Below are 115,343 nucleotides of genomic sequence, written 5' to 3'. Positions count from 1 at the left end.
CGGTGATCGGCTCCGGCGTACGGACCGGTTCCAACACCGTCTTCGTGGCCCCCGTAACGATTGGCGACGGCGCGTACAGCGGCGCCGGTGCCATCATCCGGAAAGACGTTCCCGCCGGAGCCCTCACCCTGAGTGTTGCTCCCCAGCGAAACGCCGAGGGCTGGGTCATCGCCAACCGGCAGGGCAGCAACTCGGCCCAGCTGGCACAGGCTGCGCAAGCCGCGCATGGCTCTACTGCCACCCCCGATTCCTCAAGAACTCCAGCAACCACAGAAGAGGGCACACAGGCATGAGCGAAATTACCGCACACGGCGAGAAGAAACTAGTTCTCGCCGCCGGACGGGCGCACCCCGAGCTGGCGCAGGAAATCGCCAAGGAGTTGGAAACCGAACTCCTGCCTATCGACGCTTACGACTTCGCGAACGGGGAGATCTATGTGCGCTCAGCGGAGAGCGTCCGTGGGACCGACGCCTTCGTCATCCAGGCGCACCCGGCCCCGCTGAACAACTGGCTCATGGAGCAGTTGATCATGATCGATTCCCTGAAGCGCGCCTCCGCGAAGCGGATCACGGTTGTTTCGCCGTTCTACCCGTACGCCCGGCAGGACAAGAAGGGCCGCGGCCGCGAGCCGATCTCCGCCCGTTTGGTGGCAGACCTCTACAAGACTGCCGGCGCGGACCGCATCATGTCCGTAGACCTGCACACGTCCCAGATCCAGGGGTTCTTCGACGGCCCCGTGGATCACCTCATGGCCATTCCGCTGCTTGCCGACTACATCCGCACCAGGGTCGAAGCGGACAACATCACCGTTGTCTCGCCGGACACCGGCCGTGTCCGCGTTGCGGAACAGTGGGCCGAGCGCCTGGGCGGCGCGCCGTTGGCGTTCGTCCACAAGAGCCGCGACCTCACGGTGCCGAACCAGGCTGTCTCGAAGACCGTCGTCGGGCAGATCGAAGGCCGCACCTGCGTCCTGATCGACGACATGATCGACACCGGTGGAACCATCTCCGGCGCTGTCCAGGTCCTCAAGAACGCCGGTGCCAAGGACGTCATCATCGCGTGCACCCACGCCGTGTTCTCCGAGCCGGCGGCACAGCGCCTGGCCGATTCCGGTGCCCGCGAGGTGGTCGTCACCAACACCCTGCCGATTCCGGCCGACAAGCGCTTCCCGCAGCTCACGGTGCTCTCGATCGCACCCTTGATTGCGCGCGCCATCCGCGAAGTATTCGACGACGGTTCCGTCACCAGCCTCTTCGACGGCAACGCCTAGTCCCCGGACCAGGGCCGTTTTCCCTTTGGCGGGACGCGGCTGCTAAACTCTTGGGGATACCTTGGCGAGGGAGAGCACATCCGGGTTAAAACCGGACTGCGGGTCTCCGTTATCGACTGGGTCTGAATCTCCTTCAACGAAGGCGGACTGAAGCTGCTGCTCAGCGGCTGGCAATCCGCCGGGCGTGGAAGGTCACCACAGACCTCCGCCCTTGCTGATCGACTTGCCGGCAATTTACCGGCGCCACAGTAATCAAGGAGTACACATGTCTGAGCAGAAGCTCGCAGCAGAACTGCGCACCGAATTCGGCAAGGGTTTCGCCCGCCGCGCCCGTGCAGCCGGCCAGATCCCGGCCGTCATCTACGGTCACGGCGCGGAGCCCCTCCACATCAACCTGCCGGGCCGTGCCACTACCCTGGCCGTCCGCGTCTCCAACGCACTGTTGGCCCTTGACGTCAACGGCGAAGAGCACTTGGCCCTGGTGAAGGACATCCAGCGCGACCCGATCAAGCAGATCATCGAGCACATCGACCTCCTGACCGTCCGCAAGGGCGAAAAGGTTACCGTTGACGTGGCCGTCCACGTTATCGGTGAAGCTGCCATTGGCGCAGTCGCCAACCAGGAAGCCACCACGGTTTCCCTCGAAGCCGAGGCTACGCACCTGCCGACCTTCGTCGAAATCAGCATCGAAGGCCGCAAGGCGGGCGAGCACGTCCACGCTTCGGACATCGTCCTGCCGACGGGCTCGGAACTGCTTACCGATCCGGAGACGCTCGTCATCCACATCTCGGAGGCCACTACGGAAGCCGAGGAAGAGGCAGCTCCTGCCGCTGAGTAGTCTCCCTGACTAGTCGAGGCATACGCCTTTGCGAGTGGCCGGGTCCCCGAGGGGGCCCGGCCACTTCTTTTTCATTCCACCCTCTTGATTCCCTAGGATGACTCCATGACAGACACCTGGCTGATCGTAGGCCTTGGCAATCCCGGCGCTGAATACAGCCACAACCGCCACAACGTCGGCCAAATGGTCCTGGATGAACTTGCCTCGCGCATGGGCGGAAGCTTCAAAGCCCACAAGGCCCGGGCCCAGGTGGTCGAGGGCAGGCTCGGAATCGGGGGGCCTCGCGTAGTACTGGCGAAACCGATGAGCTATATGAATGTTTCCGGGGGACCCGTTTCCGGCCTGGCCAGGTTCTTCGACATCGCTCCGGATCACGTGATTGCCGTCCACGACGAGATTGATATTCCCTTCAATACCGTTAAATTGAAGATCGGCGGCGGGGAGGGCGGGCACAACGGCCTGCGGGATATTTCCAAGGCTTTGGCTACAAAGGATTACTTGCGGGTTCGCGTGGGAGTCGGCAGGCCACCCGGGAGGATGGACACCGCGGATTATGTCCTCAGGGATTTTGGAGCTTCCGAGAAGAAAGAGCTTCCATTCCTCCTGGATGAAGCGGCGGATGCTGTCGAGGTATTGGTGACTGAAGGTTTGCTTGCCGCCCAGCAGAAGTTCCACCCGGTCAAGGCCTAGCGGCGGGGCCCCGTGCACACTCATTCAGTGGTTAACAAGTACCCTGATCGTTCGTCCGCTGACTAATTGATTCGCGCCGATCGCTATGATACTTTGCAAATCACTGCTGGGGGTGAAGAGGAAATACAAATGCAAACGACCCGCTGAACGTCACGTCCGCCAGAGCTGCGAAGGTAGCGTGATCTGAATTGCGAGCAACACCGGAATCTGAAACAGAGCGACCCGCAACGGAACGGCAAGCACTGGGCGCTGCAGAACGTCGAAAATGGTCGTCGCTGGTCAGGCAGGATCTTCAGAACACGGTTATTGAAGCGCTCGACGACCCGTCGTTGTACGGAGTAGTGGTGGTTGGCGGGCCGGGCGTCGGCAAAGCGACTTTTGCCCGTTCGGTGGAGGCCCGGCTCACGCCAAGGACCCACGTACTGCACCTCCACGGCTCCACGGACGCCACTACTCCGTTTGGGGCGCTGGCCCATCTGCTCGCGCGGCTGCCAGTCGATGCCGCGGATTCCCCTGGCGCGATCATCCACGGCATCTCGCACTTGATAAGTTCGGACGCCGCGGGACGCGAAGTGCTGTTGGTCCTTTCGGAACTTCCCGCTTTGGACAGCATGAGCACGGCCCTTTTGGTGCACTTGTTAATCAGTGGGACAGCAAAAGTCCTCGTCACTGTCCGCCAAGCCACAGACATGCCGGAAGACCTGGTCAGGCTATTGAAAGACGGCCTCCTGGACGAGGTTCAACTTCAGGTTCTTTCCCGCGCGGAAGTTGCCAAACTGCTCGGCGGGGTCCTTGGGAAACGAGTGACCGCTACGGCTGCAAGCGCTTTGCACGCGTCCAGCGGTGGAAACCCCCTGGTACTCCAAGCCATCGTCACTGAACAGCTCCGCTCAGGCAACCTGCATCTGGCCGGGCAGGTTTGGGCAATGAAGGGCGAAATCCACCTTTCTTCCGCGGAAGTCCTGACCGACCTGGTCCGCTCGCGCCTGGCCCGGGAGAGCCCTGCGGTCCAGGAAGCGCTGGAGCTTCTTGCCCTCATTCGAACGGCCCCACTCGCCGTGTTGTTGGACGTCCTGGAACCTGAAGTGGTTGCGGAGATGGAGTGGTCCGGCTACCTCCGCATCGAACCGTCAGGCGCACGCCGGGTGGCGCTGCGCGACGAGTACATGGGTGAGGTCATTCGGGGCTGGATGGACCTGCCACGGCGGAATGAACTGCGGCGGCTCGCCGCCGGGGTGATCGGCAGCATTACCTGGGACCTGGATGCCGAGGCACTCCTGGGCTTTGCCTCTTCGACGCTGAACGTCCGCGAAACCCTTGAACCCGGAGTGGCCCTGGCCGCTGCGACGGCGGCGAACAGGCAATTCGATCCTTGGTTCGCCTTGGAATGCGCCCGGCAGATCGGGCGCGAGGATAAGGAATGGGTGGCTGCCGCCCAGCAACGCTGCGTTTCCCACGTCATTCTGGCTGAGCACGAGGCTGCGGTGGCCGCTTTGAAGGATGTGACGCCCGAGCAGCTTCGGCGCCTCCCGGCCTATGACTATGCGGACTATGTCCAGGAGCTCTGCAGTGCGCTGTTGTGGATTCCGGGTGGGCACCTCCAGATACCCGGCCTGATCGCCGAGGCCCTTGAGGATCTTTCACGCCGGTCGCAAGAAGTCGGAGCGGATGCCACGGAAATTGAACGGGCATCCGGGATGCTTAGGGTCGCGGGTTTCGAGCTCCAGGTCCATCAGGGCGAGTACTCCGAAGTTGCAGAGGCCTTGGAGCAGGAGTACCGGGACGGCAATGATCTTCAACAAAGGTTGAGTTGCGGGAGCCTGCTGACCATGGCCTGGGCAGTACTTGGCAGGGAAATGGAGGCCATCGAGCTGGCGCGCGAGCTGAAGCACAAGATACAGCGCGCAAAGGCGCGGCCGAGACTGCACAACTGGTTGTCCGAGGGCTTGTTTGCCGCACTCCTTTGCAGCGGGCAGTGGGAAGAACTGGCCCGGATGCTGACGGCGACCCTGGATCAGCAACCAAAGAACATCCACTACCTTGGCGGCGCCGCCGAACTTGCCCTGGGCGTTTCCTACACCTATGCCGGACGGGCTTCAGTCGCGATCGACACCCTGCTGGGGGCCCAGGCGCAGTTGGAAATCAGGCGCAACTACTACGGACCAGCGTTGGCCTACTCCGCGCTCGCTTTTGCCTACGCCCAGGCCGGCGACGTGAAGGAATCCCGGACTTTTCTCGAATTGGCTGAAAAGGGACAAGGGGAAACTGCGTGGTTCCCCGCCTGGATGGCCGAATTCTGCGTCAAGATGGCAAGGCGCTGGCTGAAGGATCCCGGGGCGAAGCAGAGTCTCATCGAGTCGGCCAACCGGGATTTGGCGAAGGGACGGATCACCACCGCATCCATCAGCCTCTTCGGCGCGACCGTCCACGGCACCGAGGAGGAACTGTTGCTCCTGGAGCAGGTCTCATCCCGTCGCCAGGGCAAGATGGCCGCAGTGAACCGGATGGTGGCGGAGGGAACCCGCAAGAAGGACCCGAAGACGCTGCTTCTTGCCGCTTCGGTTGCCCAGGAACTGAAGTTGGATGCGGTGGAGTCGCGCTGTGCCGTCCTGGCCTTGGACATTGCCCGGGAAGCCGGCGATTCAGCGTCCGCGAGGCTGGCCCAGCAACGGCTGGATCGCTTGGTGGGTACCGTGCCGGTACTGCCCCTGACACCACACACTTTCGGACCTGAACTGACGGAAAGGGAGCGTCAGGTTGCAAAGATGGCCAGTCAAGGGTTGAGTAACAAAGAGGTAGCCAACCAGTTGCAAGTTTCCGTGCGCACAGTCGAAGGCCACCTCTACCAAATCTTCACGAAAATGGGAATCTCATCGAGGAGCGAGCTTGAAGGAACCGCGCAGTCATGACAACGCTGCGATGGTACATCGTCATGGCGGAGAAAGCGGTACAAGGCCGCCTGAACCGTGGCTCGACTATGGGCATTTGCTTCCTGGAATCACAGCCGCCATCCGTGCCGATGATTGCTCGGCCGTCTTCATTGTGGGCGATTCCGGACTCGGCGCGTCATCTCTCCTGGCCCAGCTGGGCAGCGTCTTCGGCGGCGAACTTGCGGTAGTCCCGATTCACGGAAGTCCGTCACTGACCGCTGTCCCGTATGGGGTACTAGCGCCTTTTCTTTCCCATCTTTCACTCGCCGACATATCTTCCCGGGTCGCTGTGCTTCGCTCACTCTGGGATCACCTCGAAGGCATCCGCGTAGGTACCGGACCAGCTTTGCTGCTCGTCGATGACGCGCACTACCTGGACGATGCCACGTGCGCGATGCTGACGGAGCTTGTCCAGGCAGGATGGGCAAAAATCGTGGCCGCATGCGTTCCACGGCCGGGAGTTCCCGGGCCGCTCCTGCGATTGTGGCACGAGGGAACTGGCGAGTGGTTTGACCTGGAGCCATTGACTGCTGAGCAAGGCCACGAACTGTGCGAGGCATTGCTGGGTGGAATCGTCCTGAACAGCACGAGCCATGGGTTCTGGACCGAGGCAGGGGGCAACACCCTTCTTCTGAAGACCCTTGTCCGCGAAGCCGAAAGCTCGGGTACCCTCGTCCAAAGACACGGCGTTTGGCTCAAGACGGCCGCAACACCGGTCCACACGGTGAAGCTGGAGGCCGTTGTCAAACTTCAGCTGATGCGCATTTCGGCCGCGGGCAGGGAAGCCTTGAGCTTGATTGCATTGGCAGAGCCGGTGGACGAGACGTTGATTAACATTGTGGCCGGAGAAGCGGCCGTCCAGGAGCTGGTGGACCAGCATTTGATCAAGCCAGCAGGCAATGGGTTGCCAACCCTCCGGCTCGTCAATCCGGTCTACGGAGAGGTGCTCAGAAGCATCGTCCCGGCCGCGCAGAGCCTCCAACTGCATCGGCAGCTGATCTCCCGGATGGATGTATTGGAGGACAACCCGGATTCCTTGTTGCGGATGGTGACGTGGTCACTTGACTGCGGGGCGGACGTACCAGATCGTCTCTTGATCCGGGCCGCGGTCCTTTCGGCGAGGCTACTGCAGAGCGAGACGGCATTGCGCATGGCGGCTGCGGTGCGGGACATACAATGGCAATCGGTTGCTCAGGCGGTTATGGCCCGGTCATACTTCAATCTCGGCCGCCGGGACGAGGCCGCGGCAGTCTTGGTCCAGGAAACGGTGGATGGCGACGCCGGACCCTCCCACGTAGTATCAGCCAGCCTTCTGCGCGCAGTCACGCGTGCCGCCGTCGGGCAGTCCGCTTCCTTGATCCGGGCGGAGGCCGAGGTCCTCCGCGAATGGGGCGAACAGCAACCCGGCCTCGAGGGCCAGAGGACGCCGGACGCGAAAGCCGCGGTGCCGCTCGCCGTCACCGTGATCGGGCTGCTTGCTGGCTCCGTGGACGGCGACTACGGGAGGATGGGCCCTGAACTGGAGCGCGTGCTTCTTCAGTCGGGAACAGTGGAAGGCGCTTTGGCCCCACTCTTGAGGGCCCTGGCGCTGGCCCTGAAGTCAGAAATGCTATGCGCCCTCGGCCGCGGGCGTCAGGCAAGGCTGTTGGTTCTCGAGGCTGCCGCCCTGGTGCAGCCGCAGGAGAACGATGTCTTCTTCGTCCCCGAGTTCATCTCCGCCCGCCTCGTCATTTGCGCATTGGCTGTAGGTGACTGGGCCGACGCACAAAAGCTCCTCGACAGGTACTACGAATCGTCGGGTGTCTCGATGGCATCCTTCGGCGGGGCGGCCTACGTGGTGGCCGGGTACATCGCCATCAGGCAGGGAAAATCCGGCGACGCCTTGCCGTTGCTGACTGCGGGACTCGAAGCCTTGCGGGACAGCGATCCGCAGAATCTCTTCGGACTGTGTGCCGGCATGGCTTTCTATGCCGCAGCTGGCGCCGGGTTGCCTGAAGCCGAACGGTTCCGGGCGGACTACAAGGCCTGGGGACAACACAGCACCCACCTTCTCGCGTCACAGGCAGGCAGTTTTTTCGACGCCGCGCTGGAACTCCTCAACGCTGACGGCTCCGGCCTGGAGGCGTTGCTCCGCAACGCTGACAACGCGGCGAGGGAAAACGCCACGTACCTTGAACTTCATGCCCTGGAGCTTGCACTTGGCCTGGGGGACATCAGCAGGCTGGACCGGTTTTGTGAATCCGCGGCTGCAACGGAGGGCGAATGGGCGCAAGGGCTCGCCGAATACGGGCGGGCACTTAAGTTCGGGGGTGCTGCCCGGTATCTATCCGCAGGAGAGAAGCTACAGGCGGCAACGGTCTACCATTTAGCCGCGAAGGCTTATGGTCTGGCGCTGGCAGCACCGGATCGCGGCCACACCAAAGAGCTCAGTGCCGTTGCGCGCGCGGGGCTGGCGCGCTGCAACGAAGAACTCGGCCAGGGCAGCGAGGAAACACAGAACGAGTCCGTGGTTCCGAAGCTGACAAAGAGGGAATGGGACATTGTCAATCTGGCGGTCCAGGGCCTCAGCGACCGGCAGATTGCGGACACGCTGCTAATCTCGGTCCGCACCGTCGAAGGGCATCTGTACCGGTGTTATTCGAAATTGGGGATCACCGGCAGGGACGAACTTGCCGGGGCCGCCGCCGTCGCACAGGGAACATCGAGTACAAGCTGAAGCGTGGGATGGCTGCAGGGCAGTAGTAGTGCACTCTCGATTCGAACGAGGGCCACTGCCAGCGACGAGTACCCGCCACCAGGGGCAAAGGTACTCACACCCGCATACGAGTATCCGGCAGTATGAAAGTCGAGTACTCACTACTGGTGTGGGCCTGACGGCCAGCTGGTTAATTGGGGGGTGTCACCACTCGATCACTGGGGGTCTCGCTCATGTTGACAGCAGGCAGTGCATCTACGGTCCATGCCGTTCGGTCCGGGACCGGGTCCCGGTACCAGGCATTCGACGCATCTTCGGCTCCGTCCTCGCCTGATGGAACCGAAGGCAAATCGGTAATTTCGACGGCCTGGCCGCCGATTGGACCTAGAGCCGCTGTTGAGGACATCGCCTTTGCGCTGGCAGCTTCCAAGGGTGGCGTCCTTGTTACGGGGCCGTCGGGGAGCGGCAAGAGCTACTTGACTACTCGTGCCGTGAACGAACTACGCGGACGCTCGTTCGTCGTCGTCATCCGCGGAAGCGCAGCGTTGGCGAGATCACCGTACGGCGCCCTCAATATCCTTTTGAGCGATCTTGACCCGGGATACCTGGCCCATCCCGTCCTGGTGTTGTCGGCGCTCACCAATTTGCTCCGTGAGCGCTCCGAGGGAAAGCCGGTGTACCTGGTCATTGAAAACGCGGCCGAGCTTGATGAGTTGGCGGCGATGACAGTGGCCCAACTCGCGAGGAACGGCACCGCGCAGCTTGTCCTCACCTGTACCGACCCGCAGCGGCTCTGCGGCGAAATCACGAGGCTTTGCGGCGATGGGTTCTTGCACCGGATAGACCTCAAACCACTGACTTTCCAGGAATCGCACACCTGGCTCGAGGCCGGGCTGGGAGCACAGGTCTCTCCGTCCGGCGCCCATGCCTTGTGGACAGCCAGCGGGGGCAACCCCCACTACCTCAAGATGCTCGCGGCGGAGCTCGCCGAATCGGGCTCGCTCCTGAAAAGCGACGGCGTCTGGGTCCTGACATCCCGGAGCGAACAGCACGGCAGGGCAATCACCGATCTCATCACCACGCGGCTTGGGCGAATGGGTGACGGTGAGCGCAAAGTCCTGGAGATCCTTTCACTGGCCAGGGCCGTGCCCCTGGAATCCCTGCTGGCACTCGCATCGGCAGACGATGTGGACTCCCTTGAAAAAAGGAGCGTCCTCGTCGTCGACGATTCGCTGCCCAGGATGGCTCGGCTCCAAAGCCAGCTTGTGGGTGACGTGGTCCGGGCGAACGTTCCCCCTGGCCGCAGCAACGAACTCCGGGGCCTGCTCCTTAAGTCGATGGATCCGGCCCTTGGCCAACGCTCGATGTTGCTGTCCATGGCCGCCTGGGCATTGGACTGCGGAGCCAAGCTGAGAAGGGAAGAAGCGCTTGAAGCTGCCGCGATGGCGAACCGGCAACTTGATGCGCGGCTGGCCCTGCGCTTGGTCCGGTCCATCCCGGGCCACTCCACGGTGCCCGGGGCAGTAGCCGAGGAAGCCCGTGCGATGATGACACTGGGTGACGTCGCCGGGGCCCGGGACCTGCTGAGTCTTCACCTGGATGAACCCGGGGATGAAGCCAACCTTGCCGAATGGGTCCGACTCAAGCTGGCCGAGGCCGCGGTCCTTCTGGCTCTTCCCGAAACCACGGCCCAAGCTTGCGAAACGCTGGCACACGTCCGTCGGCGGCTCGAAGACGAAACGATCACCGCAGGCGAAGGGCAGGACATCGCCACGCTGCGGGAGGAACTTGTCCTGGCCGAATCGCAGGCAGCCAGCTATTCGGGTTCCTACGCTGAGATGGCAGCAAGACTGGAAGAGGTCCTTCAAGACTTTGAATCGCACGGCACCGAGTTCCGCCTCCTTGCCGGAAGCTGGCTGTGCGAGGCATGGGCACTGACGGGACGGCAATCCGAGGCGGCGGACATGGCGGAACAGCTGACGGCTGACTGCCATGATCCCGCTGTTTCGGTCGCCGCAGCCCGACGCGCCACATCGCGGTTGCGGTTCGCCTTCGTACTTGCCGGACGGTGGGACAAGGAGGGGGAGATGGTCCAACCCGGCGATGACCTCTTGGTCTCCGCGGCCGAGGCCCTGCCCACAGCAATCGATCTTCCCAAAGCGATCTTCCGGTGCCTCCAGGGACGCGGCCAGGACGGTTTGGAATCGCTCATTCCGGTGATAAGCCAGTTGCGGGTCCAGGACAACGAAGGCATGCTGGATGTCGCTTGCACGGCAGCGGCCTACGCCTCGGCCTTGCAAGGTGAGCATGAGCAGGCCCTGCGCTACCTGGAGGAAGCTTCCACCCAGCTGCGCCGGCCGACGTGGCGGAAGGAGCGGACGAAGAGGTACCTCGCGGCGTTGGCCCGGGATCGGGTCAACGGCCCGGAGGCCGCCGTCGAGGAGCTCCTCCGCTTGGCCGACGCCGACCGGGACGAGGGTGCCCCCGGCCACGAGATCTTTTGCCTCAGTTCAGCCGTTCGGCTTGGCGCTGTGGCAGCCGCTCCACGGCTGTTGGACTCGGCCCTCCGCTGCCAGGGACGATTCGCCGAACTGTGCGTTGCGTACGCACGGGCGACGATGTCCGGAAGCGCGGAGCTTCTTCTTGAGGCAGCACGGTTGGCCGAAGACATGCAGAACGACAGGTTCGCCTTCGATATCGCCGAGACCGTCTTGCACATGGACCAGGTTCAGTTGGACAAGACGGCCCTCAGGAAGGCGCGGCAGCTCGCGGAGACGTGCCGGCAGCGCTTGCGCACCCCGCAAAGCGGCAACCAAGAGGGAATGAAGCTGACGGCCCGCGAGATGGAGATCGCCAGGCTGGCGGCGAACCGGGAGAGCAACAAAGGTATCGCCGCGAAGCTCCATGTTTCAGTGCGCACGGTGGAGGGGCACCTCTACCAGATCTTCGGCAAGCTGAAAATCGTGGAACGCTCCGAGCTGAGCTTTGCTCTTGGCAACGTCGAAGGTGGTGCGAAATGACTGAAGTGGTTGCGGCCGATGCGCTCGTCGGACGATTCAACGTGATGGCAGCCGTCGTCGACTGCCTTCTCGACGTCAATGGCCCCGGGGTCCTGCTTTTCGGCGACGCAGGCATCGGCAAGACGGCACTGATTAACGAAGTGGTCCACGAACTGGGGCAACGTGTCCGCCCCTTCAGGGTCTTTGCCGGTCCCACCCTGGCCTCGGTACCGTTTGCCGCCTTGGCACCACTGCTGACAGCCTTGACCCCAAGCCAGATCAACGAACCGTTGTCGGTCCTGAGGGCCGTAGTAGCGGCGCTGAACCCGGCAGGCCAGCCGCATCCGGCACCAGCCGTCCTGATCGTCGAGGACGCACATCACATCGATGACAGCAGCGTGGCTGTCCTGGCCCAGTTGGCGGCGGCGGAAGCCGCCAAAGTCGTGTTCTTGTGCCGTCCGTATCCCGCGCCGCCAGCAGAGGTTTTCTCGATGTGGTCCGAGGGGCTCGTGGACCGATTCGACCTGCAGCCGCTCAACGAGCAGGAAGTCAACCAACTTTGCGCCCAGGCCTTGGATGCTCCCGTCGTCCAGGGCACCAGCGCCGTCCTCTGCAAGTACTCCGGCGGAAACCCGATGTTCCTGCTGGAACTCATCGAGCACGCCAAGTCCTTGGGCCAGTTGGTCTGCCGCAACGACGCCTGGATGCTTTCGGGCGAGCTTCGGGGCACCAGCGTACGTTTGATGGACCTTGTCCGGAACCAGATCCTGATGCTGGGCGCCGCGCAGCGCGAAACCCTGGAGACCGTCGCACTGGCGGAGCCTGTCCCGCTGAACGTAGTGCAACAGGCCAGCGACTCCAGCGCCGTGGACGAACTGCAGGAGCTGCATTTCATCGAGATCGCGTCCGACCCCGCCCGGCATGTCCGGCTGGCCCAGCCGCTGGTTGGCGAAGTGATCCGCCAGCTGGTCCCGACCGCCCACAGCATGACCATCCGGCGGCGCATCGTGAACCTCATGGAGTCCAAGCCGCAGACCATGGACGGACTGCTGCGCTACGTCTCCTGGGGATTGGAGTCGGGTACCGAGGTTCCGGACTCCGAGATCCTGGAAGCGGCCCAGCTGGCCAACCGGTTGTTCATCCCCAGCTACGTGGAACGCGTAGCCGGAGCAATCAAGGATCCGTCCCTGAGACTGGCAGCCCAGGTGGAAGTGGCGCGGGCCAAATGGTACCGGGGCGACATCAGGGGATCGGTGTCCTCGCTTGCCGGGGTCGTGGATCGGACAAATGATCCGCGGACGGTCCGGCAGGCATCGATGCTTGCGGCCCAGCTTGCCGGGCGGCAAGGCGTCGGGCCGAACGCCATCAAACAGGCAGCGTACGAATGGGAGGCGGCCCTGGCCAGGCTCGCCGAATCCCGTCAGGGTATCGACCCTGATGAGCTGGAACGCGGGAAGCTGGGGAGCAGGCTCCTTTCGCTGGAAGGCCTCCAAACCGAAGGCCACTACATTGAGACCGAGCGGGAACTCCGCCAGATCTGGAAAGAAGCGGACGACGACGAGTCCCGCCTGGTGGCGGGCACCCTCCTCGCAGAGGCCATGGCGGTCGCGGGACGGCCGGTTTCCGCCATCCAGATTCTGATGGAGATACAGGATATGGTCGCCACGAGCGGCGACTGGAGCCTCCAGTACGCAGGAATGGTGATGCGCCGCTACATCCTGGCCTTGCAACAGGCAGGCGAGTTCGGCGTTCTTGAAACGTTCCTCAAGAACCATGTTTCCCAAGCGCCGAACTCCCTGATCTATTCAGGCGGGATGCTCCACTTGGCCGCCGGAATGGTGGACCTGCGCCGGGGAGACCTGGGGGTGGCGCTGCCACGGCTCCGCCAGGCGGTCAGCATGCTGCGGGTCTCCGACATGGGAAGCGACCTGCCCGACGCCGTTGCTGCCGCCGCGTACGCGGCGTCGATCCTGAAACGCCGGGAAACTGCGATGACGTACTCAAGCGAATACGACGCATTGATCCGGGAAGGTGTGCATCCGTCGCTGCTGGCACAAGGTCATGCGGCCGTGGCGCGAGCCGAGCATACCGGAACGCAAACGGCGATCTCGAGACTCATGTCCCTTGCGGATTCCGCGGCCGCGGACGGAGCGATCGGCGCTGAGATCGACATCCTGATGTTGGTCCTGAGACTGGGAGACCCCGGTGTGGCGCGTCGGCTGATAGCGGTTGCCGAGGGCAGCGAAGGCCGCACTGCGGAGTTCGCCTTGAGCGTCGGGCTTGCCCTCGCGCACAAGGACGCGGATCGCCTCATTGAGCTGAGTGATTCGGCAGCCAGGGACGGACTGGAGCTTGCCGCAGCGGACTGCGCCAGCCACGCCCTACGGATCCTGGAAAGCAGGGGGGACAAGGCGCGCCAGCTTGAGGGACAGCGACTCCTCAAGCGCCGCACCGCTGCTCTCGACAAGGCCGGCCCGGCCGTTGAAGGGGGCTCCCCGGATCTCCAGAAGCTGACCCGGCGCGAACAGGAAATCGCAACGCTCGTGCAATCGGGATCGAGCAATAAGGACATTGCGCTTAGCTTGGGCCTGTCATTGCGCACCGTTGAAGGTCACTTGTACCGAATGTTTGCGAAGCTTGGCATCAGCCACCGGGAAGACTTGATGAACGGTGCCCACGGCACGCAGGGCGTGGGCTAGCCGCCCGCGCGACTCATAGGCCCCCTGCGATGGGGTGACCGCTTCCCGGAAGCCGCCTTCCGCCGTCGTGCGCTGCAATAAAAGGCACGCAAAGGGCGCGAGGCCTAAAAGCGAGTACTGATTCGAGTGGTTAAAAGTGCTCGGACGGGTAGTCAATGGCCCCGGAAGGGACCGAGCATCCAAAGACGGGTAGAGCCCACTCGCGCCCGCCCTAGGGGTTCGTTAATACGCTTTTCCTGATGGCAACCGCCACTCATTTGGGGATAAGTGGGTCTCGAGATGAAACGCAGGAAGAATTCTTTGCTACAGGAAAACCACCCGGTGATCCAGCGAGAAGTCAACTCCAATGCAACCGGTCTCCCGCATTCGGCGGGTACCCCCACAATCGAGCCGGCGGCGGGCGGTCATGTGCCCTCTGAGACCAGGGCACGTCCCGTTTCGCCGCCGGCTTTCTTTCACACTGGAGACAACAGGCACCGGGAGGTCGACTGACCATGGCACCGAACACGAAGGTAAAGACCCTCAAGGCAGAGCCCAGCGGGAGCTCGCAGTCCTTGCACACGCAGGCACCAGCTTGGCCGGAGGGCGCGGGAACACGGACAACCACACAGGACCAGGCTTTTACTTTCGACGTGGCGATCGTAGGCATGGGCTATGTCGGCCTGCCCACGGCCCTGGCCATCAACGCCTCGGGTCGGCGTGTTCTCGGCCTTGACGTGTCCGACGCCCGCCTGGCCGTGATCCGGGAGCAACGGGCAGATCTTCTGGACTCCGACAGGGAACGGCTCAGCAACGCGCTGCTGGACCCGACCTTCATGCTGAGCAGCGATTTGTCATTGCTTGCCCGCGCGGCGGCAGTGGTTGTGTGCGTTCCCACCCCCGTTGACGAGTACTTGGTCCCGGACCTCTCGATTCTCCGGGCGGCCTGTGCGTCGGTGGTGGATTTCGCCACCACTGGCCAGTTGCTGATGCTGACCTCTACGACCTACGTCGGATCCACGCGCGACCTTCTGGCTTTGCCCTTGGCTGCCAGGGGACTTATTCCGGGCCATGACGTGTTTGTGGCCTTCTCGCCCGAGCGCATCAACCCTGGCGTGGATTCGTTCTCACACGAAGACGTCCCCCGGGTAGTTGGCGGCGTGACCCCGGCCTGCGGCGAAGCTGCCGAACGGCTGCTGAGCGCCAGCACCAAGCTGGTTCACGTGGTGCCATCGGCGGATGTCGCCGAAATGACCAAGCTGGTGGAGAACACTTTCAGGGCCGTCAATATCGCCTTGGCTAACGAATTCGCTGATATCTGCCACGAACTCAACATGGAGGTCATGGACGTCATCGATGCGGCCTCCACGAAGCCGTATGGCTTCATGGCGTTCACCCCCGGTCCTGGAGTCGGCGGACACTGCATACCGTGCGACCCCCACTACTTGCTGTGGCAATTGCGCAAGGCCCGCTTGACGGCCCCGGTGATCGAGCAAGCGATGGCCGGGATTGCAGGCAGGCCGCACCAGGTGGTGGAAAAGGCCCGGCGTATCCTGTCGGACCGCAACCACGGTGTTGCCGGTGCCCGGGTCATGGTGCTCGGGGTCGCCTACAAGCCCGACGTCGAAGATCTCAGGGAATCCCCGGCGTTGGAAATCATTGCCGCCTTGATCGCCGACGGGGCGGAAGTGGCATTCTCCGATCCTTGGTGCCAGACGGCTCCCGATGGTCACGGCGGGACACTCCAATCCGAGCAATCGCCTGCTGACTGGGGTGCGGATCTGGTGATCCTGCACACCAGGCACAGCCAGATGGAACTTGACTGGCTGGCCGAAGCACCAGCAGTCCTCGACACGACATACCGCTTGCCCAAGGCCGACAACGTAACCCGCCTCTAGATCCACCAGGTTTTCGACGGAAGCAGGAGTAATGAAAACAGCAATAACCGGCGGTGCCGGGTTCATAGGAAGCCACCTTGTTGAGTACTTGTTGGCGGCCGGGGACGAAGTCGCCGTGCTGGACAACTTGTCGACCGGACGCTTGGAGAATCTCAAAGGCGTTATCGGCCACAGGAACTTCCACTTCGTCGAGGGCACCATTCTCGACCGTGACGCAGTGGACAAGGTGGTGGCGGGTGCCGACAGGGTCTTCCATCTGGCCGCCGCGGTTGGCGTGAATCTGATTGTCGACCACCCGTTGGAGAGCCTCCGCACGAATATCCATGGCACCGAAGTGGTCCTGGACTCGGTCCTGGAATCAGGTGCCTCGCTGTTGCTGGCATCCACAAGCGAGATCTACGGCAAGAACACCTCGGACAGCCTCTCGGAGGAAGCGGACCGCATCCTGGGATCCGCGCTGAAATCCCGGTGGACCTACGCCGCGGCCAAGGGTATTGACGAGGCATTTGCCCATGCATATTGGCGCCAATTCGGGTTGCCGGTTGCCATCGTGCGGCTCTTCAACACGGTCGGTCCGCGGCAGACGGGCCGCTATGGAATGGTTGTTCCGCGACTCGTGCGGCAGGCGCTCGTTGGTGAGCCCCTGACCGTATACGGAGACGGCAACCAGACCAGGTGCTTCTCCTACGTCGGCGACATCGTTCCCGCCATCGTCCGCATTTCCGAGGAACCGCTTGCCTACGGAAATGCGTACAACCTCGGCGGCAGCTACGAGATTTCCATCCTGACGTTGGCCGAAAGGATTGTTGAACTCCTTGGGAGCGGCAGCGCCGTCACCTTGGTGCCTTATGAGCAGGCGTACTCGGAAGGCTACGAGGACATGCGCCGGCGGGTTCCGGACAACAGCAAGTCCTTTGGGCTTGTTGGCTTCGAGCCGAAGACCACCCTCGATGAAATCATCCTCAACGTCGCGGCCGACTACAAGCCGGCAAAAGTCCTGGATCCCGCAGGTTGGAAGATCACCCTCGCGTCTTGAACGAAGGGACGGGATAACCTACAGCGTAAGGACAGGCGGCTGGGAGAGTGGAGTATGCGCTAACCGGCCGCCTGCCCTTGTCCAAGGAAAGATCCGACGAACCCTTTTCCAGGAGCACGATGTGAATCGCTCAGCATCCGGACCGAGGCATCATAGCCGGGGCGGGGTGGCTGCACTTGCGGTCTTGACCCTGCTGACGGCAGCGTGCGGTGGACCGAGCCCGAGTCCGACCCAATCAGCCACGACAGCAGGCCGGTATCCCTGGCACACCGGGATCGTGTCCACGACCTTTTGGGTTGGCGAGATCTTTGACCCCAACGCGGCAGATGGCAGCCAAGTGATGTCCACCTACGACTCCCAATGGATGCAGAGCTACGGAGGCTGTGACGGCGTCGTGACGAACGGCTGCAAGACCGAGGCGAGAACGCAGGCCAAGGGCTTCGCGCCGACCAGCATGACTCCAAAGGAGAACCCGTTCTACCTCGATCTTCCTTACGATGACATCAACGATCCCACCGCCTTTGCGGAACGGGCGAGTGTCATCCCGTGGGCCAACGATCCGGGTTTCGCAGGCAATGCCCAGAACCGTTCCTTCAGTTACATGAAGAACCAATGGGTCAGGATTCGGATGGGCAACCGCGAATGCTATGGACAGATTGAAGATGCCGGTCCGGGCCAGTATCACGACAAGGACTACGTTTTCGGCTCCAACGATGCCCGTCCAGCCAACAAGAAGTTCAACGGAGCCGGAATGGACGTCTCGCCCGCCCTCAATGGGTGCCTTGGTTTCTCCGAGCTTGATGGCGAGTCGGACAAAGTCGACTGGCAGTTCGTGCCACGGGACCAGGTTCCCGCGGGACCGTGGCTGAAAGTCGTCACGGTCAGCCAAGTGAAGTAGCACCGGCCGCCGGGGCCGTCCAAGCAATCCGGTACGGGCAGTCCCTCGAAAACTGGAGGTATCCATGCAGTGGCTTAAGAAGCTGTTTCGGCACGGCAACGGGAGGCACCTCGCCCGCCCGGCCGAAGCCAAGAACCAAAACGGGGCGGAACGTCCAAGCCAGGCATGATCCTCTGTTAATCGGCGGGGTCAAGGCAGTTTGGCGTGGAATCCTGCACTCAACAAATCGGAGAAGCGCTGGGTTCCTTGATCGATCCCGCTGCACACATGGCTGGCCGGATCCTCCGGAGTGTCCTGCGGGCACGACATGTCGCGGTTCAAGGACCACATGGACACTCGTTGAACCCCCTTGGTGATGGCGAAGGAGTTCAACCCCCGAGCCGCATCAAGGTCAAATATCTCGCCCGGGAGGTCGTTCCGGCCGATCATGGGGGTCAACCCCATCTTCCTCCAGATCTGCTCGCTGTTGAGGGTCATTCCTGCACGCTGATAGATGATGCTGAGCTGGTCGTGGGTGGACTGGGCCGCTGAGGTTCCGGCATCGAGCATGCTTTGCGATTGACTCCGGCTTGAACCGTAGTTCATGGTCATGATGTTGACCCCCGCCAGCTGGACACCGGCGGCGAGCATCTGGTCAACAGCGGAGGTTCCGACGTCGGTCAGTCCTTGCGGGGTCACCGGAAGGGTCAGCCAGATTGAGAGGGCATGCCCTTCCTTGCTCCGCTCCTTCTGGAGGGAAGCGATAGCCGCGGCGCGGCGCTGCCAGGCTGCGCCGTCCGCCAGGTTGTCGCCTTCGATATCAAAGTCGATGGTTGCGGGGTTGTAGCGCTCAAGGACGGCCCGGTAGGCCCTTTCCAGATCGGCTGCATTCTGGCAGGAGTTGGCGAGCTCACTGTTCACTGAGCCGCCGAAAGACACAGCGATCGCGCCGCCGTTCGACCGCAGCTTGGCGATGCGTTCCTCGAGCTTGAGCGAATTTTTCGCGGCATCGAGGCTGTAGGTGCTGCCCCAACTGGGTGTGCAGGGCTGTCCCGCCATTGCCACTACGAACGCCAGCGTGACGTTCTTGGTGCCCTCGCCCATCGGTGCTTCGAAAGGGTACTGAGGGACAACGGTGACGTCGACATAGCCTGAAAACCACGGTGGTTCGAGAGAGCCGTTTGCGTCCGAAGTCAACCGCCACACGAGCAAGCCTCCGATCCCCACCACCACCAGGGCTGCGGCGATGCAAGCCTGGGTGAGGGCTGACAGCCGGCGGCGAGGTCCATTGGCGGGGGAGGGCGAGCGGCGGATGTCGCCCGCACTGCCTTCCTCAGGCGCAACGGAAGTGCCGCTTCCCTGTTTCCTGGACACTCTCTTCCGCCATCCTTAAACTCCGACTGCCCTGATTGCACCATTTGACCACGAACAGATCGGATTCGCCCCCGGACCGCGCCCCGGGGTTTGATCCCGGTGTTTTCGCGTGCAGCGCACGAGTAGTGGCGTTGTCCGGACCTCAAGGTTGAGTGTAAAGACGGGTAGAGCCTACTCGTGTCCGTCGTCGCCCCAATTCATACGCTGATGGTGTCAGTTGGTGGAGGGCAACGGGGGAAAGACAGGTCTCACAATGGAAACGGACGCTCTGGTCCGAGCGGCAACAGGACGCGGCGGATTTATCCGAGAAGGCGTTTACCTGGAGTTCGAGCCTGCTCTTGCGGGATTCAGCACGGTCCCTCCCATAGACCCTGCGCCAATTGACGGTGCTGCCGAACGGCAGCACGCCCTCATAGAGAGGGCCCCTGAGCGGGGGCCGGTGGTGAATAAGCCTTTGAGACCGAGGCTTCCCCCAGTCGCCACCGGCCCCTTCAGGAACCACGGCAGCGCGGGTTGGCGATGAGTCCCCGGGGGAAGGGCATCGCATCCGGCCCGATCCGCACTTCGAGGAAGCGCGCAGGTCTATGGGCTGCCTCGTGGGTTTCGGTGCTGCTCCTGCTGACGGGCGCCACATCGCTGATCAACGGAAGCCAGGCTCCCTTCGGGTCAGGGAACGCCAAACCCACATCTTCTGCCGCCCCGCTCTCATCCGTCAGCTTGACGTTTGATGCGGGCCGGTCAAGCCAGATGGAGGCGGCGCGGATTTTGAAGGACCGTGGCCTCCGGGGCACCTTTTTCATCGATTCGGGCTTTGTTGGCGCACCTGAATACATGACAATGGACAATCTCCACAGCCTGGCCGCGGACCAGAATGAAATCGGTGGCCATACGGTAACCCTTGCCGATGTGACTTCAGTAGAGCCGGACGAAGCGTCGAGGCAGATCTGCAACGATCGGGTGAACCTCACGGACTGGGGCTTTAAGATCACCTCCTTTGCCTATCCGTTTGCGGCTTCAACGCCGAAGTCGGAAGAGCTGGTCGCTGGATGCGGCTACAACAGCGCACGAGGCCTCGGCGAGATAACCACCCCCATCGACTGCGCGGGCTGCGCGGCAGCGGAAACTGTCCGCCCCGCCGACCTGTTCCGGACGCGGGCAACATCAGAGGTCGGCAGCAAGTGGACGTTGGCCGATCTTGAGGCGACAGTAGCCCAGGCCGAAAAGGCCGGGGGCTGGTTGCAGCTGACCTTCTACGACATCGACAACAGCGGAAGTCCCCGCTCCATCAGCCCCGCGTTGTTCGAACAGTTCGCCACCTGGCTGGCGGCCAGGACCCAACAAGGGACCATGGCCGTGCGCACGGTACATGACGTGATCGGCGGCGTTGCAAAACCCGTGGTGAACGGTCCCGTGGCCGCGCCGGCAGCGCCAGGAAAGAACGCCCTTCGGAATCCGGGGCTGGAAACCGCTGGAAAGTATGGCTTACCGCAATGCTGGCAGGTGGCGTCCTACGGCACGAATACCGCAGTCCTGAGCACCTTGACCCCGGGACACACTGGTGCGGTGGCTCGTCGCCTGGACGTGACCGAATACTCGTCCGGTGATGCCAAACTGCTTCCCGTCCTCGATCTGGGAGCATGCGCTCCGAGCGTGAGTACCGGCCACAGCTATTCGCTCAGGGCGTGGTACCAGTCCACCGCCAAGACGCAGTTCGAAGTGTATTACCGCAACAAGCTGGGCACGTGGACCTACTGGACGGCCAGTCCGTGGTTCGCGGCCAACACCAGTTACGAGCAGGCGATCTGGGATACGCCGCCCGTTCCGGCAGGAGCCGAGGCCATCAGCTTTGGAATGAACCTCTTCAGCGATGGCCAGCTTGCTACCGATGATTACGAAATGTACGACACTGTGGGAGCTCCGTCGCCGTGATAGTTCTTTCGATCTTCTTGGTTCTGGGGGTAAGCACGATCTTTTGGTCCCTTGCCGGGCTGGTCCGCCTGGCGGGTGAGGAGTCGTGGCGGGTCCACGGGTTGTCCACCCGGATCCGCGGGTGGATCGCCCTGCTGCGCGGCGGCAAGGTACCGATCCCTCGGAGTCAACGGGCCCGCCATCGTTCGAAGGGAGTGCGGATCTACCCGGCGAATGTCGCGGTCCTCGTGGCCGCCCACAACGAGGCCCTGGTCATCAGGGAGACAATCCTCGCCGCGTCCGCTTTGGTCCCTCGACGCAACATCCACGTCGTTTCGGACATGTCCACTGATGACACCGCTGCTATTGCGCGGGCTGCCGGGGTGAAGGTCCTTGACCTTGAGCCGAACCGTGGCAAGGCAGGCGCGCTCGCGGCGGGCATCGCACATTTCGATCTGTGCAAGAGGTTCAAGGTGGTCATGCTCCTGGACGCAGACACCCGCCCGACGGCGGATTACCTCGAAACGGGGTTGCCGCTGTTTGACGATCCCGCCGTGGTCGCCGTCGCGGGACGCGCCAAGTCGATCATGAGCCCGGCACCTCCGACGGCGATCGGCCGCTTCCTGGTGGCCTACCGGGAGCGCTTGTACATTGTGGTCCAACTGCTGCTGAAGTACGGCCAAGCAGCGCAGGGCGCCAATGTCGTCTCCATCGTGCCTGGATTTGCCAGCATGTACAGAACCAGCGCCCTCGAAAAAATAGAGGTCTTGGCGCCCGGGCTGGTGATCGAAGACTTCAACATGACGTTTGAAATCCATGCAAAGAAACTGGGACGGATCGCATTCCATCCCTCCGCCGCCGTTGCGTACACCCAGGATCCGGACAACCTGAAGGACTACATCAAGCAGGTGCGGCGGTGGATTCTTGGTTTCTGGCAGACCGTCAGGCGGCACGGCCTGCAGTTCAGCAGATTCTGGTTTGTCCTGGGGTTGTACATCGTTGAGCTCGTAGCCAGCTGCCTCTTCTTCGTGCTTCTGGTGCCCGCATTCCTGCTATCGTCCCTCGCTGCGGTCGAGGTGTGGATTCTTGGCAATCGATCGGAGGTTTTCATCTTTCTGTCGGGCGTCCTGCGGCCTCAGGACGTTCTCATTGGAGTCTTCCTGCCGGACCTCTTCTTGACAGTCCTTGCCGCTGTTTCGATGCGGAGCCCGCGCCTTCTGTTGATGGCTCCCTTCTTTCCGCTGATGCGGATCCTGGACGCGGTCATCTGCCTCCAGGTCTTGCCCAGGGCGTACTCGGCGAATTCGTCGGGAGTTTGGGTCAGCCCGGTCCGGAGGATCCAACGCCAACCTCAGGAAATCGCGACGCCGGGCCCTTCCGTCGTGCGGACCGGCTAAGGGTCAGACGCTGGCTAAGAAGCGGACACGCGGACGCCCATGCCAGGCAGCCATTGCGGCTGTGTGGCATGGGCGTCCGACACTCCCGGAGTGCGTAGGGTCCTGCTGACCCGTGGGTCCCGGGATATTAGTTGGTGACTCCCGAAGTGGTGACAACGTTGAGCCACGGACCGGCCGGCACGCTGGCGCGGTCAACGAAACGCCACGATACGTGGTCATTGTCGCCGTTCAGCTCAGCGAAGCCCAGGCAGCCGTTCAGGGCAGGGGACACGTCCATGCCTGCACCCTGGCTCGGGTCGCCGGAGAAGGACTTGTTGGCCGGACGGGCGTTGTTCGCGCCGAAGACGTAGGCGGAATCGTGGTAGAGCGAACCGCTGGAGGGGCCGGCATCTTCAACTTGTCCGTAGCAAACGCCGCCATTGGGGCCGGTGATCTGGACCCATGCGTTCTTCATGTAGCTGTAGCTCGAGTCCGCGCAGTGGTTGACGCCTGTTTTGGCGTTGTCCGCAGCGGCCCACGGAATCACCTTGCAACGCTCGGCGAAAGCGACGCTGTCATTGACGTCGTCGTAAGGCAGATCCAAGTAGAACGGGTTCTGCAGAGGCTTGGGCTGGTGCAGCGGGAAGTACCCATTGCTGGCTACGCGCTGTTCCGTGGCGCACTGGAAGCTCGTGCCGGTGCCGGAACTGACTCCGTCACAACCGCCGTAAGTGCTGCCGGGGCAACCGCTCGCGCTGGACGGAGTGGCTCCCATGTTGACGCCAGTGTGCTGCAAAGCCCACTGGCCGTTGTAGGTGGAGCAGACCTGGGAGCCGTCCGAGAGGCTGGCGTTGAAGATCTCGCCCACCCAGAAGGTGGTGCTCACGATGTTGGTGTGCAGGGGGTATGTTCCCGTGACAGGCAGGGGCGCTGCCGTTGGTGCGGGCGCTCCGGCGGCTGTTGCTGCTGGAGCGGGCGCGGCTGGAGCGGGCGTGCTCGACGGCGCCGCGGCCGGAACATTGCTGGGCGTCGACGTCGGCGCCGGCGTGGCGGTCCGCGTTGGCGCGGTTGAAGCGGAAGGCGATGAGCTCGGCCGCGAATATGAACTGCGGTCGCCGGCCTGATAGGAGGATTTGTGTGATGACTGGACAGCGGAGATGGTGGCGAACCCGCCGAAGGCAAGGAGCGCCACGGCGACGAGTGCTGTGAACAGGTGTTTCATATTTTGGGTGACATATCTGTTGGGGACATAGACATACGAGACCTGGGCAATGGATAAGGCGAGCTGCAGCCGAACACGCCGCAGCGTCGTACACGGCCAAATGGTGTGTCACGACAGAGTTGTTACCAAAATCGGCTGTGCTTCAACTCCCCAGAAGTAGCCAGCCGGAACTTACTCTTGCGGCACCAGCTTACACAGTCAGATCACAGAGTGGTAACAGAAGGTGCAAATCCGGCGGGAAAACCGGGCTGGAAGCGACGCCGTGGTACCTCGCAGGGAGGCTCCGTGGAGCGGGGATGTTTCGTGCAAGTAGCCCCCAAAAACCAAGTAGTTACCACTCAATCCAGGACTGAAACCCGAAGGTAACGTTTGGAAATGACACCGGTCCGTGCCACAGCCGTCAGGAACGTGTGTCCGGCGGCCCGAAGATGAGACAGGACCATGGACGATACCGAAGGGACCCACACCTCGCCCCCGATTATCCGGGCAGCGGAGCTCCAGGAGATTGCTATTGCCTTGTCAGTGCCGGAACCGGCCGGGATAGTCATCTCGGGGCCGGGGGGCTCCGGAATGACCACCCTCCTGGACGCAGCGGCTTCAGTGCTGAGCGGTTCCTTCAGCGTGATCGCCCACAACGTCTCGGAGTCATTCGCGGACATTCCGTTTGGAATCGCCATGGCACTTGTTCCGGACCTGCCGGCCAGGGCCAAGGTGTGGCCCGGTTCCATCGTGGCGGCTTGCCGCACTGCAGTGCGTGGCGCAGCGACATCCGGATCCGCGGCCTTGCTGGTGCTCGACAACATAGATTTCCTGGATGACATGTCTCTTTGGCTCCTGAGCCAGCTGCTTGTTGAGCCGGACATCCGCCTGATAGCAACCCACCGCTCCGACCGTCCCTTGAGAATGGAACTCATGGAATCCGTGGTTTCGCGGCAGCTGTCCGTCGTGGCGCTGGACGACCTCACGCAGGAGCAGCTCCGCGAATTCCTCGATGATCGCCTCGGCGGACGCGCTGCCCGCAGCCTGGTCCGGGACATCCATGCCCTCACCGGAGGAAACCTGCAGACCGCGAAGTTGCTGCTGGACGAAGCCGCGGCGCGTGGCGAGATCGTGGAGCAGGCTGATTCCTGGATGTTGTCCGGACCGATCCGCTTGGACGGTTCGCAAGCGCTCGAGCTGACCCGCCACCGGCTTGAGGGCTACTCCGTGCCGCAACGGCAGGTCGTGGACCTTCTGGCAGTGGGGGAGCCGATACCGCTCGCCGTCCTTGAACAACTTGGCCAAAAGCGGCCGATCGAAGCGCTGCGGGCCGACGGAACGATCCGAGTCCTGAAAGACGGCCAAGAGACGGCAACGCTCAGCCACGCCATCGAAGCGAGGCTGGCCCGGCAGCAGCTCGGACCTGAACGGATCCTCGAACTTCGACGGAGCATCTACGCGACGTCCTCACCCGTTGCTGATGACTCGCTCTGGACGCTGTTCCGTCGCGTGGACCTTGAACAGGCAAGCGGGTTGCCGGTGCCCGAAGCCGATCTTTTGGCCGTGGCCATTGCCGCCAACGACATTCACGACAATCGGAGGGCCCGGCGGGCTGCGGAAGCGGTGCGGGCGCCGGAACTCGGACTGGTTGCCGGTGTGGAATTGGCAAGGGCGCTCTACCAGACAAGGGATTTCCCCGGGGCTGTGACGGTCCTGAAGGGTTTGGTGGCAAACACCCCGGACGTCCTGACTGTGGACTTCGCCCACGCGGTATGGCTTCTGCTGCATTCGCTTTTGCCGACATCGCCCGGAGCCAATGTGCTGCAGGCGGTTCTCCAGGATGCCCGACGGCGGCTGGAGGCTGCCGCCGTCGGAATTCAGCCGGGAGACCCAGCCCATCTTGACGAGTCTGCCGTCCGGGACGAACTGGATGTTCTCCAGCTGTATCTGGATGCCCAGAACGGTAGCTGGCCTTCAGCCAACAGTGAGCTGTTCCAAAGGCTCTGCCATAGCCAATTGGTCGATCCTGGATTGCGCACGGAGCGCCATCCACCACCGCCCACCCAAGCCAGCGTGCTGTTGATGGCGCTCGTCTCCCAAGGGCTGGCCGTCAGCGGACGGTTCGCGGACGCCGTCGCCCTGTCGACCCTGGCCCTCGAAGCCGTGGGGCGGCTGCCACGGTGCCCCGTGGACTTCCACTCCACTGTGTTGACCATCCACGGGTCCAATCTGATCTGGCGAGGGCAATGGGGCGGCCCCGAAATGTTCTGCGCCGGCAGTTCAAGCTTCAGCAACCGGATGAGCTATTTCGGCGGGTCTGCGCATCTTTACAGGGCACTCGTACTTGCCCGGCAGGGGAGCCTGGAACTGGCGTGTGAACAATTCCGCCAGGCCAAGGCCCGGCTGGATGAAGCCGATCCTGAGGGGCTCCTGCCACCGGCCCTCGGCGGACTTGCCGCGGCTGCGTGGTTGCTGGGCGACGTCAACCAGGTGCGTCGCGCCTTGACGGCCTACGATTCGCGGGCCAGCGGAGGGAATTATCTTGCCTCGCAGCTCGCCGAAAGCTATTCGTCCGCCGCCCGGTCAGTGCTGATTGGCGCTGAACACTCGCACCGGAAACTGCTGCAACTTGCCGGTTCTGCCGCCAAGAAGGGACACCGGGCGCTCGAAATGTTGAATCTCGGCCTCGCGGCCCGTACTGGCAGCCGGGGGGACCGGCAGCTGGGGGCCGGAGTGTCCGAGCTGGTGTGGAGTGTCGAGTCCGGCATGCCATCGGGACAGGAAGCAGGACAGGAAATGGGAACAGGACAGCTAAGCAAAGGTGAACCTCAGCAAGCGTCAGACCAGGAGGAGGCGTTCGTTTTTGACGAGCCCCACCCGGCCAGTCCGGAGGCAGGGTCCTCGGTCCTTCCCGGCGTCGTCAAGCTTTCCCAGCGTGAACGCGAAGTGACTGCCTTGGTGGCATCCGGGCTGAGCAGCGCGGAGGTGGCTGCCCGGCTGGGTATCGCCGTGAACACGGTCAACGCCCACCTGCAGCGGGTTTACGGCAAGCTCGGAGTGTCGCGCAGGCAGAAGCTTTCCGAACTGTGGGACGAGTTGGCGAAGCCGGAGGAGTAGGGCCAACGCTCCCCGGATGAAGGCAGTGAAGCCGATTGGTGGGACAATTACTACGTGACGCCGCCACTCCTGGCGGTCAGCCGCTGGCGATTGCCACGTAGTCCTAACAAGGAGCACCGGTTTTGACAATGGTTTCCACCCCCGCGCGGGGAGATGCCCAGGTTTCTGCACTCGATGACGATGAAGTCCGTCGCATCCGCAACGACTTCCCCGTTCTTGAGCAGGAAATCAATGGCAAACCGCTGGTCTACCTGGATTCGGGAGCTACCTCGCAGAACCCCCGGAGCGTGCTCGAGGCTGAGCAGGAATTCTATGAACAGCGGAACTCCGCCGTCCATCGCGGCGCGCACCACCTTGCTGTAGAGGCCACGGATGCCTTCGAAGAGGCGCGTGCCACCGTGGCACGTTTTGTGGGCGTGCAGGACGATGAGCTGATCTGGACTGCCAACGCCACCGCGGGGCTGAACCTCCTGGCCTATTCGTTTTCGAACGCCAGCGTAGGCCGGGCGGGTGGAGAAGCCGGGCGCTTTGCCCTCAAACCGGGCGACGAAGTGCTTGTCACCGAAATGGAACACCACGCCAACCTGATCCCGTGGCAGGAACTGTGCCGGCGGACCGGAGCGAGCCTCAAGTACATTCCCCTCGACGACGCCGGTGCGCTGCGTCTCGAGGAAGCAGCACGCCTCATGAGCGCGCGCACCAAAATCCTGGCCTTCACCCACACTTCCAACGTGCTTGGCAATATCAACCCCGTGGACGTGTTGGTCGCAATGGCACGGGAAGTGGGCGCCCTGGTGGTCCTGGACGCCTGCCAGTCCACACCGCACCTACCCTTGGACTTCAAGGCGCTGGACGTGGATTTCGCCGTATTCTCCGGCCACAAGATGCTTGGGCCCACGGGAATCGGCGCGGTCTATGGCCGCAGCGAACTGCTCAATTCCATGCCACCGTTCCTGACCGGCGGTTCCATGATCACGACGGTGACCATGGAAGAAGCCCAATACCTGCCTGCCCCCCAGCGTTTCGAGGCCGGAACCCAGCCTATTTCGCAGGCTGTGGCCCTCGCTGCCGCAGCAAACTACCTCAGCGAAACAGGAATGCACCGGATCGCTCTTCGTGAGGCGGAGCTCGGCCAAAGGCTTGTCACCGGCCTCAGCGCCATCGAGGGCGTGCGTGTGCTGGGCCCCGGGCCGGGGGAAGAACGGACCGGGCTTGCCGCGTTCGACGTCGCCGGAGTGCACGCGCACGACGTCGGGCAGTACCTCGACGACCTGGGCATCGCTGTCCGGGTGGGTCACCATTGTGCCCAGCCATTGCACCGCAGGCTGGGGCTGAGCGCCTCCACGCGAGCCAGTACGTACCTGTACACCACATTCGAGGAAGTCGACCTGCTGGTTGAGGCGGTTGCCCAGATCAGGCCCTACTTTGGCGTAACGGCTCCTGGAGCCACATCATGAGCGGCTTGGACTCCCTGTACCAGCAACTGATCCTGGAGCATTCCAAGGCCCGCAGTGGCGGAGACCTTGCCAAGCTTCCGGCCGCCGCAACGGGTGCCCCCGCCACGGGACAGAGCCGCACGGGACAGAGCTCCACAGGTCAGAGCCACCAGCTCAATCCCATTTGCGGGGACGAAATCACCCTCCGGCTGAGTCTCGGCACCGCCGGAGACGGACGGGCCGTCACGGAAATCCATTGGGACGGTGACGGCTGCGCCATATCGATGGCGTCGGCGTCCATACTCAGTGAAATGGCACCGGGCATGTCCCCGGCGTCCCTTCGCCAGACGATCGATCACTTCCGGGAATTGATGCGTTCGCGCGGCAAGCTGGAAGCGGATGAGGAACTGCTCCAGGACGCTGCCGCCTTGGCCGGGGTTGCCAAATATCCTGCCCGGGTAAAGTGCGCCATGCTCGCGTGGGTTGCTGCGGAGGACGCGCTGCGCCAGGCCGAGGCGAGCCAAGGGGTGTCCCAGGCTCTCTGATGCGGGTGGGTCGAGGTCGAGTACCGTCCACTCTATTTCGGGCAGTGGTCCGGACTTAGCCTCGAAGCATGATTATCTTGGAGAGCAGGCGCGAATGGCGCCAGAGCCAGCATCGGGTCCGCCGGGCGGAATTCGTCGTTGTGGGATTGTTGCTCGCCCTCGTCGCCGCGACAATTCTTGCCGCCGTCGCAGGACTGATGCAGTAAGGGCCGAATGCTCCAACGCAGCCATGCTGCGGCATTCACGGCTGACTATTTATAGCTTGGAAAACCGTAAGGGGCAAAGAAAAGCTCGGACCCGCAAGAACCGGTCCGAGCTTTTTTGTACCGTTGGCCTAGTCACCGCATCATTTGGGTACCGCTGCGATGAGCACCGAAATCGTCATGAGACCGAGAATTGCCCAAACAAAGAACAATGACCAGTTCTTCTCTTGGGTTTTCCTGTGGGCCCCATGCCACACTCGTTCCATACTATTCGCGTCCATAGCAGCAAGGTATTCCTGCCGATACCGCCCAAACAGCGTGCCAACCACCCCAATTGAAAGCGGCATTACTCGAATTAAAATGCGGGCTACTCGTATGCGGCCCCGGCACTTCAGGCGCGGGTAAAAACGTCAGGCACGCCATCGCCGTCGTCGTCTCTTTGTTCCTCCCGCGCCACGCTGCGGTAGTGCCGGTTACGGGCTTTGAGCACGACGGCGGCAAGCACCGCTGCGGCGAGGGAACCGGCGAGGATGGCCACTTTCGCGTGGTCATCGTGCGGGGAACCGGTGCCGAAGCCCAGCTCGGCTATCAGGAGGGAGACGGTGAATCCGACGCCCGCCAGCATGGCCAGCCCGGCGACGTCGATCCATGCCAGGCCGTCATCCAGCCGCGCGCGGGTGGTCTTTGTGATGAGGAATGTGGTGGCGAAGACTCCCGCCGTCTTGCCCACCACGAGGGCCAGGACGATGCCAACCGCCACGGGATCGAGCAGGGCGGCTCCCAGTCCCTCGGCCCCGCCCAAAGCCACGCCGGCGGAGAAGAACGCGAAAACAGGCACCGCAAAGCCTGCGGAGAAGGGACGCAAGCGGTGTTCGAAGCTTTCGGCGAGCCCGGCCGCTGGCTCACCCTTTTTGCCTGAGGCCACGACTGGCACGGCGAATCCGAGCAGGACACCGGCGACGGTCGCGTGGATTCCCGAGGCATGGACGAAGGCCCAGGTGGCGGCGGCCAGGGGGAGTAGCAGGTACCAGCTGCGGACGCGCTTCTGGACCAGGAGCGTAAAGAGGGCCAGCGGCACGGCGGCGGCCAGCAGCATGAAGGGCTCAAGGCCGCTTGAGTAGAAGAACGCGATGATGCCGATGGCAATCAAGTCGTCCACAACCGCAAGCGTCAGCAGGAAGGTCCGCAACGCCGCAGGCAAATGCGTGTTGATGACCGCCAGGACGGCCAAAGCGAAGGCGATGTCAGTGGCGGTAGGGATGGCCCAACCCTTGAGTGTTTCCGCGCCCGAGCCGAGGTTGATGACCACGTAGATGAGCGCGGGGAGGACCACGCCGCCCAACGCTGCCGCCACCGGGACGATCGCTTTTGCGGGCTTCCGCAGTTCCCCGGCCACGAATTCACGCTTGAGCTCGAGCCCCGCGATGAAGAAGAAAACGGCCAGAAGCCCGTCCGAGGCCCAGTGGCCCAAGCTCAATTCCAGATGCCAGGGAGCGTAGCCGATCTTGACTTCGCGCAGTGCGAAGTAGCCATTGGCAAGGGGTGAGTTTGCCCAGACGAGCGCGGCCACCGTCGCGGCGAGCAAAAGTGCGCCACCAACGGTTTCAGTGCGGAGAATAGCCAGGATCCGTTGGTACTCGGGGAAGCTGGAGCGGCTGAAAACCTTCGAAGGGGCAGCGGGGTGCGGGCGGTTCGCCATGTGGCTCCTTGGGGAGTATGGGGTCGACAAAACTGTTGCCGACCAGACTTCCCGGCGCACCTGTGTTCCATTTTACCCGAAGGGGCACCCTCCCCGCCCAGGCCCCCAACTGGCTCGCATTTGTTGTCGTTATGAGGCGTCAAAACGACAACAACTGCGAGTCAGTTGGGCCCGGAAGGGGCATTAGGTGAGCAGCGCCGTGATCCCGATGACCGCCGTCGCGAGTCCGAGCACCATCGAGATGGTGACCAACACGACGTGGACCGTGAGGAACTTCGTGGCTTTGCCCTTGGCGTCGCGGGCGCGGGAGTCTGCCATGACGCGGCGCAGGAACTGCGGCCAAACGATCAGGGACCATGCTCCCGCGACGATCAGCACAATCGACAGCCCGGCTGCCAGCTTCACGCTAGTGGCTTTCGAGCCAGGCCTGGGCCTGCTGGGACTGGATGTTCAAGGCCTTGCCAACCATCGGTTCGGCCGCTTCGGCGATCTTGCCGCCGAGGAACGGAACCGACGACGTGACGGCACCTTCGAGCTCGACGCGGGTGTTGCCGCCGTCGGCCACCAGACTCTGCACCGCGGTGACGTCAAGCGGGGCGCCGGAGATCTTCAGGGAGATGTTGCTGGTCCGCGAGCCATCGGCCGTCGGGGCGTCCCACTTCTCGGTCTGGGTGACGGTGAGCTTCTCGCCGACGAACTTGCGGGCGATCTCCGGGAGGCGCGTGGTGGGCAGGGTGCGGACCGTGATGGTCGTGAATGCGCCGGAGGTGTCGCCGTCGATCTGGAATGATTCCAAAGTGCCGCCGACATACTCGCTCGTGTGGCGCAGGAAGTCTTCGTCGATGAAGGTTGCGGCTACGCGGTCGACGCCGTAGGGCAGGGTGGTGGATGCGTTCAGGGCCATGGGGGTCCTCCGTGAATATCTCGGTTGAAAGCTCTTGCGGCTCCCAAACATCCTACGGTGTGGTCGGGGTAGGCTAGGAACGCCCCGGGATTCGAGAGAATTTCGGGTTTTCGTGCTGCCTTCCCCTATCCGACTTCCCTCTCCCGAGGAGTGCCAACAATGAGCCCCAAAGGCCAACCGTCTGCGGTGAACTCCGGAATCAGCCCTGCCGGGACAGTCCCGTCCCTTGATGGATTGCGGCGTGCCCTGGGTGAGGACCGGACGTTCGCGCGGGTCAGGCCCGAGGCTTCGCGGGCCTTCAGCGAACGGAGCAGCGACTACCAGATCAGCGCGCCCACCGGTTTGAGGGCGGCTCTGCTGGCGGAGATGGCAGACGGCCTCGCCTCCCAAAATCTTGAAGACAGCGCTGTGGTGTTGGCCGTGACGGCAACGGGTCGCGAAGCCGAGGACCTCACCGAGGCCTTGGCTGCCTATCTTCCCGCGGACGCGGTGGCGGCCTTCCCCAGCTGGGAAACCCTGCCCCACGAACGGCTCTCCCCGCGCTCGGACACGGTGGGCCGCAGGCTCGCGGTCCTTCGCCGCCTGGCCCACCCGGAGAGCTCGACGGCGGGTCCCCTGCGGGTGGTCGTGGCACCGGTTCGCGCCGTGGTCCAGCCGGTCGTGGCGGGCCTGGGAGAACTGGTCCCGGTGACGTTGAAGGTGGGGCAGGAAATGCCCTTCAGCGACGTGGTACGCCGCCTTGCCGACGCCGCCTATTCGCGCGTGGACATGGTTACCCACCGTGGTGAATTCGCCGTCAGGGGCGGTATTTTGGACGTGTTCCCACCCACCGAGGACCACCCGATCAGGGTGGAATTCTTCGGCGACGAGGTGGACCAGATGCGCTGGTTTGCGGTGGCAGACCAGCGTTCACTCTCCGGCCCGGCCGTGCACCACCCCAGCGAATTGCACGCCCCGCCTTGCCGGGAAATCCTCATCACGCCGTCGGTCATGTCCCGGGCCGCCAAGCTCAAGGCCGACATGCCGGCCGCCGCGGACATGTTGGAAAAGATCGCGGGCGGCATCGCCGTCGAGGGTATGGAGTCCCTGGCTCCGGTCCTCGTGGACGCCATGGTGCCTTTCGTGGACCAGTTGCCGGCCGGTTCCATCGGTGTGGTGATCGAACCGGAGAAAGTCCGCACCCGCGCACATGACCTCGCCGCCACCAACGAGGAGTTCCTCGAGGCGGCCTGGTCCACGGCGTCCGACGGCGGGTCGGCGCCCCTCGATCTCGACTCAGTATTGGGCTCCCAAGCCGCTTCGGCTTTGCATACGGCCAGCTTCCAATCCTTGACGGACACCCGGAGCGCGGCGCTGGCCCACGGTGTCTCCTGGTGGTCCATCACCTCATTGGCCACGGACGAAGAACTGGTCCTCGACATCGACGTCCTGAACCTGCACGCCCGTGAGCCGCGCGGCTACCAGGGCGATGTCGCGGAGATGCTCGAATTCATCGGTTCCCACGTGCGGGACCAATGGCGCATCGTGGTGGCGACGGATGGCCCCGGGCCTGCCCAGCGTCTCGCCGAGTTATTCCATGATGCCGATATCCCGTGCTCCCGTGTCGAATCCCTGGCCCACGAACCGCAGGCCGGGATCATCGAGGTGACCACTGCCGCCGTCGGACGCGGGTTTGTCCTGGACGGCCTCAAGCTGGGGCTGCTCACGGAAGCCGACCTCCTGGGCCGCACATCGGCCGGGTCCACGAAGGACATGCGGCGCATGCCCTCCAAGCGGCGCAACGCCGTCGACCCCCTCCAGCTGCACGCCGGCGACTTCGTGGTCCACGAACAGCACGGGATCGGGAAGTTCGTGGAGCTGATCCAGCGCAAGGTGGCGGGCTCCTCTGCCGGTCCCTCCGGGGGAGACGCAGGTCTTCGCGAGTACCTCGTGCTCGAGTACGCCGCGTCCAAGCGCGGCGCTCCCGGCGACCGGCTTTTCGTGCCGACCGACCAACTCGACCAGGTGACCCGCTACGTCGGAGGCGACACGCCGTCGTTGAGCAAGATGGGCGGGGCGGACTGGGCGAGCACCAAGTCCAAGGCCCGCAAGGCCGTCAAGGAAATCGCGGGCGAGCTCATCAGGCTGTACTCCGCCCGGATGGCCTCCCGCGGGCATGCCTTCGCTCCGGACACGCCGTGGCAGCGGGAACTTGAGGAAGCCTTCCCGTATGTGGAGACGCCGGACCAGCTCACCACCATCAACGAGGTCAAGGCCGACATGGAACGCGAGATCCCCATGGACCGCCTGGTCTCCGGCGACGTCGGCTACGGGAAGACCGAGATCGCGGTCCGGGCTGCGTTCAAGGCGGTCCAGGACGGCAAACAGGTCGCCGTGCTGGTTCCCACCACGCTGCTCGCCCAGCAGCACTATGAGACGTTCACCGAGCGCTTCTCCGGGTTCCCGTTGCGCGTCAAGCCGCTGTCCCGGTTCCAAGGTGCGAAGGAAGCCAAGGAAACCATAGAGGGAGTCAAGAACGGCTCCGTGGATGTGGTCATTGGCACGCACCGCCTGCTGTCCAAGGACTTCGAGTTCAAGGACCTTGGCCTGGTGATCGTCGATGAGGAGCAGCGCTTCGGCGTGGAGCACAAGGAAGCGCTCAAGAAGATGCGCACCAACGTGGACGTCCTCGCCATGAGCGCCACCCCCATCCCGCGTACCTTGGAGATGTCCCTCACGGGTATCCGCGAAACGTCCACCCTGGCCACGCCGCCGGAGGAGCGGCACCCGGTGCTGACGTATGTCGGGCCGTTCACCAACAAGCAGACCTCCGCGGCGATCCGGCGTGAACTCATGCGCGAAGGCCAGGTGTTCTTCGTCCACAACCGTGTGTCCTCGATTGAGCGTATCGCCGCCCAGATCCGGGAGCTTGTCCCCGAGGCCCGCGTTGAAGTGGCGCATGGGCAGATGTCCGAGAGCCGCCTGGAAAAGATCATCGTGGACTTCTGGGAGAAGCGCTTTGACGTCCTGGTCTGCACCACCATCATTGAGACAGGCCTGGATATTTCCAATGCCAACACCCTGATTGTGGACGGCGCGGACAAGTACGGCCTCTCCCAGCTCCACCAGCTGCGTGGCCGCGTGGGCCGAGGCCGCGAACGCGCCTACGCCTACTTCCTGTACCCCTCCGAGAAGCCCCTGGGCGAAGTGGCGCTCGAACGGCTCAAGGCCGTCGCGGCCCACAATGAGCTCGGGGCGGGCATGCAGTTGGCCATGAAAGACCTCGAAATCCGCGGCGCCGGCAACCTGCTCGGCGGGGAACAGTCCGGGCACATTCAAGGGGTCGGCTTCGATCTTTACATCCGGCTGGTGGGCGAAGCCGTGGCCGAATACCGCGGCGAGGCCGAGGAGAAGGCCGCCGACATGAAGATCGAGCTGCCCGTCAACGCCCACTTGCCGCACGACTACGTGCCGGGCGAACGCCTGCGGCTGGAGGCCTACAGGAAGCTGGCCGGGGCCATCACCAACGAGGCCATCGACGAAGTGCTGGCTGAACTCGTGGACCGTTACGGCGAGCCGCCGCTGCCCGCGAAGAACCTGATCGCCGTCGCACGCTTCAGGGTGGGTGCCCGCGAAGCCGGACTGTCCGACGTCGCGCTCCAAGGCAACTTCATCCGTTTCTCGCCCGCCCAGCTGCCCGAATCGAAGGTCATGCGGCTCAACCGCATGTACCCCGGCTCGCAGATCAAACCGGCCCTCGACGCAGTGCTGCTCCCCAAGCCCAAGACGGCGAGGATCGGCGGCCGCGACCTGCAGGACGCCGAGATCCTGGAGTGGGCCAACACCGTGATCGAAGCTATCTTCTTCTCGGCTTCGCCGACGTCCAGCACTTCGCAGACCGCAGGCTAAGCGATGATGGGAGGACACCACGCCGCGTCCGGGGCCGCGGCGTGGATAGCTATCGCATCAACCGGCCCGTACGCCTTGGGCTGGTACCCGCTGGACGCCACCGGAATCCTCATCGGAGCGATGACGACGGCGGGAACTGCTTTGGTGTGCGATTGGGACCACCGCTCAAGCACCATCGCCCACTCGCTGCCGCCGCTGTCCAACGTGATCGCCGTCGGGATCGAGAAGGCCAGCGGAGGGCACCGGCAGGGAACCCATTCACTGTTGGGCGCCTCGGCTTTCGTGGTGCTCGCCGCCATGGCCGCCCAGTTCCAGCTGGATACTCCCGTGGGGCGGTTGTCCGTGGGCGCCGGGCTGTTGTGCATGTTCATGATCAACCTGGCTGCCAAAGCCCTCAAGCTGTTCCCGAATACCGGGTGGATCGCCAACTGGGTGTTCGCTCTTGCCATGGCCGGGCTGGTCACGTGGTTCGCCCCGCACCAGTGGAGCTGGCTGCCCTTGTCCATGCTCACCGGCGTCGGGATCCACATTGTGGGCGACATGATCACCACCGGGGGAGTGCCGCTGCTGTGGCCCATCGTCATCAAGCCGCCGAAGTTCTGGCGCAAGCTGCCCCTGGTCAGCGGGATCTGGCGGGCCAACGGCGCATTCTCCATCCCACTGCTTGGCAAGGCCGGTTCGCGGCGGGAATGGCTGGTCCTGATTCCCGTGAGCGGTTACGCCATGGTTGGCCTTGGCCTCGCGGCCTGGACACTGGTCCGAAACCAGTGGCCGGCACTCCTGGCCCTCATGTTGGGGCTGGGTGGTTGACGGTGGATTTTAGAACTTCGATTGGCCACCGGCCGTGATGGTTCCGACAGGGTTGCCTGCCTTATCCGCGGCGCCCGGTGCTGGAGTGTAAACCGGAGAAGCCGGGGAGAGGCCAGTTCCCGCGGTACCACCCGAGCCGTTGGAGGTGAAGGTGATGACCAGGTCTCCGGTGGACTGGGTCCAGGCCATGGTTGCTGTGAAGCTACGGGCCGAGGTACCAGTGTTGTAGGCGGCACCAAGGGAAACGCTGCCTAATGCGGGCGCCGTGCAGCTCGGGCTTGAGAAAGTCAGTACGTTGCCTGTGCTGATACTTGCGGTGCCTGAGGCCGTCTGGGTGGCGGATGTGGAATCCCAGCCATTGCACAAGGTGTGTGCGTCCATGTCCGTCGAAAAGACGATGGTGAGCGTGTCCCCGGAATCGGCTGTCTTTGCCGTGCCGCCGTTGGCCATCGTGACGGCGCTGACTGTCGGGGCCGTAGTGTCGATCTTGACCGTTTGGGTCTGGGATGTGACGTTCCCTGCGACATCCGTCGCGGAGTAGAACACCGTGTGAGTGCCGTCGCCGCCGCTGACATTCACCGCGGCTGTGGCCGCGTTGACGGTGACTGGGGTGAGGCTGTCCACGTGGTAGGTAATGGAAGCGATGCCCGAACCGCCGACGTCCGTCGCGCTGAGGTTTACTGTCACCGTGCTGGTCCTGTTGTAGCCCAGGGAGTTTGGCGTTGGCGAGATTGAGGCAACCCCCACCACCGGGGCAGTGGTATCGATCTTGACCGTTTGGGCCTGCGGGGAACTGGCGTTCCCGGCGACGTCCGTGGCGAAGTAGGAGACGGTGTGAGTGCCGTCGCCCGTGACGTTCACCGCGGCGGTGGCAGCATTGACGGTCACCGTACTACCGCCGTCGACCGCGTACTTGATGTTCGCGACGCCGGATCCGCCGGTGTTGTCTACGGCGCTGAGGTTCACGGTCATCGGGCTGGTGTGGTTGAAGCCTGCGCCGTTCGGCGTCGGGGATATCGAGGTGACGCTGATGGTGGGCGGAGTCGTGTCGATGGCTACGCCCGTGCTCCGGGCACTTTCCGCACCGGTCCACAAAGAGATGACCGGGGTGACTGTGTAGTACCAGGTCCCGCCGGGCAGGTTTTGTTCGACGCAGCTGAGGCCGGACACTATTCCCGCGCAGCCGCCTCCAGCGGCGATCTTGGTACCGCCAGTGGGAGCCGAGTAGCGGGCCACGGTGTAGCCCGCGACTGCGTGTCCGGTCGGTGTGGTGACGGCCGCCCAGTTGACCGTGACATTTGTGCCGTTCAGTGAGCCTGCCGGCGTGCCGCCTTGTGGCATGGTGTCTGCTTTGGCCGCGCCGAAATTGCTGCTGCTCAGCGATTGCCAGAAGGCGTTGGCCGCCGGGCCGCCCCAGGAGATGAAAAGCACGGCCAGGAGCGTCCATGTCACGCGACTGCGGAACGCCCGCTTGTGTCCGCGGCCTGCAGAGTGCTTGGGCTTGCTCATTTGCGGACCGCCATCGTGACTGGAAGGTGGAATACAGCGCCTTGGCAGCTGGATTGTGAAGCCGTCGACATCGACGCGGCTGCTGGCAGAGTGATCAGAATGGAGGAATTCGCCGGTACGGACACCGTTGGCGTCAAAGGAGCGGCCGGGGCGTTGAACGTCACGCCCGTGGTGGTGCACAGCGGGTGGGATGCATCCGCGGTCGCGGCTCCGTTCGCGGTGAAACCATACACCTGCACTGCGAAGGCATTTGGATTGCTCGCCCGCACGATGACTTCAGCGGTACCTCCCGGGACGAGGGTGGTTGCGGGACTGTCGCCGGCCACCAAGGCGTCCACGGTCACCGTCTGCATGGTGCCGTTGGCGGCCGAGCCGCTGCCGATCCCGATGGTGGACCAATAGGCGTAGGCCGATCCGACTCCCAGCACCAGGCTGAGCACGGTAGCCGTCGCGGCTGCTTTGGCTGCCGCCAAAGAGCCGGACTTCATCCACCTGTTCGCTTTCATGTCAGTTGCCCGCATTTCAGTTGCCCTGTCCCGTTCCGGAGTAGGAAAGCTGCAGGGTTGCGCCTTTGCAACCGTCCTGGTTGAGCGAGCTATTCAGCATTTTTATCTGCGGCCATTGATTTGCCGGAATTCCGCTCGTCGAGAGCGAGGAATTGCCTGGCGGGGCGGCGATCGGATAGCTGCCGCTGAATTGGGTGATGACGTAGTCCGAAGGATTGCAGGGCCGGTTGTTAGCCACGGCCTGGGCGGTCCGGGTGATTCCCGTGACCGATACAGTAAGGCCGGTGACGTTGAGGCTGGAATTACCCGGGTTCGCCAATTGAAGATTGATCGACACTCCGTAGCCTGGTGCCAGAAGTCCTGTGGGGCCGCCGGAGATGGTGAACGTTTGGTGTTGCCCGGCGGTCACCGTCAAGGAAGCGACGACGACGGCGGACTGTTGCGTCCCGCTGGTGCCCTTGAGGCTCAGGGAGTAGGTACCAAGAGGTGTGGCGGAAGTGGTGGACACGACGAGGTTCGAGGACGCGGATCCTGGCCCGGCGGCGACGACTGCGGGCGAAAACGATGCTGTGGCGCCTGCCGGCAGCCCCGAGATTGTCAGCGAAACGTTCCCAGCGAACCCGCCCGTCGGTTGGACGACTACGTTGTAGCTTGCCGACGTTCCTTGGGTGACGGATCTGCTGCTTGGGGCAAGCTGCAGCGTGATGCCTTTTGGCGTGCTTTGGTTGCCATTGCCGTTACTACTGGCGGCAAGCACGACGCCCGATGTGAGGGTCACCAAAAGGAGGCCTGCCAGAAGCACTTTGGCTCCCGCTCGGACGATGCGAAGCGGCGAGTGGAATAACTCCGGAATGCTCGGCACCTGGGCCTCCTCTGGATCTGTTCTCGTGGGTCTTTTCTGAAGCGATCGCACAGGGACAACTGGTGGGCCCGTACCGGACCCACCAGTTGGATGGCTAGAGACTTCCGACCGTGACCGTAACCGTGGCGCTCTTGCAGGAGTCTTGGCTGGCGGCGTCGTTGAGGAAGGTCAATGTGCCGCTGCCGACGGACGTGCCGGTTGAGTTGTGTGCCACTGGCGAAGTCGAGGTCGAAGCCGTGACCGTGAACCAGGAAGCGAGGCAATGCGTGGGATCGCTGGTGGATACCGTTGCTGTGAGGGCTCCCACCACTGTGTCAGTGTTGCTCGCATTGTCGGCCGTGTAGGCGACAGACGTCGAGTTGCCGGGGGCAAGTCCCGCGGCGAAGGTCGCGTGCAGGGTAACCGTTCCTCCGCCGGCCGAGTTGGCCGCGGTCCCCGAACCATTACCCGTGGTGGTCCAGTAGGCGTAGGCTGCTCCGCCGCTTGCTGCCACGAGGGCAACTGTTGCTGCTGCCGCGTAGGCTTTTCCTTTTTTGCTGAATTTGCGCATGAGTGAGACTCCTTTTTGAATTGGTGTTCCCCAGAACAGGCGACAGCGGCAATGAATTCGAAATTTCCAACCCTTGCTTCGATTGCCCATTCAATCGATGCCCAAATGCTTGCATGGGGTTTGTTTAACAAACAACGGGTGGTGTTACCCGTTTTTCGCAGTCCAATACGAGTGGTGCTACTTGGTTTCGACCACCACTTCTGACCTTCTTTGGTGGGACAACGACGGCGACACACCCCGTTTTGGGGCGTGTCGCCGTCGTCCGCGTTCAAAAGAGGTCAGAAGTGGTGGACCGCATTTAAACAACTGTGGCCCCGGACTAAAAAGTCCGGGGCCACGGCTTTTGCAGTTGGTTTCTTAGCTTTCGCCAGCCGAGTTGGAGCGGCCGAGAATGGTCTGCGGGATCCAGAAGGCGAGGCCAAAGAGGATCAGGCAGATGGCCATCGGCCACGTGTTCTCCAGCGTCAGGAAAGCAAGGGAGTAGATGGCGCCGAGGAACAGGACCATGCTGATCACAAAGAGCAGAATGCTCTGGCCCAAGGGGTTCTCTTTTTCGATGGGCTGGCTGGCGTTCTGGGACATGCTTTCCTCCTCGGCCCGGGGGGCTCAAAAACTATGGCGGCTGCCGGGAAACTCAGTACGCGGATGAACCTTGTTCACCTTTGACGATGGCAATTCCGGAGCTCGCACCGATACGTGTTGCACCAGCAGCAATCATAGCCTGTGCATCGGCCAGGGAACGTACTCCGCCGGAGGCCTTGACGCCGAGATCCGGGCCCACTGTCTTGCGCATGAGGGCGACGTCTTCCACCGTGGCGCCGCCACCGTTGAAACCGGTTGAAGTCTTGACGAAGTCCGCCCCGGCCTCCACCGATGCCTCGCAGGCCAGGACCTTCTGCTCGTCGTTAAGCAAGGCAGTCTCGATGATGACCTTCAGGATGGCTCCACCGGCGTGGACGGCCTCCGCTACGGTCGTGATGTCATCCACCAATGCGCCTTTGTCTCCGGCACGGGCCGCGGCGATGTTGATCACCATGTCGATTTCATCCGCACCATCCAACACGGCACCGCGTGCTTCGAAAGCCTTGACGTCGCTGGGAGTGGCGCCCAGCGGAAAGCCGACAACCGAGCAGGTGAGGACTCCGGAACCCTTGAGTGCCTTCGTCACGGTCTTGACCCAAATCGGATTGACGCACACTGACTTGAACTTGTACTCGGCAGCCTCGGCACAGACTTGGCGCACTTCGGCTTCGCTGGCCTCCGGCTTGAGAAGAGTGTGGTCGATGTATGAAGCGATACTTGCACTGTTGTCCAGTGCGCTGGAGGCTTCGTTGCTCATGGAGGTCCTTCCGTGGCGGGCCCGGTGTGCCGCAAGGGTCGCGGCTCGTCAAATGACCATCTTGCCACACTGCCCTGCTGCCGTGGCGGCTCCCTCAGAGGGGCCGGCGGGCCGGGTTTTGGGCCCCCGGAGACTCCCTCCCCAGCCCGCCGCAGGTCCCCAGCCCGCCTCAGACCCGCTAGCCCCTCAGGCCGCGGCGGCGGAGCGTGCGGAACGCGGGGACTGCGTGGGACTGGAAATGCGGAGCCTGGCGTCTTCCTCAAGTCGGGCGGCGCAGTGTGCCGCTGCGGCATTCGAGGAGAAGACGAGCCCGAGGCGCATGCCGTCGCGGGAGGCGGCGTCGCCGATCGCCCAGATGCCGGGCACCGAAGTGGCGAAGTCGCGCCCCACCCTGATGCCGCCGTCGGGAGCTGTTTGCAGGTCTGCACTTTCAGCGAGCCCGTTGCGGGGGAGCCGTTCCTCGGCGAGCACCACAAGATCGCCGTTCATGCTGCTCCCGTCCTCGAAGACGATCCCGGTAGCCGGCAGGACCGAACCGGCGACGGAAGGCATGACGGCAGCTGGACGCAACGTGGTACGGACGGGACGGACTCCGCGGGCGCGCAGGACAGCCTCCGCCTGGCCGGCTGCCGGACCGGTGCCAACCAAAATCCCCAGGGGACGACGGCCCAGCACCCGGGTGATGTCCTTGACCGCGGTGCCGATCTGCTCGGCGTCGTCGATCGTTGAGTAGCTGAGGCTGCGTGCTGCGCCTTGGACCGGCGGGTACATGGGGGAGGAGCCGGTGGCAATCACCAGCTGATCGTAGGGGAACTCGAGGCCTTCGGTGGTGGTGACCGTGCGGGCCTGGACATCGATGAAGCTCGCGGCCTGGCCGAAACGCACGGAGACCTGGGGGAGGGCGGCTAGCTCCAGGAGCGCATCGGGGCACTCGTCGCGGTTGCTCAGCACCGCGATGGTGCCGATGAACGCCGCCGTTCCGGGCTGTGTCAGCTGACGGACCAGGGCCTGGGCTGCGGGCCCGGCTCCTGCGATGACGAGGTGGATGGAGCCTGCGGACGGGGTGATGGACATGATGGGTCCCTTCGCTGAACTGAGCTGTGGTGGATGTGCCTGTCCCCAGCGTAGGCGCGGGGTTTTTCGGTGGTGTTTCCCTGTTGTTGCCATTTGGCAGCGGCCCGTTCCCTGATGGTTACCAGCCGGTAATGAGCTGGGTCACATGCGGCCGCCGGCGCTAAACCCGGCGCGGCTAGTGCGCCGTGCGGGAGCGGTCCGGAGGCGCCAACCACTCTTGACTCTGGCCAAGCCCGACTACGCTGTCCATCGTGCCTCCGCCGCGGAGGGTGGCCGCACCTGCTTCCGTGGAAGCCGTGAGGAACCACGTCTCGATGTGGTCGTCCAGGAGGCTACGAGCTTCGGGAAGCCACGCGGTGAACACTGGCTTGGGTGCCACGTGGAGGGTTTTCAAGGGCGCGACGCCGGGAGCGTCGCCCACGATGAGCCGCGCCTTGGCCTGCCTGCCGTAGGCGACGTTCGCCGTGCCCTCGACATAGGTGTCCGACTTCCAAAGCATTCCGCGGAAGGCGCAGTAGTTGGAGACCGTGAGCCTCACCGGGAGCCCGACGGGAGCGGGCTGTTCGATTTCGATGAAGCTGCCCAGCATTCCGTCTTGGTCGTACTGGGCCGAGACGGTGGCGTCCGTGACGACGAAGTCGAGGTTGGCCTGGTGCTTGGGCATGCCCTGGATTCCCTTGCCGCCCTTGACCGAGATTTCGGTGCTGACGGGCAGGTCCACCACGAACTGGCCAAGCTTGGACGACTTCTGGAAGATGAGCGGCAGGAACGGCGGGGCGGGCCGGCTGCCGTGGGTGATGGCAATGGCCAGGGAATATTCGATGTATTTGCCGATGTCCGTCGACGTGTGGTTGACCACCATGACCATCAGCAGGCCTTTGCCGCCGAGGCTGAAGGGTCGCATTTCCTTGCCTGGGAGCAGCCCGGCGGCGGCGCGTTTGTTGATGGGAAAGGCTGCCATCAGCATGGGGGAGTTGTTCGAAGTGAGCGGCATCACGTGATTGATGCCGTCCACTATTGCATACTGGCCGCCGAGTTTGATCTGGCGGCGTGGGACCGGGGAGGGGAGCAAGCCGTGGAGGGACCTGTGCATCGCCGCATGCAGCTGTGCGAAGTTTTTCATGGCCGTTCCTCCGGACCAAGAGCGAATGTACGGCCATGTTCCCACCGGGTCGGGAATCTGTCCATGATGTGGAGCTACCGCGCGGCGGGCGCCGTTGAGTTGCGGATTACCAGCGAGGGAGTGAGGCGTTCGTCCGCGATGGGAGCCTCGGGATTCTTGAGCCGGTCCATGGCCACGGCTCCGGCGACGCTTCCCAGTTCCATCGCGTGGAGGTCCACCGACGTCAGGTCGATGCCGTGGAGCCGGCCTGTCCGTGAATTGTCATAGCCCACCAGCGACAGATCCCCGGGGATGGCCAGGCCCCTGGCGTAGGCGGCTTCGCGTGCCGCCAAGGCGAACTGGTCATTGTGGGTGAAGATGGCCGTCGGGCGGTCCGGGCCGTCAAGCAGTTGAGCTGCGGCACGCATTCCGGCATCTTGCGTGAAGTCGTCGGCCGGTACGGTCCAAGGAACCAGGCCGGCGTCGCGCATTGTCTTCTCGTAGCTTCTTCGGCGGACCGTGTGGCCGTCATAATCGGGTCCGCCAAGGTGGGCGATCCGGGTGTGTCCGAGGCTGAGGAGGTGTTCGGTGGCGGCGCGGGCGCCGGCGTCGTCGTCCGAATAGACGCTGTCGACGCCGGGTACCGGCCGCGCGACGCTGACGATGGGGACTATTTGGGCCAGTTCCCACACTCGTTCGTCCGGGTCCAGCAGCGTTGCGGCGATGATGATCCCCACCCGTGCCTCGATCAGCGAGTCCACGGCTTCCGGATCCACTCCGTCGATCGACTGGGAGACGCTGAGGATGAGGCGGTTGCGGGCCTGGGGGAGTGCCATCCTTACGCCGCTGAGGATATCTGCATAGACCTCGTTGTGGATGTCCATCAAATAGAGCCCGACGGCGGAGCGATGCTTGCGTGCCAGATCGGCGGCGGCCGCGTTGGGCCGGTAGCCGAGACGTTTCGCCGCGTCGAAGATGGCCTGTTTGGTCTCGTCGCTGACACCGGGAGCACCTCGGAAGGCGAAGGACACGAGCGTCCGGGAAACGCCGACTTCGCGAGCCACATCGCTCTGTGTTGCGGGACGGAGTTGCCGGTCAGGACCCATGCCTCATCTTCCCACGGCGAAGAAGCCTCAATTAAGTCATTTGTTAGATTGACCTTACATTTGAGTCTTTCGCGCGTTAGTCTTGTGTTCAGAGCGGGTGTATGACCCGCACCACATGACAAAGGAGTCCTGATGTCTGCTACTCAAAGTCACGGTAGAGCCGGCAGCGCAGTCGCGCTTCCACCTTTGACCAACGGCCCGCACCGCAAGCGCCTTGGCCTGGTCGCACTGATCGCCACCTTCGGTGGCCTGCTGTTCGGTTATGACACGGGCGTCATCAATGGCGCCCTGAGGCCAATGACGGCCGAACTCGGCTTGACGCCGTTCAGCGAGGGCATCGTTGCCAGCTCGCTCGTCTTCGCCGCGGCGCTCGGCGCGCTCTCGGGCGGACGGATCTCCGACGGGTGGGGGCGTCGCAAGACGATCATCCTGCTGGCGGTGCTGTTCTTCATTGGCACCTTGGTGTGCGTGTTCACACCGAGCTTCGGGGTGCTCGTCGTCGGCCGCATCCTGCTCGGTCTCGCAGTGGGTGGCGCCTCGGCGGTGGTCCCGGTGTTCCTGGCAGAGATGGCCCCCTATGAGATCCGCGGCTCCCTCGCGGGCCGCAACGAGCTCATGATCGTCGTCGGCCAGCTGGCGGCCTTCGTCGTCAACGCCATCATCGGCATAGTGTGGGGCGATGTCCCCGGCGTGTGGCGCATCATGCTTGCGGTCTGCGCGTTGCCGGCGATCGCGCTGTTCTTCGGTATGCTCCGCGTGCCTGAGTCGCCGCGCTGGCTCGTGGAGAAGGGCCGGCACGATGAGGCCCTCGCGGTGCTGCGGTCCGTCCGCTCCGAGGACCGCGCGCTTGCGGAGCTCGGCGAGGTCGAGAACGTCGCCAAGGAGGAGCAGGAAAGCCAGCAGATCGGCTGGCGTGCGGTCTTCAGTAACAAGAACCTGTTCCGCATTCTGCTCGTTGGCATCGGCCTGGGCGTCGCCCAACAGCTGACCGGCATCAACTCGATCATGTACTACGGCCAGACGGTGCTTGTCGAGTCGGGCTTCAACGAGAGCGGCGCACTCATCGCGAACATCGCGCCCGGCGTGATCGCCGTGGTCGGTGGCGTCATCGCCTTGTCGCTGATGGACCGGATCGACCGTCGCAAGACCTTCGTCCTCGGCCTCACGCTGACCACCAGCTGCCACCTGCTCATCGGGTTCGCCTCAATGATGCTGCCCGTGGGCAACCCGATCCGCCCGTACGTGATCCTCTTCCTGGTGGTTGCCTTCGTCGGGTCCATGCAAACGTTCCTGAACGTCGCGGTGTGGGTCTACCTGTCGGAAGTCTTCCCGCTGCACATGCGCGGCTTCGGCACCGGCGTCTCGATCTTCTTCCTCTGGGTCGTGAACGGTTTCCTTTCGCTGTTCTTCCCGTCGCTGGTCGCGGGGGTCGGGATCACCGGCACATTTTTCCTCTTCGCCGTCGTCGGGGCGCTGGCCCTGGTCTTCGTCGTCAAGCAGGTCCCCGAAACCCGTGGCCGCACCCTGGAAGCACTCGAGGAAGACGTCACCACCGGTGCCATCTACTTGGTCCACAAGAACGGGTGAGACGGGTCTGTCGCTGCGATTCGCGCCGCCACCTCCTACTTCACCCCTCAGCGTCGTGACCGCAAGAGGCGACGCCGTGGCCGCCGAGCAGGCTGTGAAGAACCTGTTCGGCGGCCACGACTGCCGTCAGCGCTTAATGATCGCGCCAACAACGCCTGTCTGCGGGTGCGGAGCGGATTCGCGGGCCATCAGACGGCCGGCGCGCCGAACATGATTGACGCTGCGTGGATACTGGGATACCGTCTCTTGGAAACGTTTCCATGCGCTTTCTGGCTATGTCAAGGAGGACACAGCAAATGAAGATCCGTATCCTGGCGAGACGGGCCAGACGCATGAAGTCGCACGCAGCGGCATCCCTTGCGATCGCCCTCGCCGCGGGACTGATCGGCCCGGCCCTTGTGGCGCAGCCGGCCTCCGCGGCTGGACCCATAGCCAACCCCGCGGCATCCGTCAACACCTTCATTGGCACCAAGGACGAAGGGAACACCTTCCCCGGTGCGTCGGCGCCGTTCGGCATGGCCCAGGTGAGTCCGACTGGCAAACATTTCGCGGGCTGGCAATACGACGACACGACGGTTCGGGGTTTCGGTCATTCGTACCTCTCGGGCGCCGGATGCTGGGAACAAGGCGGTCTGCTTTCCGTGCTCCCCACGACCGGTGAGGTCGGCCCCGGCAAGTCGTTCGACACCTCCAACGGGCGCACCTTCGATCACACCCGATATGCCGCGACCCTCACCCACGACGGCGAGATCGGTACCGCCGGCTACTACAGGACCAGGCTCACCTCCTCCGGTGGAATCGACGTCGAAGCCACCGCGTCCACCCGCGTCGGGGTGCAGCGATACACCTTCCCCGCGACCGGCAACGCCAATGTGTTCCTCAACACCGGTCAGGCCAATCAAACTCTCAAGGTGAAGAACTCCTCGATCACGATCGTCGGTGACCGCACCGTCGTGAGCGAGATCCGCGTGCAGGGATTCTGCTCGGGGAAGGACTTCGAGTACACCACCTGGTTCGCTACGAGGTTCGACCGGCCCTTCGCGTCCGCGGGAACCTGGAATGAGACCGGCGGCATGCCAGGGTCGACCGCTCAGCCATCCGGCCCCGGGCAGAAGGGCGCCTGGGTGAGTTTCGACACCAGCGAGAACCGCACGGTTCAGCTCTCGACCGGACTCTCCTTCACGGGCATGGCCGGTGCGATCGCCAACCTCGTGGAGGAGGGACTCGATGACAACGGGGCTATCATCCCTTTCGACGCCGTTAAGGATGCGACGGTCGCGGAGTGGAACACCGAACTTCGGAAAGCCACCACCTACGGAGGCGCCGCCAACGACAATGTCACCTTCTACACAGCGCTGTACCACGCTTTCCTCCAGCCCATCACCTCGACAGACGTCGATGGCCGTTACCGCGGCTTCGACGACAAGAACCACGTGGCGGACGGCTGGACCTACTACCAGTGGTTCTCGCTGTGGGACACCTACCGCTCACAGAACCAACTGCTCGCCATGCTGCAGCCGGAACGCGCGCAGGATATGGCCAGAAGCGTTCTGACGATTCAGCAGCAGGGTGGCTGGCTGCCGCGCTGGGCTTACGCGAACTACGAGGCCAATGTCATGACGGGCGATCCGGCTTCCCCTTTCCTCGCCGACCTCTGGCGGTTCGGGGCGGTGCAGGGCGGGGTGACGCTCGGCGCTGAGGACACCCTGTCCGGCACGGCGGTCGAACTCGATGAGAAGCTTCTGCTCGCGGCGCTGCTGGAGAACATCGACACTGCGCCTCCCGCCGGGAGCCAGTTCGCCGGGCGCTCCGCTATCGCCGACTACATCGCGAAGGGGTACGTGCCCACCAACCGCTGGGCCCCGAAGAAGGGCATGGACACCGACGAACACCACGGCGGTTCGGCGACCATGGAGTACGCGGTAGGCGATTGCGCCGTCTCGCTCGTCGCGGAGGGATTAGGCGACAACGCCACGGCTGTGCGTCTTGCCTCTCGTGCGAGCAACTGGAAAAACGTGTGGAACCGGGCCGCGACCGAGACTGGATACACAGGCTTCCCGCGCGAGAGAAACGCCGACGGTAGCTGGGGCGGCAACACCGGGGGATTCCAGGAAGGAACGGCGTGGCAATACCAGTGGCTTGCCTGGCAGGACGCGGACGGACTCGCGGAGGCCATCGGCGGAGTCGGTCAGGCCATCAGCCGCCTCGACAAATTCTTCGACATTGGACGCGTCTTCACCGATCCGGCCGGTGCCGCGAGGGGATCCTGGGTCACCGGAGCGCTTGACTACAACCGGATCGAGTACAACCCGAACAACGAACCGAACCTGCACGCTGCGTGGATGTATAACTTCTACGGGGAACCCGCGAAGGCGTCAGCGGTGAACCGGGCGGCCCAAACGCTTTTCACCAACAAGCCGAACGGTGTCACCGGAAACGACGATCTCGGAACCATGTCGGCCTGGTACGCATTCTCTGCGCTCGGCATGTATCCTTCGGTTCCCGGTTCCGGTGATCTGCTGTTGCACGCTCCACGCTTTCCGCGGCTGGACCTCGACTTCGGTGACACGACTCTGACCATCAAGGCAGACGGCGCCGATGGATCGAAACTGCAATACATCGACGGAGTCTCGTTCAACGGCACTCCACAAAGCGCGAGCTACACCAACTGGGATCGGTTGAAGAAGGGCGGAACGCTCGAGGTGACGCTCACCGCCGACGCATCCACAACCTGGGGAGAGGCTAGCGCCGACCGCCCGAAGGCTCCATGCTCGTCGGTCGTCGACGAGGTTGCGCCAACGGTGCGGTTGAACACGGCGCCGGTGACTCCGGCATCCGGCTGGCATACCGCCGGGGTCACCGTTTCGGCCACCGCGGATGACAACGACTCCCGGACGCCGAGCATCGAGACTCGTCTCGACGGCGGCGAGTGGCAGCCGTACACCGCGGAGATCCTCTTCGCGGCGGATGGCGTTCACATTCTCGAGGCGCGCGCGATCGACAAGGCCGGCAACATCTCGGAGATCGCACGCGCGCGTGTGGCAATCGACATGACCGCTCCCGTGACCACCGTTCAATTGCCCGTCGCCGATGCGAAGGTTACGACGGTCAAGCTTGTGTTCGATGCGGAGGACGCCCTCTCCGGCGTTGCATTCACCGAGTATCGAATCGGCGAGGAGGAGTGGAGTGCGGCGCCCGCGGACGGGGTGAAGTTCGACAAGGCCGGAAGCCATTCGGTCTCGTACCGCACGACAGACCGCGCAGGCAACGTGGAAGTGGCGCGAACACTGACTGTGACCGTCCGAGACGGCAGTACCGACCCCGTGGTCACGACGACATTGACTAGGGACGGCGGGCTCGCCACGACAGGATTCAGCATGGCCGGGCTGGGGCTGCTCGCCACGCTGCTCGTGTTCACCGGAGCCGTGATCGCGATCGCTATCCGGCGCCGTCGAGCCTGATCCACATCCTGTCGGGCCCGCGATGCGACATCGCGGCCCGACGGCCGGGGGTCGGGTTTGGCACGTGCCACTCGAGGGACCTAGACGCGGAGCCGGTAACCCCGTTTGACCACGGTTTCCACGAGCCTTCCGTCCGGGAGCGAGGACCGCAAACGGCTCACCGTCATGTCCAGGGCATGGACCGAGCCACGCAGTTCCAGAAGATCGGAAAGCGCCTCTCGGGACAGCACTGCGCCCCCGGCTCCCAAAAGCGCTCGCAGCAGGAGCAGCGGAGCCGGGGCCAGCTCCACCACGGAACCATTGATCTTCAAACAGCGGCCGCGCAGCTCGATGTTCCCTGAGGGAGTGTCGAGCCGGCGCACATGGTTCAGGGCCAGATGTTCGGTGACGAGCCGGATGAGCGCACCCATGCGGTAGCGGTCCGGGATGAGGGGGGCGAGCCCGGCATCGATCAGCGGCTGTGCTGTGACGGGCCCGACGGCGGCCACGGTCACCTGGGTCTTGAGGGCCTCGATCAGCTGGCGGTACATGCCCATTTCGTGGGCAGTGCTCCACATGGCGTCTACCGCGGGCGCGCTCGTAAAGGTGAGCACATCCAAGTCTCCACTGCAGGCGGCTTCGATCAGGCGCGGCAGCTTGTCTTCGCCGTCGGGCTTTACCCAGCGGTAGGGGGTGACGGTGAGGACCGTCGCGCCGGACATCCGGAGGCGTTCCAACTGGCGCACATCGGTGTAGCCGTGCAATTGCACTGCGACGGTCTTCCCTCGGACGCCTTCCTGAAGGAGCATGTCCACCAGCGTGGCGGTGGTTTCGTCACTGCTGATCCCGACGTCGGCAAGGCCTGCCGCACGGACCGCACCTCGGGCTTTTGGTCCCCGCACGAACATGCGGCAGGCAGCCAGGACGTCGAGAAGTTGCTCGCCGATGCCGAAAGAGTCCGCGGCCTCGCACCAGCGCCGCATGCCGTAGGCAGTGGTGGCGATGCAGATATCGGGTTTGGCCGCGATGATCGTCTTCGTGTCCTGGATGAGCGTGATGTCTTCCTGGACCGGCGCGATCTTCAAGGCCGGAGCGTGCAACACGGAAGCGCCGCGCCGTTCGAGCGCCTCGATCAAGTCCCGTGAACGCCTGTGTGAAGTCACCCCGATGCGGAAACCGTCCAGCGGCGCATCGTCGGTTGGTACGGGGGTGGCCAACGGCGAGCCTGCATCGATGGAATCAAGGGCATTCAACGTAGTCATGTGCGTTCTTTCAGGCTTCAAGGAGGGAAGCTGCGAGCAGGTTGAGGTCTGCGGTGGCTTCGGTGTGATTGCGGTTGGCTTCGGCCACCCGGACCACTTCGCCAATGACCAGGACGGCCGGGTTGGTGCAGCCTGCGGCCGCGGTTTCAATGGTGCCGAGTTCGGCGATGGTAGTACGTTGTCCGGGGCGGTAACCGCGTTCGACAACGGCCATGGGCATTGCGGGGTCCATCCCGGCCCGGCGGAGCCCGGCGGCGAGTTGGGGGAGGGTTCCGATGCCCATGAGGACCACGATGGTCCCGCCGAGCCCGGCCAGGTGCGTGTGCTCCTTTTCGGTCAGCGGTGCGTGGCCCGAGACAACCGTGAACATGTGGCTGACCTCGCGGTGCGTGACGGGAATACCCGCGGCCGCCGGGACCGAGATGGCGCTCGTGACGCCCGAGATGACGCGTACGGGGATGCCCGCCTGCACGCACGCGCTGACTTCTTCGCCGCCGCGGCCGAACACATAGGGGTCACCGCCTTTGAGCCGGACCACGTTCTTGCCGGCCATGGCGGCGTCGACCATGAGTTTTTCGATGTCGCATTGGGCTACTTTGTGGTGCCCGGGGCGCTTGCCGACGTCCACCATTTCCGCGGACGTCAATTGCGCCAGTTCAGCGTAGGGGGCGAGCCGGTCGTAAAAGACGACGTCGGCGTCCCGCAGCGCGTTGACCGCGCCCATGGTCAGCAGATCGAGGGCGCCGGGACCGCCGCCGACCAGGCTGACGTGGCCTGATTCGCCTGCGGGCGGTTCGCTGGCGACGGGGATCCCCGCTTTCCGGCAGCGTTCGAGCAGGGGTTCCCAGCCGGGCTGCCCATCGTCGACGGCCGCGACCAGGAAGGGGCGTTCGGGCAGCGGGCCGTCGGCGTCGGCTCCGTCGGGGGCGCTGAGCCGATGGACGACGGCGCCGGCGGCTTCGTAGCGCCGGACGGCCTGCCGCGCGGCGTGGGCCGAGCCTGTGACCAGAACGTCGCGGCCTGTGAGGTCGATGGTGAGCTGCATGGCTTCTTGCTCCTTAGACCTGGCCGCGAACGGGAATCGTGCTGGCGATGAGGACGCCGCCTTTTTCCTCGTTGGTGGCGGGGCGGATCTGGCCGCGTTCGGGGACGAAGGTGATGGCTTCGTCTTTCTGGTCGGGGGCGTTGACGAAGGAGCGGAAGCGGCGGAGCCTTTCCGGGTCTTTGAGGGTCTCGGCCCATTCGTCCTGGTAGGTGTCGATGTGGCGGGCCATGGCGGTTTCGAGGTCGTCGGCGATGCCGAGGGAGTCGTGGATGATGACGTCCTCGATGTGTTTGAGGCCGCCGTCGAGTTCTTCCTGCCAGCGGGCGGTGCGCTGGAGCCGGTCCGCGGTGCGGATGTAGTACATGAGGTAGCGGTCGATGTATTTGATCAGGGTGTCGTCGTCCAGGTCCTGGGCGAGGAGTTGCGCGTGGGCGGGCAGGAATCCGCCGTTGCCGCCGACGTAGAGGTTCCAGCCTTTGTCGGTGGCGATGACGCCGACGTCCTTGCCGCGGGCTTCGGCGCATTCGCGGGCGCAGCCGGAGACGCCCATTTTGAGTTTGTGCGGGCTGCGCAGGCCGCGGTAGCGCATTTCCAGGTTGATGGCCATGGCGACGGAGTCCTGGACGCCGAAGCGGCACCAGGTCGAGCCCACGCAAGATTTCACGGTGCGCAGGCTCTTGCCGTAGGCCTGGCCGGATTCGAAACCGGCCTCGACGAGTTCTTTCCAGATCTCGGGGAGTTGTTCGAGGCGGGCCCCGAACATGTCGATCCGCTGCCCGCCGGTGATCTTCGTGTACAGGCCGTACTTCTCGGCAACGCGGGCGATCACGCCCAGGCCTTTCGGCGTGATTTCGCCGCCGGCGATGCGCGGGACCACGGAGTAGGTGCCGTCCTTTTGCATGTTGGCCAGTGCGCGGTCGTTGGTGTCCTGCAGGGTGCCGCGCCCGGCGCCCAGGACGTATTCGCTGTTCTGGCTGGCCAGGATGGAGGCGATGGTGGGTTTGCAGATGTCGCAGCCGGCGCCGGTGCCGTATTTGGCCAGGATGTCTTCGAAGGAGTCCAGTTCCAGGACGCGGATGGCGTCGAAGAGTTCCTGGCGGGAGAGGCTGAAGTGCTCGCACAATGCCTTGGAGACTTCGATGCCGGACTTCGTCAGTTCCCCTTCGAGGAGTTTCTTGAGCATCGGGACGCAGGAGCCGCACTGGGTGCCGGCCCGGGAGCAGGTCTTCAGTTCGCCCAGTTCCCGGACGGGGGCGTTGCCCTCGCAGGAGCCGCAGCCGTTGACGGCGTCGCGGATGTTCCCGGCGGTGACGTTGTTGCAGGAGCACAGGATCGCGTCATCGGGCAGTTCGGTGTCCGGGGCGTCCCCGCCCCCGGCGGCGGTCAAATAGGCGCCGGGTTCGGCGGGAAGTTCCCGGCCGAGCAGGGGGCGCAGGCTCATATAGGGGGTGGCGTCGCCGACGAAGATGCCGCCGAGCAGGGTCTTGGCGTCGTCGGTGGTGACGATCTTCTGGTAGACGCCCCGGGCCGGGTCGGCGTAGACGATCTCCAGGGAATGCTCGGTTGTGGCGAACGCGTCGCCGAAGCTGGCCACGTCCACGCCGGAGAGCTTGAGCTTGGTGGCGGTGTCGAAGCCGGGGAAGGTCGCTTGCCCGCCGTGCAGGCGGTCGGCCACGATCTCGGCCATCGTGTTTGCCGGCGCCACGAGCCCCAGGCACATGCCCTCGAAGTTCGCCACCTCACCGATGGCCCAAATGCCGGGGACCGGGGTGGCGCAGTGGTCGTTGATGACCACGCCGCCCTTCTTGCCGAGTTCGAACAGCTGTTCTTTGCCATCAGTGGGGTCTTGGGCGGCGCGGAACAGTTCATCGCGGGGGCGGATGCCGATGGACGCGATGACCATATCGGCCGGGATGATGCGGCCGTCCATCATGAGGACGCCGGTGACCTGGCCGTCGTCGTCGGACAATACTTCGGCGGGGTAGGTTCCCGTAAGAACTTCGAGTCCCTTGGCAGTGACCAGTCGGCCCAATGCCTGGCCGGCGCCCTCATCCAGCTGGGCGTTCATGAGCCAGCGCGAACCGTTGATGACGGTGGCCTGCGCGCCCAACTCCATGGTGCCTGCCGCTGCTTCCAAACCGAGGAGGCCGCCGCCGATGGTCACGGTCTTGACGGTCCTGCCGAGCTTCTCCGTGAGTTCGGTAACGGCCTTGTTGATGGCCCAGACGTCGTCGAGGGTGCGGTAGACATGGGCGAGCTCGCCGCCGGGGAAGGGGAGCTCTGCCGCGTCCGAGCCGGTGGCCACCACCAGGTGGTCGTAGTCGTAAGTGTTGCCGGCCGCGGTCTCCACGGACTTGGCTTCGGGGTTGATCTTGACCACCCGCTCGCCCGTGCGCAGGGAGATGGATTCGTGCTCCCACATGGACATGTCGCCCAGGGTGAGGTCATAGTCCATATCGGTCAGGGCCTTGCTCAGCGTGACCCTGTCATACGGAACGTGCTCTTCCTCGCTCAGGACCGTGACGTGCCAGCCCTCGAGACCGCGGGTATGCATGGCATCGGCAAAACGGTGGGCCGCAGGGCCTCCGCCGGCGACAACAATACGGCGCTGGTTTTCTGGGGTGGAAGTGGGTCCGGTCACTGGTGGCCTTTCGCATACGCCGCAGAACGTGCTCCGCAACTTGTCACTTCAGACTACGGACGCGCAGTTTCTCTTCAGTTTCCCTTTTGTTTCGTGGTCTTAACTTCTGGGTCACGATTGGATGTCGGGACGTGTGAGGTCTCTTTTACGTACCGGACACATTGGCTGCGTTCCGGTGAAACACTCCCCGCCTACCTTGAAGGTATGGTCGCCTGGCGGCCAACGTCTGAAAGGAACGGACAGCATTTGTCCGGGCGCAGGCATAGCGAGAGGGGTTGACATGACCGTCATTCTGGAACGGGAAGAACACGTCATTCTGGAACGGGAAGAACAACTGACGAGCGCGCCGACGGCGTCCGGCTGGCACCGCGTATGCCCGTTGGACGAGCTGGAACCGGCTTGGGGCGAGGCAGCGCTGATCGACGACGTGCAGGTGGCGCTCTTCCGTGTCGACGCCGAAAATGTCTACGCCGTCGCCCAGCAGGACCCCGCAACCTTGGCCAACGTCATGGCCCGCGGCATCACCGGTTCCCGGGGATCACGCCCCACCATCGCCTCGCCGTTGCACAAGGAGGTCTACGACCTGCAGACCGGTGAGTGCTATTCAAACCCCGGGCTCCGGCTTCCGGCATTCAAGACCCGCGTGGTTGATGGCTTCATCGAAGTCGAACTCTAGGCTAGAGTCCCAGCGCTTCACGGACGTCGGCGAGTATGTGGTCCAGAGTGGTCCGCGCAGCGTGCCGGGTTTCTGCGAGTTCCGCTGCGGAACCGACCGACTTGATGACCTCCAGGTAGCACTTGAGCTTTGGCTCGGTGCCACTGGGCCGGATGATGACGCGGCTAAGGTCCCTAGTCAGATAGAGGAGGCCGTCGGTCGGCGGAAGTTGTTCGCTTCCCTCGGCCAGATCCACAAAGGTCTCGATGGCGGAACCGCCAAAAGACTCGGGCGGATCGGCCCGGAGCCGGTTCATCATGGCGTCGAGCAAACCAAGGTCCGCCACCCGGATGCTGAGCTGGTCACTCGCATGCAGGCCGTGCACGAGGTAGATCTCGTCCAAGGTGTCGAAGATCGTCTTTCCTTCGGCCTTGGCCGCCGCCGCCAGTTCGGCGATGAGCAAGGAGGCGGAAATGCCATCCTTGTCCCTGACAAGTTCGGGCGCCACGCAGTAGCCCAAGGCTTCCTCGTAGCCGTACACAAGTCCCGGCACCCGGGAAATCCACTTGAATCCCGTCAGCGTTTCCTCATGGGCGAAGCCTGCCGCCGCCGCGATGCGGGAGAGCAACCGGGACGAGACGATTGAGTTAGCAAAAACGCCCCGGCTCGTGTCGCCTTGCCGGGCGTCCGCGGCGTGCCGGGCCACGACATGTGCCCCGAGCAGGGCGCCTACTTCGTCGCCCCGCAACATCCGCCAAGCACCCGTATCGGGGTCCTTTGCCGCTACAGCCGCGCGGTCGGCGTCGGGGTCGTTGGCCAGCACAATGTCGGCACCGGAACGCACTGCGGCAGCCAAAGCCAGATCGAGCGCGCCGGGTTCTTCCGGATTGGGAAAACTGACCGTGGGGAAGTCCGGATCCGGTGCTGCCTGTTCTTCCACGAGCGAGACGTCCGTGAAGCCCGCCGCGTTGAGAACCGAGACCGCGGTTTCACCGCCCACGCCATGCATGGGGGTCAGGACGATCTTCAGCTCACGGGCCGGGAAATTTTCGACGTCGGCCAGGCCGGCCATTGCGGCCTCATACTCGCCGGTGATGGAATCGGGCAGCTCAGTCCAGCCGGATTCAGCCAGCTCAATGGAATCCAAGGGGCCGACGGCCTCGATGCTTGCGGCTATCTGCGAATCGTAAGGTGCCACGATCTGGGATCCCCGGCCGCTTTCCTCCACGGCCCGGCCTCCCAGGTACACCTTGTAACCGTTGTCCTGCGGCGGGTTGTGGCTCGCTGTGACCATGACGCCGCCGTCGCAATCAAGGGAACGGACCGTGTAAGCCAGCAGCGGGGTGGGAAGCGCCGAAGGCATCAGGAAGGTGTCGATTCCTGCGGCCGTGAAGATGGCGGCAGACTCTAGTGCGAAGACATCCGAGTTGTGCCTCGCGTCATAGCCGACGACGGCGCGCGGCCGCGTTCCGGGGGAAGCCGCCTCAACGGCGTCCTTGAGGAAGGCCGCCAAACCTGCCGCTGCCCGCCGCACCACCACGCGGTTCATCCTGTTGGGACCAGGACCGAGGGCTGCCCGGAGTCCCGCGGTACCGAACTGCAACGTTCCACTGAAGCTGTCTTCAAGCTGTTGCCGGGCTGCAGCGACGCCGCTGGAGGCGAGTCCGGTCAGTTCGGACAGGGCTGCCGCGGTGATCGGGTCCGGGTCCTGGGCAGCCCATTCGCCGGCGTCGGATATCAGCTTTTCAAATTCGGCATCGCTCGATGTCATAGGGATAAAGCTATCGTCAAAGGGAATGAATGCCGAGGTCAAGCGCTATGTCAACGGTCACAGTACAGCCACCCCACCCCAACTGACTCGCATTAGTTGTCGTTATGAGGCGTCTTAACGACAACTAATGCGAGTCAGTTGGGTTCCCGGGCGTCAGGGTTGCATCCGCGTGCTCGTGAGTACGAAGCTCCCGGTGCCTCCCGCGCTGAAGGCGGCCGCACCCGTGTTGCCCCACTGCGGGAAGAAGATGTCCGAAATGACCACCGATCCGTCTTGCGTGAACACCTCAACGGACGAGGAATCGAGGAGGATGCGAAGGCGGACCTTGCCGTCCTTCATGGGCACGGAAGCTTGGTGGTAGGGGCTGAATTTCGGCGAGAAGTTGGAGGTTCCGGCCGCCGAGCGGTCCACTTTGAGAGTCTGGGTTGCGCGGTTGTACGAGATGCGGAGGCCTGCCTTCCCGTCTGTCGAACCCCGCAGTACCAATCCGGCGTCCGCCGAGCCCGCAACGTCCATTTCGGCGTCGATCAGCTGGGTTCGGGACCCAAAGTCGCTGTCGAGGGACTCCGTGGAGTCAGTGACGGTGAGGTTTTTGCTATGTACCTCACTGGTCTTGGTGTTCGTGAGCGCATCCGCGGCAGCTTGGGCGATGGTGGAATGGAGTTCGAAGCGGCTTCCCGTAGCTGCGAGGGTGAGTTGGCGGGGGATGGCCATGGATCCGCGCCACGGGGTGCTCGGTACGGACTGCGCATAGTCCCAATTCCCCATCCAGCCGAGCAGTACCGGCTTTCCGCCGGGAGCCGCGGTGATGGTGTTGGCCGCGTAGAAGTCCGCTCCATGATCCAGCCACTGTGACTCTGTCAGCGGGTCACCTGGTTTCGCTGCGTTTTCCGCCGTGAACCGGGTGCCGTCGAAATCGCCCACGAAGTACTGCATGCCGGAGCCTCCCGCGATGCCTCCGGGGTTGATGCTCACGATCATGACCCACTTCTTCAGCCCGCTGCCGCCGTCGACGTCCATCTGGAGCAGCTCGGGAACTTCCCAGAGGCCGCCCTGGGCGCCTACCCCCGAGAAGTCGCTGAGGAAGTTCCAGTGCAGCAAGTCCGTGGACTTGAAGAGTTTCACCACTTGGGCATCGGCTACCACCGTGGTCATGACCCAGTATTTGCCGGGCTCGTACCAGGTGATCTTGGGGTCCCGGAAATTGTTCGACGCCGGCTTCAGGCTGAGCACCGGATTGCCTTTGTACTTGGTCCAGGACGCCCCATGGTCCAGGCTGTAGGCCACGGACTGGGCCTGGCTACCCTTGGGCAGAGCCCCGCCGTCGCCGTATGAGCTGGTGTAGAGGGCTACCAGCGGCGGATTTTCAGCGGTGCCCAGGCCCGAGGCGTTCTTGGTGTCAGGAACGATGGCGCCGGAAAAGATCTCCTCGCTGGCAGAGCCTTCCATGGCTACCGGCTGCTGGGTCCAGTGAACCAGATCGGTGCTGGTGGAGTGGCCCCACGACATGTCTCCCCAGAAGTTGCCGTGCGGATTGTGCTGGTAGAACGCGTGATAGGTGCCGTTTTCGTAGACAAGGCCGTTGGGATCGTTGATCCAGTTTTGCGACGCTGTCAGGTGCGCGGCAGGCCGCCACGGGTCCGATTCGGACGGAGCCGGGGCGGCTATTCCGACGGCGGTGCCGCTTGCGGAAGGCTGGTTCGCCGCGGACGGCGAGGCGTCCGGCGTCGGGGTGCAGGAGCTCGCGAACATTGCCAGGACGACGGCGACGACGGCGAGTACCGCCTTGCGGGCGGGCCGGAGCGGGCGTTGGGGAAAGTGGAGCATGGGACTTCCTGGGTTGTGGCGCGGGGCGCCCAGGGTGAACCGGGCGCCCCATGTTTGCCGGGCAGGCAGCAAATCCCCTGCCTGCCCGGCTGGAATTGTCGGTGGCCTACTTGTAGAGGCCTTCCCCTCCGACGCGGACGTTGGTGGGGAGGTAGCCGAACGGGCCGAGGCCGTTCTTGCCGAAGCTGCGGTCAACCTGCGTGACGCCACCGGCGAAGTTGATCTTTACCGTGGGGGAGAGGGACCCTCCACGGACTCCGTCGACATTGTCGATGAATGACTGCACCAAGCCGCCGGGCTGCACGTAGTGCGAGTACGCCTGGAACTGACGACCGTTCTGCTGTGCCGACTGGTTCCCGCTCGGGTTGTTCGCCGCGAGGTTCAAGTCGGTCGGCGAGCCGAGCGCGAGGCCCGAGTTGTTCACGGGCTGGAAGTCCGAACGGACGCCGTTCCCAACAAAGCCGTAGACGCCGTCGGGACCACGCATGCCATCGGCATAGGTGAACTGGTGGCTGATGGTGAACAGGTAGTACTTGTTCTGGCCGTTTTCATTCTGGATGAAGATCTGTGGGCGCTCGGTCTGGTCGTTGACGCAGTTGGCGGACAGGATCGGCGGCAGGAAGTGCCACTGGGTCAAGTCCTTGTTGTCTGCGACAGCCAGGCCGACGCTCGCGGTCTGGAACCAGGAGCCGGTGGTGGTGTTGACCGTATTGGTGTTTTCGGCGTGGGGATCACCAGGGCGGTAGCCAAGGTCAGAATCCGTGCACTTGTAAGCGCCGCGGTTTCCGGCAGTGTTGCCTTCAAAGACCATGAAGGTCTGGCCCGGGTGGGCCGGGTCTTCGAAGGTGTACGGGTCGCGGAAGGCGAAGCCGGCGTTCTGGGCCTTGTTCTGGTACAGCTTGCCGTCCGGCTCGAGCAGCTTCGTGTGCTGGAAGCCGTCGAAGGTGACGCCGTTCTTGTCGGCGTGGATGTTGCCGAGGGCCTTGGCGATGACTGCATCCGGAGCGATCCCGCCGCCGCCCGCGTTGCGCTCTGCACGGTCGTAGAACGTGGTGGCGGTGTAGAACACGTTGACGTGGTCGCCCTGCATGAGGCGCGTGGAGCCGGACCATTCGGTGTTGCCGATGGAGGTGTTGTCCAGGAACAAGTGTCCGCCGTAGTTCCACTTGTCCTTCGCGGGGTCGGCGTTGGTCTTGCGGAAGAAGTAGCCGATGCGGGCGTTCCAGTGGCGCTGGTCGAAGCCGTAACCCGCGTGCCGGTCGGCGACGAGGGAGAAGATGACGTCCCAGCCCTTGTAGCTGATCTGGTTGGCGTTCTGGTCGGTCAGGGACCAGGTGTCCCAGACCCAGACGTCGTCGTTCATGGCCGGGAAGTCCTTGGGGATCTCCGGCATGGTGACGTTGGGGCTCATGGAGTTCTGGCCGGGGGTAACGTTCGGGTTGCTTTGGGCCATGATCTGCTTGGCATCCGCCCGCGTCCACTTGGACGTGAAGTTTGCTGCGGGATCAAAGGCTTCCTGTGTGTGGACCGTCGGCAGCGGGAATCCCGGCGTGGGGGCCGGCATCGTGGTGGCCGGCTTGTCGGCAGGCAGGTTTGCCTGGGCTGCCGGTGATGCCATGAGGACCGTGGCAGCCACGCTGGCAGCGGCCGCAAAAGCGGCTGCCGCCCGCAGACGGCGGCGTGGCCTGTTGGAGTTTGAGTGAGATTTCATGCTTGCTCTTCTCGCGGAGGTTGGACTACGGGGAATGGGCGCAAGCCCTTGTCCGAACTCCGGCGTCCCCGTGTCGCCAATGGCGTCCTCAGGAACGCCATCGTCTCGGGTGGAGGGGGATTCTTAGGAAGCCCCCATCCTGCGGTCCTGGCACGTCGACTTGTCGGGACCGTTCAAAGCTTGACGCGCGCTGAATGCGGCCGCAACTCGTGTTTCGACCGGCCTGGGAGCCCATCGGTCACATGTCGGACATATGTGCGCAAGCGCTTACATTTTTACACCGCGCGCGTGCCATGGAAAGTGGCGCGGGTCAAATGTTTCTGAATAAATCTGATTTATTCAAAAAGTTCACACGCCATTAACACTGGGGCGAATTGACTTGACAGGAGTCGGAAAATTGGCGTGACGACGTTTGTCGCGTGCGGCGTGATCTGCTGGATCGGGGGCGCGTGAGCTGGCCAGCAGGCCTGGACCGTTCCTACTCTCTCCTCGGTGGCGTCGCGTCGGATTTTGCTCAATCATTCGAATGGACAAACTGCGGCACTCTGGAATCTCGCGGCTGCAGCCTGCAACGGACGGAATGATCCAGCAGAATCCGACGAGGCACCCGGCGGAACGCGCCCCCCGGGCTCGTTCTTGCGGTCCAATGTCCAGGTCTGTTATCTGGCGGGGGATGCAAAACTGCCCGCGCCGCGCCGGGGGCCGGCGCGGGCAGTTCGGGTTTTCGTGGTGACGTTATTTGGTCTTCGTGGAGCGGGTTCGCGCCAGGGCGGTGACGCCCGCGGCCAGGCCGATGAGCCCCGCTGCCAGGCCGAACCAGCCGGCCGTGGATCCTGCGTCACTGGATGTCGTCGATGCCGCAGCTGACGGAGCCGGAGTCGCGGACGGGGAGGAAATGGGAGCCGCCGATGCGGCTGCATCACTGGCGGTCGTCACGAACGAGGGAGCCGGGTGCTCGGGCTCGGGCTGTCCCTCGACGGTCTTCTCGTCCCACTTCACTACTGTGCCGTCGGTGTACGTCTGGGTCGCTGGCAGCGTCACGGTGGTGCCGGCGTCGGGCAGCACACCCACGGAGATCGAGAACGCCTGGTATTGGTCCTGCCCGATCTGGTGTGCGGCGTCCGCGGTCCACACCACCGAACTGACCGCCTTGGTCACCGTTGCCCCTGCGACCGTGACGGGTTTGGGCAGGGCGGTGGTGACCAGCTCGGCCGTCCAGCCCTCGACCGGTTTGACTGACACCGAGTTGAAGGGTGTGTCCGTGGGGAGTGAGACTTCGAGCTTGCTGGTCTTGGCCGTCGGGGACTCGTTGGGGACGTTGAAGGTCAGGTGGGTGTAGCCGCCCGCTGCGGGGTCGTCGGGATTGACGTTGACGTGTGCGGAGGCGGCTGAGACGCCGAACGCGAGCAGCCCGGCGGCCATCGTGGCGGCGCAGGCGGTTTTGAGGGTGCGGCGGTGGGAGGTCTTCATGGCAATGGTGCCCTTTCACAAAGGAAAAGCGGTCAGGGACCGGGGTGGACGTAGGTCCGGCCCGGTGAAGGCAGCGGGTTGCCGCCTGTCCCTGCCCGTAGGTGAAAGGGGAGAGTCTTAGGCGGCGGAAACCAGGGCTGGTGGACCGCGCCGGGAGGGAAGCCGAAGGCCGGGAAGGGCACGAGGACGCACGGCCGGGGCCGAGCAGGGGGCGGGGGTGCGAAGTGGCTGGACCGCTGTTGGAGCAGGCAGGTGGACCAACGGGCGCAGCCACGCCGCCAGGGCCCATAGTGCTTGTTCGCCCCGTGCGAGCACCAGCGCCGTGCCCAAGGTTGCGACTGCGTGCGCCGCGAGCATTTGCCAGTCGCTTGCCGCGGAGTGGGTCGAGGCGATGGCGCTTACGGTTTCCGGAGCTGGCCCCAAGGAAATATGTCCTGCATGCCCGGACTGAAGCTGCGCTGCGGAGGAAGTCCCGGACAGGGCGCAGAAAGCCCAGTGAAGGCAGAGCTGCCCGGCACCCAGCAGCCCCGCGACGACGGGCAGCGAAAGGCGGGTGCGCGTCAGTATGGCGACAGGGAGGATTGTCAGGGCACACAGCGCCGTCAAAATGGCCGGCGCCGGGAGGATTCCGCCACCGGCCAAGTGCCCACCCGCGGCGAAGCCAAGAATGATTGAACCGATCAGGCCCGTTCGCAAAACCCGGAAAGGCGCGGATGTCGTCATCGGCGGTCCTTTCCGGTTCGAGCGCTACGGCGGAGAATCACTCAAATTCTACTGTGCGACGAACTCCGGAATAGCCGGGGAGCCTTGGCTCCCTGGCTACTCGATCAGAGCTTGGCGATGATGTCCGCCAGGAGGCGCGAAATGCGTGCGCCCGCCGTCTGGCCCGCCTCGATGACTTCCTGGTGGCTCAGCGGTACCGGGCTGATGCCTGCGGCGAGGTTGGTCACGAGGGAGATGCCGAAGACCTCCATGCCTGCGTGCCGGGCGGCGATGGCTTCCAAAGCGGTGGACATGCCCACCAAGTCCGCGCCGATTCGCTTGGCGTATTGGACCTCAGCCGGAGTTTCGTAGTGCGGGCCTGTGAACTGGGCGTAGACGCCTTCGTCGAGCGTGGGATCCACTTCGCGGGCCAGGCCGCGGATGCGCGAGGAGTACAGGTCTGTGAGGTCCACGAAGGTGGCACCTTCAAGCGGAGAAGCCGCCGTCAGGTTGATGTGGTCACTGATCAGCACGGGAGTGCCGGGGGTCCAGGCTTCGTTCAGGCCGCCGCAGCCGTTGGTCACCACGAGGGTCTTGCATCCGGCTGCCGCGGCTGTGCGAACGCCGTGGACCACTGCGCGAACGCCTTTGCCTTCGTAGTAGTGGGTACGCGCGCCGAGAACGAGGGCCCGCTTGCCTTCCTTCGTCAGGACCGAGCGGATCGTGCCCACATGCCCCTCAACGGCAGGAGCGTGGAAGCCGGGAACTTCCGACGCCGTGAGGGTCGCCGTCGTTTCGCCTATGAGATCCGCAGCCGCGCCCCAGCCTGAGCCGAGCACGAGCGCGACGTCGTGGGATTCGACGCCGGTCTCCGCCGCGATGTAGTCGGCCGCAGCTTTGGCGGCCTCGAATGGGTCTGTTTTGATCAGCTCTGTGTTACTCACTGGTACAAACTACAGTGCCGCGCGCGCTGTTGAACAGGGCGCTGTGGGGCAAGCAAACGGCCTCTGCGGGCGTTCTCAGGTGGGGCTTAGTGGCAGGTCCGCCGGCATTAAGTGAGAATTGAACATTGTGACCATGCATCCTGACTTCAGCTCACCACGAATCGCGATCCTGGGCGGAGGTCCAGGCGGGTATGAAGCGGCCATGGTCGCGGCGCACTTGGGAGCGCGGGTAACCCTCATCGAGCGCGCCGGGCTCGGCGGCTCAGCCGTCCTCACCGACGTCGTACCTTCCAAAACCCTGATCGCGACGGCGGATCTCATGACCCGCGTCGGCGAGGCGGGGGAGCTGGGAGTCAAGTTCGCCGTCGACGGCAGCGATGTAGTGCCCCGCATGCGCGCGGACCTGGGCCACATCAATGACCGCGTCCTGCACCTCGCGCGGGAGCAGTCCGACGACATCCGGGTGGGCCTTGAGCACCTTGGCGTAGAGATCCTGATGGGCTCCGGAAAGCTCCTCGACAACCACACCATCGAGGTCATCACGGCGGACGGCGTCAAGACGATTACGGCCGACGCCATTCTTCTCGCCGTCGGCGCCCACCCCCGCGAACTCCCCACGGCCAGGCCCGACGGTGAGCGCATCCTGAACTGGGCGCAGATCTACAACCTTGAGGAACTTCCGGAAGACCTGATCGTCGTCGGTTCCGGCGTTACCGGCGCCGAATTCGCTTCTGCCTACAACGGCCTTGGCTCGAACGTCACCCTGATTTCGAGCCGCGACCAGGTTCTGCCCGGCTCGGACACCGACGCGGCCCAGGTCCTTGAAGGTGTCTTCAAGCGCCGCGGCGTGCGCGTTTTGTCGCGCTCACGCGCGGAGGCCGTCGAAAGGACCGACGCCGGCGTGAAGGTGACGCTCGGCGACGGCAGCACCGTGTCGGGCAGCCACTGCCTCGTCTGTGTTGGCTCCATCCCCAACACGGCCGGAATCGGGCTGGAAGAGGCGGGCGTGGCTGTCACGGAGTCCGGTCACATCAAGGTCGACGGCGTCTCCCGCACCACCGCGCCGAACATCTACGCCGCAGGCGACTGCACAGGGATCCTGGCCCTCGCCTCGGTCGCTGCCATGCAGGGCCGCATTGCGGTTGCGCACTTCCTGGGCGATGCCGTCATGCCGATCAAGCTCCGGCAAGTGGCCTCCAACATCTTCACTTCACCTGAGATCGCCTCTGTGGGCGTCTCCGAGGCAGACCTCGAATCGGGCAAGTACCAGGGCGACGTGGTCATGCTCTCCCTGCTGAGCAACGCCCGCGCCAAGATGCGCAACTCGAAGGACGGCTTCGTCAAGATCATCGCGCGCAAGGGTTCGGGCACTGTGATCGGCGGCGTCGTCGTGGGGCCGAACGCTTCTGAGCTGATCTTCCCGATCGCCGTTGCGGTGAAGCAGAAACTGCACGTCGACGACGTCGCGAGCACCTTTACGGTGTACCCCTCGCTGACCGGGTCCATCTCGGAGGCGGCGCGACGGCTGCACGTGCATATGTAAGCCTTTCTGAGGTGAAAAGGGTTCGACGGTGAGTTGCCGTTGGACCCTTTCGCTGTCTTCGGCCCCACCATCTCGCCTGCGGTCCGCTTATCCCTGAGGGGAGTTGAAAGCGTGAAGCAGGGCGGTGAATGTGTGGAGGTCATCAGTGGACCAGTGCGCGGTGCGTTCGAAGAATGTCGTTCCGCGAACGTCGAGCGCTTTGCGCACTTGTGCTTCCCCTGCGGGCGTTAGTGCGATGATCACCGCTCTCTTGTCGTCGGGGTCCGGCGTGCTCTCGAGCAATTTGAGGTCCTTCATGCGTCCGATGAGGCTGCTGGTGGAGCTCCTGTCCATCGCGACGGCTTCGGCAAGTGTGCTGGGCTTCGCGGGGCCGTAGGCGTAAAGCCAACGTGCTAGGTGAAACGCGGCAGGCTGCAGCGCCGGGTGGAATGCGGCCGCGCTCCGCTCGGTGAGCGCCCGGGAAGCGCTGAGGAGCGCGTTGAGCTCGACGCCGAGTGCCAGCTCGAGGTCTCGACGTGATGCATCGTCCGACATGCGATCAGCGAATTTAGTAGACATTTACCCATCAACTTCTTATGATTTGGAAATACCCACTATATCTGAGTGGGGCAAGCCTGCCCTCGAGGAGTGTCCATGTCCGTACCCGGGTCGCCGTCTGAAGCACCGACAATCGTCATCACCGGAGCAACAAGCGGCCTCGGACGCCTCGCGGCGATCGAGCTCGCTAAACAGGGCGCGCGCCTCGGGCTCACTGGCAGAAGTCCTGAGCGCGCAGCCGCAACCGCAGCATGCATCGAAATGGCCGCGCCTGGGACAGAAGTCGAGATCTTCATAGCCGACTTCGCTCGGACTGCGGACGTTCGCCGCGTCGGCCGCGAAATCGCCGCCCACTACGCGCGGATCGACGTGTTGATCAACAACGCCGGCCTCCACGCCTTCGAACAGAGAATCACCCCGGACGGCTATCCCGAAATGGTCGCCGTCAACTACTTCGCCCCGTGGATCCTCACGCAGGAACTCCTCGCCACCTTGAAGGCGACTCCCGGCGCACGCATCGTCAACGTCGCGTCCGAGGCTTCCCGGCGGCACGGAACACTCACCCTCCCGTCGGACCTGACGGACACGGCTCCTTTCACCGCGCGGGGGTCGTCTCGGCTCTATGGCAAGAGCAAGCTCCTCGACATCATGTTCACCCTCGAACTCGCTCGCCGCCTCGACGGGACTGGGTTGACCGCCAACTGCCTGGACCCGGGTTTCAATGTCACCGGACTCGGCCGTGAACTCGGTTTCGCCGCCAGACTCGAGAAGATCCTCTCCGCGCTCCACATCGGCGACCCGGCCCGTGGCGCCGGCCTCATCGTGAAACTAGCCACAGACCCCGTTTTTCCCGGGCAGTCCGGTGGCTACTACACCGTCAAGAACACCCGCCGACTCACCCCTGTCCATCCCGGGGGTGACTCAGCGATGCAGGCGCGCCTTTGGGCAGGCACTGAAGAACTTCTCAGCGGCTCATAAATCAACCGTTGTGGAGCGGGACCGGCTCGTTGGGACTCCGAATGAGCAGAAGCCCCGTGTCATAGCGGCACGACAACACGAGCCACATCGAGAGGCGATTCGCGGAGATGGGTCTGCGGCTTTCCTTCGGGGAGCACGTCGACGAAATGGATGGACTTCTTTCGTCGTCGGTGCAGTCACGCGTCGATGATCTTCATGCGGCCTTCTCGGATCCGGAAATAGCGGGAATCCTGACCGTGATAGGTGGATTCAGCAGCAACGAATTGCTTCCGTATCTCGACTGGGAGCTCATCGCGGCGAACCCGAAGATACTGTGTGGCTACTCGAACATCACGGCTCTTCAAAACGCGATCCATGCCCGAACCGGACTGGCGACCTATTCCGGGCCGCACTGGTCCACGTTCGGCATGCGGGACCACTTCGAGGAGACCCAGGCCTGGTTCCTGGACGCGCTGTTTGCCGAAGCTCCCATGGAACTGCGTCCGGCATCGGCTTGGACCGACGACGCGTGGTTCCGAGACCAAGACGCTCGGACGCCGATTCCGAGCGATGGTTGGTGGCCGTTGCAAGACGGTACGGCGAGCGGGCGGATCGTGGGCGGAAATCCCTGCACCCTGAATCTTCTGCAGGGAACGGCCAACATGCCCTCTTTGGAAGGGGCACTCCTCTTCTTGGAGGACGACTTCGAAAGCCACCCAGCCACATTTGCGCGGGACCTGGCGTCGCTGCTGCAGATGCCAGGGGCAGGGGGCATTCGGGGTCTCGTGATAGGCCGCTTTCAGCAGGCAAGCCGAATGAGCCGGGATCTGCTGGCGTTGATCGTGGCCAAACAACCTGCTCTGGCAGGCTTGCCCGTTCTCGCCAATGCCGATTTTGGCCACACCTCGCCAATGCTCACTTTCGCGATCGGTGGCGAGGCCGAAGTCTCGGTCGGTGAATTGAGTGCTTTGAGGATTACGCGCCACGGACGCGGGTGGGCGGGCTATTTTGTCGGTGCCTGCTGGCAGAGTATTGCCATGGAAGCCATCGGACATCTCACCAGCCGCCAGGGCGCCGCGCCCGGTGGCCGGTTTGTGGTGTCCCCTGGGGTGCGGGCGCTGCGGAGGGTGCCCACGGTTGGTCAAGCGCCGGTGCCGCGGCGGCTCGCTCTGCTGGATCCGGGTGAGGATCGCGGCGGCGATCGCGGCGGTCCGCAGCGGGTTCTGGAGGGGGCTCTTGCGGCGTTGCAGTCGCTGGCGCGGACGGCGGTCGACGACGTCGGGCCTCTGGGGTTGCAGGACTCCGCCGCGTTTGCCTTCGGTGTGGAGGAACTCTCCCGCACCCTGGACTATTTGCAGGTCGTCGCCGCGGGGCAGTTGCACAAGGTGCGCCAGCAGGAGCCGGCCGGCGGGACCGGCTGGACGAGCGGCTGGGGAGCCGAAGCCCGGGCGGACGGCTCCATCAATGGTGCCGGCACCCCCGGAACGGAAGTGGAGGCAGCCGGCCCCTGTGCCGGCGTCGAGAGCGGCGGTCTCGCTGCGGAGGACGTCCGGGCCGGGTTCCGGGAGTTCAGGAACACCGGTGAGCACCTGCGCTCGCTGCTGCGGATCAGCGCGGCCGAGGCGCGCCGCCGCCTTGCCCTGGCGGAGGACCTGCTGCCCGGCCGCTCCCTCACAGGGCAAGGGATCCAGCCGCGGTACGGGGAAGTGGCCGCGGCGTTGGCTTGCGGGAGCATCGCGTCCCGTCCGGCCACCACGATCACCATGGCGCTGGAACGCGTCCGGCCCCTGTGCAGCCCCGAGGCGGCCGCGGACATGGAACACGCGCTGACGATGACAGCGGTCGAGAACGATGCCGATTTCCTGGCCAGGATCGCCCGCCGCTGGACCGAAGCCATCGACCAGGACGGTGCCGAGCCCGCCGAGGAAGCCCTGCGCCACCTCCAAGGCGCCTTCCTCCGCAAACCCAAACACGGGCTGCAGCATGTGGAAATCTTCGCCACCCAGGACCAATACGAGCACCTGCTCACCGTGATGAACACCGCCGCCAATCCCCGGACCCGCGCGTCCCGGGAGCCAGGACCCGGGGACGAGCAGGCGGACGCGGGCGGCGGGAGCGAGTCGTCAAACGCTCCGGCAGACGGCCGGCCGGGTGATTCAAGCGACGATGATGCCGCGTCCCTGGACCGCCGCACGAGGGCGCAGAAACTCCTGGACGGGTTGCTGGGCGCCTGCAAGATTGCCCTCGCCACCGGGGCGCTGCCCGCGGCCGGAGGCCAGCGCCCCCAGATCATGGCCACCATCGACCACCGCGACCTGCTGACACCACTGAAGGAAGCCGGGCAGCTCACGTTCCTCGGGCAATCCGGACAACCGGGGCGCTCCGGCGGGCCGCAACAGGGCACAGGGAGTTTTACGTTCAGCGGTCCGGTCCCGGCGGCCACGTTGCGGAAGATCGCCTGCGATGCGGACATCATTCCCGTCGTCCTGGGCGGGGAAGGCCAGGTGCTGGACATCGGCCGGGCCTCCCGGATCTTCCCTCCCCACATCCGTAAGGCCATCACCGCCCGGGACAAAGGCTGCGCTTTCCCCTCATGCACGATGCCGGCCCCGTGGTGCGAAGCCCACCACATCACGTACTGGTCCAGGGGTGGACCAAGCAGCGTCGAGAACGGCACGCTCCTCTGTAGCCACCACCACCACCTCATCCACAAGGAAGAGTGGCACATTCAGGTCCAGGCAGGCGTGCCCTGGTTCATCCCGCCACCCCACATCGACCCACGGCAACAACCACGCAAAAACCGCTACTTCCACGTGTTACCTAGTGCTTCGGTGTGACCTGCCTGTGCGAGAGTACGTCGATGAACTCACAGCTGTAAGGCGCGGGTATGAGGCGGCCAACAACACGCACGACATCGAGCGGGTTCTTCCGTACATAGACAGGGACGCTACCTACTGGTTCTCAGACGGATCTCACGAGGGGCGGGATGAGGTCTGGGCAGCCATCGAGGCGACCTTCCTTGGCAATTCGGGACGAGCGATACGTCGTCGACGAATTGACGTGGGTGCTGGTGCAGGAGGAAGCCGCCGTGTGCCGCTACCGATTCTCCTGGACGGGAATTATCGACGGGCAGCAACACGTCGGAAGAGGACGCGGCACCAACGTCTTCATGCGCACACACGAAGGCTGGCAGATTGTCCACGAACAACTGACAGCCGATTCAACTCGGTCTATGCCGGACAGCTGACCGAGCCTTTCCCAGTCCGCACGACAACCCAAGTAGCTGCTCTGCCCTTGGGCGCTCTCTGGTTTACTAGGGCCATGGGGGGTCCGAGAGGAAAGGAAGATCGCACACTCAAAGTTGACGGCTTGGTCAATGGACGCGACCTCGGCGGTCTACGGCGCGTAGATGGGACGGTCACTCCAAGGGGCGTGTTCTTCCGGAGCGAGAACGTCGATTGGATCACTGGCAACGGATGGCAGCAGATACATGATGCCGGGATCCGCACCGTGGTCGACCTTCGTCAGCAAGGCGAGCGCAACACAGACGTGCGGGAACGGCCTGGCTGGCTCACCACCATCCACGTTGACCTTGACGGTTTGGAAAACAAAGAGTTCTGGGCCGACTACTGGGACAACGGGCTGGTCGGTACAGCTCTCTACTTCAAACGAAACAACGCCGAACCAAGGCTTGAGGAACTGTGCCGGCAACACGGTACAACAACCGAAGGCGCGTTCCGGGATACCTTGGCGAAATTCGATCTCAAAGGCTTGCTCGACGCCGCAGCGCTCACCGACGAGGACCGGGAGGGCGTGTTCACTTGGCGCGGCGCGACCACCACACCCCCAAACCGGGAAGGGATAGCCTGAGCCCCCCAAACCACTTACGCCGCAACCCCTTGGAAATGCCGTTCAATTATCCCCTTGATGTCCCCGTGGCACCCCCCACACCCCGTTCCCGCGCGGGTCGCTTTGGACACCTCCGGCACGGAAGAGCAGCCATCCAGCACGGCTTGCTCGATGCTCGCACCGCTGACACCCGCGCAGCGGCACACCGTGCGCTGCGGATCATCATTCGAAGCAGAAGAATCGAGCTGGTCCGGGCCGTCCAGGCGCAGCAGGAGTGAACGGTCTGCGGGCAGCTCGGAGCCGCGTTCGAACAGCATCACGAGCTCCGCGGCCGTGCGTGGCATGCCTACGGTGACGAGTCCCTCGAGCGCGCCGCCCCGCGTCGTCATTTTGACGTAGCGGCCGTGTTCGGGATCGGCCCACTGAGCAACCTGGCGCCGGGGCGTCCCCTCGGAGACACCGACGGACAAACTCTCGTCATCCCAGGGCTCGGCGCTGTTGTCGCCAGCGACCGCGAGGTTCATGCCTCGCGCCTTCAACACCACGACGCCGGGCTTCTCCTGCGGCAGGGGCGCCAAGCTGTCGGCAGCCTCCTGGCCGCCCTCGGCAAGGAGGATCAGGTACTCGGCAAGCCACTCGGCCTGGCGCCAGCCCGGACCCACCAGCCCGGACGGGCCCAGTGCGGTGCGGCATTCGGCGCACTCGGCATCGGCGCAGCGGACTTCGGCGCAGTCGCCGATCGCGAACATGTGCGGCTCGTGATAGGTCCGCAGGTAGTGATCCACGAGGATGCCGATGGCTGCAGGCAGCCCGCACCCCTCGGCCAGTTCGATCCGTGGGCGAACGCCGCAGGAAAGGACAAGAAGGTCGCCTTCGATCCGTGACCCGTCGTTGAGCACAAGGGCGGAAAACATGCCATCCGGACCGTTGTGTTCCACAGCCGTGGAGCGGGCGTTGCCCACCATGGTGATCCCGCTGTTGCGCAAGCTGGCCGCGAGAACGGCTCCACCGCCGCGGTCGATATTGCGGCCCAGTGGGAAGGAACCGTTGTGCACCACCGTGGTCAGGGCGCCTTCTTCTGCCGCGGCCAGGGCCGTTTCGAGGCCAAGCACGCCGCCACCGAGGACGATCACGCGCTTGCCGGCAGTCACGGCGTCGCGCAATTGCCCTGCGTCGCGGAGGTCGCGGAGGGCCGTCACCCCTAAAGGGAGCACAGGGTGCGACGGATCGGGGTTGATACCCGTGAGGTTCGGAATGACGGGCCTCGAGCCGGTGGCGAACACCAGGCGGTCGTAGCCAGGCGCGGTTCCGTCCGAAAGGACAACCTGCTGGCGTGCACGGTCGATGCGTTTGACGGTGACGCCCAGCCGGACCTCGACGCCGTCGGCCGCCAAGTCGCTAGCGTCCACCATCGCGAGTGCCTCCGCGGTGGTCCGCCCCACGCCGAGTTCCGCCACCATGACGCGGTTGTACGCGGCTTCGGCTTCCTGTCCGACGACCAGCAGCTGGACCAGGCTGCTGCGCACGGCGGGCAAAAGCTCGTCCACCAGCCGGGCCGCGACCGGTCCGAACCCGACCACCACAATGCGCTCGCTCACGATGCCTCCTTGACTTGCATTGACAAGCCGGCTGCGGCTGGTACAGCTGTGGAGAGCACAGCCAACTGGGCAGCCAACGCCGATTCGACATTTGCTAGTGCCGCCTTCCGGACCCAGACCGTGCTGGTCTTGAACTCCGGCATTCCGGAGATAGGATCCGTGACCGCCTCAGTGAGACGGTTGGCGCTGCCCAGTCCTGGGAAATGGAAAGGCAGGAAGACGGTGTCCGTCCGGATACTGTTGCTGAGCTCCACTTTGCACAGGACCTCACCGCGCTCGTTGGAGACCCGGACAAAGTCGCCGCTGGAGATGTCCCTGACGGCCGCCGTCGCGGGGTGGATCTGCAGGAGCGCCTCCGGCTGCGCGGCCGCGAGTTCGGCCACGCGGCGGGTCTGGGCGCCCGATTGGTAATGTTCCAGCAATCGCCCGGTGACGAGCGTCAGCGGATCGGGATCAGAGCCGACGACGGCGGAGCGCCGGGACCGCTTCTGCGGTGCCACCGGGACCATCACCGCGCGTCCACCGGCGTGCGCGAAGCTATCGAGGAAGAGTCGCGGGGTTCCCATACTGCCGGTGGGATAGGGCCAGTACGCGGCTTCTCCGCGATCCAGCATGGCGTAGTCGATTCCGGAGTAGTCGGCCAAGCCGCCTGCCGAGGCGAGCCGAAGCTCCTCGAAGACCGTCTCGGGATCGTCGCTGAACGTGGACGGCGCGTCGAGCGATTCGGCGAGCCGGGCCATGAGCCACAATTCGCTGCGGACGCCCGGGGGAGGGGTAACCGCCTTTCGACGGCGGAGCACGCGGCCCTCGAGGTTGGTCAGGGTGCCCTCTTCCTCGGCCCATTGGGTGACCGGGAGGACGAGGTCGGCTTCAAGCGCGGTCTCGGACATGAAGAAATCGCAGACAACGAGGAAGTCCAGGCTGCGCAGGCCCTCGATCACCGGACCGGCGTCGGGGGCTGACACCGCCACGTTGGCGCCGTGAACGAAAAGGCAACGGACGCCGTCGGGCTGTCCCAAGGACTTCAACAGTTCCACGGCCGGCAACCCGGGGCCGGGGATGAGTGATTCGTCCACGCCCCACACTTTGGCGACGTGGGCGCGGGCGGCGGGATCGGTGATCTTGCGGTAGCCGGGGAGCTGGTCGGCCTTTTGGCCGTGCTCGCGGCCACCCTGGCCGTTGCCTTGGCCCGTCAGTGTGCCGTAGCCGCTGCGGGCGGAACCCGGCAGGCCCAAGAGGAGGCTGAGGTTGATCGCGGCTGTGGCGGTATCCGTACCGTCGACGTGCTGCTCGACTCCGCGGCCGGTCAGGATGTAGCTGCCGCCGCGCCGGGCGCCGTCGGCGAGGCGGCGGGCGGTGTCCCGGATGAGCGTGGCGGGCACGCCGGTGATCGACTGGACGCGCTCCGGCCAGAAGGCGGCGAGGCTACGAACGATTGCAGGGTACCCGGTGGTGCGGTCCTGGAGGTATTCGGTGTCGGCGAGGCCTTCGTGGACCACTACGTGGGAGATACCCAACAGCAGGGCGAGGTCCGTTCCCGGGGTCGGCTGCAAGTGGATGCCGCCGCCGTCGCCCGTGAATGCGGCCGTCGCGGAACGGCGGGGATCGGCCACGATCAACCCGCCGGAATCGCGCGCGCCCTGCAGGTGCTGGACGAACGGCGGCATGGTCTCGGCAACATTGGAGCCGAGAAGGAAAATAACGTTTGCCGAATCAAGGTCCTCCACGCGGAACGGGAGGCCGCGGTCCACACCGAACGCGCGGTTACCGGCTGCGGCAGCGGAGGACATGCAGAAACGTCCGTTGTAGTCGATGCGAGAGGTTCCCAAGGCCAGGCGGGCGAACTTGCCCAACTGGTAGGCCTTCTCATTGGTGAGTCCGCCGCCGCCGAACACGCCGACGGCGTCGGGCCCGTATTGCTCGCGGGTCTGCTTGACGGCTCCGGTGATCAGCGTGAGTGCCTGGTCCCACGTGACCGGCCGGTGGACGCCGTCGGGCCCTTTGAGCATGGGTTCCGTGACGCGTCCGGTGTGGTTCAACAACGACGGCGATGTCCAGCCCTTGCGGCACAGCCCGCCCCGGTTGGTGGGGAAGTCGCGGCCGGATACTTCCAGTGGCGGAAGTGCCTTTGCCGCGGGAACGGGGTCTGACCCCGACTGCGCCGAGGGCGCAGCCGGGGTCAGGGTCATGGCGCACTGCAGCGCACAATACGGGCAGTGGGTGTTGGCGCCATTGGGCATATTAGATGTGTCCCATCGCGTTACGGTTGGCCTTCCGGAGGTAGCAGACCCAGCAGACGATGAGCATCAGCACGTACGCGCCGACGAAGCCATAGAACGCGGGGGTGTAGGAGCCGGAAGCGCTGGATGCGTTGAGCACCTGGGGGATGACGAATCCGCCGTAGGCGCCGATCGCCGAGATCAGGCCGAGGGAGGAAGACGCGAGGCGTGCCGTGCTGGCGGCGCTGGCCCCCGAGCGTGCGGCCCGGCTGGACGTGGCGAAGATGACCGGAATCATGCGGTAGGTGGCGCCGTTTCCAAAGCCGCTTGCCGTGAAGAGGAAGAGGAACAGGACCAGGAAGAGCCAGAAGTTCTTGAGCGGAAGGGTCCAGATCATGGTCAAGGTGATGATGGCCATCGCTGCGAACGCCGTGACGGTCATCCGGGCTCCGCCCATGCGGTCAGCCATGCGTCCACCGTAAGGGCGGGCGAGGGAGCCGACCAGCGGGCCAAGGAAGGCGAGCGAGAGGACAACCGCACCAAGGTGCATGGAGGAGAAGGCCGGGAAGTAGTCCTTGATGAGCTTGGGGAAGACTCCCGAGAAGCCGATGAACGAGCCGAAGGTGCCGATGTACAGGAAGGCCATGACCCACAGGTGCGGTTCCTTGAGTGCGGCGATCGAGCCTGCGACATCACCCTTGGCGCTCGTGAGGTTGTTCATGTACTTCCACGCGCCGAACGCGGCGACAAGGATGAGGGGAATCCAGATGAGGCCCGCCATGGGCAGGTTGACGGTGCCGGCGGCCAGGAGGGTGACGGCGATCGGGACGACGAGCTGCGCGACGGCTGCACCGAGGTTTCCGCCCGCGGCGTTCAGGCCCAGCGCCCAGCCCTTTTCACGGGCAGGGTAGAAGAAGGTGATGTTCGCCATCGAGCTCGCGAAGTTGCCTCCGCCGAAGCCCGCAAGGCCAGCTACCAGGAGCATCACGCCGAACGGAGTGCCCGGGTTTGAGACACACAGGGCGAGACCGGCCGTCGGGATCAGCAGCAGGAGGGCCGAGACGATGGTCCAGTTGCGGCCACCGAACCTCGGAACCATGAAGGTGTAGGGGATGCGGAGCGTGGCACCGACCAGGCTGGGGATCGAGATGAGCCAGAAGATCTGGTTGGTGTCGAACTTGAAGCCTGCGGCCGGGAGCTGGACGACGACGATCGACCAGAGCTGCCAGACGACGAAGCCGAGGAATTCGGCAAAGATGGACCAGTACAGGTTGCGCTTGGCGATGGAACGGCCAGCAGCTTCCCACTGATCCTTGTTCTCTGCATCCCAGTTGGCAATCCAGCGGCCAGGGCGGTGTTCAAGCTCGGGGACGAGGGCGGTGGGCGCCTGCTCGTTGGTGAGGATTTCGGTGCTTCGGTCAACTGTCACGGAGTGCCTCCTTTGTGGGGACGTTGTACTTCCACGTTAGGGACGGCGCGTTTCGCGGACCGTCGCGGTTTGTAAACGTGCTGTGACATTTGCCTATCGGAGGGGGTCACCGGTGCGTGAGGCGACGGTGAGGTTGTGTGGCGCAGACCACAGAGTGAGACTTTCCAAAGCGTCCGCATACTGGACTTGATTGTCCATTTGTTGGATACCGGGAACTATTATTGAACTCTCAATAATCTTTGCCGGCAGGCTCAGGGACGCCGGCCGGCGTGAACGGAAAGCAACTACTACATGTCTTCCATCGCTGAATCCAAGGAAAGCGAGTCAGTCAAGCCGGTCAACTCGCGGGGACGGGTGATCTTCGCCAGCCTCATCGGGACGTCCATCGAGTTCTACGATTTCTACGTTTATGCCACCGCGGCCGTGCTTGTCTTTCCCAAACTCTTCTTCCCGACGGCTGACGAGACCACCCAACTGCTGAGCTCCTTCGCCGTGTTCGGTGTGGCCTTCGTCGCCCGGCCGCTCGGCTCCATAATTTTCGGCCACTTCGGTGACAAGTTCGGTCGCAAGGGAACCCTGGTTGCGTCCCTCCTGACCATGGGTATTGCCACGTTCCTGATCGGCTGCCTCCCGACGGCGCAGGTTCCGGGCTGGACGTTCCTGGCCCCCACGCTGCTGGTAGTCCTGCGTTTCGCCCAGGGCCTGGCCCTCGGTGGTGAGTGGAGCGGCGCAGCGCTGCTCGCAACCGAGAACGCGCCGGCCAACAAACGCGCGATCTATGGAACATTTCCGCAGATGGGTGCACCGATCGGCTTCATCCTGGCCAACATCATCTTCCTGGTCTTCAGCTACACCCTGACTCCCGAGGCCTTCGCCGCCTGGGGCTGGCGCGTGCCGTTCCTGCTCAGCGCCGTCATGGTGATCCTCGGCCTCTATGTGCGCCTCAAGCTCATTGAAACTCCCGCATTCACCAAGGTGCTCGAGTCGAACGAAGTGGCCAAGCTGCCCATCGGACGCGTGTTCAAGAAAAGCTGGCGCCCGCTGATCCTCGGCACCTTCATCATGCTCGCGACGTACGTGCTGTTCTACCTGATGACCACGTTCACGCTGACCTACGGCACCAAGCCCACCCTGGCGGGCGCTCAAGCCGCAGCGGTCAAGGCCGGAAAGCCCATGACTGACGCGGCCGTCGCGGCGTTCGTCCCGGGCTTGGGCTTCAGCCGGAACGACTTCCTCTGGATGCTGATTGCCGGCGTCGTCTTCTTCGGCATTTTCACCCTCGTGGCCGGCCCGCTTGCCGAAAAGTACGGCCGTCGCAAGATGCTCCTGGCCGTCACGGCGGGGATCCTGGTGTTCGGCTTGCTTTTCGTGCCGCTGTTCGGTGGCGGCTTCGTCGGCACCATGGCGTTGCTCATCATCGGCTTTACGTTGATGGGCCTCACCTTCGGACCCATGGGTGCGCTTCTTCCGGAGCTGTTCCCCACCAACGTCCGCTACACCGGATCCGCGGTCAGCTACAACATGTCCAGCATCCTCGGTGCGGCTGTCGCTCCGTTCATCGCGGTCTGGCTCTGGGAATCGGCCCAGGGCAGCACAGTCCTGGTGGGTGTCTACCTCAGCGCCATGGCAGTCCTGACGCTCGTGGCGCTGTTCCTGTCCAAGGAAACCAAGGATACGGACTACGAGAACAACGTAGCTTGACCCTGTATTAACAGGCTCGCGTTAACTGGCTCCGGCCCCGCACTAATCGTGCGGGGCCGGAGCCACTTGCGCTGCTTAGTCTTCGATCGTCTTAGTCTTCGATCGTCGCGATGACGGCGCCTGCGGAGACGGTCTCGCCTGCCTTGGCTACCAAGCCGTGAATGGTGCCGGCCTTGTGGGCCGTGAGGGGCTGTTCCATCTTCATGGCTTCGAGGACCACGATCAGATCGCCCTCGGCAACCACATCGCCGGCGGCTACGGCCACCTTGACGATGGTGCCTTGCATCGGCGAAGTAAGGGCGTTGCCGCCCGCCACAGCGGCTGTGGCGCCCGCAGAGCGGGAACGCTTCTTGACCTTCGCGCCCTTGGCGCCCGCGCTGGCAACCGAGGAAACCGAGCCGAGAGTCGCGGGAAGGACGACTTCCAGCCGCTTGCCACCGACCTCGACGACGACGCGCTGGCGCTCACCGGCGTCGGCGGCTTCTGTTCCGGTTCCGGTGGGCGTCCACGCGGGGATGTTGTTGACGAACTCGGTCTCGATCCAGCGCGTGTGCACCTTGAACGGGCCTTCGGCAGGAGCGAAGGCGGGATCGGTTACCACTGCGAGGTCGAAAGGAATGACGGTGGGGATGCCTTCAACCACCATTTCCTCAAGGGCCCGGCGGGAACGCTGGAGGGCCTGTTCGCGGCTGGCTCCGGTGACGATCAGCTTGGACAGCATGGAATCGAAGTTCCCGCTGATGACGTCGCCCTGTTCGATGCCGGAGTCGATACGGACGCCCGGACCCGTCGGGTTCTTCAGGGTGCTGACGGTTCCCGGTGCAGGCATGAAGTTGCGGCCCGGGTCTTCGCCGGTGATGCGGAATTCAAAGGAGTGGCCGCGGACCTCGGGATCGCCATAGCCGAGTTTCTCGCCTCGGGCGATGCGGAACTGCTCGCGGACCAGGTCGAGGCCCGTGACTTCCTCTGAAACGCAGTGCTCTACCTGAAGTCGCGTGTTGACCTCAAGGAAGGAGATGATGCCGTCCTGGCCCACCAGGAATTCGCACGTTCCCGCGCCGAGGTAGCCGGCTTCTTTCAGGATGGCCTTGGAAGACTCGTACAGTCGCTCGTTCTGCTCGGCGGTCAGGAACGGTGCCGGAGCTTCTTCAACGAGTTTCTGGTTGCGGCGCTGGAGGGAGCAGTCGCGGGTGGAGACCACAACCACGTTTCCGTAGGCGTCGGCCAGGCATTGGGTCTCGACGTGGCGCGGGGAATCAAGGAATCGCTCGATGAAGCACTCACCGCGGCCGAAGGCGGCAATGGCCTCGCGCACTGCGGACTCGAAAAGCTCGGGGATTTCCTCGATGGTGCGGGCCACCTTGATTCCGCGGCCGCCGCCACCGTAGGCGGCCTTGATGGCGATCGGGAGACCGAATTCCTTGGCGAAGGCCAGGATCTCGTCAGCGGATTCGACGGGGTCGGCCGTGCCGGGAACCAGGGGAGCGCCGACCTTTTCGGCGATGTGGCGGGCCTGCACCTTGTCGCCCAGCGCAGAGATGGCGTCCGGGGACGGGCCGATCCAGGTGATGCCGGCGTCGATGACCTTGGCGGCAAACTCGGCGTTCTCGGCGAGGAAGCCATAGCCGGGGTGGATGGCGTCCGCACCCGACTGCTTGGCGACCTCGATCAACTTGTCCATCACGAGGTACGACTCAGCGGCGGTATTGCCGCCCAGCGCGTAGGCCTCATCTGCCAGCCGGACGTGCAGGGCGTCGCGGTCGGGGTCCGCATAGACGGCCACGGAAGCGATGCCTTCGTCCCGGGCTGCGCGGATAATGCGGACCGCGATTTCGCCTCGGTTGGCGATCAAGACCTTGGTGAGAGGGCTGGAAATGGGCTGCGCCGGATTAGCTGACAAGTTGACTCCTTCTGTCCTTCAGGGAGCCTAGCGTGATTTTGAGGGTTCCGCCCATATTGATAGGGGATTCCGTGTGTGAGACGGCCTGTCTTTGTAGGGTTGCTACAAAGTCCGGAAACCGGCCGCCGGGTCGGCGACCCGGACCGCCCCTATTCGCTGCTCGCTTCGGAGCCGTTTTGGGTCCAGAGTTCGGTGATTCCAACTTTCGCTTGCCCGAGCAGATCGCGGAGGGTCGAGATGGAGAGCCCGACGACGGCGTGCGGGTCGCCGTCGACCTTGCGGATGAAGGCCCCGCCCAAGCCATCGATCGTGAACGAACCCGCGCAGTGCAGGGGCTCGCCGGTTGCGATGTAGGCGTCGATGTCCTTCTCGCTCATCTCGGCAAAGTGGACTTCTGCGCTGGACACAGCACCGACTGTTGCTCCGGTGCCGACGGCCGTCTCGCCGTCGTTCACGTCCGCTGCGGTTTCGCGGCAGTCAACCAGCCAGTGCCCGGTGTGGAGTACGCCCTTGGATCCGCTCATGCGCAGCATCCGTTCCTTGGCCACATCCACCGTGTACGGCTTCCCGTGCGATTCGCCGTCGAACTCGAACACGGAATCGCAGCCGATCACCAGGGCACCCTCGGCGTCGGGCAGGGAAGCGACAGCCTCGGCCTTGGCGCGGGCGAGGAGGAGAGCGGTGTCATGCGCGTCGGTCACTCCGTACCGGGCTTGCACCGCGTCCTCGTCCACGTCCGAGACGAGCACTTCGTGGTGGATGCCGGCCTCCGTGAGGAGCTTGGTGCGGGCGGGGGACTGGGAAGCCAGGATCAATCGGGTCACGGCTCAAGCGTAGTACGCGGCGCCGCCCCCCCGACGCTCGCTCACGTATGTGTGTGTTTGGCCGGACGCTCGCTCACGTATGTGGGTGTTTCTTAGTGAGCAGGCGCTTAGTGGACCAGTTCCTTGGCCCCGCCTGCCGCCGTCGTGCGCTGCAGCTTGGCGCCCTCGACGTCGACGTCGGGCAGGATCCGGGACAGCCAGCGCGGCAGCCACCAGGCCTTCTCGCCCAACAGGTACATCACGGCAGGAACGATGGTCATCCGGACCACGAACGCATCCACGAGCACGCCGAACGCCATAGCGAAACCGAGCGGCCGGACCATGGTCAGGTGGCTGAAGATGAAGCCGGCAAACACGCTGACCATGATGATGGCGGCGGCAGTGACCACGGCGGCGGCATGGCTGAAGCCGCTTCGGACCGCTTGCTTCGCGTTCTCCCCGTGCATGAACGATTCGCGCATGCCGGAGGTGATGAACACCTGGTAGTCCATGGCCAAGCCGAACAGGACACCAATCAGGATGATCGGCAGGAAGCTCAGCACGGCTCCGGGATTGGGCACGTCGAACACGGTGCCCAGCCAGCCCCATTGGTAGACGGCCACCACAGCGCCGAAGGCTGCCGCGAGCGAGAGCAGGAAGCCGCCGGTGGCGAGCAGCGGAACGACGATCGAGCGGAACACCAGCAGCAGGAGGACCAGTGAGAGCCCGACGACGATCGCCAAGTATGGCGGGAGGGCGGCACCGAGCTTCGCGGAGACGTCGATGTTGCCGGCCGTCTGCCCCGTCAATCCAATGGTGGCGCCTGTCGTTTGCTGGATTTCGGAACCCTTGGCGCGCAGTTCCGAGACCACCTGGACGGTGCTGGCGCTCGCGGGTCCGTCCTTGGGGATGACCTGGAAAACGACGGTGCGGTGATCTTGGCTGAGGGCTACCGGAACGGCTGCCACGACGTTGTCGACGCCGCGCAGCTTGTCCGCGACGTCGAACTGCTTGGTCTTGGCCTGGTCGTCGCTGAGACCGGACGGGAACGTACCGACAACCACGATGGGACCGGTCATGCCTTCGCCGAAGCTCTTCCGGGTGAGGTCATAGGCCTTGAAAGCTTGCGAGTCGACCGGTTCCGAACCGCCGTCGGGCAAAGCGAGGCGCAGCTGGGAGGCCGGGAGGGCCAGCACCCCAAGCAAAACGACGCCGGCAAGCAGCGAGACCACCGGGTGCCGGGTCACGAGCCCGCCCCACCCGCGGCTGCTCCGCCGCTGGTCCTCTGCGCGGTCCGCCGAGGCGTGCTCCGGCTCCGCGTTGTGGCGTTCGGCCCTGGCCCACGCCCGCTTCGAGATCAGTTTGCGGCCGACCAGCGAGAGGACTGCCGGGGTCAGTGTCAGTGAGACGACGACGGCGACTGCCACCGTCGCGGCGGCAGACAGGCCCATGACGGCAAGGAACGGGAGCCCCGGAACGACCAGTGCGGCAAGCGCGATGACGACAGTGAGGCCTGCGAAGAGAACGGCGTTGCCTGAGGTGCCGGTGGCGAGGGCCACTGATTCCTCCGCGTCCATCCCCGAAAGCAATTGCCCGCGGTGCCGGTTGACGATGAAGAGCGAGTAATCGATTCCGACGGCGAGGCCCAGCATGAGCGCGAGCATCGGGGAAATGGAACTCATGTCAATGACGCCGGTGAGGGCAAAGGTTCCGCCGACGCCCACGGCCACGCCAATGATAGCCATCAGGAGGGGCAAGCCTGCAGCGACGAGCGTTCCCAACATCACGATGAGGGCGATGGCCGCCACGGCGATGCCGATGATTTCGGAGACACCGAACAGCTGCGAGACGTCCTCGGTGATTTCCTTGCTGGCCAGGGCCGTGACACCTGCCGAGGAGACTCCGTGGACGATGTCCTGGACTTGCTGCCGGACGGCGGGGGTCAAACCGTTGATGGAGGTCTTGAACTGGACCTGGGCGATCGCCGCTTTACCGTCTTCGGAGACGAAACGCATGCCTTGGGAAGCTGTCACCTGGCGTTTGGCCAACGCAAGGGCGGCGGCACCGTCAGTGGCTTGCTTCTGGCCGGCATCGAGCTTTTGGCGCCCGGCCAGGAGTTCGGCCTTCTGCGGGGCAAGTTGGGCCTGGATCTGCGCAGCGGGCATGCCCGCAGCGGTCATTTGCTGCTCGGCGGCCTTCAGTTGGGCATCACCTGCATCGAGCGTGGCCCCCGCCTTGTCCAGCTCAGCCTGCCCGGTGGCTGCCTTTTGTTCCGCGGCAGCAAGATCGGACGGTGCCTTGTCCAAGGTGGCTTGGGTCGTGAAGGGGTTGACCGTGGACTGCACATCCGGCAGTTTTTCCAGCTGCGCGAGGGCCGACGCAATGGCGTCCTTGCCGGCCTGGTTGAATCCGGCGTCGCCGGCTTCGAAGACGATCCCCGCGGAACCACCCGAGGAGGCCGGAAGGTCCTTCTTGAGCTTGTCCAGCATCTGCTGGGTCTCGGTGCCCGGGATCTGGAAGTTGTTGGACATGGTGCCGTGGAAGGCGGCAGCGGAGCCGCCGACGGCGACGAGGACGGCCAGCCAAAGGGAGATCACCAGCCAGCGGTGACGGTAGGAGAACTTGCCAAGGCGGTAGAGCAGGAGTGCCATATCGGAACCGATCTGTCGGTGTGTGGTTATGCCGAGTGCTGTGGGGCAGCCGCGGGCTGAGTACCGCGCGACGCCGGGCCCTGAGGGGCGGGTGCCGCGAAGCCTGAACCGAGCAGGCCAATTGCGTCGATCAGGTGCTGCCGCAGGCTCGCCAGGGATTCAGGGGAAAGATCCGGGCCGTGTTGTTCGAACCAGACGCTCATGGCTGCCTTGCCGCACGAAATGATGGACCCGGCCAAGGCCCGCAAATAGAGCTCATCAACATCCGGGCCGAGGCGAAGACGGGCGGCGTCGATGATCTGCATGGTGCAGTGGTCCCAGGCTTCCAGTTCGGAACGTACCAAGGCTCGGTTGTCGTGGGTCAGGCTGAAGAGCTCGGCCATGGGGGAAACCGTCATGGGGTCAGCGAGCGCCATGAGGGCGGCCCGGGCGGAATCGAGGATGGGTTCATCCGAAGGGCGCAAGCGGAATTGTTCGAGGGCATGGTCCAGGAAGCCCTCGGTCACTGAGGCCAGGGCGGCTTCGAGGCTCGGGAAGTAGTTGAAGAAGGTGCGCCGGGATACGCCGGCCTCTTCCGCGATGTCTTCCACGGTGAAATTGCCGGCGCCCTTGCTGCGCAACATGGCGAGGGCTGCGTCCGCGATCGCTCGGCGGGTGGCCAGTTTGTTCTGTTCCCGGCGCGAGGGGAGGGCGGTGGTGTCGGAAGTTGTCACGGACTTACACTAAGTGCAACTTTGCACTCCGGGCAAGTTAAGGTCGGGTTGAAGCTTCGGTCGTGGGCTGTGTGGGCTGCTCGGACTGCTTGGCTGCGGCGCTGGTCAGGTAGATTGACTGGCCAGTGGCGCCCGGCTCGCCTTCGGCCAAGGGGATGGCGAACACCGCGGTGCCGTAGGCGCACACTTCGGTCCAGTTGCCGCCCATCTCGGACGTGTCGAAGCGCATGGCGACGATTGCGTTGGCGCCGCGCTGCTGTGCCTCGCTGACCATGCGGGCCATGACCTCCTGGCGGCTTTCATAGAGCGCCTTGGTCATTTCGGGCAGTTCGCCGCCGCCGAGGGAGCGGAAACCGGCAATCATTTGGGAGCCGAGATCCCGGGAGCGGACGGTGAGGCCCATGACTTCGCCGAAGACGGCGTCGATCCTGTGGCCCGGAATCTTGTTTGAGGTGACTATCAGCATGGACAGAGCCTATCCAGAATTCACCGTTTCCCACCCTTAATGCCCACCGTTAAAAGGACGAATCCCCAGGGCATTCCCCGGGGATTCGTCCGTGCGATGGTGAACCGCCGCTAGGCCTTGGCGTCAGCGAGCTCGAGAGTGTCCTCGGATGCCTCCGGAGACTCGGTCTCGGCCGCGAACGCTGTTCCCTTGCGTGGCGCGTTGTAGAGCGATTCGTCCAGGATTCCCTGCCGTTTGGCCACGATGGCCGGAACCAGCGCCTGTCCCGCCACGTTGACGGCCGTGCGGCCCATGTCCAGGATGGGGTCGATCGCCAGAAGGAGCCCGACGCCGGCAAGCGGCAGTCCCAGCGTGGACAGGGTCAGCGTGAGCATGACGACGGCGCCCGTGGTGCCTGCCGTTGCCGCGGAACCGAGGACCGAAACCACCACGATCAGCAGGTACTGGCTGAAGTCCAGGTTGATGCCGAAGAACTGGGCAACGAAGATCGCGGCAACGGCCGGGTAGATGGCGGCGCAACCGTCCATCTTGGTGGTGGCGCCGAGCGGCACGGCGAAGGATGTGTAACCCTGGGGAACTCCGAGGTTGCGTTCGGTGACGCGCTGCGTGAGCGGGAGCGTGCCGATCGAGGAACGCGAGACGAATGCCAGCTGCACGGCGGGCCATACGCCGGAGAAGTACTGCTTGACAGACAGTCCGTGGGTCTTGACGAGGATGGGGTACACGACGAAGAGCACCAGGGCCAGGCCCGCGTAGATGGCCACGGTGAACTTGCCGAGCGAACCAATGGTGTCCCAACCGTAGACGGCCACAGCGTTGCCGATCAGGCCGATGGTGCCCAGCGGGGCGATACGGATGATCCACCAGAGGACCTTCTGGATGACGGCCAGGGCGGAGGCGTTGAGGTTCAGGAACGGTTCGGCCTGCTTGCCGACCTTGAGGGCCGCGACGCCGACGGCGATGGCGATCACCAGGATCTGCAGCACGTTGAAACTGATCGAAGTGCTGGCGACGCCGTCCGTGACGCTCGTGCTGGCGCCAATGCCCAGGAAGTTCTTGGGGAAGAGGCCGGTGAGGAACGCCCACCAATCGCCGGTCTTTCCGGCGTACTCGGCCTTCTTGGTGATGCCGGTGCCGGAGCCCGGCTGCAGGAGCACCCCAAGTCCGATGCCGATCATCACTGCGATGAGCGAAGTGATGGCGAACCAGAGCAAGGTGTTCCACGCCAATTTCGCCGCATTGGACACTTGGCGGAGGTTCGCGATGGAGCTCACCACTGCGGTGAAGATCAAGGGCACGACGGCGGTCTGCAGCAACGAGACGTAGCTCGAGCCGATGGTCTGCAGCGTGGCGCCGAGTCCGTTGGGAGCCTTCGTGGTGCTACCGGTGGCTTTGGCCAGGAGGCCGAGGGCCAGGCCGATCACCAAGGCCGCGATGATCTGGACGCCGAAGGACGTTGCCCACTTGGGAAGCCGGGACGAAGTCTTTCCGGCGGAAGTCAAAGTGTTGGATGAATTGCTCACCGGAACAAACTAGGCCCCGGCAAATACCACCGCGACCCGACGTTGAGAAATGTTACGGGAACCGAAAAATTCAACATCCCAATAGCCCAACGAATTCGCCGCCAATCCACCCATTTATGAAGTTATTCCCGGCCGGAATGTGGGGAAGATCTCGTAGGGTCACCCCAGCAGCGCCCGGCGGAGCGTATCCAAGCCAACCGAGCCGATGTTCAGCGCATCCGTGTGGAAGGACTTCAGGTCGAATCCCTCGCGGCGTTCGAGTCCAGCCCGGATTTCTTCCCAAAGCCGCTGCCCCACCTTGTAGGACGGAGCCTGGCCCGGCCAGCCGAGGTACCGGGTGAATTCGAACTGGAGCTGGCCCGCGCTGATGGGAAGGTTGGCCTTGAGGAATTCGAAGCCCTTTTCCGAGGTCCAGGTGCCGCTGCCCCAACGTTCCGGAACTTGCAGCTCGAGGTGGACGCCGATATCGAACACCACGCGGGCCGCGCGCATGCGCTGCATGTCCAGCATGCCCATGTGGTCGCCCGGGTCCTTGAGGTAGCCGAGCTCCAGCATGAGCTTTTCGGCATAGAGGGCCCAGCCTTCGCCGTGCCCGGACACCCAGCAGACGTTCCGGCGCCAGTTGTTGAGGAGCTCGCGGCGGTAGACGGCGGTGGCCACCTGGAGGTGGTGGCCGGGTACGCCTTCGTGGAACACCGTGGTGGTTTCGGCCCAGGTGGTGAAGGTGTCTTCGCCGGCCGGGACGGACCACCACATGCGGCCGGGCCGGGAGAAGTCGTCCGAGGGACCCGTGTAGTAGATGCCGCCTTCGTCCGTAGGCGCGATGCGGCATTCGAGCGTCTTCATGATGTCCGGGATGTCGAAGTGGACGTCCGCCAGTTCGGCTACTGCGCGGTCGGAGAGTCCCTGCATCCAGGCTTTGAGGGCATCGGTGCCCTTGATTTGCCGCTCGGGATCGTTGTCGAGGATGGCCTTGGCTTCCTCGATGGACGCACCGGGCTTGATTTGCTCGGCCACTCGTTCCTGTTCGGCGATGATCCTGTCGAGTTCCTGCACGCCCCAGGCGTACGTTTCTTCCAGGTCCACGGTTGCGCCGAGGAAGGAGCGTGAGGCCAGGGCGTAGCGTTCGCGGCCCACGGCGTCCTTTTCGGGGGCAAAGGGCAGAAGCTCCGCTTCGAGGAAGGCGGCAAGGCGCAAGTATGCGGAACGCGCGACGGCGGCACCGGCGTCGAGCTTTTCCTGAAGTTCCGCCGGCAGCGGTTGGCCGTCGATGGTGGCTTCGGAGGCGAGCTTGGCGAAGAAGCCGTCTTCGGCCGCGTATTTGCTGGTCTGTTCGATGACGATCTTGACTTGGCGGACCGCCGAGACTTTCCCTGCGTCCTTGGCCGAACGAAGGGAAACGATGTACCCGTCAATCGCTTCCGCAACGTTGGCCGCGCGGCCGGCGATGTGCTCCCAATGTTCGGCCGTGTCGGTAGGCATGAGGTCGAAGATCGCGCGGATGGTTTGAGCCGGAGACTCAATGTTGTTCAGGTCCGCGGCATCCCAGCCGGACTCGTGGATCTCGAGGGCCAGGCCGAGCCGTTCCCGCATCGCGTCAAGGGTGACGACGTCGGAGGCGTCCGTGGGTTCGAGCGCGGCCAGCTCGTCGAGGGTGCGGCGTGCTGCCTTGGCGAACGCCGCCGCACCGGCAGGCGAGAAGTCCTGGTATTCGGTTTCGTGTCCGGGCAGACCGAGGGTGGTGGCGAGGCTCGGGTTGAGGGCGAGGAGGGTGTCCGTGTAGGCGTCGGCGACCGCGTCGATGGCAGTCTGGAGGCGTGCCGGAGCTGTGTTAGGAGTAGTCACCCCACGAGCCTAACCGCGACGAGACTCTTGTGAAAGGGTTGTTGCAGATGTCTCGGAGGCCAACCCAACTGGCTGGCATTTAATGTCGTTCTGAGCCTCCAAAACGACATTAAATGCGACTCAGTTGGGTCACCACGGAACTCAGCCCCTGCTGCGCTTCCAGGCGCCTGGCCCCGGCGTGGGCTCCATGCGCAGTTGCTGGCGTCGCAGCCAGTGCCGCGTGCTCGGTTTCGGCGCCTCGGCTTCCTCCGGCGATCCAAGGGAAGCGACGACGGCGGCAAGCGCCGCGAGCTCTTCCGGCGTCGGGTTTCCCTTGACCACCGAAAGCAACGGCTCGGCCGGCCCCATGTCAGTGGTGTCTGGGTTCTGTTCGACGCTCACAGGGGGATGTTTCCGTGCTTCTTGGTGGGCAGGCTGGCGCGCTTGTCGCGAAGGGCACGCAGGCCCTTGATGATCTGGATGCGGGTCTCCGACGGCACGATGACGGCATCGACATAGCCAAGCTCGGCTGCCTGGTAGGGGTTGAGGAGTTCTTCCTCGTACTGGCGGATGATCTCGGCACGCTTGCCTTCGACGTCGCCACCGGCCTCGGCGACGGCGGCAAGATCGCGGCGGTACAGGATGTTGACTGCACCTTGGGCGCCCATCACACCGATCTGGGCCGTCGGCCAGGCCAGGTTGAGGTCTGCACCGAGCTTCTTGGAACCCATCACGATGTACGCTCCGCCGTAGGCCTTGCGGGTGATGACCGTCAGCTTCGGCACGGTGGCTTCGGCGTAGGCGTAAAGCAGCTTGGCTCCGCGGCGGATGATGCCCTGGAATTCCTGGTCCTTGCCGGGCAGGAAGCCGGGGACGTCCACCAAAGTGATGATGGGAACGTTGAAGGCATCGCAATGGCGGACGAAGCGGGCGGCCTTTTCCGAAGCGGAGATGTCGAGCGTGCCGGCGAACTGCATGGGCTGGTTGGCCACGATCCCGACCGTGTGGCCTTCAACCCGGCCATAGCCGATGATCACGTTCGGGGCGTAGAGCGACTGCATTTCGAGGAAATGGGCGTCATCCACGATCTGCTCGATGACCTTGCGCATGTCGTAGGGCTGATTGGCCGAGTCCGGGATGAGCGTGTCCAGGGCGAGGTCGTCGTCGTCGAGCTCCAGTTCCTGCTCGTGCTCCAGGACGGGGGCCTCGGAAAGGTTGTTGGACGGCAGGAAGTCCAGGAGTTCGCGGACGAACTCGATCGCGTCGGCTTCGTCGCTGGCGAGGTACGTTGCAGTGCCGGTGGTGGCGTTGTGCTGGCGCGCGCCGCCGAGGGTTTCCATGTCCACGTCTTCGCCGGTGACGGTCTTGATGACGTCCGGGCCGGTGATGAACATGTGGGAGGTCTTGTCCACCATCACCACGTAGTCGGTGAGGGCGGGGGAGTAGGCGGCGCCGCCGGCGCACGGGCCCATGATGAGGGAAATCTGGGGGACGACGCCCGAAGAGTGGACGTTGTTGCGGAAGATGTCGGCGAACATGGCCAGTGAGGCGACGCCTTCCTGGATGCGCGCGCCGCCGCCGTCGTTGATGCCCACCATCGGGCAGCCGTTGCGGAGGGCGAATTCCTGGACCTTGACGATCTTCTCGCCGTTGACCTGGCTCAGGGAGCCGCCGTAGACGCTGAATTCCTGGCTGTAGATGGCGACTAGGCGGCCGTCAACGGTGCCATAGCCTGAGACAACGCCGTCGCCGAGGGGCTTCTTCTTCTCCATGCCGAACGCGGTGGAGCGGTGGACGGCCAAGGCGTCGAACTCTACGAAGGAGTCTTCGTCGAGGAGCATGTCGATGCGTTCGCGGGCGGTGTTCTTGCCGCGGGCATGCTGCTTCTCGATCGCTTCGGGGCCGGAAGGCTGTTCTGCACGGGCCTGGCGGTCGCGGAAGTCGGCAATCTTTCCCGCTGTCGTTGTCAGATCGTGGCTCATCAAATGTCTCCGGCTCTGTAGCTGATTTACGCTGGCACTGCTTCGTTAGGCATGCGCTCTTAAGTAGCATCCGTACAAAGTGCGGGCCCTGTTGGCTAGTCTAATGACGCAAAAGCCACAGACCGCTGTAGAAACCCTACAATTTTCCGACTTCAAGTCGAGCATCAGGCAATGTTACTCGCCAGTAACATAGTTGGGCTACAGTGTCCTCATGACCTCAAGCAACGATGCTTCTGCAAACCCTGCCCTTCCGTATCAGGCGCCTGGATCACTGAAGGGCCGCACCATCCTGATGTCCGGCGGCAGCCGCGGCATCGGCCTGGCAATCGCCACCCGCGCGGCCCGCGACGGAGCCAACATCGTCATCATGGCAAAGACCGGAGAACCACACCCCAAGCTGCAAGGAACGGTCTTCACGGCCGCCGAGCAACTGGAAGCAGCCGGCGGCCAGGCGCTGCCGCTCGTGGGAGATGTCCGCAACGACGGCGACGTTGCCGCGGCGGTTGCCGCCGCCGTCGAACGCTTTGGCGGAATCGACGTCGTCATCAACAACGCCTCGGCGATAGATCTCTCCCGCACTGACGCGATTGACATGAAACGCTATGACCTCATGCAGGACATCAACGTCCGCGGCACCTTCGTTCTGTCCAAGCTCGCGCTTCCGGCCCTGCGGAAATCGCGCAACGGCCACATCCTGACTCTTTCCCCGCCGTTGAACCTCGACCCGAAGTGGGCCGGCATGCACTTGGCGTACACCATGGCCAAGTACGGCATGAGCCTCACCACGCTGGGCCTGGCCGAAGAACTCAAGAACGACGGCGTGTCGGTCAACTCGCTGTGGCCCTGCACGCTGATCGACACTGCTGCCATCCGAAATATGCCCGGAGGGGCACAGATCGTCCAAGCCGCCCGAAGCTCGGAAATCATGGCCGACGCGGCCCACGCTGTCCTGACCGGGGCGCACCTGACCGCAGACTCAGGTGGTTCGGCAAGTAATTCTTCGGCAAGTAATTCGGGCAACTTCTACACGGACGAACAGGTGCTGCGGGCTGCGGGTGTTTCAGACTTCAGGCCCTACAGTCTGGGTGCCCCGGAGGAGAAGCTGGTGCCGGATATCTTCCTCTAAGCGGACAACTTCTTCCGGCACCAGCCTGGCTGGATAGGATTCTGTCTATGGATGTCGAACAGCCTGCCAGCAGCGAACCACGTGCCCCGCGTTTGGGCCTGGACCGTGATGCACTGCTTCATCCCGACTTTCTCGCGGCCGCCGGTATTTCGCAATTGAAGATTGTGGAGACCACCGGCTCCACGAATGCTGATCTGCTGCGCGCCGTCACCACGGAGCCCAAGGAATGGGCCGACCTCGCAGTCCTCACGGCCGAGCACCAGACGGCGGCGCGGGGCCGGCTCGACCGTCACTGGGAATCTCCCGCACGTTCGGCGATTTCCGTTTCGATCGTCCTGCGTCCCGTCAATTCCCAAGGCCTGCCCGTCCCGACCCAGAGCTACTCCTGGCTCTCCCTTCTGGGCGCGCTGGCCTTGCGTGAGACCCTCCTGGAAACCGCCGGCCTCCCTGCCGAGATCAAGTGGCCCAACGATGTCCTCGTCCGAGGCAAGAAGATTGCCGGCATCCTGGCCCAGATGGGGCCGATGGGCGACGGATCGGTTCCAGCGGTGATCCTGGGTACCGGCCTCAATGTCACGCTCGGCGAGGACGAATTGCCTGTCCCCACGGCAACCTCCCTCCTGCTTGAAGGTGCCACCACCACGGACCGCACCGTGCTTCTTCGGAACTATCTCTCCCGCTTCGCTGCGCTCTACCGCAGTTTCTGCAATGCCGACGGCGACCCTACAGCGGGACTGTCCGGCGGCTCCTCCCTGCACAAGCGGGTGGAAGCTGTCATGGTCACCTTGGGGCGCGAAGTGAAAGCGCATTTGCCCGGCGACCACGAATTGGTGGGGCATGCGTCCAGGTTGGATGAATATGGTTCCCTTTTAGTGGTGGACCATGGTGGCCGCGAGCACGTCGTGACCGCCGGCGACGTCGTCCACCTAAGGGCTACCGAAAGCGGTTATGCGTAAAGAGCTCCTGCGTGGGGAGCAAGTCATCGTGATCACGCGGCAGCAGCCCAGGATGCTCTTTGGTCCCGTCCTGGCGTTCATACTGGTCCCCGCTGCGGCCGCGTTCGCTTGTGCATGGATTGTCAAGGGCGGGCCGGGCAAAGTGCTTCCGGTCATCACGAGCGACTGGACCCAATGGTTGGTGGCCGCGTGCCTGGCGATAGTGGCGATCGTGCTGCTCGGCTACAGCCTCCCGCGATTCATCCGCTGGCGTGGCATACGGTACATCCTGACAAGCGGCCGGATAGTTGCCCGTTTCGGAATGCTTCGGCGACGCGACTGGCAGGTTCCGCTGGCCGCGGTGCGCAGCGTGGGGATCAAACAATCGCTGCTCCAACGGATATTGCGCTCCGGGAATATATCCTTGGATACCGGGCACCCCGCCGAGGCCGTCCTCGCGGACGTTCCGGAGGTCGGCAAGTTTCGGAGTTTCATCCTGGATGCCATGGCCGAGCTGCCGACGAATGTCAGGTTCGGCCCCGGCGCCGTGCCGGCGGCCGGCGATTTTGACAGTTTTGCTGGACCAGTTGACTACCCGGATGCCGCGTTGCCCTGGGATATGAGAGAAGGTGGAAGAGATGAGCGTTGACGAGCAGGAGCCTGAGTACATGGACCACGAGCCCGACGCCGTGCCCGAACCTTCCGTGGACCAAGCACCAACCGGGGTCCTCCCCGTTGTGTCCCCGCCAACCGGCGCCCTGTCAGCAGAACGGCTTGCCATCAAGGCCCTGGAAACCAGGCTCCTGGGCGGCGAACGCAAACTCCGGCGACGCGAAGTGGCAGCGGGCGCAGGCGTCTCGCTGTTGTCAGCCCGCAAGCTGTGGCGTGCGCTGGGTTTCCCCAACTTCGGCGACCAGGACGTGGCGTTCACCGAGCGCGACCTCGCGGCGCTTTCCACCATCCTTGACCTGGTCCGCGCCGGAAAGCTCACCGAGGAAGCTGCCATTTCCGTGACGCGCGCCATCGGACAGATGACCGACCGCATGGTGGTGTGGCAAGTCGAGGCACTCATCGAAGACATGGTGATGCAGCAAGGCATTCCCGACGCCGTTGCCCGCAAACAGCTGGTCAATGAACTGCCCAACCTCGTGGATGCCATGGAAGAGATCCTGCTCTACTCGTGGCGCCGCCAGATGAACGCGGGAGTGCAGCGCCTGGCCGTCCGTGCAGAGGCAGGTTTGCAGGCCAGTGAGGCCGGCCGCGAAGGGGACGAAGACGACGCTCCTTTGCCCTTGGCGCGCGCCGTGGGCTTTGCCGACCTCGTCTCCTACACGAGCCTGTCACGCCGCATGAACGAGAAAACCCTGGCCCAGTTGGTCCAGCGCTTCGAGAACAAGTGCGCGGAGATTATCTCCATCGGCGGCGGACGCCTCGTCAAGACCGTCGGCGACGAAGTCCTGTACATCGCCGAGACACCGGCGGCCGGGGCTGAGATCTCCTTGGCGCTCGCCCAGGCCTTCACGGAAGACGAAATCCTGCCGGAAGCCCGCGTGGCGATGGTCTGGGGACGGATCCTTTCCCGTCTCGGCGATATTTACGGTCCCACCGTCAACCTGGCGGCCCGCCTCACGGCCTTGGCTGAACCCGGGACGGTCCTCGTGGACGAGATGACGGCAGCAGCGCTGGGCCAGGACGAACGCTTCGTCTTGGTCCCGCAGACGGCCGAGAACGTTCGTGGCTTCGGGGAAATCCTCCCCGTCAGGCTTGCCCGCGGCCTTGGCAAGGGACTGGTTCTCGACTGAAAATGAATTCACTCGCCGCAGCAACCGCCCCTGAGCCGGGATTCACGTTGAGCTATGGCTACGGCACGGACCGTGGACTCAGCCGGGAACTCAACGAAGATTCGCTCATCGCGGTGGATCCGGTCTTCGCGGTGGCTGACGGCATGGGCGGGCATGAGGCGGGCGAGATTGCCAGCGCGTTGTGCGTACGGACCCTCGGCTCCATGCCGCAATTGGCGTCGGGAGTCCGCTCGGCGACCGCTGTTGCCATGCAAGAGTGCATCCTTGCCGCCGACTCCCAGATCCGGAATGCCACGGGTGGCCGCGCCGGAACCACCCTCACCGGCGTCGTTGTCGCCGAGCACATGGGCGTCCCGTATTGGCTGGTCATGAACATTGGCGATTCGCGGACGTATCGCTTGAGCGGGGGCGATTTCAGGCAGATCAGCGTGGACCATTCGGAAGTCCAGGAACTCGTGGAGGCCGGCAGCATCACGCGTGAAGAAGCCATGGTGCATCCGCGCCGCCATGTGGTGACCCGTGCCCTCGGCACCGGCGGCGAAAACGAAGCGGACTTCTGGTTGCTGCCCATCCAGGATGGGGACCGGATGCTGATCTGCTCGGACGGACTCACCGGGGAGCTCAGCGACGAGCACATGTTCCGGATCCTGAGCACGGTGGAGAAGCCCCAGGAAGCCGTGGATGCCCTCATCCAGGAGGCGTTGCTGAGTGGCGGACGGGACAATGTCACCGCGATCGTGGTGGATGCCAGCATCGAATAGAACGACGCCGAACGGGCCGGCACCCGCTCCTGCCGATGGTGTTTTAGCGAACGGGATTTGCGACACGCCCGGACTTTGTAGGAAGATTCCGGTCATACCACCCCAACTCCGGGCGGCCTGTGCCGTCCTGCAGAGGTAAACATGACCCAACGCTCCTCCGCGCGCTCTGGCGGCGCGACCCGTACCGCCGTGCGACGCCCGTTCTCCGTTGCCCTTGCGGGCATTGCCATGGCTGTGGTGATGTGCGCTTTCCCGTCGCTTTCGGCCCACGCCGAGACCGTCGTGGCTCCCGGCCAGGGACAAGTTTCGCCGTCACCTGTGGCGCCACCGGACCCGGCACCAACCGAGCCCACGCCGACCCAGCCGAAAGTCGTGGATCCAGCGCCCTCCAAGCCACCCGTCGTCGTGCCGGTCCAACCCGCCCCGGTGGCACCCGCGCCCGCACAGGCCCCCATGACACAGGTGACGGTGGAACCGGAACCCAGCGTGGCGCCGTCGGAGGCTGTTGTGGCCTCCAGCCCGGCGACCCCGTCGGACACCCCGACGACGAGCAGCGCCTCGCCGTCGGCGTCGTCCAATTGGAATACCCCCATCCAAGGCGGGCTGAAGGCCACCCAGGCTGCCTCGGTGAGCGGCACCAAAGGCCCGGGTTCGGACATGTTCGCCGTGATCGCCATCATGGGCGGCGTTCTTTTGGTGGCGGCCGGCGGCATTGCCTTCGCTTTGTGGAGCCGCCACCGCTTCTCGCACTGATTCCTGCGTGTCGTCCGGGGGCCCTGTTTTGTCGCGGCTTTGCGGCAAGATAGGTACGTGAGCACAGCAGAGAGCGAAACCGCAGTTCCAACGGAAGCCGTACGGGAAGAGTACGAAAACCTCGCAGACCTCGTCCGCAAGTACCGCTATGCGTACTACCAGGAAGATGCGCCGACGGTTTCGGACGCCGAGTTCGACTCCCTCTACCGCCGCCTTGAGGAGCTCGAGGCCCTGCATCCCGAGCTTGTGTCCAACGATTCGCCCACGCAGGAAGTGGGCGGCGAGGTGTCGGCTGCTTTCGCCGCCGTCGAGCACCTTCAGAGGATGTACAGCCTAGAGGATGTCTTCTCGCTGGACGAGTTGGAAGCGTGGGTCCGCAAGGCCGAGGCTTCAGTCGAAAAGCTGGGCACGGCGGCTTCCCGCATTGCGTGGCTGACGGAGCTGAAGATCGACGGCCTGGCAGTGAACCTGCTCTACCGCGACGGCAAGCTGGTCCGTGCCGCCACGCGCGGCGACGGAACCACGGGCGAGGACATCACCCACAACGTGCTCACCATCAAGGAGATCCCGCGCCAGCTCAGCGGCAGCGGATTTCCCTCCGAGGTGGAAATCCGGGGCGAGGTCTTCATTCCGTCCAAGGCTTTCGCTGAATTCAACGAAGCGCTGATCGAGGCCGGCAAGGCGCCGTTGGCCAACCCCCGCAACGCCGCGGCCGGCTCCCTGCGCCAAAAGGACCCCGCGGAAACGGCCAAACGTCCGTTGCGGATGTTCGTCCACGGCATCGGGGCACGCGAAGGCCTTGACTCCACCAGCCAGTCGGAAACCTACAAGCTGCTGGAAGAGTGGGGCTTGCCGGTCAGCCCCTACTTGAAGGTCCTGGACTCCTTCGAGGAGGTCCTGGACTTCATCAAGCACTTCGGCGAACATCGGCACGACCTCCTCCACGAGATCGACGGCATCGTGGTCAAAATCGACGACTTCGCCACGCAGCGTGCCCTCGGTTACACCTCGCGGGTGCCTCGTTGGGCCGTTGCCTACAAATACCCGCCGGAGGAAGTCCACACCAAGCTGCTGGACATCCAGGTCAACGTCGGCCGCACCGGCCGCGTCACTCCGTACGGGGTGATGGAACCGGTCAAGGTGGCGGGATCCACCGTGGAGATGGCCACTTTGCACAACCAAGATGTGGTCAAGGCCAAGGGCATCATGATCGGCGACATCGTGGTGCTGCGGAAGGCCGGCGATGTCATTCCTGAGATCGTCGGGCCGGTATTGGCTCTGCGTGACCAGCAGGATCCCCCCGTGCGTGAGTTCGTGATGCCCACGGAATGCCCGTCCTGCCACACGCCCCTGGCTCCGGCGAAGGAAGGCGACGTCGATATCCGCTGCCCCAACGCGAAGTCGTGCCCGTCCCAGCTGCGTGAGCGTGTCTTCCACGTGGCCAGCAGGGGCGCCTTCGACATTGAGGCACTCGGGTGGGAAGCGGCCATTGCCCTCACCCAGCCTGCCGAACCGGAAACTCCGCCCCTGCGCAGCGAGGCGGCCTTGTTCAGCCTCACACCGGAGGATCTCGCCGAGGTGCGCATCCACCGCGAGAAGCGCTCCAAAGGCGTGGGCACGGGAACGTTCGAACTCGTGCCCTACTTCTATTCCAAGGCCACCGCCAAGACCCCTTCGAAACCCACAGCCACGACGGACAAACTGTTCAAGGAACTCGAGAAAGCCAAGACACAACCCCTCTGGCGCGTCCTCGTTGCCCTGTCCATCCGGCACGTCGGCCCCACTGCGTCCCGGGCCCTGGCCACGGCCCTTGGGAGCATGGAAGCCATCCGCGCCGCCTCCGAGGAGGAGCTGGCCAACGTTGACGGGGTGGGACCGACCATCGCCGCGGCACTCAAGGAATGGTTCGCCGTCGACTGGCACCAGGAAATCGTGGACAGCTGGGAAGCTGCCGGGGTGCGCATGGTTGACGAACGCGAAGCCGGCATCCAGCGGAACCTGGAAGGCCTCACCATCGTGGTGACGGGCTCCCTCCCCACGCTGAGCCGGGACGAAGCCAAGGAAGCCATCATCATCAGGGGCGGCAAGGCAGCCGGCTCGGTTTCCAAGAACACCAGTTACGTCGTGGCCGGGGAGAACGCAGGCTCCAAGCTGGACAAGGCTGAGCAGCTCGGCATCCGGGTGTTGGACGAGGATGGCTTCAAGGCATTGCTCGACGGCGTCCTGGAACCCGCCGCGGGCACGGCTCCGGATGATGAAGACGCAGCCGTTGCCGTGGCGGTTGCTTCGGCGGAAACGGACGCCGCCGAATGACGGCCGATGTTTTGGAGCTTCTCGCTGTCGCCCGAGCAGCTGCTGCGGCAGGAGCGGAGGTGCTCGCGGCCAGGCCTGCCGGCCCCAACTCGGCGGGGAACCTCGGCGTCGTGAACAAAGGCGACGCCGGCGACTGGGTGACGGCCTTCGACGTCGCGGCGGAAAACGCTGTGCGGGGCGCCATTACCACGGCCCGCCCGCACGACACCATCACGGGCGAAGAGCACGGCACCACCCGGCCCGAGCAGCCCAGTGGCTACCGATGGTCCATCGACCCCTTGGACGGCACGACGAACTTCATCCGGAATATCGTCTACTACGCCACGTCCGTGGCCGTTGCGGATGCCGACGGCGTCTGGCTGGCCGGCGTCGTCAACGCCCCGGCGCTGGGACGGATCTATTCGGCGGCACGCGGCCACGGAGCGTGGCTTGAGGAAAACGGGCAGCGCACCCAGCTGAGTGGACCGCTCCTTGGCCGCACCGGGCTGATCGTTGCCTCCGGGTTCAGCTACGATCCCGCCACGAGGGCCGAGCAGTTCGCGGGGCTCGGGAACCTCATGGAAGGCTTTGCCGACCTCCGCCGGCTCGGCTCCGCCGCGTTGGACCTCTGCCTCGTGGCCGATGGAACCCACGACGCCTTCGGAGAGCGCGGGCTCAACGAACACGACTACGCGGCGGGCGCCTTGATCGCCGAGGAAGCCGGATGCTGGGTCCGCCGCCCACGGCTGACCAGCCCGCTGGACGGCGGCCCCACTGACGCGGACCGTTTGGAAGCGTGGACCTGCGCGGGAACCCTTGAGTTGTCGGGCAAGTTCCCGCTCTAGCTCCTGCCTCTGGCGCCCGCCCGTCAGGCGCCTGTCGCCTGCTTTCGGTCCCCTGTGCCCGTCAGGCGCCTGCCGAGGCGAGCGACCCCACCGCTGAGAAGCGATTCGCGGGGCGTTCCAATCCGTAGTGTTCCCGCAGCGTGCTGCCCGTGTATTCGCTGCGGAACAGGCCCCGCTGGCGCAGCACCGGCACCACCTGGTCAACAAAGGTCTCAAGTCCTGAGGGCAACACTGCCGGCATGATGTTGAAACCGTCGGCCGCCCCGTTTTCGAACCATAGCTGGATCGCGTCGGCCACTTGCTCCGGGGTTCCCGCGAAGGTCAGGTGGCCGCGGCCGCCTCCCAGCCTGCCGATCAGCTGCCGTACCGTGAGCTTCTCGCGGCGGGCCAGCTCCACAATGAGGGTATAGCGGCTCTTGGCGCCTTCGATCGAATCCTCGTCCGGGAGATCCGCGGGAAGCTGACGGTCCAGCGGCAGGTCCTCAGGATCCACGCGGAGGGTATTGGCAAGCTCGGCCCTCGCGTATTCGGGCCGGATGAGCTCGTCCAATTCGCGTTCCAGGCGGAGCGCTTCGGCTTGGGTGGGGGCAATCACCGGGACAATTCCCGGCAGGATCTTGAGGCTCTCAGCCGTCCGGCCAAGTTCGACGGTCCGGGCCTTGAGATCTGCGTAGAACGCCTGTGCGTCTTCCAAGGTTTGCTGGGCGGTGAACACGGCCTCGGCATACCTCGCCGCCAGGCCCTTGCCGTTCTCGGAAGAGCCCGCCTGGACAATCAGGGGATGGCCCTGGGGTGAGCGCGGCACATTGAGCGGTCCGCGGACCCGGAAGTGCTTGCCGACGTGGTTGATGGGCCGGACCTTGGCTGAGTCTGCCCAGATGCCGCCTTCCTTGTCCGCAAGCACGGCGTCGTCCTCCCAACTGTCCCAGAGCTTCGCGGCCACTTCCAGGAACTCGGCTGCCCGTTCATAGCGGGCGGCGTGGGCGGGCTGATCGTCTATGCCGAAGTTGCGTGCTGCTTCCGGCCCGGCTGTGGTCACCACGTTCCAGCCCGCCCTACCGCCACTGACGAAGTCCACCGAAGCGAAGCGCCGGGCCAGGTTGAAGGGATCGTTGTACGTGGTAGACGCCGTGGCGATGAGGCCGATCTTTTCGGTCGCAGCCGCAATCGCGGTGAGCAGCACCGTCGGTTCCAGCTTGCCCGCAGGACGGCGTCCGACGTCGCCGAAGATCACGGGCGAATCGGCGAAGAAGATGGAGTCGAACGTGCCGCGCTCGGCGATTTGTGCGAGGTTTTGGTAGTGCCGGATGTCGGTGCTGGCGCGCGGGTTGCTTTCGGGCAGGCGCCACGAAGCCTCGTGGTGGCCGGTGCTCATGAGGAATGCGTTGAGGTGGAGTGTGCGTTGCTGGGGGCTCATGCGGGGTCCTTTCGTTGTGTCCTGGCCGCCAATCAACCACGCGACACCCGCCCCGCGCCAGCACCGCGAAACCTTCCCGCAACAGCAGGAAACCGGGCTTCACAGCCCGAAACCGGACTCAATCTGGAGCCACGTGAAGCAATGTTTGAGGCGCCCCCGATGCGCGCTCACTTATGTGGGGTTTTCCTCCGACGCGCGCTCACTTAAATAAGAGCGAGCGTCGGGTCAAGGGTGATAGTTCGGTCACGGAAACGCCGGTTTGGCACCCCGGCCCCCGAGGACGCGACTACCATGGATCAGTGCATTCGCAGATTACCGTCCGTCCCGCCCTGCCCGAAGACTACGACGCCGTAGCCCGTATCACGATGGCGTCTTACGTGACCGCTGGCTACTACGGCAGCCCGGACCACCCGTACCTGGAGAAGCTGCGCGATGTGGCCGGCCGTGCCCGGTATGCCGACGTTTTCGTCGCCGAGCGGGATGGTCACGTCATCGGCTCCGTCACGTCAGCCAAGGCCGGAGGCGACTTTTCGGACATTGGCCTTCCGGACGAACTCGAAATGCGCACCTTGGTAGTTGATCCGGATGTGCAGCGCTCGGGCGCGGGACGCGCCCTCGTTCAGGCGGTAGTCGACCAGGCCCGCTCCATGGATGGCATCAACGCCGTTTCCCTCACGACGGGCGCCACGTGGGAAAGCGCCAATGCCCTCTACGCCAAGACCGGATTCGAGCGCGAGCCGGAGCGCGATTGGTTTGTTCCCGGGACCGACATAAAGCTGTTCGTTTACCGGCAGGATGTCCGCCAGCCATAAAGTTTCCTCGTAAACCCCGGTCATCGGGCCGGGTGCGGAAACTGAGAAAGGCGCGGCATGCGCAAGACATTCGGCACGGGCTCGGTCTGGGAACAGACCCTTGGATACTCCCGTGCGGTCCAGGTGGACAACACACTCTTCATTTCGGCCACGGCGGCGTCCGGGCCTGATGGCATAGTCGGCGACGACTTCTACTCGCAGACCAAATACATCCTCGAAAAGCTGGGTGCGGTCCTGGCCGACGCCGGGTTCGCCTACGAGGACGTCGTGCAGTCCAAGCTCTACCTGACCGACATCAGCAAGTGGGAAGACGCCGGCCGCGCGCACGGCGAAGTCTTCGGCGAGATCCGTCCCACCCTTTCCCTGGTCCATGTCCTGCCGTTCCTCGACCCGGAAATGCTGGTCGAAATCGAACTGGTAGCCCAGAAAAGCGCCTAAGAAGCCCAGCTGACTCGCAGTAGATGCCGTTTTGACGCCTCATAACGGCATCTACTGCGAGTCAGTTGGGTGGGGACTACTTGGGGGAGAGCCGCGCGGGGACGCCGTAGCGATGTTCCGGGCGGCCGGTGCTGCCGTAGCGTAGTTGGATCTCGACGGCGCCATCGTCGGCGAGCGAGGACAGGTACCGTTGCGCCGTGGCGCGCGAGACGCCCACCCGTTCAGCTACTTCCGTGGCCGAGTATTGTTCCCCCGGTGCCAAGGATTCCAGCACGGACGCTTCGGTCGCCGAACGCGGCTTTCCCGACGGCGCCACGTCGCCGGCGACGAGCGCCCGCTTGGCCCGTTCGATCGTGTCCTGGTCCACAGCGTGCTGCTGGCCGAGGATCCGCCGGTATCTGGCATATGAACGCAGTTGCTGCGACAGAGATTCAGCGGTGAACGGTTTCAAGAGATACGCCAAGGCCCCCCGGCGCAGGGCTGTCCTGATGGACACGGCGTCGGAGGCCGCGGTCAGCATCATGGCATCCACATCGAGTTGCCCCAGCAGATCCAGGCCGGAACCGTCGGGTAGATAAACGTCCAGCAACACGAGATCCGGCCGAAGGCTATGGACGGATTGCAGCGCCTGCGCCGTGGATCCCACCGGGGCCAGGGCAAGGAAACCGGCCACGGAGCCGACGTAGGCGGCATGGAGCTTGGCGACGTGGAAATCGTCATCCACGATCAACACCCTGAAGTCTTCGCTCATTGGTGTCCTTCCTTGCGTTCGGCGGCTGCGGAGGGTTCGGCTGCTGCGGATGGTTCCGTTCGCGGGGCATCGTCCGGCGTGCCGGTCACCTTCGGCATCGTGGCCATGAAGACGGCGCCTGGACCGCCGGGCGAGCCAGGTTCCAGGACTCGCACATCGCCACCGCGACGGCGGGCGAGTTGCCGGACCAACGCGAGCCCGAGTCCCTGCCCACCTGCCTTGGCGGTACCGCCGTCGGCGGCCTCCGCCGTCGTGAATCCTTCCACGAAAACCCTCTCGGGCTCGACGCCGCCGAGGCCGTCGCCGGAGTCCGCGACGACGATGTGCAGCGTGCCGCCGTCGGGCCCCGGTTCGTCGAGCAGCTCAAGTTCCACCCAGCGTTGCATCGAAGAGCCGGCGACGGCGGCGTTGACGGCGTTGTCGATCAGGTTGCCTAGCACTGTGGTGACGTCCTGCGGCTCGGTGACGTGCTCCCGCACCAGGGTCTCCGGGCCGATCCGCAACGCCACCCCTCGCTCGTCCGCTTCCACGCTCTTCGCGCCGACGAACGCCTGCAGATAAGGATCCTGGAGGAGCTCGGCTTGCTGCACGGGAAACTTCAGCGGCCCGGTGGCGGAGATCCTGGCGAGATAGTCCTTGGCCTGGCCGTGTTGGCCGATGCTCATAAAACCGGCGATCGTATGGAGCTGGTTCGCGAATTCGTGGCGTTGGGCCCGGAGCGCGGCGGACATGGTGCCGACGGCGTCGAGCTGGCGTGTCAGCTGCTGCAGCTCGGTGCGGTCCCTGAGCATGACCACCCAGCCGAGATCCTCCTTGCGGTGCAGCGCCTTGCGGGCGTTTGCAACCAAGACCCGGCCGCCCGCAACGATTTCCACGGCTTCGGCGTCGTGGGCTGAGGGTTGAGTGAGGGCCTTGAGCTGCGCCGGGACCGCGGCCCTCTCCCAGTCCGTGCCGGTCAGGACATGTCCATCGGTGCCCGCCGTGGCGGGGGAGCCGGGGGGTCCAGATGCTTCCGGCATGCCCAGCAGTCGTCGGGCCGCGGCATTGAAGACCGTGATGCGGCCATCGGCGGAAATGCCGATCACGCCGTCGTCCACGCCCTGGAGCACGGCAACCTGGTCATGTACCAGGGTGCTGATTTCTTCGGGTTCGAGGCCCAGGGTCAGGCGCTGCAAACGACGGCGCAGGAGGAAGGACGCCAGGACGCCGGCAACCAGGGAGCCCGCGGCGGTGAACGCAATGGGGACGATGTCCTCGGCAAGGCTTTGGCCGAGAGACTCCATGGAGTAGCCGACGCTGATCTCGCCCACCACCGTCACTGCCGAACCCGGCGCGTACACCGGAACCTTGGCACCCGCGGACGGTCCCAAGGTTCCGGTGTTCCGGGTGGTGACTTCCTTCCCGGACAGGGCATCCGAGGGGTCAGTGCTGACCCGTTCGCCGAGCCGGGCTCGGTCCGGGTGCGCCAGCCGCAGGCCGGTCTCGTCCGTGACCACCACGAACAAAGCACCAGTCCGGCTCCTGGCAGCCTCGGCAGCGGCTTGGATGGGCCCGGCCGCGAGAACCGTGGCGGGCGGGGTTCCGGACTCTTTGCTGATGGCTTCGACCTGGGAGCGGATCACCGGATCCGAGGCCACCGTTCGCGCCAAAGTCAGCGCCTGGTTTTCCGCCTGCGTGCCGATCCGCCCATAGACGAGCCACGCGTGGACGGTGCCGCTCAGCAGCACTACCAGGAGGACGACGCCGAGCTGCAGTAGCAGTGTCTGCGTCGAGAACCGCAGGGCAAGCCTGGGCATCCTGCCTCCTTCCGATGGGGAACGGCCGGCTGGAGCGGGGCAAGCAGCGGCGCTTTACTTCAAGGTCTACCTCTCCATTGAAGCATTGAGCACAATGAGCAAAATGCTCTCAATCAGCACTATGTCCATCAAATCCCACAAACACCCCGCTGTGAGCGCCGCCACTATACGTTCTGTATCGCGCATCACATCGACGTGATGCCGTTCACTGTAGTAAGGAGCCGGCTGTGCTGGTATTGCTTGGATTCGCAATGATTGCGGTGTTCATGGTCCTGATCATGACAAAGAAGTTGACACCCGTTCTGGCGCTGATCATCGTTCCTACCATTTTCGGCCTGTTTGCCGGTGCCGGTCTTGGCATCGGAAGCATGGTGATGGACTCGATGAAGTCCATGACGTCCACGGCCGCCCTCCTGATGTTCGCGATCGTGTATTTCGGACTCATGATCGACGTCGGCCTGTTCGATCCGCTGGTGAAGTTCATCCTCCGCAAGCTGGGCAACGACCCCGCCAAGGTAGTCCTGGGCACCGCCATCCTCGCTGCCGCAGTGTCGCTCGACGGCGACGGCTCCACGACCTTCATCCTGACCACCGCGGCGATGCTGCCCGTCTACCTCCGGTTGAAGATGAGCCCCGTGGTCCTGACCTGCGTGGCCGGCCTGGCCAACGGCACCATGAACATCCTGCCGTGGGGCGGTCCAACGGCCCGCGCGGCCACCGCCCTCAAGATCGATGTCAATGACGTGTTTGTTCCGATGGTGCCGTCCCTCATTGCGGGCCTCGTCGTCGTCTTCGTGTTCTCCTGGCTCTTGGGCCTGCAGGAACGCAACCGCCTCCGCGCCATCGCCCCCGAGATCTGGGGCGATGTCGCCGACGCCGGTGACGTGTTCGAGGGCGGCACGCACCGCGGCGGTACTGGCGCCGGATCCTCGGGCCGCGGTTCCGGCCCGGGCCGCACCGCTAGGCCTGGCACCGGTGGAGGCGCCGGCGTCGGACTCCTGGAAAGCACCGAAACCCTCGTGGACCTCGCCGACACCGGCTTGACCGCCACCGCACTCGATCCAAACCGCAAGACCCTGCGCCCGAAGCTCTTCTGGTTCAATCTCGGCCTGACCGTCGCTGTCATGGTCATGCTCGTGGCCAACCTTGTGCCGTTGCCGTATGTCTTCATGGTGGGTTCCGCCATCGCGCTGCTGGTGAACTTCCCCAAGGTCAAGGAACAGGGCGCGCAGCTGGTGGCCCACGCACCGTCCATCGTGGCCGTGGTCAGCATGGTCATGGCGGCGGCTGTCCTGACGGGTGTCCTCAACGGCACCGGCATGGTCAAGGAAATGTCGGCGTGGCTGGTCCACATCATCCCCGCCGAGATGGGTCCGTTCATGGCAGTCATCACCGGCCTGCTCAGCATCCCGATGACGTTCTTCATGAGCAACGACGCCTTCTACTTCGGCGTCCTGCCGGTCCTGAGCGAAACCGCCGCTCACTACGGCATCAGCGGCGCAGAAATGGCCCGGGCCTCCATCACCGGCCAGCCCTTCCACCTCCAGAGCCCCCTGGTCCCGGCGATCCTTCTTCTTGTCTCCCTTGCCAAGGTGGAACTGGGAGACCACCACAAGAAGGTCCTGTGGCGCACGGCAGTCATCTCAGTCGTCATGCTCGCGGTAGGCATGCTGACGGGAGCAATCGGCATCGGGTAGTCCTACTAAATAAACAAACGAGACAGCAAAGTGCGAATGGTCCGCGCTCTGCTGTCTCGTTTGTTGTGGGACAGAAACGGCAACGTCGGGCACACCGGCGACGGGACGGGCATCCGGAAGCGTGCGTCTAAGCGAGGAACGAGCGAGCACGCGGAGGATGTCCGGTCTGGTGCCGGAAGGCGACCAAGGTTGCGTCGCAGAGGAGCGTGTCCAACCAACGTAGACTAGTCCGGAAAACCATTTGAACTTTGCAGGGGAGATCCATGGCTGCGATCAACCGTGACGACGTCGCGCATCTTGCGCGTCTGGCTCACATTGAAATGAGTGCCGAAGAGCTGGACAGGATGGCCGGCGAACTTGCCGTCATCGTGGATTCGGTGAAGTCCGTCAGCGAAGCCGCCGGGGATGACGTCCCGGCTACGTCCCACCCGATTCCGTTGAGCAACGTGTTCCGTGAAGACGTCGTGGGCCACACGTTTACGGCTGAGCAGGCGTTGTCAGGGGCTCCGGATTCCTTCGAGGGCCGCTTCAAGGTTCCGGCAATCCTGGATGAGGCCTAAGCGAATGACTGAATTGAACAACTCCGAACTCATCCGCCTGTCCGCAGCACAGTTGGCCGCCAAGCTGGCCGCGCGTGAGGTCACGTCCGTTGAGGTCACCCAGGCGTACCTGGACCGCATCGCACTGGTAGACGGCGGGGCTGATGGCATCCATGCTTTTTTGCACGTCAACACCGAAGAGGCGCTCGCCGTCGCCGCCGAGGTGGACGCGATCCGCGCCGCCGGCGGTGCTGAAGCCGAAGCGCTGCACGAGCTCGCCGGCGTACCCATCGCCGTCAAGGACCTCATCGTCACCATCGGCCAGCCCACCACAGCCGGTTCCAAGATCCTCGAGGGCTGGCACAGCCCCTATGATGCCACCGTCATCAAGAAGCTGCGCGCAGCGAAGATGCCCATCCTTGGCAAGACCAACCTGGACGAATTCGCCATGGGGTCCTCCACGGAACACTCGGCGTACGGCCCCACCCGCAACCCGTGGGACCTGGACCGCATTCCCGGGGGCTCCGGTGGTGGCTCCGCGGCCGCCGTCGCAGCTTTCGAGGCTCCGCTGGCCCTCGGCACTGATACCGGCGGATCCATCCGCCAGCCCGGCGCCGTCACCGGCACGGTCGGCATGAAGCCCACGTACGGTGCCGTTTCCCGTTACGGCGCCATCGCCATGGCGTCTTCGCTGGACCAGATCGGCCCGGTTTCGAGGACCGTGCTGGATTCGGCCTTGCTGCAGGAAGTCATCGGCGGGCACGACCCCTTCGACTCCACCTCGCTGACGGACCCCTTCGACACCCTCGTTGCCGCAGCCAAGACGGGCAACGTCACGGGCATGAAGATCGGCATCATCAAGGAACTCCACGGCGAGGGCTACCAGGCCGGCGTCGAGAACCGTTTCAACGAGTCCCTTGAGCTGCTCAAGGAGGCCGGCGCGGAAATCGTCGAGGTTTCCTGCCCCAACTTCAATTACGCGCTGGGCGCCTACTACCTGATCATGCCGTCCGAGGTTTCCAGCAACCTGGCCAAGTTCGACGGCGTGCGCTACGGCTTGCGGGTCCTGCCCCAGGACGGCCCCATGACGATCGAACGCGTCATGGCAGCTACCCGGGCCGCCGGTTTCGGCGATGAGGTCAAGCGCCGCATCATCCTGGGCACCTATGCCCTGAGCGCCGGCTACTACGACGCCTACTACGGTTCGGCGCAGAAGGTCCGCACGCTCATCCAGCGTGACTTCGACGCCGCGTTCGCGCAGGCCGACGTCCTGATTTCGCCGACGGCTCCCACCACAGCCTTCAAGCTGGGGGAGAAGCTGGACGATCCGCTGGCCATGTACCTCAACGACGTCGCCACCATCCCGGCGAACATGGCCGGTATTCCCGGCTTGTCCCTGCCTGGCGGCCTGGCCGACGAAGACGGCCTGCCCGTAGGCATCCAGCTGCTGGCGCCTGCCCGCGAGGACGCCCGCCTGTACCGCGTGGGTGCCGTCCTTGAATCCTTGCTCGAAGAGAAGTGGGGCGGCCCCTTGCTGGACCGTGCGCCCGTTCTCGGTTCCAGCTCCACCACCGCCGGAGGTTCCAACTGATGTCTACCGACGCCATCCTCAGCTTCGAAGAGGCCATGGAGAAGTACGATCCCGTCCTTGGCTTCGAGGTCCACGTGGAACTCAACACCAAGACCAAGATGTTCTCCTCCGCCCCGAACGTCTTCGGCGACGAGCCGAACACCAACGTCAACGAGGTGGACCTGGGCATGCCCGGCGTCCTGCCCGTGGTCAACAAGACGGCAGTGGAGTCCTCCATCAAGATCGGCCTTGCCCTGAACTGCAAGATCGCCGAGTACTGCCGCTTCGCCCGGAAGAACTACTTCTACCCGGACACCCCGAAGAACTTCCAGACGTCCCAGTACGACGAGCCCATCGCGTACGACGGATACCTGGACATCGAACTCTCGGACGGCACGGTATTCCGCGTCGAGATCGAGCGCGCACACATGGAAGAGGACGCCGGCAAGCTCACCCACATGGGTGGTGCCACGGGCCGCATCCAGGGTGCCGACTACTCGCTGGTGGACTACAACCGTTCCGGTGTTCCGCTCGTGGAAATCGTCACCAAGCCGATCGAGGGCGCAGGCAGCCGGGCACCCGAACTCGCCAAGGCCTACGTTGCCGCAGTGCGCGAAATCGTCAAGAACCTCGGCGTTTCCGACGCCAAGATGGAACGCGGCAACGTCCGTTGCGACGCCAACGTCTCGCTGCGTCCGCACGGCCGCGAACGTTTCGGCATCCGTTCCGAGACGAAGAACGTGAACTCGCTGCGCGCCGTCGAGCACGCCGTCCGTTACGAAATCCAGCGCCACGCTGCCGTTTTGGACTCCGGCGAGCCGGTCATCCAGGAAACGCGCCACTGGCACGAAGACACGCGCACGACGACGTCGGGCCGGGCAAAGTCCGACGCCGACGACTACCGCTACTTCCCGGAGCCGGACCTCGTTCCGGTCCTCGCGTCCCGCGAATGGGTTGAAGAACTCCGCGCCACGCTGCCCGAGCCGCCCGCGGCCCGCCGCAAGCGGCTCCAGGCCGACTGGGGCTATTCGGACCTCGAGTTCCGCGACGTCGTGAACGCCGGCGTCATGGACTCCATCGAGGAGACCATCGCCGCCGGTGCGAGCGCCTCCGTGGCCCGCAAGTGGTGGATGGGCGAGATCGTCGGACGCGCCAAGACGGCCGACGTCGATCCCTCCGAACTCGGCGTCACGCCGGAAACCATCGTGGAGCTCAACAAGCTCGTCGAGGGCGGAAAGATCAACAACAAGATGGCTTCCCAGGTGCTCGACGGCGTCCTCGCCGGCGAGGGCACCCCGGCGGAGATCGTCGAGAAGCGCGGCCTCGCCGTCGTGTCCGACGACGGCCCCCTGCTGGAAGCGATCGACGCCGCACTGGCGGCCCAGCCCGACGTCGCGGAGAAGATCCGCAGCGGCAAGCTGCAGGCCATCGGTGCGATCGTTGGCGGAGTCATGAAGGCCACCCGTGGGCAGGCCGACGCCGGCCGCGTCAAGGAGCTGATCCTGGAGAGGCTCGGCGTCGAAGGCTAAGGCCCACATCCTGACCCAACTAGTCCCCACCGCCTCCCTAACCTCGCTTCGCTCGGCCAGGGAACCCTGGCGGCGTGGGCCCAGGCCTCTCCCAACTAGGTCGCAGTTAATGTCGTTATGAGCCGTCAAAACGACAACAACTGCGACCTAGTTGTGTCTGGATCCACAGCCGTCACACAGCTTCAAGGGTCATTATGGAGTCATCAGTTCTTTGCTGCCCGCCCCTTACCGGCCCGGGGAGGAGCGGAGAAAGGATTCTGCCATGTCCACCATGACTCCGGGGCTTCGCAAGGCCCTCATCGCCGGCGGTATCGCCGTCGTCTTGAGCGGCGGTGGTGTGGCCGCGGTCTGGGCTGCCGGCCAGATCATCCCCGCGTACGTGGTGAGCGCGACGCCGACAAGTACGGCATCGCCTGCCACTCCGTCGCCCGGGGCTACTTCGCCCGCTACCCCGTCGCCCGGTAAGGCCCGGCCGTTCCCCGTACTTCCACGCGGCTTCGCGGGCCCGGGGATCCACGGCGAGTTCACGGTCAAGAACAACGACGGCACCTACACGACCCTGGTGACGCAACGTGGCGCCGTGCAGTCAGTCAGCGATTCGAGCATTTCCGTGAAGAGCGATGACGGCTTCACGCAGAGCTATGCGATCACATCTTCTACCACCATCGTCAGGTTCCCCGCCGCCGGAACAGGCACGCAAGGCCGGAAGCCATCGCTTCAGACCATCAAGGCCACCGAGCTGAAAGCGGGCGACACCGTCGCAGTCTCAGGTACGAAGAGCGGCACCACGGTCACGGCCACAAGGATTGTGGGGGGTACCTTGCCCGCAGCGCCCAATGGTGGCGGACGGCGGCTGGGCTACGGGAGCGTCTCTTCCTGACCCTGCGCCCGGTCGTCTGGCTATGATGCTACTACCGCCGAACCGCGCCCGAGGGTCGGCGTCTTAGCCAAGAAGGAGACGAATGCGCCCCACGATCAAGTCCGTGGCGGCGGCAGCCGGGGTTTCGACGGCGACTGTGTCCTACGTGCTTTCAGGCAGGAGCGGCAAGGACGGAAGCAGGAGCGGGTCCGGGGTGGCCCCCGCTACCGTACTGCGGGTTCAAGAGGCTGCCCTGGCCCTCGGATATCGCCCCAACCAATCGGCAAGGGCGATCCGCACAGGACGAACGAACCTGCTCATGTTGTCGCTGACCATGATCTCGGATCCGTGGGCACTGGATGTCAGCCGCGCTGTTGGTACGGCTGCTGCCCAACGTGGCATTACGCCTATGATTCTGGCGGATACCGACTGGCGGGTGGCACTGAAACGGCAAAACGCGGACGTGACGTTCATCGACGGCGCCGAAGAGCCCGGGGACGCCGAACTGCTGGCGCAGGCGGCGAGGTTGCAGCGCTTGGTGGTTTTCAGCGACACCATGGAACCCGAGGGATTCGACGTCGTGCGGCCCTTGGCCGGCTCGTCTTGCGAACAGGCAGTGGATCACCTCACCGCGCGGCACCACCGGGTGGGTTGCCTGATCTCCTCAAGGCATTCGATGAGCACCCTGGACATCCGCTTGGGCGCCTACACCCGTGGCCTGGCCAAGGCCGGCTTGGATTACCGGGACGACTACGTGGAAACGTATGACCGCGACGGGCTCAGCGCCTTCGATGCGGCGCTGCGACTCCTGCAGCGGGCCGACCGTCCGACCGCGATCTATGCGACCACCGACTTCGCGGCGATAGCCGCCATCCATGCGGCCCAACGGCTGCAACTTCGCATTCCCGAGGACGTTGAGGTGCTCGGTATCGGCAACACCACTGAAGGCGAGCGCATGACGCCGTCGTTGACCACCGTTGGTCCCGAGGGATTTTTCGATGGCTTGGCCGCATTCCTGCTCGACCGGGCAGAGAATCCCGACGCGCCCGCCGGCATTCTGGAATTCCCCTGGAAGCTCATCGTGAGGGACTCAGCTCCCTCGGTGTGAACCCGGCACCCTCGGCGTGAGCCCGGGCTATCCCCGCGGTAGGCGAGACACGTGGGCGATGATCAGGCGACTCGCCTTCATGCACTTTGATGACGTTTTCTGCCCGTAAAAGTTAAAGAAAGATCATTCAGAATCTTGCCTTTAAACGATTAACATGATGTGATCAACTGCACAACACCAGTTGGGTTGGCTGTTCGCCGAATGCGGGCCCGCCCCCGAAGGACCGTCGGTCTTCTGACCAAGACATCGGAGAATTCTTATGAACCACAACGTGACCCGCAGGTCATTCCTTTCCTTTGCGGCGGCCGGTGCCGCCGTCGTTTCGCTCGCCGCCTGCGGCGGGAACAGTGCCGCCGGGGGTAGCGCAGCCAAGGCCGCCTACGCCGCTCCCGCCAAGGACCTGAGCGCCGAGCTGAGCTACGCCATCTGGGACGCGGCACAAAAGCCCGCGATGCAGAAAATCGTGGCCGAATTCAACAAGCAATACCCGAACATCAAGGTCACCATCGACGTCACGCCGTCGAAGGGTTCGGCCTACTGGACGAAGATCCAAACCCAGGCAAGCAGCAACACGCTGCCGGACGTTTTCTGGATGAATGGCCCGCACATCAAGCTTTACGCGCAAAACAACCAGCTGATGCCCCTGGACGGCCTGGTGTCCGGCAAAGCAGTGGATACGGCCAATTACCCCAAGGCGTTGGTCGATCTGTACACCGTCAACGGGGCGTTCTACGGGGTCCCCAAGGACTTCGATACCAGCGCGCTCTTCTACAACAAGGCCCTCTTCAAGGAAGCCGGGGTGTCCGAGCCGACGTCCAACTGGACGTGGGACGACGTGAAATCCGCCGGTGCCAAGCTGTCCAAGTTCTATCAGGGCAAGGGCGTCTACGGGTATGCCGGTGACCTCACGGGCGGCCAGACCAGCTACTACAACACGATGATTGAAGCCGGCGGTACCGTCATCTCGACTGACGGCAAGAAGTCCGGATACGACTCGGCCGGCTCAATCGCCGGCCTCCAGTTCTGGCGCGACCTCATCGCATCCGGCGTATCTCCCTCGATGCAGCAATTGACGGACACAGCCTCGAGCGACATGTTCACGTCCAGGAAATTGGCTATGACCATGGACGGATCCTGGACCGTCGGGCCGGCCCAGAAAGCCCTTGGGGACGATCTTGGCATTGTCAGCCTCCCGAAGGGGCCGAAGAGCAACCAGAGCGTGATCCACGGACTAGCCAACGTGATTCCCGCCAATGCGAAGAACCCGGCCGCTGCGCAGGCCTTCGTGGCCTTCCTGGGAACCCAGGATGCCGCCAAGATCCAGGCTGAAACCGGAACCGTCATTCCGGCCTTCAACGGCACGCAGTATGCCTGGGTCAAGTCTGTTCCCTCTGTTGAACTCAGCGTCTTCCTTGAGCTGGCCAAGGATGCTTCGCCCTACCCGGCGTCGGTAAACACGGCCGCCTGGAACGAACTCGAGAACACCTTGCTGCCGCAGGCGTTCGCCGGGACCAAGCCGGTTGCCGACGTCGCCAAGGACCTTGCCAGCCAGATGAATGCCGCGCTGGCCAAAGAATCATGAAAGCCCAGACCCTGACGCCGGCCTCCAAAAGCGGCCGCGCCGCCCAAGCAGCCGGGGATCGCCGCAGAGGAAAATCGAAGTCGGATGGCTGGTGGCCATGGTTGTTCGTGGTGCCTACCGTTGCGGGCATCGGTGTGTTCTATCTTTGGCCGATCGTCCAGACGTTCTACTACAGCTTCACCAAGTGGGGAGTCTTCGGCGGAACCAAGTTCATCGGCCTGGACAACTACGTGCGGATGTTCGCGGATTCCACTATTCCGCAGTCAATCGTCAATACGCTGATCTATACGGTCGTCGTGCTGCTGGGGATTCCCATCGCGGTCATTCTTGCGTCGTTGATCGAGCGTCCCGGACTGCGCTTCGCAACCCTGTACCGGACGCTGTACTTCATTCCCTACATCACCATGCCGGCCGCCGTCGGGATCGTGTGGAGGTTGATCTACAACGGTGACTTCGGACCCATCAACTGGTTCCTGGGCTTGTTTAGGATCCAGGGCCCCTACTGGACATCGACGCCGGGGTTCGCACTGCTCGCCGTGGCTACCGTGGGGCTTTGGATGTCGCTGGGGTTCAACCTCATCATCATCAGCGCGGGACTTCGCGAGATCCCGCGGGAGCTCTTCGAGGCCGCGGAAATGGACGGGGCGAGCCGGGTCCGCCAATTTTTCAGCATTACCGTTCCGTTGTTGACGCCCAGCATCTTCTTCGTCACGATCGTCACCGTGATCAGCGGCTTCCAGCTGTTCGATCTCCTGTACGTGATGATGGGCAAAGCCAACCTGGCGATGCCGCAGACGCAAAGCCTCGTGTACATCTTCTACAACCAGGCCTTCCTGCAGAACGACAAGGGCTATGCCGCAGCCATCGGCATCCTGATCCTGGTCATCATCGCTCTTCTGACCGCTTTCCAATTCCGTGTCCAGAAGAGGTGGGTCAACTATGTCTGAATCGCTGCTCTCCACAAAAAGCGGTGTCGAATCGCGGCAGATCGCTTCAGCAAGGCCATCTCACGCTGGAGGCAAACCCTCGGAACCCGCGGGCCGCGACGGCAAGAACCGCGGCACCAAGAGCCACAGCGCCAAAGGCGGCAAGCAGGGCTCGAACGTCCTGGCACACTGTGTACTGGGCATTGGCGGGTTGGCCATGATCTCACCGCTCCTGTACCAGATCGTCATGTCGCTTTCGACGAACGCCGAGGTCCAAAGCACGCCGCCCACCCTGTGGCCCGGCGTGGTCCAATGGCATAACTTCGCGGACGTTTTCACCTCCATGAATTTCGGTTCACAGCTCTGGGTGACGGTAGCAATCACTGTCATCAGGGTGATCGGCCAGGTGCTCCTATGCTCCATGGCCGGCTACGCCTTCGCGCGGATGCATTTCCGGTTCAAAGGGCTCATCCTGGCCATCGTCTTGTCGATCATCATGGTGCCGTCGCAATTGTTCCTGATCCCGCAGTACCAGATCATCCAAAACCTGGGTTGGCTGAACAGCATCGCCGGTATCGTGGCTCCGGGCATCTTCAGCGCCTTCGGCCTTTTCCTGATGCGCCAGTTCTTCATGGGGCTTCCGGACGAACTCGAAGACGCGGCACGGCTCGACGGTGCCAATCCGTTCCAGATCTTCTTCCGGGTCATGCTGCCCCTCGCGGCAAACGGCCTGTGGGCACTGGTCATCATTACCGTGCTGTGGTCCTGGAACGATCTCCTGTGGCCTTTGGTGGTGACGTCGACGGCGAACGCCGCGCCGTTGAGTGTCGGGCTTTCGAACCTCCAAGGTGAACACGCCAACAACTACCCGATCCTCATGGCCGCATCGCTGATGGCCATGGCGCCAATCCTGATCATGTTCCTGCTCATGCAGAAGCGTGTCATGGCAGGAATCGGCCGCTCCGGACTCAAGTAGAGACTCACGAAGAAACCCACGTAGAGACCCATGTAGGAAAGGATCGAAGCCTTGACGGAACAGAACCCGGTCCAGCCGGACGGCTGGTCGTTCGTGCTGGTGGACTCCTTGGAAAAGGTCTACCCGGACGCTCCACCACGGCCTTTCGACAGGACCATCCCGATGTCCGTTTTCCCCGGCGAGACTGCGTCGGTCCAGGTGGCCCTCAGGCCGCCGATGAAACACGATTTTCGGCTGTCGGGGGCGTTGGAAGTTGCAGTCGATAGTCCGGCGGCGGGGTTTGCCTCCATTTCGCAGGTTGAGCTGGTGCCCTGTTCCTTGGCGGCATTCCCGCAGCATGATAGCGGCTATGACCGGGACACTCCGGGTTTGTATCCCGACCTTTTGAGGCCTGCCCCGGATGGTCTGATCAAGCCCCTCCATGGGCAATGGACGGCTGCATGGATCGATCTCATGGTGCCATCCGCCGAGAACGCTGGCGATCACGAACTCGGGATCTCGGTGCGGGATATGGAAGGCAATACGCTCTTCAGCACCACCATCGATGTCACCGTGCTGCCTGCTCAAGCGCCGGAGCTGGAGATCGTCAACGCCCACTGGTTCCACTGCGACGGCTTGGCGAGCCATTATGGCGTCGGCGTCTTCAGCGAAGAGCATTGGTCGATCATCGATGCCTTCATGGGGTCTGCGGCAAGGATGGGAGCCAACTCCCTGCTGACGCCCACGTGGACTCCGCCGCTCGACACAGCCATCGGGGGAACACGGCTGCCCACCCAGCTGATCGGGATCCGCGAAGATTCCGGCTATCACTTTGATTTCAGCAAGCTGCTGCGCTGGGTGGGCCTTTGTGCCAAACACGGCATCCGGTACCTGGAAATCGCCCATTTGTTCACGCAATGGGGTGCCAAGGCGACGCCGGCGATCTATGTCGAGACCACGCAAGGCCTGGAGCGGCGCTTTGGCTGGGACGTGCCGTCGACGTCGTCCGCTTATCGGGAGCTCATGGCCGGGCTGCTGCCGGCCCTGCGTTCATTCCTGGGAGAGCACTGGTCCCTTGACCGGGTCATTATCCACATTTCCGATGAACCAGCGGGCGCCGAAGCCCTGGCGGGGTACCAACAGGCAAAGGACGTCGTCGCGGATCTCCTGGACGGGCTGACAGTGGTTGACGCCCTGAGCGACTTTGAGTTCTACAGCAGCGGGGCGGTGCCGACACCAGTTGTGGCAAGCGACGGCGTGGCCCCATTCCTGGCGGCCGGGGTGAAGGACCTGTGGGTCTACTACTGCGTCGCGCAGGACACCGGCGTTGCCAACCGGTTCATTTCCATGCCTTCAGTGCGAAACCGGGTGTTGGGCCACCAGCTCTTTGCCCTGGCATGTGCGGGCTTCCTTCATTGGGGATTCAACTTCTACAACACAGCCCACTCGCTGGCGCCCGTCGACCCGTTCAAGGACACCTGTGCCGGAGGAGCTTTTCCGGGCGGCGACGCCTTCGTGGTCTACCCGGGACCGGATGGGGTGCCGTGGGAGTCGATCCGTTACAAGGTTTTCGCTCAGGCCATGTGGGACCACCGGGCACTCTCGCTCCTGGCCAAGCTGGCCGGTCGCGAGGAGGTGCTCGCGCTCATCGATACGAACGGCTCGGGCGGGAGCCTCGCC

Annotated in this window: 89 protein-coding genes (2 of these 89 cut by a window edge); 49 read left to right on the top strand and 40 right to left on the bottom strand. The window is 64.1% G+C overall.

Features of this window, described 5'->3' with window-relative positions:
- The 11 genes from glmU to ABD742_RS16065 form a co-directional block, all read left to right on the top strand.
- On the top strand, positions 1-293 hold the end of the coding sequence (glmU, locus tag ABD742_RS16115; protein ID WP_234750864.1) for a bifunctional UDP-N-acetylglucosamine diphosphorylase/glucosamine-1-phosphate N-acetyltransferase GlmU. 1,216 nt of this gene lie to the left of the window's left edge; only the last 293 of its 1,509 coding nucleotides appear in the window; the start codon falls outside the window, past its left edge; it ends in the stop codon at positions 291-293.
- Positions 290-1,270, top strand: a complete 981-nt coding sequence (locus ABD742_RS16110) for a ribose-phosphate diphosphokinase (protein WP_028266439.1) — start codon at positions 290-292, stop codon at positions 1,268-1,270. Before glmU ends, ABD742_RS16110 begins: the two co-directional genes overlap by 4 nt.
- A 265-nt stretch (positions 1,271-1,535) precedes the next feature.
- Positions 1,536-2,108, top strand: coding sequence for a 50S ribosomal protein L25/general stress protein Ctc (locus ABD742_RS16105; RefSeq protein WP_234750863.1), 573 nt, complete (start codon positions 1,536-1,538; stop codon positions 2,106-2,108).
- Between the two features lie 105 nt (positions 2,109-2,213).
- Positions 2,214-2,798: an aminoacyl-tRNA hydrolase gene (gene pth / locus ABD742_RS16100; RefSeq protein WP_234750862.1), complete on the top strand. Its 585-nt coding sequence runs from the start codon at positions 2,214-2,216 to the stop codon at positions 2,796-2,798.
- A gap of 188 nt (positions 2,799-2,986) precedes the next feature.
- Positions 2,987-5,707 carry a helix-turn-helix transcriptional regulator gene (locus tag ABD742_RS16095; RefSeq protein ID WP_234750861.1) on the top strand — a complete coding sequence of 907 codons (2,721 nt, stop codon included), beginning with the start codon at positions 2,987-2,989 and terminating at the stop codon, positions 5,705-5,707.
- The gene (locus ABD742_RS16090) at positions 5,685-8,444 is read left to right on the top strand and encodes a LuxR C-terminal-related transcriptional regulator (protein ID WP_344788512.1); all 2,760 of its coding nucleotides are present in this window, start codon (positions 5,685-5,687) and stop codon (positions 8,442-8,444) included. The genes ABD742_RS16095 and ABD742_RS16090 overlap by 23 nt, the downstream gene beginning before the upstream one ends.
- Before the next feature lie 212 nt (positions 8,445-8,656).
- Positions 8,657-11,443 carry a LuxR C-terminal-related transcriptional regulator gene (locus ABD742_RS16085; RefSeq protein WP_234750859.1) on the top strand — a complete coding sequence of 929 codons (2,787 nt, stop codon included), beginning with the start codon at positions 8,657-8,659 and terminating at the stop codon, positions 11,441-11,443.
- Positions 11,440-14,121, top strand: a complete 2,682-nt coding sequence (locus tag ABD742_RS16080; protein ID WP_234750858.1) for a helix-turn-helix transcriptional regulator — start codon at positions 11,440-11,442, stop codon at positions 14,119-14,121. Before ABD742_RS16085 ends, ABD742_RS16080 begins: the two co-directional genes overlap by 4 nt.
- 494 nt (positions 14,122-14,615) lie before the next feature.
- A complete protein-coding gene (locus ABD742_RS16075; RefSeq protein ID WP_234750857.1) occupies positions 14,616-15,998 on the top strand; it encodes a nucleotide sugar dehydrogenase in 1,383 nt (460 codons plus the stop codon).
- Between the two features lie 31 nt (positions 15,999-16,029).
- Positions 16,030-17,034, top strand: a complete 1,005-nt coding sequence (locus tag ABD742_RS16070; RefSeq protein WP_234750856.1) for a dTDP-glucose 4,6-dehydratase — start codon at positions 16,030-16,032, stop codon at positions 17,032-17,034.
- Positions 17,035-17,200: 166 nt separating this feature from the next.
- Positions 17,201-17,932: a hypothetical protein gene (locus tag ABD742_RS16065; protein WP_344788508.1), complete on the top strand. Its 732-nt coding sequence runs from the start codon at positions 17,201-17,203 to the stop codon at positions 17,930-17,932.
- 189 nt (positions 17,933-18,121) lie between these two features.
- Here the strand turns inward: ABD742_RS16065 and ABD742_RS16060 are convergent, their stop codons facing one another.
- The gene (locus tag ABD742_RS16060; protein WP_234750854.1) at positions 18,122-19,285 is read right to left on the bottom strand and encodes a chitinase; all 1,164 of its coding nucleotides are present in this window, start codon (positions 19,283-19,285) and stop codon (positions 18,122-18,124) included.
- Positions 19,286-19,776: 491 nt separating this feature from the next.
- A complete protein-coding gene (locus tag ABD742_RS16055; RefSeq protein ID WP_234751068.1) occupies positions 19,777-20,085 on the bottom strand; it encodes a hypothetical protein in 309 nt (102 codons plus the stop codon).
- Here ABD742_RS16055 and ABD742_RS16050 point away from each other — a divergent pair.
- Together ABD742_RS16050 and ABD742_RS16045 are read left to right on the top strand one after the other, a co-directional pair.
- Complete coding sequence (locus ABD742_RS16050) at positions 20,033-21,214, top strand: polysaccharide deacetylase family protein (RefSeq protein WP_234751057.1); 1,182 nt, start codon at positions 20,033-20,035, stop codon at positions 21,212-21,214. The genes ABD742_RS16055 and ABD742_RS16050 overlap by 53 nt on opposite strands.
- Entirely contained in the window at positions 21,211-22,590 is a 1,380-nt protein-coding gene (locus ABD742_RS16045) for a glycosyltransferase family 2 protein (protein WP_234750853.1), read from the top strand. The genes ABD742_RS16050 and ABD742_RS16045 overlap by 4 nt, the downstream gene beginning before the upstream one ends.
- A gap of 127 nt (positions 22,591-22,717) precedes the next feature.
- Here ABD742_RS16045 and ABD742_RS16040 read toward each other — a convergent pair whose 3' ends face one another.
- Positions 22,718-23,455: a hypothetical protein gene (locus tag ABD742_RS16040; protein ID WP_234750852.1), complete on the bottom strand. Its 738-nt coding sequence runs from the start codon at positions 23,453-23,455 to the stop codon at positions 22,718-22,720.
- Between the two features lie 28 nt (positions 23,456-23,483).
- Here ABD742_RS16040 and ABD742_RS16035 point away from each other — a divergent pair, with 28 nt between their 5' ends.
- From ABD742_RS16035 to ABD742_RS16015, 5 genes are all read left to right on the top strand, one after another.
- Complete coding sequence (locus ABD742_RS16035) at positions 23,484-23,693, top strand: hypothetical protein (protein WP_234750851.1); 210 nt, start codon at positions 23,484-23,486, stop codon at positions 23,691-23,693.
- A gap of 539 nt (positions 23,694-24,232) precedes the next feature.
- A complete protein-coding gene (locus ABD742_RS16030) occupies positions 24,233-26,887 on the top strand; it encodes a LuxR C-terminal-related transcriptional regulator (protein ID WP_234750850.1) in 2,655 nt (884 codons plus the stop codon).
- A 122-nt stretch (positions 26,888-27,009) separates the two neighbouring features.
- A complete protein-coding gene (locus ABD742_RS16025; protein ID WP_234750849.1) occupies positions 27,010-28,344 on the top strand; it encodes an aminotransferase class V-fold PLP-dependent enzyme in 1,335 nt (444 codons plus the stop codon).
- Positions 28,341-28,868, top strand: coding sequence for a Fe-S cluster assembly sulfur transfer protein SufU (sufU, locus tag ABD742_RS16020; RefSeq protein ID WP_234750848.1), 528 nt, complete (start codon positions 28,341-28,343; stop codon positions 28,866-28,868). Before ABD742_RS16025 ends, sufU begins: the two co-directional genes overlap by 4 nt.
- A 68-nt stretch (positions 28,869-28,936) precedes the next feature.
- Positions 28,937-29,074, top strand: coding sequence for a hypothetical protein (locus tag ABD742_RS16015; RefSeq protein ID WP_234750847.1), 138 nt, complete (start codon positions 28,937-28,939; stop codon positions 29,072-29,074).
- Positions 29,075-29,462: 388 nt separating this feature from the next.
- Here the strand turns inward: ABD742_RS16015 and nhaA are convergent, their stop codons facing one another.
- From nhaA to ABD742_RS16000, 3 genes are all read right to left on the bottom strand, one after another.
- Complete coding sequence (nhaA, locus tag ABD742_RS16010; protein WP_234750846.1) at positions 29,463-30,770, bottom strand: Na+/H+ antiporter NhaA; 1,308 nt, start codon at positions 30,768-30,770, stop codon at positions 29,463-29,465.
- Between the two features lie 183 nt (positions 30,771-30,953).
- A complete protein-coding gene (locus ABD742_RS16005; RefSeq protein WP_234750845.1) occupies positions 30,954-31,175 on the bottom strand; it encodes an SCO4848 family membrane protein in 222 nt (73 codons plus the stop codon).
- 1 nt (position 31,176) lies between these two features.
- On the bottom strand, positions 31,177-31,674 hold the full coding sequence (locus ABD742_RS16000; protein ID WP_234750844.1) for a DUF2505 domain-containing protein: 498 nt from the start codon (positions 31,672-31,674) through the stop codon (positions 31,177-31,179).
- A gap of 159 nt (positions 31,675-31,833) precedes the next feature.
- Between ABD742_RS16000 and mfd the strand changes: the two genes are divergently transcribed.
- The gene (gene mfd, locus ABD742_RS15995) at positions 31,834-35,562 is read left to right on the top strand and encodes a transcription-repair coupling factor (protein WP_234750843.1); all 3,729 of its coding nucleotides are present in this window, start codon (positions 31,834-31,836) and stop codon (positions 35,560-35,562) included.
- 3 nt (positions 35,563-35,565) lie between these two features.
- Positions 35,566-36,372 carry a metal-dependent hydrolase gene (locus tag ABD742_RS15990; protein WP_234750842.1) on the top strand — a complete coding sequence of 269 codons (807 nt, stop codon included), beginning with the start codon at positions 35,566-35,568 and terminating at the stop codon, positions 36,370-36,372.
- A gap of 9 nt (positions 36,373-36,381) precedes the next feature.
- Here ABD742_RS15990 and ABD742_RS15985 read toward each other — a convergent pair whose 3' ends face one another.
- The 9 genes from ABD742_RS15985 to ABD742_RS15945 all read right to left on the bottom strand — a co-directional run bounded on the left by ABD742_RS15985 (position 36,382) and on the right by ABD742_RS15945 (position 44,420).
- Positions 36,382-37,881, bottom strand: a complete 1,500-nt coding sequence (locus tag ABD742_RS15985) for an OmpL47-type beta-barrel domain-containing protein (RefSeq protein WP_234750841.1) — start codon at positions 37,879-37,881, stop codon at positions 36,382-36,384.
- On the bottom strand, positions 37,878-38,387 hold the full coding sequence (locus ABD742_RS15980; RefSeq protein WP_234750840.1) for a hypothetical protein: 510 nt from the start codon (positions 38,385-38,387) through the stop codon (positions 37,878-37,880). Before ABD742_RS15980 ends, ABD742_RS15985 begins: the two co-directional genes overlap by 4 nt.
- Positions 38,388-38,403: 16 nt before the next feature.
- Positions 38,404-39,249 (bottom strand): COG1470 family protein, encoded by an 846-nt coding sequence (locus tag ABD742_RS15975; protein ID WP_234750839.1) that lies wholly within the window; start codon positions 39,247-39,249, stop codon positions 38,404-38,406.
- A 94-nt stretch (positions 39,250-39,343) separates the two neighbouring features.
- On the bottom strand, positions 39,344-39,799 hold the full coding sequence (locus tag ABD742_RS15970) for a hypothetical protein (protein ID WP_234750838.1): 456 nt from the start codon (positions 39,797-39,799) through the stop codon (positions 39,344-39,346).
- Between the two features lie 357 nt (positions 39,800-40,156).
- On the bottom strand, positions 40,157-40,381 hold the full coding sequence (locus tag ABD742_RS15965; RefSeq protein ID WP_234750837.1) for a hypothetical protein: 225 nt from the start codon (positions 40,379-40,381) through the stop codon (positions 40,157-40,159).
- A gap of 52 nt (positions 40,382-40,433) precedes the next feature.
- On the bottom strand, positions 40,434-41,138 hold the full coding sequence (deoC, locus tag ABD742_RS15960) for a deoxyribose-phosphate aldolase (RefSeq protein WP_234750836.1): 705 nt from the start codon (positions 41,136-41,138) through the stop codon (positions 40,434-40,436).
- Positions 41,139-41,324: 186 nt separating this feature from the next.
- Positions 41,325-42,212, bottom strand: a complete 888-nt coding sequence (locus tag ABD742_RS15955; RefSeq protein ID WP_234750835.1) for an FAD-dependent oxidoreductase — start codon at positions 42,210-42,212, stop codon at positions 41,325-41,327.
- Between the two features lie 175 nt (positions 42,213-42,387).
- Positions 42,388-43,335: an acetoacetate decarboxylase family protein gene (locus ABD742_RS15950; protein WP_234750834.1), complete on the bottom strand. Its 948-nt coding sequence runs from the start codon at positions 43,333-43,335 to the stop codon at positions 42,388-42,390.
- Positions 43,336-43,409: 74 nt separating this feature from the next.
- A complete protein-coding gene (locus ABD742_RS15945) occupies positions 43,410-44,420 on the bottom strand; it encodes a LacI family DNA-binding transcriptional regulator (RefSeq protein WP_234750833.1) in 1,011 nt (336 codons plus the stop codon).
- A 132-nt stretch (positions 44,421-44,552) separates the two neighbouring features.
- On the opposite strand from ABD742_RS15945, the gene ABD742_RS15940 reads away from it, so the two are divergent.
- Together ABD742_RS15940 and ABD742_RS15935 are read left to right on the top strand one after the other, a co-directional pair.
- Positions 44,553-46,007 carry a sugar porter family MFS transporter gene (locus ABD742_RS15940; RefSeq protein ID WP_234750832.1) on the top strand — a complete coding sequence of 485 codons (1,455 nt, stop codon included), beginning with the start codon at positions 44,553-44,555 and terminating at the stop codon, positions 46,005-46,007.
- A 296-nt stretch (positions 46,008-46,303) separates the two neighbouring features.
- Positions 46,304-49,468, top strand: coding sequence for a GH92 family glycosyl hydrolase (locus ABD742_RS15935; protein ID WP_234750831.1), 3,165 nt, complete (start codon positions 46,304-46,306; stop codon positions 49,466-49,468).
- An 80-nt stretch (positions 49,469-49,548) separates the two neighbouring features.
- Here the strand turns inward: ABD742_RS15935 and ABD742_RS15930 are convergent, their stop codons facing one another.
- From ABD742_RS15930 to nirB, 3 genes are read right to left on the bottom strand one after another with little or no spacing between them, the layout of a single operon-like run.
- Positions 49,549-50,709 carry a uroporphyrinogen-III synthase gene (locus ABD742_RS15930; RefSeq protein ID WP_234750830.1) on the bottom strand — a complete coding sequence of 387 codons (1,161 nt, stop codon included), beginning with the start codon at positions 50,707-50,709 and terminating at the stop codon, positions 49,549-49,551.
- A gap of 10 nt (positions 50,710-50,719) precedes the next feature.
- On the bottom strand, positions 50,720-51,754 hold the full coding sequence (gene cobA / locus ABD742_RS15925; RefSeq protein ID WP_234750829.1) for a uroporphyrinogen-III C-methyltransferase: 1,035 nt from the start codon (positions 51,752-51,754) through the stop codon (positions 50,720-50,722).
- A 13-nt stretch (positions 51,755-51,767) separates the two neighbouring features.
- Entirely contained in the window at positions 51,768-54,395 is a 2,628-nt protein-coding gene (gene nirB / locus ABD742_RS15920) for a nitrite reductase large subunit NirB (RefSeq protein WP_234750828.1), read from the bottom strand.
- Positions 54,396-54,675: 280 nt separating this feature from the next.
- On the opposite strand from nirB, the gene nirD reads away from it, so the two are divergent.
- On the top strand, positions 54,676-55,071 hold the full coding sequence (gene nirD, locus ABD742_RS15915; RefSeq protein WP_234750827.1) for a nitrite reductase small subunit NirD: 396 nt from the start codon (positions 54,676-54,678) through the stop codon (positions 55,069-55,071).
- A gap of 1 nt (position 55,072) precedes the next feature.
- On the opposite strand, the gene ABD742_RS15910 is transcribed toward nirD, so the two are convergent.
- The 6 genes from ABD742_RS15910 to ABD742_RS15885 all read right to left on the bottom strand — a co-directional run bounded on the left by ABD742_RS15910 (position 55,073) and on the right by ABD742_RS15885 (position 63,457).
- On the bottom strand, positions 55,073-56,821 hold the full coding sequence (locus ABD742_RS15910) for a phospho-sugar mutase (RefSeq protein ID WP_234750826.1): 1,749 nt from the start codon (positions 56,819-56,821) through the stop codon (positions 55,073-55,075).
- A gap of 153 nt (positions 56,822-56,974) precedes the next feature.
- The gene (locus ABD742_RS15905; RefSeq protein ID WP_234750825.1) at positions 56,975-58,648 is read right to left on the bottom strand and encodes a glycoside hydrolase family 32 protein; all 1,674 of its coding nucleotides are present in this window, start codon (positions 58,646-58,648) and stop codon (positions 56,975-56,977) included.
- Positions 58,649-58,754: 106 nt separating this feature from the next.
- Positions 58,755-60,359: a glycoside hydrolase family 68 protein gene (locus ABD742_RS15900; protein ID WP_234750824.1), complete on the bottom strand. Its 1,605-nt coding sequence runs from the start codon at positions 60,357-60,359 to the stop codon at positions 58,755-58,757.
- A gap of 735 nt (positions 60,360-61,094) precedes the next feature.
- A complete protein-coding gene (locus ABD742_RS15895) occupies positions 61,095-61,829 on the bottom strand; it encodes a YcnI family copper-binding membrane protein (protein WP_234750823.1) in 735 nt (244 codons plus the stop codon).
- A gap of 117 nt (positions 61,830-61,946) precedes the next feature.
- Positions 61,947-62,552 carry a hypothetical protein gene (locus ABD742_RS15890; protein ID WP_234750822.1) on the bottom strand — a complete coding sequence of 202 codons (606 nt, stop codon included), beginning with the start codon at positions 62,550-62,552 and terminating at the stop codon, positions 61,947-61,949.
- Between the two features lie 104 nt (positions 62,553-62,656).
- Entirely contained in the window at positions 62,657-63,457 is an 801-nt protein-coding gene (locus tag ABD742_RS15885) for a purine-nucleoside phosphorylase (protein WP_372460924.1), read from the bottom strand.
- A 145-nt stretch (positions 63,458-63,602) separates the two neighbouring features.
- Between ABD742_RS15885 and ABD742_RS15880 the strand changes: the two genes are divergently transcribed.
- Complete coding sequence (locus ABD742_RS15880; protein WP_234750820.1) at positions 63,603-65,018, top strand: NAD(P)H-quinone dehydrogenase; 1,416 nt, start codon at positions 63,603-63,605, stop codon at positions 65,016-65,018.
- Positions 65,019-65,105: 87 nt separating this feature from the next.
- Here the strand turns inward: ABD742_RS15880 and ABD742_RS15875 are convergent, their stop codons facing one another.
- On the bottom strand, positions 65,106-65,576 hold the full coding sequence (locus tag ABD742_RS15875; protein ID WP_234750819.1) for a MarR family winged helix-turn-helix transcriptional regulator: 471 nt from the start codon (positions 65,574-65,576) through the stop codon (positions 65,106-65,108).
- A 75-nt stretch (positions 65,577-65,651) separates the two neighbouring features.
- Here ABD742_RS15875 and ABD742_RS15870 point away from each other — a divergent pair, with 75 nt between their 5' ends.
- From ABD742_RS15870 to ABD742_RS15855, 4 genes are all read left to right on the top strand, one after another.
- A complete protein-coding gene (locus ABD742_RS15870) occupies positions 65,652-66,533 on the top strand; it encodes an SDR family NAD(P)-dependent oxidoreductase (protein WP_234750818.1) in 882 nt (293 codons plus the stop codon).
- 86 nt (positions 66,534-66,619) lie between these two features.
- Positions 66,620-69,349, top strand: coding sequence for an LD-carboxypeptidase (locus ABD742_RS15865; RefSeq protein WP_308193845.1), 2,730 nt, complete (start codon positions 66,620-66,622; stop codon positions 69,347-69,349).
- Between the two features lie 182 nt (positions 69,350-69,531).
- On the top strand, positions 69,532-69,759 hold the full coding sequence (locus tag ABD742_RS15860; RefSeq protein WP_234750816.1) for a nuclear transport factor 2 family protein: 228 nt from the start codon (positions 69,532-69,534) through the stop codon (positions 69,757-69,759).
- A 74-nt stretch (positions 69,760-69,833) separates the two neighbouring features.
- Positions 69,834-70,382 carry a tyrosine-protein phosphatase gene (locus ABD742_RS15855; RefSeq protein ID WP_234750815.1) on the top strand — a complete coding sequence of 183 codons (549 nt, stop codon included), beginning with the start codon at positions 69,834-69,836 and terminating at the stop codon, positions 70,380-70,382.
- Between the two features lie 14 nt (positions 70,383-70,396).
- Here the strand turns inward: ABD742_RS15855 and ABD742_RS15850 are convergent, their stop codons facing one another.
- The 3 genes from ABD742_RS15850 to ABD742_RS15840 are packed head-to-tail and all read right to left on the bottom strand — an operon-like array spanning position 70,397 to position 75,607.
- Entirely contained in the window at positions 70,397-71,959 is a 1,563-nt protein-coding gene (locus ABD742_RS15850) for an FAD-dependent oxidoreductase (RefSeq protein ID WP_234750814.1), read from the bottom strand.
- Positions 71,956-74,199 (bottom strand): molybdopterin oxidoreductase family protein, encoded by a 2,244-nt coding sequence (locus ABD742_RS15845; RefSeq protein WP_234750813.1) that lies wholly within the window; start codon positions 74,197-74,199, stop codon positions 71,956-71,958. Before ABD742_RS15845 ends, ABD742_RS15850 begins: the two co-directional genes overlap by 4 nt.
- 1 nt (position 74,200) lies before the next feature.
- The gene (locus ABD742_RS15840; RefSeq protein ID WP_372460919.1) at positions 74,201-75,607 is read right to left on the bottom strand and encodes an MFS transporter; all 1,407 of its coding nucleotides are present in this window, start codon (positions 75,605-75,607) and stop codon (positions 74,201-74,203) included.
- Positions 75,608-75,898: 291 nt separating this feature from the next.
- Here ABD742_RS15840 and ABD742_RS15835 point away from each other — a divergent pair, with 291 nt between their 5' ends.
- Positions 75,899-77,308 (top strand): MFS transporter, encoded by a 1,410-nt coding sequence (locus ABD742_RS15835; protein WP_234750812.1) that lies wholly within the window; start codon positions 75,899-75,901, stop codon positions 77,306-77,308.
- 91 nt (positions 77,309-77,399) lie between these two features.
- Here the strand turns inward: ABD742_RS15835 and ABD742_RS15830 are convergent, their stop codons facing one another.
- The 9 genes from ABD742_RS15830 to ABD742_RS15790 all read right to left on the bottom strand — a co-directional run bounded on the left by ABD742_RS15830 (position 77,400) and on the right by ABD742_RS15790 (position 89,170).
- Entirely contained in the window at positions 77,400-79,208 is a 1,809-nt protein-coding gene (locus ABD742_RS15830) for an acetyl/propionyl/methylcrotonyl-CoA carboxylase subunit alpha (RefSeq protein ID WP_234750811.1), read from the bottom strand.
- Positions 79,209-79,357: 149 nt separating this feature from the next.
- The gene (locus ABD742_RS15825) at positions 79,358-80,032 is read right to left on the bottom strand and encodes a Maf family protein (protein ID WP_234750810.1); all 675 of its coding nucleotides are present in this window, start codon (positions 80,030-80,032) and stop codon (positions 79,358-79,360) included.
- A 107-nt stretch (positions 80,033-80,139) separates the two neighbouring features.
- Entirely contained in the window at positions 80,140-82,662 is a 2,523-nt protein-coding gene (locus ABD742_RS15820; RefSeq protein WP_234750809.1) for an MMPL family transporter, read from the bottom strand.
- A gap of 26 nt (positions 82,663-82,688) precedes the next feature.
- Positions 82,689-83,375, bottom strand: coding sequence for a TetR/AcrR family transcriptional regulator (locus ABD742_RS15815; RefSeq protein ID WP_234750808.1), 687 nt, complete (start codon positions 83,373-83,375; stop codon positions 82,689-82,691).
- 37 nt (positions 83,376-83,412) lie between these two features.
- On the bottom strand, positions 83,413-83,841 hold the full coding sequence (locus ABD742_RS15810; protein WP_234750807.1) for a YbjQ family protein: 429 nt from the start codon (positions 83,839-83,841) through the stop codon (positions 83,413-83,415).
- A 110-nt stretch (positions 83,842-83,951) separates the two neighbouring features.
- On the bottom strand, positions 83,952-85,364 hold the full coding sequence (locus ABD742_RS15805; RefSeq protein ID WP_234750806.1) for a dicarboxylate/amino acid:cation symporter: 1,413 nt from the start codon (positions 85,362-85,364) through the stop codon (positions 83,952-83,954).
- A gap of 159 nt (positions 85,365-85,523) precedes the next feature.
- Complete coding sequence (locus ABD742_RS15800) at positions 85,524-87,209, bottom strand: DUF885 domain-containing protein (RefSeq protein ID WP_234750805.1); 1,686 nt, start codon at positions 87,207-87,209, stop codon at positions 85,524-85,526.
- Between the two features lie 141 nt (positions 87,210-87,350).
- The gene (locus ABD742_RS15795) at positions 87,351-87,557 is read right to left on the bottom strand and encodes an acyl-CoA carboxylase subunit epsilon (protein WP_234751055.1); all 207 of its coding nucleotides are present in this window, start codon (positions 87,555-87,557) and stop codon (positions 87,351-87,353) included.
- Positions 87,558-87,586: 29 nt separating this feature from the next.
- On the bottom strand, positions 87,587-89,170 hold the full coding sequence (locus ABD742_RS15790) for an acyl-CoA carboxylase subunit beta (protein ID WP_234750804.1): 1,584 nt from the start codon (positions 89,168-89,170) through the stop codon (positions 87,587-87,589).
- Between the two features lie 211 nt (positions 89,171-89,381).
- Between ABD742_RS15790 and ABD742_RS15785 the strand changes: the two genes are divergently transcribed.
- The 8 genes from ABD742_RS15785 to ABD742_RS15750 all read left to right on the top strand — a co-directional run bounded on the left by ABD742_RS15785 (position 89,382) and on the right by ABD742_RS15750 (position 97,684).
- Complete coding sequence (locus tag ABD742_RS15785; protein ID WP_234750803.1) at positions 89,382-90,296, top strand: SDR family oxidoreductase; 915 nt, start codon at positions 89,382-89,384, stop codon at positions 90,294-90,296.
- A gap of 47 nt (positions 90,297-90,343) precedes the next feature.
- Positions 90,344-91,252 carry a biotin--[acetyl-CoA-carboxylase] ligase gene (locus ABD742_RS15780; protein WP_234750802.1) on the top strand — a complete coding sequence of 303 codons (909 nt, stop codon included), beginning with the start codon at positions 90,344-90,346 and terminating at the stop codon, positions 91,250-91,252.
- The gene (locus ABD742_RS15775; protein WP_234750801.1) at positions 91,245-91,880 is read left to right on the top strand and encodes a PH domain-containing protein; all 636 of its coding nucleotides are present in this window, start codon (positions 91,245-91,247) and stop codon (positions 91,878-91,880) included. The genes ABD742_RS15780 and ABD742_RS15775 overlap by 8 nt, the downstream gene beginning before the upstream one ends.
- Positions 91,870-93,033, top strand: coding sequence for an adenylate/guanylate cyclase domain-containing protein (locus tag ABD742_RS15770; protein ID WP_234750800.1), 1,164 nt, complete (start codon positions 91,870-91,872; stop codon positions 93,031-93,033). The genes ABD742_RS15775 and ABD742_RS15770 overlap by 11 nt, the downstream gene beginning before the upstream one ends.
- Before the next feature lie 2 nt (positions 93,034-93,035).
- Positions 93,036-93,794 (top strand): PP2C family protein-serine/threonine phosphatase, encoded by a 759-nt coding sequence (locus ABD742_RS15765; RefSeq protein ID WP_234750799.1) that lies wholly within the window; start codon positions 93,036-93,038, stop codon positions 93,792-93,794.
- A 141-nt stretch (positions 93,795-93,935) separates the two neighbouring features.
- The gene (locus ABD742_RS15760) at positions 93,936-94,547 is read left to right on the top strand and encodes a hypothetical protein (RefSeq protein WP_234750798.1); all 612 of its coding nucleotides are present in this window, start codon (positions 93,936-93,938) and stop codon (positions 94,545-94,547) included.
- Between the two features lie 57 nt (positions 94,548-94,604).
- On the top strand, positions 94,605-96,860 hold the full coding sequence (gene ligA, locus ABD742_RS15755; protein WP_372460918.1) for an NAD-dependent DNA ligase LigA: 2,256 nt from the start codon (positions 94,605-94,607) through the stop codon (positions 96,858-96,860).
- Positions 96,857-97,684, top strand: coding sequence for an inositol monophosphatase family protein (locus ABD742_RS15750; RefSeq protein WP_234750796.1), 828 nt, complete (start codon positions 96,857-96,859; stop codon positions 97,682-97,684). The genes ligA and ABD742_RS15750 overlap by 4 nt, the downstream gene beginning before the upstream one ends.
- 61 nt (positions 97,685-97,745) lie before the next feature.
- On the opposite strand, the gene ABD742_RS15745 is transcribed toward ABD742_RS15750, so the two are convergent.
- The gene (locus tag ABD742_RS15745) at positions 97,746-99,101 is read right to left on the bottom strand and encodes an LLM class flavin-dependent oxidoreductase (protein WP_234750795.1); all 1,356 of its coding nucleotides are present in this window, start codon (positions 99,099-99,101) and stop codon (positions 97,746-97,748) included.
- Between the two features lie 299 nt (positions 99,102-99,400).
- Between ABD742_RS15745 and ABD742_RS15740 the strand changes: the two genes are divergently transcribed.
- Positions 99,401-99,913, top strand: coding sequence for a GNAT family N-acetyltransferase (locus ABD742_RS15740; RefSeq protein ID WP_234750794.1), 513 nt, complete (start codon positions 99,401-99,403; stop codon positions 99,911-99,913).
- A 57-nt stretch (positions 99,914-99,970) separates the two neighbouring features.
- The gene (locus ABD742_RS15735; protein ID WP_234750793.1) at positions 99,971-100,351 is read left to right on the top strand and encodes a RidA family protein; all 381 of its coding nucleotides are present in this window, start codon (positions 99,971-99,973) and stop codon (positions 100,349-100,351) included.
- 76 nt (positions 100,352-100,427) lie between these two features.
- On the opposite strand, the gene ABD742_RS15730 is transcribed toward ABD742_RS15735, so the two are convergent.
- Together ABD742_RS15730 and ABD742_RS15725 are read right to left on the bottom strand one after the other, a co-directional pair.
- Positions 100,428-101,102 (bottom strand): response regulator, encoded by a 675-nt coding sequence (locus ABD742_RS15730; protein ID WP_234750792.1) that lies wholly within the window; start codon positions 101,100-101,102, stop codon positions 100,428-100,430.
- Positions 101,099-102,898, bottom strand: a complete 1,800-nt coding sequence (locus tag ABD742_RS15725) for a sensor histidine kinase (protein WP_234750791.1) — start codon at positions 102,896-102,898, stop codon at positions 101,099-101,101. The genes ABD742_RS15730 and ABD742_RS15725 overlap by 4 nt, the downstream gene beginning before the upstream one ends.
- 227 nt (positions 102,899-103,125) lie before the next feature.
- Between ABD742_RS15725 and ABD742_RS15720 the strand changes: the two genes are divergently transcribed.
- The 10 genes from ABD742_RS15720 to ABD742_RS15675 form a co-directional block, all read left to right on the top strand.
- A complete protein-coding gene (locus ABD742_RS15720; protein ID WP_234750790.1) occupies positions 103,126-104,595 on the top strand; it encodes a CitMHS family transporter in 1,470 nt (489 codons plus the stop codon).
- Positions 104,596-104,858: 263 nt separating this feature from the next.
- Positions 104,859-105,155, top strand: a complete 297-nt coding sequence (gene gatC, locus ABD742_RS15715; protein ID WP_234750789.1) for an Asp-tRNA(Asn)/Glu-tRNA(Gln) amidotransferase subunit GatC — start codon at positions 104,859-104,861, stop codon at positions 105,153-105,155.
- A gap of 4 nt (positions 105,156-105,159) precedes the next feature.
- Positions 105,160-106,725, top strand: a complete 1,566-nt coding sequence (gene gatA / locus ABD742_RS15710; protein WP_234750788.1) for an Asp-tRNA(Asn)/Glu-tRNA(Gln) amidotransferase subunit GatA — start codon at positions 105,160-105,162, stop codon at positions 106,723-106,725.
- Positions 106,725-108,233, top strand: a complete 1,509-nt coding sequence (gene gatB / locus ABD742_RS15705) for an Asp-tRNA(Asn)/Glu-tRNA(Gln) amidotransferase subunit GatB (RefSeq protein ID WP_234750787.1) — start codon at positions 106,725-106,727, stop codon at positions 108,231-108,233. Before gatA ends, gatB begins: the two co-directional genes overlap by 1 nt.
- 262 nt (positions 108,234-108,495) lie before the next feature.
- A complete protein-coding gene (locus tag ABD742_RS15700; RefSeq protein ID WP_234750786.1) occupies positions 108,496-109,113 on the top strand; it encodes a DUF5666 domain-containing protein in 618 nt (205 codons plus the stop codon).
- Between the two features lie 82 nt (positions 109,114-109,195).
- Entirely contained in the window at positions 109,196-110,200 is a 1,005-nt protein-coding gene (locus tag ABD742_RS15695) for a LacI family DNA-binding transcriptional regulator (RefSeq protein WP_234750785.1), read from the top strand.
- A gap of 259 nt (positions 110,201-110,459) precedes the next feature.
- Complete coding sequence (locus ABD742_RS15690) at positions 110,460-111,782, top strand: extracellular solute-binding protein (protein WP_234750784.1); 1,323 nt, start codon at positions 110,460-110,462, stop codon at positions 111,780-111,782.
- Entirely contained in the window at positions 111,779-112,729 is a 951-nt protein-coding gene (locus ABD742_RS15685) for a carbohydrate ABC transporter permease (RefSeq protein ID WP_234750783.1), read from the top strand. Before ABD742_RS15690 ends, ABD742_RS15685 begins: the two co-directional genes overlap by 4 nt.
- Positions 112,722-113,684, top strand: coding sequence for a carbohydrate ABC transporter permease (locus tag ABD742_RS15680; RefSeq protein ID WP_234750782.1), 963 nt, complete (start codon positions 112,722-112,724; stop codon positions 113,682-113,684). The genes ABD742_RS15685 and ABD742_RS15680 overlap by 8 nt, the downstream gene beginning before the upstream one ends.
- 51 nt (positions 113,685-113,735) lie before the next feature.
- A protein-coding gene (locus tag ABD742_RS15675; protein WP_234750781.1) for a DUF4091 domain-containing protein crosses the window boundary here: on the top strand, positions 113,736-115,343 show its 5' portion. It continues 114 nt past the right edge of the window; the window shows 1,608 of its 1,722 coding nt (coding positions 1-1,608); its start codon is at positions 113,736-113,738; its stop codon lies off the right edge, out of view.

This window comes from Arthrobacter ramosus (assembly GCF_039535095.1).
GTDB lineage: Bacteria > Actinomycetota > Actinomycetes > Actinomycetales > Micrococcaceae > Arthrobacter > Arthrobacter ramosus.
Note: the sequence above shows the minus strand (reverse complement) of the source record. Positions and strands in the feature narration are given on the sequence as shown.

Bases quoted from the DNA above. Each gene is read 5' to 3' on its own strand.
- ABD742_RS16110 (WP_028266439.1), top strand. From the start codon at position 290: ATGAGCGAAATTACCGCACACGGCGAGAAGAAACTAGTTCTCGCCGCC.
- ABD742_RS16105 (WP_234750863.1), top strand. From the start codon at position 1,536: ATGTCTGAGCAGAAGCTCGCAGCAGAACTGCGCACCGAATTCGGCAAG.
- pth (WP_234750862.1), top strand. From the start codon at position 2,214: ATGACAGACACCTGGCTGATCGTAGGCCTTGGCAATCCCGGCGCTGAA.
- ABD742_RS16085 (WP_234750859.1), top strand. From the start codon at position 8,657: ATGTTGACAGCAGGCAGTGCATCTACGGTCCATGCCGTTCGGTCCGGG.
- ABD742_RS16080 (WP_234750858.1), top strand. From the start codon at position 11,440: ATGACTGAAGTGGTTGCGGCCGATGCGCTCGTCGGACGATTCAACGTG.
- ABD742_RS16075 (WP_234750857.1), top strand. From the start codon at position 14,616: ATGGCACCGAACACGAAGGTAAAGACCCTCAAGGCAGAGCCCAGCGGG.
- ABD742_RS16070 (WP_234750856.1), top strand. From the start codon at position 16,030: ATGAAAACAGCAATAACCGGCGGTGCCGGGTTCATAGGAAGCCACCTT.
- ABD742_RS16050 (WP_234751057.1), top strand. From the start codon at position 20,033: ATGGAGGCGGCGCGGATTTTGAAGGACCGTGGCCTCCGGGGCACCTTT.
- ABD742_RS16055 (WP_234751068.1), bottom strand. From the start codon at position 20,085: ATGAAAAAGGTGCCCCGGAGGCCACGGTCCTTCAAAATCCGCGCCGCC.
- ABD742_RS16030 (WP_234750850.1), top strand. From the start codon at position 24,233: ATGGACGATACCGAAGGGACCCACACCTCGCCCCCGATTATCCGGGCA.
- sufU (WP_234750848.1), top strand. From the start codon at position 28,341: ATGAGCGGCTTGGACTCCCTGTACCAGCAACTGATCCTGGAGCATTCC.
- ABD742_RS16015 (WP_234750847.1), top strand. From the start codon at position 28,937: ATGATTATCTTGGAGAGCAGGCGCGAATGGCGCCAGAGCCAGCATCGG.
- nhaA (WP_234750846.1), bottom strand. From the start codon at position 30,770: ATGGCGAACCGCCCGCACCCCGCTGCCCCTTCGAAGGTTTTCAGCCGC.
- ABD742_RS16000 (WP_234750844.1), bottom strand. From the start codon at position 31,674: ATGGCCCTGAACGCATCCACCACCCTGCCCTACGGCGTCGACCGCGTA.
- mfd (WP_234750843.1), top strand. From the start codon at position 31,834: ATGAGCCCCAAAGGCCAACCGTCTGCGGTGAACTCCGGAATCAGCCCT.
- ABD742_RS15990 (WP_234750842.1), top strand. From the start codon at position 35,566: ATGATGGGAGGACACCACGCCGCGTCCGGGGCCGCGGCGTGGATAGCT.
- ABD742_RS15985 (WP_234750841.1), bottom strand. From the start codon at position 37,881: ATGAGCAAGCCCAAGCACTCTGCAGGCCGCGGACACAAGCGGGCGTTC.
- ABD742_RS15980 (WP_234750840.1), bottom strand. From the start codon at position 38,387: ATGAAAGCGAACAGGTGGATGAAGTCCGGCTCTTTGGCGGCAGCCAAA.
- ABD742_RS15970 (WP_234750838.1), bottom strand. From the start codon at position 39,799: ATGCGCAAATTCAGCAAAAAAGGAAAAGCCTACGCGGCAGCAGCAACA.
- ABD742_RS15965 (WP_234750837.1), bottom strand. From the start codon at position 40,381: ATGTCCCAGAACGCCAGCCAGCCCATCGAAAAAGAGAACCCCTTGGGC.
- deoC (WP_234750836.1), bottom strand. From the start codon at position 41,138: ATGAGCAACGAAGCCTCCAGCGCACTGGACAACAGTGCAAGTATCGCT.
- ABD742_RS15955 (WP_234750835.1), bottom strand. From the start codon at position 42,212: ATGTCCATCACCCCGTCCGCAGGCTCCATCCACCTCGTCATCGCAGGA.
- ABD742_RS15950 (WP_234750834.1), bottom strand. From the start codon at position 43,335: ATGAAAAACTTCGCACAGCTGCATGCGGCGATGCACAGGTCCCTCCAC.
- ABD742_RS15945 (WP_234750833.1), bottom strand. From the start codon at position 44,420: ATGGGTCCTGACCGGCAACTCCGTCCCGCAACACAGAGCGATGTGGCT.
- ABD742_RS15940 (WP_234750832.1), top strand. From the start codon at position 44,553: ATGTCTGCTACTCAAAGTCACGGTAGAGCCGGCAGCGCAGTCGCGCTT.
- ABD742_RS15935 (WP_234750831.1), top strand. From the start codon at position 46,304: ATGAAGATCCGTATCCTGGCGAGACGGGCCAGACGCATGAAGTCGCAC.
- ABD742_RS15930 (WP_234750830.1), bottom strand. From the start codon at position 50,709: ATGACTACGTTGAATGCCCTTGATTCCATCGATGCAGGCTCGCCGTTG.
- cobA (WP_234750829.1), bottom strand. From the start codon at position 51,754: ATGCAGCTCACCATCGACCTCACAGGCCGCGACGTTCTGGTCACAGGC.
- nirD (WP_234750827.1), top strand. From the start codon at position 54,676: ATGACCGTCATTCTGGAACGGGAAGAACACGTCATTCTGGAACGGGAA.
- ABD742_RS15910 (WP_234750826.1), bottom strand. From the start codon at position 56,821: ATGACATCGAGCGATGCCGAATTTGAAAAGCTGATATCCGACGCCGGC.
- ABD742_RS15905 (WP_234750825.1), bottom strand. From the start codon at position 58,648: ATGCTCCACTTTCCCCAACGCCCGCTCCGGCCCGCCCGCAAGGCGGTA.
- ABD742_RS15900 (WP_234750824.1), bottom strand. From the start codon at position 60,359: ATGAAATCTCACTCAAACTCCAACAGGCCACGCCGCCGTCTGCGGGCG.
- ABD742_RS15895 (WP_234750823.1), bottom strand. From the start codon at position 61,829: ATGAAGACCTCCCACCGCCGCACCCTCAAAACCGCCTGCGCCGCCACG.
- ABD742_RS15890 (WP_234750822.1), bottom strand. From the start codon at position 62,552: ATGACGACATCCGCGCCTTTCCGGGTTTTGCGAACGGGCCTGATCGGT.
- ABD742_RS15875 (WP_234750819.1), bottom strand. From the start codon at position 65,576: ATGTCTACTAAATTCGCTGATCGCATGTCGGACGATGCATCACGTCGA.
- ABD742_RS15870 (WP_234750818.1), top strand. From the start codon at position 65,652: ATGTCCGTACCCGGGTCGCCGTCTGAAGCACCGACAATCGTCATCACC.
- ABD742_RS15855 (WP_234750815.1), top strand. From the start codon at position 69,834: ATGGGGGGTCCGAGAGGAAAGGAAGATCGCACACTCAAAGTTGACGGC.
- ABD742_RS15845 (WP_234750813.1), bottom strand. From the start codon at position 74,199: ATGCCCAATGGCGCCAACACCCACTGCCCGTATTGTGCGCTGCAGTGC.
- ABD742_RS15835 (WP_234750812.1), top strand. From the start codon at position 75,899: ATGTCTTCCATCGCTGAATCCAAGGAAAGCGAGTCAGTCAAGCCGGTC.
- ABD742_RS15820 (WP_234750809.1), bottom strand. From the start codon at position 82,662: ATGGCACTCCTGCTCTACCGCCTTGGCAAGTTCTCCTACCGTCACCGC.
- ABD742_RS15810 (WP_234750807.1), bottom strand. From the start codon at position 83,841: ATGCTGATAGTCACCTCAAACAAGATTCCGGGCCACAGGATCGACGCC.
- ABD742_RS15795 (WP_234751055.1), bottom strand. From the start codon at position 87,557: ATGGGGCCGGCCGAGCCGTTGCTTTCGGTGGTCAAGGGAAACCCGACG.
- ABD742_RS15790 (WP_234750804.1), bottom strand. From the start codon at position 89,170: ATGAGCCACGATCTGACAACGACAGCGGGAAAGATTGCCGACTTCCGC.
- ABD742_RS15785 (WP_234750803.1), top strand. From the start codon at position 89,382: ATGACCTCAAGCAACGATGCTTCTGCAAACCCTGCCCTTCCGTATCAG.
- ABD742_RS15780 (WP_234750802.1), top strand. From the start codon at position 90,344: ATGGATGTCGAACAGCCTGCCAGCAGCGAACCACGTGCCCCGCGTTTG.
- ABD742_RS15775 (WP_234750801.1), top strand. From the start codon at position 91,245: ATGCGTAAAGAGCTCCTGCGTGGGGAGCAAGTCATCGTGATCACGCGG.
- ABD742_RS15770 (WP_234750800.1), top strand. From the start codon at position 91,870: ATGAGCGTTGACGAGCAGGAGCCTGAGTACATGGACCACGAGCCCGAC.
- ABD742_RS15765 (WP_234750799.1), top strand. From the start codon at position 93,036: ATGAATTCACTCGCCGCAGCAACCGCCCCTGAGCCGGGATTCACGTTG.
- ABD742_RS15760 (WP_234750798.1), top strand. From the start codon at position 93,936: ATGACCCAACGCTCCTCCGCGCGCTCTGGCGGCGCGACCCGTACCGCC.
- ABD742_RS15750 (WP_234750796.1), top strand. From the start codon at position 96,857: ATGACGGCCGATGTTTTGGAGCTTCTCGCTGTCGCCCGAGCAGCTGCT.
- ABD742_RS15745 (WP_234750795.1), bottom strand. From the start codon at position 99,101: ATGAGCCCCCAGCAACGCACACTCCACCTCAACGCATTCCTCATGAGC.
- ABD742_RS15735 (WP_234750793.1), top strand. From the start codon at position 99,971: ATGCGCAAGACATTCGGCACGGGCTCGGTCTGGGAACAGACCCTTGGA.
- ABD742_RS15730 (WP_234750792.1), bottom strand. From the start codon at position 101,102: ATGAGCGAAGACTTCAGGGTGTTGATCGTGGATGACGATTTCCACGTC.
- ABD742_RS15725 (WP_234750791.1), bottom strand. From the start codon at position 102,898: ATGCCCAGGCTTGCCCTGCGGTTCTCGACGCAGACACTGCTACTGCAG.
- gatC (WP_234750789.1), top strand. From the start codon at position 104,859: ATGGCTGCGATCAACCGTGACGACGTCGCGCATCTTGCGCGTCTGGCT.
- gatA (WP_234750788.1), top strand. From the start codon at position 105,160: ATGACTGAATTGAACAACTCCGAACTCATCCGCCTGTCCGCAGCACAG.
- gatB (WP_234750787.1), top strand. From the start codon at position 106,725: ATGTCTACCGACGCCATCCTCAGCTTCGAAGAGGCCATGGAGAAGTAC.
- ABD742_RS15700 (WP_234750786.1), top strand. From the start codon at position 108,496: ATGTCCACCATGACTCCGGGGCTTCGCAAGGCCCTCATCGCCGGCGGT.
- ABD742_RS15695 (WP_234750785.1), top strand. From the start codon at position 109,196: ATGCGCCCCACGATCAAGTCCGTGGCGGCGGCAGCCGGGGTTTCGACG.
- ABD742_RS15690 (WP_234750784.1), top strand. From the start codon at position 110,460: ATGAACCACAACGTGACCCGCAGGTCATTCCTTTCCTTTGCGGCGGCC.
- ABD742_RS15685 (WP_234750783.1), top strand. From the start codon at position 111,779: ATGAAAGCCCAGACCCTGACGCCGGCCTCCAAAAGCGGCCGCGCCGCC.
- ABD742_RS15680 (WP_234750782.1), top strand. From the start codon at position 112,722: ATGTCTGAATCGCTGCTCTCCACAAAAAGCGGTGTCGAATCGCGGCAG.